Source organism: Sporosarcina sp. E16_8 (assembly GCF_017347095.1).
Classification (GTDB): Bacteria; Bacillota; Bacilli; order Bacillales_A; family Planococcaceae; genus Sporosarcina.
In genome coordinates, this window is sequence record NZ_JADPRZ010000002.1 from 230,687 (window position 1) to 318,478 (window position 87,792).

Annotated in this window: 79 protein-coding genes, 4 pseudogenes and 4 riboswitches (1 of these 87 running past the window's edge); of the genes and pseudogenes, 23 read left to right on the plus strand and 60 right to left on the minus strand. The window is 39.8% G+C overall.

The genetic code is table 11. From position 1 onward, the window contains the following. Both I2484_RS02895 and I2484_RS02900 read right to left on the minus strand, forming a co-directional pair. A protein-coding gene (locus I2484_RS02895) for an AAA family ATPase (protein ID WP_207149516.1) crosses the window boundary here: on the minus strand, positions 1 to 1,140 show its 5' portion. It extends 1,938 nt beyond the left edge of the window; only the first 1,140 of its 3,078 coding nucleotides appear in the window; the start codon lies at positions 1,138 to 1,140; its stop codon lies off the left edge, out of view. After that, positions 1,137 to 2,294, minus strand: coding sequence for an exonuclease SbcCD subunit D (locus I2484_RS02900; protein WP_207149601.1), 1,158 nt, complete (start codon positions 2,292 to 2,294; stop codon positions 1,137 to 1,139). Before I2484_RS02900 ends, I2484_RS02895 begins: the two co-directional genes overlap by 4 nt. A 149-nt stretch (positions 2,295 to 2,443) precedes the next feature. Then, positions 2,444 to 2,547, plus strand: a riboswitch (TPP riboswitch). 275 nt (positions 2,548 to 2,822) lie between these two features. Here I2484_RS02900 and tenA point away from each other — a divergent pair. From tenA to I2484_RS02920, 4 genes are read left to right on the plus strand one after another with little or no spacing between them, the layout of a single operon-like run. Beyond that, entirely contained in the window at positions 2,823 to 3,515 is a 693-nt protein-coding gene (gene tenA, locus I2484_RS02905) for a thiaminase II (protein ID WP_207149517.1), read from the plus strand. Next, positions 3,502 to 4,251, plus strand: a complete 750-nt coding sequence (locus tag I2484_RS02910) for an ABC transporter ATP-binding protein (RefSeq protein WP_255551023.1) — start codon at positions 3,502 to 3,504, stop codon at positions 4,249 to 4,251. Before tenA ends, I2484_RS02910 begins: the two co-directional genes overlap by 14 nt. Further along, positions 4,248 to 4,988: an ABC transporter permease subunit gene (locus tag I2484_RS02915; RefSeq protein ID WP_207149519.1), complete on the plus strand. Its 741-nt coding sequence runs from the start codon at positions 4,248 to 4,250 to the stop codon at positions 4,986 to 4,988. The genes I2484_RS02910 and I2484_RS02915 overlap by 4 nt, the downstream gene beginning before the upstream one ends. Beyond that, complete coding sequence (locus tag I2484_RS02920) at positions 4,985 to 5,962, plus strand: ABC transporter substrate-binding protein (protein WP_255551024.1); 978 nt, start codon at positions 4,985 to 4,987, stop codon at positions 5,960 to 5,962. The genes I2484_RS02915 and I2484_RS02920 overlap by 4 nt, the downstream gene beginning before the upstream one ends. Before the next feature lie 145 nt (positions 5,963 to 6,107). On the opposite strand, the gene I2484_RS02925 is transcribed toward I2484_RS02920, so the two are convergent. The 3 genes from I2484_RS02925 to I2484_RS02935 are packed head-to-tail and all read right to left on the minus strand — an operon-like array spanning position 6,108 to position 8,670. Further along, a complete protein-coding gene (locus tag I2484_RS02925; RefSeq protein WP_207149520.1) occupies positions 6,108 to 7,040 on the minus strand; it encodes a metal ABC transporter substrate-binding protein in 933 nt (310 codons plus the stop codon). A gap of 32 nt (positions 7,041 to 7,072) precedes the next feature. Then, positions 7,073 to 7,933 (minus strand): metal ABC transporter permease, encoded by an 861-nt coding sequence (locus tag I2484_RS02930; RefSeq protein WP_481886371.1) that lies wholly within the window; start codon positions 7,931 to 7,933, stop codon positions 7,073 to 7,075. After that, the gene (locus tag I2484_RS02935; RefSeq protein ID WP_207149521.1) at positions 7,930 to 8,670 is read right to left on the minus strand and encodes a metal ABC transporter ATP-binding protein; all 741 of its coding nucleotides are present in this window, start codon (positions 8,668 to 8,670) and stop codon (positions 7,930 to 7,932) included. Before I2484_RS02935 ends, I2484_RS02930 begins: the two co-directional genes overlap by 4 nt. Before the next feature lie 425 nt (positions 8,671 to 9,095). Between I2484_RS02935 and I2484_RS02940 the strand changes: the two genes are divergently transcribed. After that, positions 9,096 to 9,881, plus strand: a complete 786-nt coding sequence (locus I2484_RS02940; protein ID WP_207149522.1) for an enoyl-CoA hydratase-related protein — start codon at positions 9,096 to 9,098, stop codon at positions 9,879 to 9,881. 15 nt (positions 9,882 to 9,896) lie between these two features. Then, positions 9,897 to 10,931 (plus strand): enoyl-CoA hydratase/isomerase family protein, encoded by a 1,035-nt coding sequence (locus I2484_RS02945; RefSeq protein WP_207149523.1) that lies wholly within the window; start codon positions 9,897 to 9,899, stop codon positions 10,929 to 10,931. Positions 10,932 to 10,985: 54 nt separating this feature from the next. On the opposite strand, the gene I2484_RS02950 is transcribed toward I2484_RS02945, so the two are convergent. The 10 genes from I2484_RS02950 to I2484_RS02995 all read right to left on the minus strand — a co-directional run bounded on the left by I2484_RS02950 (position 10,986) and on the right by I2484_RS02995 (position 24,192). Beyond that, positions 10,986 to 12,446, minus strand: a complete 1,461-nt coding sequence (locus tag I2484_RS02950) for a CoA-acylating methylmalonate-semialdehyde dehydrogenase (RefSeq protein ID WP_207149524.1) — start codon at positions 12,444 to 12,446, stop codon at positions 10,986 to 10,988. Continuing rightward, positions 12,447 to 13,349, minus strand: a complete 903-nt coding sequence (locus I2484_RS02955) for an NAD(P)-dependent oxidoreductase (RefSeq protein WP_207149525.1) — start codon at positions 13,347 to 13,349, stop codon at positions 12,447 to 12,449. 12 nt (positions 13,350 to 13,361) lie between these two features. Further along, positions 13,362 to 15,089 carry an acyl-CoA dehydrogenase family protein gene (locus I2484_RS02960; RefSeq protein ID WP_207149526.1) on the minus strand — a complete coding sequence of 576 codons (1,728 nt, stop codon included), beginning with the start codon at positions 15,087 to 15,089 and terminating at the stop codon, positions 13,362 to 13,364. A 144-nt stretch (positions 15,090 to 15,233) separates the two neighbouring features. Continuing rightward, a complete protein-coding gene (locus I2484_RS02965; RefSeq protein ID WP_207149527.1) occupies positions 15,234 to 17,006 on the minus strand; it encodes a sigma 54-interacting transcriptional regulator in 1,773 nt (590 codons plus the stop codon). A gap of 102 nt (positions 17,007 to 17,108) precedes the next feature. Continuing rightward, complete coding sequence (gene prpB / locus I2484_RS02970) at positions 17,109 to 18,017, minus strand: methylisocitrate lyase (protein WP_207149528.1); 909 nt, start codon at positions 18,015 to 18,017, stop codon at positions 17,109 to 17,111. 18 nt (positions 18,018 to 18,035) lie between these two features. Continuing rightward, a complete protein-coding gene (locus I2484_RS02975) occupies positions 18,036 to 19,472 on the minus strand; it encodes a bifunctional 2-methylcitrate dehydratase/aconitate hydratase (protein ID WP_207149529.1) in 1,437 nt (478 codons plus the stop codon). An 82-nt stretch (positions 19,473 to 19,554) separates the two neighbouring features. After that, positions 19,555 to 20,685 carry a citrate synthase gene (gene mmgD, locus I2484_RS02980; RefSeq protein ID WP_207149530.1) on the minus strand — a complete coding sequence of 377 codons (1,131 nt, stop codon included), beginning with the start codon at positions 20,683 to 20,685 and terminating at the stop codon, positions 19,555 to 19,557. 240 nt (positions 20,686 to 20,925) lie between these two features. Continuing rightward, positions 20,926 to 21,125: riboswitch (cobalamin riboswitch) on the minus strand. Positions 21,126 to 21,350: 225 nt separating this feature from the next. Next, entirely contained in the window at positions 21,351 to 22,613 is a 1,263-nt protein-coding gene (locus I2484_RS02985; RefSeq protein WP_207149531.1) for a hypothetical protein, read from the minus strand. A 286-nt stretch (positions 22,614 to 22,899) separates the two neighbouring features. After that, on the minus strand, positions 22,900 to 23,274 hold the full coding sequence (locus I2484_RS02990; RefSeq protein WP_067207386.1) for a nucleotide excision repair endonuclease: 375 nt from the start codon (positions 23,272 to 23,274) through the stop codon (positions 22,900 to 22,902). An 81-nt stretch (positions 23,275 to 23,355) separates the two neighbouring features. After that, a complete protein-coding gene (locus I2484_RS02995; RefSeq protein WP_207149532.1) occupies positions 23,356 to 24,192 on the minus strand; it encodes a TetR/AcrR family transcriptional regulator in 837 nt (278 codons plus the stop codon). Between the two features lie 162 nt (positions 24,193 to 24,354). Here I2484_RS02995 and I2484_RS03000 point away from each other — a divergent pair, with 162 nt between their 5' ends. Next, positions 24,355 to 27,489, plus strand: coding sequence for an efflux RND transporter permease subunit (locus I2484_RS03000; protein ID WP_207149533.1), 3,135 nt, complete (start codon positions 24,355 to 24,357; stop codon positions 27,487 to 27,489). Between the two features lie 247 nt (positions 27,490 to 27,736). After that, positions 27,737 to 28,597 (plus strand): SAM hydrolase/SAM-dependent halogenase family protein, encoded by an 861-nt coding sequence (locus tag I2484_RS03005; RefSeq protein ID WP_207149534.1) that lies wholly within the window; start codon positions 27,737 to 27,739, stop codon positions 28,595 to 28,597. Between the two features lie 61 nt (positions 28,598 to 28,658). On the opposite strand, the gene I2484_RS03010 is transcribed toward I2484_RS03005, so the two are convergent. After that, entirely contained in the window at positions 28,659 to 29,090 is a 432-nt protein-coding gene (locus I2484_RS03010; protein ID WP_207149535.1) for a YkvA family protein, read from the minus strand. A 335-nt stretch (positions 29,091 to 29,425) separates the two neighbouring features. Here I2484_RS03010 and I2484_RS03015 point away from each other — a divergent pair, with 335 nt between their 5' ends. The 3 genes from I2484_RS03015 to I2484_RS03025 all read left to right on the plus strand — a co-directional run bounded on the left by I2484_RS03015 (position 29,426) and on the right by I2484_RS03025 (position 31,695). Further along, positions 29,426 to 30,037 carry a DUF3298 domain-containing protein gene (locus I2484_RS03015; protein ID WP_207149536.1) on the plus strand — a complete coding sequence of 204 codons (612 nt, stop codon included), beginning with the start codon at positions 29,426 to 29,428 and terminating at the stop codon, positions 30,035 to 30,037. A 793-nt stretch (positions 30,038 to 30,830) separates the two neighbouring features. Next, entirely contained in the window at positions 30,831 to 30,983 is a 153-nt protein-coding gene (locus I2484_RS03020) for a hypothetical protein (RefSeq protein ID WP_207149537.1), read from the plus strand. 286 nt (positions 30,984 to 31,269) lie between these two features. Then, positions 31,270 to 31,695, plus strand: coding sequence for a protein-tyrosine phosphatase family protein (locus I2484_RS03025; RefSeq protein ID WP_207149538.1), 426 nt, complete (start codon positions 31,270 to 31,272; stop codon positions 31,693 to 31,695). Positions 31,696 to 31,784: 89 nt separating this feature from the next. Here the strand turns inward: I2484_RS03025 and I2484_RS03030 are convergent, their stop codons facing one another. From I2484_RS03030 to I2484_RS03050, 5 genes are all read right to left on the minus strand, one after another. Then, positions 31,785 to 32,978: an MFS transporter gene (locus I2484_RS03030; RefSeq protein ID WP_207149539.1), complete on the minus strand. Its 1,194-nt coding sequence runs from the start codon at positions 32,976 to 32,978 to the stop codon at positions 31,785 to 31,787. A gap of 1 nt (position 32,979) precedes the next feature. Continuing rightward, a complete protein-coding gene (locus I2484_RS03035; protein ID WP_207149540.1) occupies positions 32,980 to 33,390 on the minus strand; it encodes a MarR family winged helix-turn-helix transcriptional regulator in 411 nt (136 codons plus the stop codon). 118 nt (positions 33,391 to 33,508) lie between these two features. Then, positions 33,509 to 34,684 carry an MFS transporter gene (locus I2484_RS03040; RefSeq protein ID WP_207149541.1) on the minus strand — a complete coding sequence of 392 codons (1,176 nt, stop codon included), beginning with the start codon at positions 34,682 to 34,684 and terminating at the stop codon, positions 33,509 to 33,511. A 97-nt stretch (positions 34,685 to 34,781) separates the two neighbouring features. Then, on the minus strand, positions 34,782 to 35,252 hold the full coding sequence (locus I2484_RS03045) for a DinB family protein (protein WP_207149542.1): 471 nt from the start codon (positions 35,250 to 35,252) through the stop codon (positions 34,782 to 34,784). A 9-nt stretch (positions 35,253 to 35,261) separates the two neighbouring features. Next, entirely contained in the window at positions 35,262 to 36,482 is a 1,221-nt protein-coding gene (locus I2484_RS03050; protein WP_207149543.1) for an MFS transporter, read from the minus strand. 581 nt (positions 36,483 to 37,063) lie between these two features. Between I2484_RS03050 and I2484_RS03055 the strand changes: the two genes are divergently transcribed. After that, positions 37,064 to 37,978 (plus strand): 2-dehydropantoate 2-reductase, encoded by a 915-nt coding sequence (locus tag I2484_RS03055; protein WP_207149544.1) that lies wholly within the window; start codon positions 37,064 to 37,066, stop codon positions 37,976 to 37,978. A 139-nt stretch (positions 37,979 to 38,117) separates the two neighbouring features. Here the strand turns inward: I2484_RS03055 and I2484_RS03060 are convergent, their stop codons facing one another. Further along, positions 38,118 to 38,705, minus strand: coding sequence for a YitT family protein (locus I2484_RS03060; RefSeq protein ID WP_207149545.1), 588 nt, complete (start codon positions 38,703 to 38,705; stop codon positions 38,118 to 38,120). Positions 38,706 to 38,915: 210 nt separating this feature from the next. Here I2484_RS03060 and I2484_RS03065 point away from each other — a divergent pair, with 210 nt between their 5' ends. Continuing rightward, positions 38,916 to 40,511 (plus strand): catalase, encoded by a 1,596-nt coding sequence (locus tag I2484_RS03065; RefSeq protein ID WP_207149546.1) that lies wholly within the window; start codon positions 38,916 to 38,918, stop codon positions 40,509 to 40,511. 472 nt (positions 40,512 to 40,983) lie between these two features. Further along, positions 40,984 to 42,837 carry an LTA synthase family protein gene (locus I2484_RS03070; protein ID WP_207149547.1) on the plus strand — a complete coding sequence of 618 codons (1,854 nt, stop codon included), beginning with the start codon at positions 40,984 to 40,986 and terminating at the stop codon, positions 42,835 to 42,837. Positions 42,838 to 42,877: 40 nt separating this feature from the next. Here the strand turns inward: I2484_RS03070 and I2484_RS03075 are convergent, their stop codons facing one another. The 5 genes from I2484_RS03075 to I2484_RS03095 all read right to left on the minus strand — a co-directional run bounded on the left by I2484_RS03075 (position 42,878) and on the right by I2484_RS03095 (position 47,601). Next, complete coding sequence (locus I2484_RS03075; RefSeq protein ID WP_207149548.1) at positions 42,878 to 43,243, minus strand: glyoxalase superfamily protein; 366 nt, start codon at positions 43,241 to 43,243, stop codon at positions 42,878 to 42,880. Positions 43,244 to 43,538: 295 nt separating this feature from the next. Beyond that, positions 43,539 to 44,774, minus strand: coding sequence for a beta-ketoacyl-ACP synthase II (gene fabF, locus I2484_RS03080; protein ID WP_207149549.1), 1,236 nt, complete (start codon positions 44,772 to 44,774; stop codon positions 43,539 to 43,541). Positions 44,775 to 44,803: 29 nt separating this feature from the next. Then, positions 44,804 to 45,385 (minus strand): TetR/AcrR family transcriptional regulator, encoded by a 582-nt coding sequence (locus I2484_RS03085; RefSeq protein ID WP_207149550.1) that lies wholly within the window; start codon positions 45,383 to 45,385, stop codon positions 44,804 to 44,806. 110 nt (positions 45,386 to 45,495) lie between these two features. Then, positions 45,496 to 46,335: an aldo/keto reductase gene (locus tag I2484_RS03090; RefSeq protein ID WP_207149551.1), complete on the minus strand. Its 840-nt coding sequence runs from the start codon at positions 46,333 to 46,335 to the stop codon at positions 45,496 to 45,498. A 66-nt stretch (positions 46,336 to 46,401) separates the two neighbouring features. After that, positions 46,402 to 47,601 carry an MFS transporter gene (locus I2484_RS03095; RefSeq protein ID WP_207149552.1) on the minus strand — a complete coding sequence of 400 codons (1,200 nt, stop codon included), beginning with the start codon at positions 47,599 to 47,601 and terminating at the stop codon, positions 46,402 to 46,404. Positions 47,602 to 47,794: 193 nt separating this feature from the next. Here I2484_RS03095 and I2484_RS03100 point away from each other — a divergent pair, with 193 nt between their 5' ends. Next, the gene (locus tag I2484_RS03100) at positions 47,795 to 48,166 is read left to right on the plus strand and encodes a winged helix-turn-helix transcriptional regulator (RefSeq protein WP_207149553.1); all 372 of its coding nucleotides are present in this window, start codon (positions 47,795 to 47,797) and stop codon (positions 48,164 to 48,166) included. A gap of 128 nt (positions 48,167 to 48,294) precedes the next feature. Here the strand turns inward: I2484_RS03100 and I2484_RS03105 are convergent, their stop codons facing one another. The 5 genes from I2484_RS03105 to I2484_RS03125 form a co-directional block, all read right to left on the minus strand. Further along, complete coding sequence (locus I2484_RS03105) at positions 48,295 to 49,512, minus strand: cation:dicarboxylate symporter family transporter (RefSeq protein WP_207149604.1); 1,218 nt, start codon at positions 49,510 to 49,512, stop codon at positions 48,295 to 48,297. A gap of 135 nt (positions 49,513 to 49,647) precedes the next feature. Further along, positions 49,648 to 49,953 carry a DUF4870 domain-containing protein gene (locus tag I2484_RS03110; RefSeq protein WP_207149554.1) on the minus strand — a complete coding sequence of 102 codons (306 nt, stop codon included), beginning with the start codon at positions 49,951 to 49,953 and terminating at the stop codon, positions 49,648 to 49,650. A 63-nt stretch (positions 49,954 to 50,016) separates the two neighbouring features. Then, positions 50,017 to 51,258 (minus strand): beta-N-acetylhexosaminidase, encoded by a 1,242-nt coding sequence (gene nagZ / locus I2484_RS03115; RefSeq protein ID WP_207149555.1) that lies wholly within the window; start codon positions 51,256 to 51,258, stop codon positions 50,017 to 50,019. A 24-nt stretch (positions 51,259 to 51,282) separates the two neighbouring features. Next, positions 51,283 to 51,678, minus strand: a complete 396-nt coding sequence (locus tag I2484_RS03120; protein ID WP_255551029.1) for a DnaJ family domain-containing protein — start codon at positions 51,676 to 51,678, stop codon at positions 51,283 to 51,285. Positions 51,679 to 51,692: 14 nt separating this feature from the next. Beyond that, entirely contained in the window at positions 51,693 to 51,926 is a 234-nt protein-coding gene (locus tag I2484_RS03125; protein WP_207149556.1) for a hypothetical protein, read from the minus strand. Positions 51,927 to 52,080: 154 nt separating this feature from the next. Between I2484_RS03125 and I2484_RS03130 the strand changes: the two genes are divergently transcribed. Continuing rightward, a complete protein-coding gene (locus tag I2484_RS03130) occupies positions 52,081 to 53,358 on the plus strand; it encodes an erythromycin esterase family protein (RefSeq protein WP_207149557.1) in 1,278 nt (425 codons plus the stop codon). A 93-nt stretch (positions 53,359 to 53,451) separates the two neighbouring features. Here the strand turns inward: I2484_RS03130 and I2484_RS03135 are convergent, their stop codons facing one another. From I2484_RS03135 to I2484_RS03150, 4 genes are all read right to left on the minus strand, one after another. Further along, positions 53,452 to 53,775, minus strand: coding sequence for an ArsR/SmtB family transcription factor (locus I2484_RS03135; RefSeq protein ID WP_207149558.1), 324 nt, complete (start codon positions 53,773 to 53,775; stop codon positions 53,452 to 53,454). Further along, positions 53,775 to 54,200, minus strand: a complete 426-nt coding sequence (locus I2484_RS03140) for an SRPBCC family protein (protein WP_207149559.1) — start codon at positions 54,198 to 54,200, stop codon at positions 53,775 to 53,777. The genes I2484_RS03135 and I2484_RS03140 overlap by 1 nt, the downstream gene beginning before the upstream one ends. Positions 54,201 to 54,347: 147 nt before the next feature. Beyond that, positions 54,348 to 54,830 carry a PaaI family thioesterase gene (locus I2484_RS03145; protein WP_207149560.1) on the minus strand — a complete coding sequence of 161 codons (483 nt, stop codon included), beginning with the start codon at positions 54,828 to 54,830 and terminating at the stop codon, positions 54,348 to 54,350. Positions 54,831 to 54,880: 50 nt separating this feature from the next. After that, positions 54,881 to 55,609, minus strand: a complete 729-nt coding sequence (locus I2484_RS03150; protein ID WP_207149561.1) for an AAA family ATPase — start codon at positions 55,607 to 55,609, stop codon at positions 54,881 to 54,883. 124 nt (positions 55,610 to 55,733) lie between these two features. On the opposite strand from I2484_RS03150, the gene I2484_RS03155 reads away from it, so the two are divergent. The 5 genes from I2484_RS03155 to I2484_RS03175 all read left to right on the plus strand — a co-directional run bounded on the left by I2484_RS03155 (position 55,734) and on the right by I2484_RS03175 (position 62,388). Further along, on the plus strand, positions 55,734 to 56,177 hold the full coding sequence (locus tag I2484_RS03155; protein ID WP_207149562.1) for a hypothetical protein: 444 nt from the start codon (positions 55,734 to 55,736) through the stop codon (positions 56,175 to 56,177). An 895-nt stretch (positions 56,178 to 57,072) separates the two neighbouring features. Then, positions 57,073 to 57,378: a hypothetical protein gene (locus I2484_RS03160; RefSeq protein WP_207149563.1), complete on the plus strand. Its 306-nt coding sequence runs from the start codon at positions 57,073 to 57,075 to the stop codon at positions 57,376 to 57,378. 271 nt (positions 57,379 to 57,649) lie between these two features. Then, positions 57,650 to 59,482: an oligoendopeptidase F gene (pepF, locus tag I2484_RS03165; RefSeq protein ID WP_207149564.1), complete on the plus strand. Its 1,833-nt coding sequence runs from the start codon at positions 57,650 to 57,652 to the stop codon at positions 59,480 to 59,482. Positions 59,483 to 59,540: 58 nt separating this feature from the next. Further along, a riboswitch (SAM riboswitch) is annotated at positions 59,541 to 59,651 on the minus strand. Positions 59,652 to 59,963: 312 nt separating this feature from the next. Beyond that, entirely contained in the window at positions 59,964 to 61,130 is a 1,167-nt protein-coding gene (locus I2484_RS03170; protein WP_207149565.1) for a pyridoxal phosphate-dependent aminotransferase, read from the plus strand. 679 nt (positions 61,131 to 61,809) lie between these two features. Further along, positions 61,810 to 62,388 (plus strand): uracil-DNA glycosylase, encoded by a 579-nt coding sequence (locus tag I2484_RS03175; RefSeq protein WP_207149566.1) that lies wholly within the window; start codon positions 61,810 to 61,812, stop codon positions 62,386 to 62,388. A gap of 139 nt (positions 62,389 to 62,527) precedes the next feature. Here I2484_RS03175 and I2484_RS03180 read toward each other — a convergent pair whose 3' ends face one another. Then, on the minus strand, positions 62,528 to 63,448 hold the full coding sequence (locus I2484_RS03180; protein WP_207149567.1) for a PhzF family phenazine biosynthesis isomerase: 921 nt from the start codon (positions 63,446 to 63,448) through the stop codon (positions 62,528 to 62,530). A gap of 410 nt (positions 63,449 to 63,858) precedes the next feature. On the opposite strand from I2484_RS03180, the gene I2484_RS03185 reads away from it, so the two are divergent. Further along, positions 63,859 to 64,854, plus strand: coding sequence for a YpdA family putative bacillithiol disulfide reductase (locus tag I2484_RS03185; RefSeq protein WP_207149568.1), 996 nt, complete (start codon positions 63,859 to 63,861; stop codon positions 64,852 to 64,854). 32 nt (positions 64,855 to 64,886) lie between these two features. On the opposite strand, the gene I2484_RS03190 is transcribed toward I2484_RS03185, so the two are convergent. From I2484_RS03190 to I2484_RS03285, 20 genes and pseudogenes are all read right to left on the minus strand, one after another. After that, a complete protein-coding gene (locus I2484_RS03190; protein ID WP_207149569.1) occupies positions 64,887 to 65,684 on the minus strand; it encodes an ABC transporter permease subunit in 798 nt (265 codons plus the stop codon). A gap of 34 nt (positions 65,685 to 65,718) precedes the next feature. Beyond that, positions 65,719 to 66,516: an ABC transporter permease subunit gene (locus tag I2484_RS03195; protein ID WP_207149570.1), complete on the minus strand. Its 798-nt coding sequence runs from the start codon at positions 66,514 to 66,516 to the stop codon at positions 65,719 to 65,721. Further along, complete coding sequence (locus tag I2484_RS03200) at positions 66,513 to 67,409, minus strand: ABC transporter ATP-binding protein (protein WP_207149571.1); 897 nt, start codon at positions 67,407 to 67,409, stop codon at positions 66,513 to 66,515. Before I2484_RS03200 ends, I2484_RS03195 begins: the two co-directional genes overlap by 4 nt. A gap of 337 nt (positions 67,410 to 67,746) precedes the next feature. Then, positions 67,747 to 68,508, minus strand: a complete 762-nt coding sequence (locus tag I2484_RS03205) for a class I SAM-dependent methyltransferase (protein WP_207149572.1) — start codon at positions 68,506 to 68,508, stop codon at positions 67,747 to 67,749. A 165-nt stretch (positions 68,509 to 68,673) separates the two neighbouring features. Further along, a pseudogene (locus tag I2484_RS03210) lies at positions 68,674 to 69,828 on the minus strand (RNA-guided endonuclease InsQ/TnpB family protein). Further along, positions 69,812 to 70,425, minus strand: a pseudogene (locus I2484_RS03215) (IS607 family transposase). Before I2484_RS03215 ends, I2484_RS03210 begins: the two co-directional pseudogenes overlap by 17 nt. Before the next feature lie 106 nt (positions 70,426 to 70,531). Next, complete coding sequence (locus I2484_RS03220; RefSeq protein WP_207149573.1) at positions 70,532 to 71,383, minus strand: GNAT family N-acetyltransferase; 852 nt, start codon at positions 71,381 to 71,383, stop codon at positions 70,532 to 70,534. Between the two features lie 395 nt (positions 71,384 to 71,778). Then, complete coding sequence (locus I2484_RS03225) at positions 71,779 to 72,222, minus strand: hypothetical protein (protein ID WP_346014147.1); 444 nt, start codon at positions 72,220 to 72,222, stop codon at positions 71,779 to 71,781. Positions 72,223 to 72,230: 8 nt separating this feature from the next. Further along, positions 72,231 to 72,578 (minus strand): ASCH domain-containing protein, encoded by a 348-nt coding sequence (locus tag I2484_RS03230; RefSeq protein ID WP_207149574.1) that lies wholly within the window; start codon positions 72,576 to 72,578, stop codon positions 72,231 to 72,233. Positions 72,579 to 72,716: 138 nt separating this feature from the next. Continuing rightward, positions 72,717 to 73,451, minus strand: a complete 735-nt coding sequence (locus I2484_RS03235; protein WP_207149575.1) for an amino acid ABC transporter ATP-binding protein — start codon at positions 73,449 to 73,451, stop codon at positions 72,717 to 72,719. Positions 73,452 to 73,488: 37 nt separating this feature from the next. Continuing rightward, positions 73,489 to 74,187, minus strand: coding sequence for an amino acid ABC transporter permease (locus I2484_RS03240; protein WP_207149576.1), 699 nt, complete (start codon positions 74,185 to 74,187; stop codon positions 73,489 to 73,491). Next, a complete protein-coding gene (locus I2484_RS03245) occupies positions 74,174 to 75,013 on the minus strand; it encodes an amino acid ABC transporter substrate-binding protein (RefSeq protein ID WP_207149577.1) in 840 nt (279 codons plus the stop codon). The genes I2484_RS03240 and I2484_RS03245 overlap by 14 nt, the downstream gene beginning before the upstream one ends. A 194-nt stretch (positions 75,014 to 75,207) precedes the next feature. After that, positions 75,208 to 75,672 (minus strand): 6,7-dimethyl-8-ribityllumazine synthase, encoded by a 465-nt coding sequence (gene ribH, locus I2484_RS03250; protein WP_207149578.1) that lies wholly within the window; start codon positions 75,670 to 75,672, stop codon positions 75,208 to 75,210. A gap of 12 nt (positions 75,673 to 75,684) precedes the next feature. Beyond that, positions 75,685 to 76,878 (minus strand): bifunctional 3,4-dihydroxy-2-butanone-4-phosphate synthase/GTP cyclohydrolase II, encoded by a 1,194-nt coding sequence (locus I2484_RS03255; RefSeq protein WP_207149579.1) that lies wholly within the window; start codon positions 76,876 to 76,878, stop codon positions 75,685 to 75,687. 13 nt (positions 76,879 to 76,891) lie between these two features. Next, a complete protein-coding gene (gene ribE, locus I2484_RS03260) occupies positions 76,892 to 77,542 on the minus strand; it encodes a riboflavin synthase (protein WP_207149580.1) in 651 nt (216 codons plus the stop codon). Between the two features lie 6 nt (positions 77,543 to 77,548). After that, positions 77,549 to 78,614: pseudogene (ribD, locus tag I2484_RS03265) on the minus strand (bifunctional diaminohydroxyphosphoribosylaminopyrimidine deaminase/5-amino-6-(5-phosphoribosylamino)uracil reductase RibD). Between the two features lie 59 nt (positions 78,615 to 78,673). Continuing rightward, positions 78,674 to 78,821: riboswitch (FMN riboswitch) on the minus strand. A 232-nt stretch (positions 78,822 to 79,053) separates the two neighbouring features. Beyond that, positions 79,054 to 79,874: pseudogene (locus I2484_RS03270) on the minus strand (glycine betaine ABC transporter substrate-binding protein). Positions 79,875 to 80,106: 232 nt separating this feature from the next. Next, a complete protein-coding gene (locus I2484_RS03275; RefSeq protein WP_207149581.1) occupies positions 80,107 to 81,012 on the minus strand; it encodes a glycine betaine ABC transporter substrate-binding protein in 906 nt (301 codons plus the stop codon). Next, positions 81,009 to 81,860: an ABC transporter permease gene (locus I2484_RS03280; protein ID WP_207149582.1), complete on the minus strand. Its 852-nt coding sequence runs from the start codon at positions 81,858 to 81,860 to the stop codon at positions 81,009 to 81,011. The genes I2484_RS03275 and I2484_RS03280 overlap by 4 nt, the downstream gene beginning before the upstream one ends. Then, complete coding sequence (locus I2484_RS03285; RefSeq protein WP_207149583.1) at positions 81,853 to 83,121, minus strand: quaternary amine ABC transporter ATP-binding protein; 1,269 nt, start codon at positions 83,119 to 83,121, stop codon at positions 81,853 to 81,855. The genes I2484_RS03280 and I2484_RS03285 overlap by 8 nt, the downstream gene beginning before the upstream one ends. Before the next feature lie 223 nt (positions 83,122 to 83,344). Between I2484_RS03285 and I2484_RS03290 the strand changes: the two genes are divergently transcribed. Next, positions 83,345 to 83,902, plus strand: coding sequence for a GbsR/MarR family transcriptional regulator (locus tag I2484_RS03290; protein WP_207149584.1), 558 nt, complete (start codon positions 83,345 to 83,347; stop codon positions 83,900 to 83,902). A gap of 126 nt (positions 83,903 to 84,028) precedes the next feature. Here the strand turns inward: I2484_RS03290 and I2484_RS03295 are convergent, their stop codons facing one another. The 3 genes from I2484_RS03295 to I2484_RS03305 form a co-directional block, all read right to left on the minus strand. Further along, complete coding sequence (locus I2484_RS03295; RefSeq protein ID WP_207149585.1) at positions 84,029 to 85,129, minus strand: DUF2087 domain-containing protein; 1,101 nt, start codon at positions 85,127 to 85,129, stop codon at positions 84,029 to 84,031. Between the two features lie 135 nt (positions 85,130 to 85,264). Then, a complete protein-coding gene (locus tag I2484_RS03300) occupies positions 85,265 to 85,708 on the minus strand; it encodes an OsmC family protein (RefSeq protein WP_207149586.1) in 444 nt (147 codons plus the stop codon). 66 nt (positions 85,709 to 85,774) lie between these two features. Continuing rightward, positions 85,775 to 87,514 carry a methyl-accepting chemotaxis protein gene (locus I2484_RS03305; protein WP_207149587.1) on the minus strand — a complete coding sequence of 580 codons (1,740 nt, stop codon included), beginning with the start codon at positions 87,512 to 87,514 and terminating at the stop codon, positions 85,775 to 85,777. Positions 87,515 to 87,792 lie beyond the last annotated feature (278 nt).

An 87,792-nucleotide genomic window follows, 5' to 3' on the forward strand; every position in this document is an offset into this window, starting at 1 on the left:
TTCTGTCAGATTTTCACGGTCAGCTTTTCTTCCTTCTTCCACTCTAAAATGCTGTCCAGCAAGTTCCATTTTTTCTGTTGCTACCTGAACTATCGCCGTTGCATTTTTATGATTATCGGCTTTCACGGCAGTTTCTTCTTTCAATACGATTAACTGCATTTCGATTTCACCGATTGAAATGGCTCGCTCTGCATCGGCTATTTGTTGCTCTTTTCGTTCCATAATCGGCAACTGTTCCGTTAACCCATTTAACGATAATTCTTTTTGACGTAATTCAACAAAGCGTTCATTCATACTTTTCGCAGCGTGGTACATTTCTTGCATTTTTATGTGCTTCGCATAAACATCGTCATAACTCTTTTTCACAACAACCGTCTTGTCTTGATAAAACACAAATTCTTCTTCTAACCCTTGAACGATTTGATTCACATTGTAATGTTCATTCGCCAGAACAGTAAAGACCGATGATTCCCGCTCCGGCAGTAAGGACGCTATTTGTCCAATATGCCCCTCGCTCTGTTGCATCTCTTTCGTCAATACCGCCTGTGCGTCGTCTTTCTTCCCTTTTAACTGTTCCACTATTTCACGGTACTTATCTGTCTTGAATATTTTCCGCATGATTGTTTCTTTATTTTCTGTATCAGACGTCAGAAACTTGCGGAACTCCCCTTGCGGTAACATAACAATCTGACTGAATTGCGCTTGTGTAAAGCCAATCAGTTCTTCCGCCTTCTTGTTAATTTCAGATACAATCTGCCTGTCAACAAGCGGTACTTCTCCGTCATCCGTAAGTTCATAGAACTCGCAGCGTGCAGACGTTTCGGACTTGTTCCCTTGTTTGACATACGGAATTTGCCGCATGATGCGGTACGTCCGGTTATGAATGTCAAACGTCAACTCAACGGTCGTTTGAACTGCGTCGTCAGCGAAATCGCTTCGCATCGCACGATTATCAGTCCGATCTTCTCCGCTCGCCTGGCCATATAGCGCAAAACAAATCCCATCAAAAATCGTCGTTTTCCCGGCGCCAGTTGCACCTGAAATAACGAAGAGCCGATTGTCTTTCAGTTCTCTGAAATCGACTTTTTCCGTCCCTTTATACGGGCCGAATGCAGTCATTGTCAATTGAATCGGTCTCACAGTCCCGTCCCCTCCTTATGCATAACTTCATGGAGCACTTCCGCAAAGAGGGTTTCCGTTTCTACGTCCGCCGCTTCACCTTTCATCTCTTCGTAAAATGCTTTAAAGAGCGCTAAATCATTATGCTTCCCATGTTCCATACGTTGTTCATCCACTGCATTTGCGGTCAGCATGGACACCTTTCGCTCAACATGCATCGCGTTCGGATAGACCGACCTGACTTTTTCCATCGGGAATAAAACCGGTGTCTCTTCTAGCAATTTAACAAAAATATAATCTTCACTTACTGGATGCAACAAAATGTCTTCCATTGTCCCTACAACTGTCCGCATATCATGCTTCGGCTTCAACTCCCGTTTTTCAACAGATACCTGCCCTTCAGCATCGAGTTCAATGATTAAAAACCCTTTTTTATGATGTTCTTCTGAAATCGAATATTTCATTGGCGAACCCGCAAAGCGCACTGTTTCATTTAACACATAATGCGCCTGATGGAGATGACCAAGGGCAGTATAATCAAATCCTTCGAAAAGATGCGCGGACACATATTCCGCTCCACCAATCGCTAGCGGTCGTTCTGAATCACTCGTATTAACTTCACTTTCTCCGTGAGGCGTCACAAAGGCATGTCCTACAAACACATGTCGAACACCTTCCATCATTTTTTCACGAATGCCTTCTACCACTTTTTTCATCGCATCGTTATGGTTCATAATCGTTTCATCATCGTGCAAATGCTTTACGACAGAAGGATCCACAAATGGTACAAGATGAAAATGAACCTCACCGTAGTCATCTGACAAAACGACCGGTTCTATTTCTTTCGTCATCTGACCCGCAATATGATAGCCATTTGCACGCATCAGTCCACTGCCAAAATGGAGTCGTCCCGGGCTATCATGATTCCCTCCAATCGCAAGGACTGGTATTCCGAGTTCCATAGTAATTTTTTCAAGCACTTCGTCAAGTAATGCAATCGCTTCTGTAGGTGGCACCGCACGGTCATACAAATCGCCCGCGATAACGACCGCATCCGGCTGCTCTTCTTTGATGGCCTCTACGAATTGATCAAGGACATAACGCTGTCCATCTGTCATATAAACACCCTGAACTAGCTTGCCTAAATGCCAGTCCGCTGTATGGAAAAACTTCAATTTCATTTCCCCCTTCAATACTCTTTCCCCCTACTTTACAGGATAATTCCTTAAAAATGAAACATACATTCCTTTCTAACTATTCCAAAGTTAAGGTTGACCTTCTATTTTTTATGTGTTTATAATGTGAGTGAGTCCAATTTCATATGATCCACCGCTAGGGGTGCTCTAACAGAGCTGAGAGAGGCATGTGCCTTGACCCTTATAACTTGAACTGGTTAATACCAGCGTAAGGAAGAGGTGCTGACACAATAATTCTGCCGGTCTATTTTCCGGGATACTTTTGACTGTCCACAACCCACTTCTTCTTCAAGGAGTGGGTTTTTAACTATATTCAGCAAAAGTCTCCCACTTCTACAGGTGATGCATATTCACTAAACCTAACCCCTGCTGAATATAGTTAAAGCCTCCGGCGGATGCCGCAGATTTTTGGGCGGGGTTTATCGAGCAAATTCGATAAACATCTGGACGCAAATACGCCAAGGCATATTTAATTTATTGGAAAAAATCAAAGGGAGTGTTGGATTTATGAAATTCACTGACCGCTTGCTTGAAAAAACATTACCAATCTGGAGACAGAATCATAGCCATCCGTTCGTACAAGGGATTGGTGATGGGACACTTGATCCGGATAAATTCAGGTTTTATATGGTACAGGATTACTTGTATTTGATTGATTATGCAAAACTGTTTGCGATAGGGGCTGTCAAAGCCGATGACTTGGAAACAATGGGCAAGTTCGCAACGCTTCTCGACGGAACACTAAACAAGGAAATGGCATTGCATCGTAGCTATGCACTACGGTTCGGCATTTCTGAACAGGAACTAGAAGACGCAAAACCTTCTCCGATTGTTCTTGCCTATACGCACTATATGTTGCATGTCTGTCAAAATGGAACCGTTGCCGAAGTTATGGCTGCACTGCTTCCTTGTGCATGGAGTTACTGGGAAATTGGCAAGGAACTGAATGCTATTCCAGGAGCCGCAAATCACCCGTTATACGGAGACTGGATTCGTATGTATTCTTCTGATGAATTCGAGGAACTTGCTGGCTGGTGTATCGATTTAATGAACAAATCAGCAGAGGGTAAACCGGAGCATGAACTGTTAAAGCTTGAAGATATCTTCCTCAATACAACTCGCTATGAATACATGTTTTGGGATATGGCGAATACAAAACAAATGTGGCCTGGGGTCGAAATGGCAAATGCTAGCGTTTGACGATGTTTCATTCACGTACCAATCAGGCAATAGCATACTCGATCATCTGTCATTCAACATTCTTCCCGGCGAGTTTATCTCAATAATTGGCGTGAGCGGTTCCGGTAAAAGTACGATTTTCCGTCTTGTAACCGGACTAGATGAACCTTCAGAGGGTACCATTTCTCTTGAAGGGAATCAAAACAGTCTGCGCCTTGGAAAGGTTGGCTATATGCCACAACAAGATTTGCTACTGCCTTGGCGAACCATTTTAGAAAATGCATGTCTTCCGCTTGAAGTAGCCGGATTAGATAAAAAGGCTGCCAGGGAGCAAGTGCAACCATTATTAGAGGAGTTTGGTCTTGGTGGAACAGAGCATAACTATCCCGGCGAACTTTCCGGTGGAATGAAGCAGCGCGTCGCTTTCTTGCGCGCTGTCCTTTCTGGGAATTCCCTACTGTTGTTGGATGAACCGTTTTCGGCACTTGACGCTATCACTCGACTGTCGATGCAAGAGTGGCTCATCAATCAATGGGAAAAGCGCAAATCAACTGTACTTTTCATCACACATGACGTAGAAGAAGCATTATTTCTGTCTGACCGTATTTTTATGTTGCAAAACAAGCCCGTCACTTCATTCGTGGAAATCGAAGTGCCTCTTGAAAGACCTCGAACTAGAAACGATTTACATCGTGCTGAAATGCTCGATCTAAAGGAACTGCTTATCAGGAAGCTTAGAAGTGAGGTAACACCGTGAAAAATGCAGCATCCTTATTAATCATTGCTGTATTCCTAAGTATCTGGGAGTTGGGCGCACGCCTTTACGGTAAAGCGTTCATTCTACCTTCCCTTATTCAGATATTCATTCGTTTTTGGGAATTGAAGGAAGTATTGTTGTTGCAACATCTGCCTGTTACTTTGATGACGATTGTTATCGGCTTAGCCATTTCTATTATTTCAGGAACAGCCCTTGCCGTACTGATGTCTTCCCGTCCAGGCGTCCGCAAAGCACTCTATCCCATTCTCATTGCATCTCAAATGATACCTATTATTGCGCTTGCACCTATTTTCGTACTTTGGTTTGGCTACACAATTTGGAGTAAAGTTGCCGTTACCGTACTTATCACATTTTTCCCGATAACAGTGAATACATTCGATGGTTTATCGTCAGGAAAAAAAGAAATACAAGAACTCTTTTTGACAATGGGCGCTTCAAAAAAGGACATTTTTTATAAATATTCCGTACCAACTGCACTTCCCCATTTCTTTTCCGGAATGAAAGTCGCTGTGACACTAAGCGTAATTGGCGCTGCAATCGGAGAGTGGCTAGGAGCGCAGGCAGGCCTCGGTTACTTCAGTAGGCGTATGATGACGCAGTTCGATGGTGCAGCTGTTTTCGCACCCATTTTTGTCCTTAGTGCAGTCGGAATCGGTCTATTCATCTGTGTGACTATCATTGAAAATCGAACGTTAGAATGGAGGAGTAAAAATTGAAGAAAATCACATTATCACTTACAAGTATCGCGCTAATCCTATTGCTCAGCGCGTGCAATAATAATGAAGATACAGAAAAGGTAAGCATCATGCTTGATTGGTATCCTAATGCGGTACATAGCTTCCTTTATGTCGCGGAGGAAAAAGGCTATTTCAAAGATGAGGGTATAGAACTGGATATCAAGTTCCCTGCAAGCCCGACTGATCCCATTAATCTTGCGGCAGCGGGAAAAGTAACGATGGGCATCACCTACCAGCCTGACGTCATCATTGCGAAGTCTGAGCAGAATATCGGGATCAAATCCGTCGGTGTTCTCGTCCGCTCACCGTTGAATCACGTAGCATTTTTGAAAGAAAGCGGTATCGAGTCACCAAAAGATCTGGAAGGAAAAACGGTAGGCTATTCAGGAATCCCTTTGAACGAAGCAATACTTGAAACAATGATGAAAGCAGACGATGCAGACTACAGCAAAGTAAATATGGTCGATGTCGGGTTTGAATTAAATTCTTCATTGATTTCAAAGAAAGCCGACGCAGTTATCGGAGCATATATTAATCACGAAGTACCCCTACTTGAATATGAAGGTTTTCCAACGGGCTATATTGACCCGACAGACTTCGAAATACCTTCGTTCTATGAACTTATTGTTGTGACAAGTGACGATACGTGGAAGAAAGACCAAAAGAACATCGAAGCATTTTGGAGGGCTGCCGAAAGAGCCTTTGATGATATGGAGAAAAACCCTGAAGAAGCGCTGTCTATCTTGCTGAAATACCAGGATGAAGCGAATTTCCCACTCGTCGAGGCTGTTGAAAGAGAGTCGCTTTCGATTCTTCTTCCGAAAATGAAAGCACCTGGTTCGTTTGGTGAGCAGGATGAGGAGACATGGAAAGCGACTGCTGATTGGATGAAGGAAACCGGATTATTGAACAAGGAAGCTAATCTAGATGGTATTTATAGTAATATGGACTAACAAAGGAGCAAGCATATACTGATTTTATCACCGCCACAAATTGTGTTATCACCGTCTAAAACGGACTAATCACCGACACGACCATATTCGCGAAAAAGCAGCCAGGACTTTTGAAGTAAAAAGTCCTGGCTGCTTCGTCATTTTATTATTTATTCAAACCACTATAAATCATGTCTGCGTTCCATCTAAGCATTTTAACATACGTATCGCCATCATCACCAGGTTTCCCTAGAGAGTCCGTAAATATCTTTCCTTTAATTGGAACGTTCGTTTCCCTTGATACCATTTCCATGCTACGTGGATCGATACTTGTTTCTAAAAATAGCGCTTGAACCTTTTCCTCGTTGATGGTTGCAATGATAGTTGTCAGCTGTTCAGGTGTTCCTTCATGGTGTGAATTGATTTCCCAAATGTAGGCTGCATTAAAATCATACGCTTCAGAGAAATATTTGAACGCACCTTCACTCGTTACGAGTATCCGCCGTTCTTCCGGAATCTTATTCATCTTCTCCATAATTTCTTCATGAAGAGCTTTAAGTTCAACAATATACGAATCTGCGTTTTCATCGTAACGCTCCGCATTTTCTGGATCCATTTTCTTCAGGGATTTTCGTACGTTTTCTACATACTTGATACCATTTCTTACATCGAGCCAAGCATGGGGATCTTCTTCCCCTAAATGGTCCTTCGAATTGAGGAGCATCGGTTCAACCCCTTCACTTACACGAAATACCGGTGCATCCACCCCCGTTTTCCCAGCAGTTTCCATCAACTTGGTAAACCATGCATTTCCTTCTTCTAAATTTAGCCCGTTATAAAAAACAACATCTGCATCTGTCGTCAAAGCGACATCTGCCGGTAGTGGATCATATTGGTGAGGATCTGATCCAATCGGTGCAAGGCTGTGAACATCGACCAAATCTCCTCCGACATTTTTCACAATATCGTAGACAATCGAATAAGTCGCAACAACCTGCAGTTTTTCACCCTTCTCTTTTGGTGCAGTCGTCCCCTGTCCACATGCCGACAACAAGGCTCCTACAACAATCATCGTAAACAGCATAATACTTTTTTTCATAATCAAACTTTCCCTCCATTTTAAATTACCATTTAAGACACGGCTGATTTTTGTTTATTTGTTCGTATTGCCCGCCACAATAAACCTTGTTTCGGTGAGAATATAAACGCCATGAAAAACAAAGCTGTTGCGACGAGTACAATTGTTGCGCCAGATGCAAGATTGTACGTAAAGCTCAAATACAAACCAATTACCGCCGAAATCGATCCACATGTAGCCGAAATGACTATCATGACAGACAGTCGGTCAGTTAATAAATAAGCTGTCGAAGCGGGTGTAATAAGCATCGCAACAACCAATATGATGCCCACCGTTTGTAACGATGCGACCGTGACAAGCGTTAATAGAATCATTAAAAAGTAATGGATCATCTTAGTCGGAAGCCCATATGCTTGAGCCATAATTGGGTCAAACGAACTAACAAGCAACTCTTTATAAAATATATAGACACTTAACAACACGAAAATACCAACTATCAGTGTCATCCACATATCAGAAGGTCTGACCGCCAATACATTCCCGAACAGGATGTGATACAAATCCGTACTACTCTTCATAAATGTGATAAGGATAATCCCAGCGGCAAATGCGGCTGTAAACATAATACCAATCGCGGAATCATTTTTCACACGGCTATTTTGGTTGATGAACCCAATACCAATTGCTGTTAAAATACCTGTTATCACCGCTCCGATAAAGAAATTAATACCTAGCATGAAAGAAATTGCGACACCAGGTAATACCGCATGAGATATGGCATCCCCCATCAGGGCCATTCCTCTTAAAATAATAAAACAGCCAATGACGCCACTAATGATACCGACCATCACTGATGTAATAAGCGCTTTTTGCAGAAAACCATATTGCATTACTGCCTCGATGAAATGCATCATTTATCCATCACCCCATCTAAAAACGATAATTGCCCGCCGTATGCTTTTGAAATCATTTTAGGCGTAAACACTTCTTCCACACTGCCCTTCGCAATTAACTCCTTGTTTAGTAACAATAGTTCATCAAAATACTTTTCCGCCTTATTCAAATCATGATGAACGACAATAATTGTTTTACCTTCATCGCGCAACTCTTTTAATATCTTCACAATCATCTCTTCACTCGTTGCATCTATTCCAACAAATGGTTCATCGAGTAAAAATAAATCTGCCTGCTGAGCAAGTGCTCTAGCCAAGAAAACACGCTGTTGCTGACCGCCAGATAACTCTCCAATTTGACGGTTCTGAAATTCAGTCATATCAACTTTCTCAAGACATTTCATAGCCAATTCTCTCTCTTTCCGACCGGGCCTTTTCAATAGTCCGACTGTCGGATACGTACCAATCAGAACTGTATCCTTAACAGTAATTGGAAAATCCCAATCGATAGTACTACGCTGCGGAACGTAAGCAATTCGTTTACGTACTTCTTTCAGTGTGGAGCCAAGGATAGTAATTTCACCTTTATCTTTTGGTATCAAATTTAATAATACTTTAAGTAAAGTCGACTTCCCTGCTCCATTCGGTCCAATGACTCCAACTGATTTCCCCTCAGTTATCGTAAATCCTATATCATGTAACACTTCTTTTCCATAATACGACACATGCAAATTCGAAACTACAATTGCATCTTTCATATTGATACACCTCCATACATCTATTTATATGCTGAAGTTTCCTTAAGGCAACTTCTAAAGTAAATTTTTTTGCCCATGGGAAACTTTATAGACAAAAAAATGAAACGCGTTATTGTTTCCCTCAGGAAACTTTACTAACTTCATAGTAGAACATCTAAAACCAAAAGTAAAGAAAATAATGTTTTTTTAAAAATTAGCCCTAGAAAGCCATACTAACAGCTTCAGTAGTTTCCCTGATTAGACTTCAATTCACAGACTTCGCCCGATAAAAATCTACCGACCACGAAAACTTTCATATGACGAAGGACTGTAAAACTGTCTAGACAGTTTTACAGACCTATTTTAATTAAACCTTCCTATTACACACTCTTTAGACTGGCATGATAATTGCATAACTATATAGTTAATAAAGGAGTGGAGAAATCATGTCGAGAAATTTCACAAATCTACTGATTGAAGATGAAATTGCAATCGTTGAAATAGACCATGCACCAGCCAATACATTGTCAACTGCATGTATTGCTGAACTAAGAGAGGTTTTTAAAAGTCTTGCCAATGATGATAAGTTAAAAGCGATTATTTTAACTGGTGCAGGTCGATTCTTTGTTGCGGGTGCTGATATTAAAGAATTCATTGATGCACTAGGTGACGACCAGAAAGGATTAGCAATGGCCACAGCTGGACAAGCAATTTGCAACGAAATAGAATCGATGAATAAACCCGTTATCGCGGCCATTAATGGTGCTTGTCTTGGTGGAGGATTGGAATTGGCTATGAGCTGTCATTACCGGATTGCCGTTTCTACAGCCAAGCTTGGATTACCCGAACTTCAACTTGGACTTATCCCTACTTTCGGCGGAACGCAAAGGTTGAGTAGGATAACCAGTACAGCCACTGCATTGGAATTAATTTTAGCAAGCAAACAACTTAACGGCGACGAGGGAAAGGAAGCTGGACTTATCCAATTAGTCGTTTCATCAGATGATCTCTTGCCAACAGCTAAAATGATTGCCAAAGCATTTGTAGACGGAAAGAGTATGACCAGCGTCACGCGAGCTGTAGAGTGCATTATACAGGGAGCAAATGAATCCTTAGTGAATGGGCTAGAACGGGAACGTAACAATTTTGCCGAACTGTTTTTAACAGACGATGCCAAGGAAGGTGTACACGCATTTATCGAAAAAAGAAAACCGGTATTTAAACATACGTAAAAGGAGTTGTAAACGATGACAGAAGAAGTCCTTTTTTCAATAAGCGACAATGGAATTGCAACAATTTTACTCAATCGACCGAAAGCTTTAAACTCACTGTCCTTCGCAATGGTTCAAGCAATCGGGGAAAAACTAACAGATTGGAAGACAAACGAACTTGTCAAAGCTGTAATAATCAAAGGTGCAGGAACAAAAGGCTTATGTGCCGGCGGAGATATTAAAACATTATATGAAGCGAAAAACAGTAAAAATGGTCTCCTAAAAGCAAACGACTTTTTCACAGTAGAATATCAAACAGATTTATCCATTGCTCAATTCCCTAAACCAATCATTGCTTGTTTGGATGGAATTGTCATGGGAGGCGGCGTAGGCTTAACTTATGGGGCTTCTATTAAAATCGTTACCGAGCGTACCGTTTGGGCAATGCCAGAAATGACAATTGGTTTTTTCCCCGATGTAGGTGCCGCCTATTTTTTAAATAAGGCTCCTGGATTCATTGGTCGATATTTAGCATTGACGGCCACACAATTAAAAGCTGCTGATGTGCTGTATATAAATGGGGCAGATCATTTTATGCCTCACGAAAAACTACTGCTTTTCATCGATGAATTGGAGGGAACGCAATGGGAGCAGACAACCATTGACACATTGCTTGCAAAATACACATCAGCCACACCGGATGAAGGTAAACTAGCATCTTTGCAAAAAGACATAGACTACCATTTCTCTCAGACAACGATAGAATCCCTCTTCGATGTAATAGAGAAAAGTGACACTTCATTCTCGAAAGAAACCATAAAAACAATGCGGACGAAATCACCTGTGTCATTAAAAGTGACATTAAAGCAGTTAATTGACGGCGAACATAAAACATTGGAAGAATGCCTTGCCACGGACCTTATTCTTGCAATGAACTTCATGAAACACGAAGACTTTTTCGAAGGAGTTCGCTCTGTCTTGATTGATAAAGATCTAGCACCATGCTATAAGTATCCACATATTTCATCTGTTTCGAATGAAATGGTCAACGATTTTTTCATAACTGACTAAATAAAAAAAGCCGAATCCTCAAACAAGGAATTCGGCTTTTTTTCAATTCTCTTCTTAGAACCAACGCTCCGTTACAACTTTTTTACGCGTATAAAATTGTACCCCGTCTTTCCCATTTGTACCAAGATCTCCATAGAACGAAGATTTGTTACCGGCAAAAGAGAAGAATGCCATTGGTGCAGGTACATTCACATTTACTCCAATCATACCCGCATCGATTTTTTCACGAAACGTTTGGGCACTTTTACCACTTCCCGTATAAATGACTGCTCCATTGGCAAACTTCGATTGATTCGTCAGTGCAATTCCCTCTTCTAAATCCTTCACACGAACAATGCTTAACACTGGAGCAAAGAGTTCTTCCTGCCAGATTTTCATTTCGTTGTTCACGTTATCAAAAATAGTCGCTCCAAGATAATTTCCTTCTGCTAGCTGACTATCTATTTCTCGGCCATCGACAATCAGCGTAGCCCCTTCCGCTATACCACTCTCTATATAACTGAGCACACGTTCTTTATGCGATTTGCGAATAAGAGGACCGACAAAGTTCTCTTCATAACGTCCATCTCCTACTGATAATTCACGCGTTTTTGCAACAAGTAGTTCAATAAAATCATCTGCAACTTCATCAACAACTGCAACGACCGAACAAGCCATACAACGCTCACCGCTACTACCAAACGCTGCACCAATAACTCCTTGAACCGTTTTTTCTAAATGACAATCCGCCATAACAACCGCATGGTTCTTTGCACCTGCAAGCGCCTGAACACGTTTACCGAATTTCGTACCTGTTTCATACACATGTTTTGCAACCGGTTCTGATCCAACGAAAGAAATTGCTTTGACATCTGGGTGCTCAAGTAAACTGTTCACCACTTCTTTTCCCCCATGCACCAAACTTAGAACACCTTTCGGGAAACCGGATTCGTGAAATAATTCAACGAGATGTCCAGCCAATACAGGCGTTCTTTCAGATGCTTTAAGTACAAATGTATTCCCGCAAGCAATAGCGAGTGGAAACATCCAAAGGGGCACCATCATCGGGAAATTAAATGGAGTTATCCCTGCGACAACTCCAATCGGGTAGCGCCAGACAGATCCGTCAATTCCGGTAGCCATATTTGGTAGTGCCTCTCCCATCATCATGCTAGGTGCTGACGTAGCAAGTTCCACTACCTCAATCCCTCTTTGCACTTCCCCTCTTGCATCTGTCAATGTTTTTCCGCTTTCCATCGTAATAATCTGTGCTAACTTCTCTTTATGTTCCTCCAACTTTTGCAAATAAGTAAACAGAAGACGGGCACGATTTGGAACTGGTATATCGGCCCACGATAGAAAAGCTTGTTTTGCCACTTCCACTGCAGCATCGACGTCTTTCTTTGTAGATAGTGGTACATAAGCAATTGTTTCACCTGTCGCTGGATTTGAAACTGTTTCAATCTCAGTTCCGGATGAGTCCACCCATTCACCGTTAATCCAATTTTTCATTTGCTTTATAGTTGTCGTAGTCATTTATTTCAATCCCCCTATTTTAAATGCTATTTTTTGATGTCCAATTCTTTTATACAAAGCCGACATATCCTCTTCCGCTAATCCCGCATGTTCCGCTTCTTCATAAACAGCCAAAAGGGCTTGGCTGATTGGGAGATGCAACTGATTACTCTCCGCCAATTGCAATGCGAATCCCATATCTTTTCGTAATAACTTCAGCGCAAATCCCGGTTCATACTTCTCATTTGCGATAAATGATTTGAAGTTCCGTTCATATATTCGACTCTGTCCATAGCTGACATTTAACATATCAAAAAGCTTGTTCATGTCCATGTTATTTTCATTTGCTAATGCCAACGCTTCACTCACCCCTGCGGTATAGAAACCGATGAGTAGATTATTAATCAATTTTGCAATAGTCCCACTGTCAATTCGCTCATTCACATGAAACAAGTTTTCGCCCAGTACTGAAATAATCGGTAACGAACGCTCATAGTCCACTTCCCGGCCACCTACCATAAATGTCAGTGTCCGATTTTCCGCACCTATCACACCCCCGCTGACTGGTGCCGCTAAATAAGCAACTCCTTCCGCTTGTGCTTCCTCGCTGATACGGCGATTCAGTTCAGGCGAAACAGTGCTCGTATCAATCAAAAGAATATTTTCATCACTTTGGTGAACCAAGCCTGCTTCTCCTAAATAAACTGATTCCACCGCTGCTGATGATGGTAAACTCGTCAAAATAATAGCGCAACATCCCGCCATTTGTATTGCAGAATGCCCAATTATTCCCCCTGCTTGCTGAAATTCAATTTCTGCTAATTCACTTCGGTCATTTCCATAAACAGTGAATCCAGATTCCAGTAAGTTTTTCGCCATGGGCATTCCCATATTTCCTAAGCCGATCATGCCAATTTCCATCATCGAATCCCCCATTTAGACGCTATATCGAGCGCTTTCTATTATTCCTTGAACAATTTCCCTTTTCTTGATAAACATATTACTGTAAAGCGGGGCTAAGATTGCTTCAATTTCCATCAGCATAAGCCCGCGACTTTTCTCATCAGGAAGAGCACTTGATACAAACGAAATTGCTGCTGTTTGAATACTTCGATACCCCTCTTCACATATGACATCAGACAGTAGCATCTTCCTTTTTTCCTCGGATTCTCCATTTTTCATTATTGCCTTCTCAGTCCTTAACAACGCAGATTCCATGATGAAAAGTCTTTCATTCATACTGGATAGTAACCCCAAATACTCTTGTTCTTCTTCAATTGATTTCCCTAAAGGTCCAGCAAGCGCTTTCACAACGACTCCGATAAGTTGTTTCGCCTTTACAAAGTAGCCGTAATGACGCGTCAAAGCATGTGGACGATTGTCTACTTCGTTTTTTGCAGGCCATAATTGCCCCTTTTCGATTTTTTTCAGTAAACCTTTAGAAATTGCAAGACGATTAATTTCATTCGTCCCTTCGAAAATCCGATTGATTCGTGCATCGCGATATAAATTTTCCACTTCATATTCCTGCATATAACCATATCCCCCGTGAATCTGCACTGCCTCGTCAACAATATAGTCAAGGGCTTCTGAACTATTCACTTTATTTATTGCACAATCAATCATGAAGTCAGCGACAATTCTTACTAACTCCTCTACCGAATCAACAGACTGAAGCGCGTCATCCATTTCCCCCGCAGTTCGGTATGCCGCACTTTCTGCACCGAAGATTCGTACTGCCATATTGGCTAACTTTTCTTGTATCATTGTGAAGTCAATCAATGCTTTACGGAATTGCTTTCGTTCTTTCGCATAAGCCACTGACAGATGTAATGCATGCTTTGCTGTTCCGATATTGGCAAATGCAAGTTTCAATCGAGCCATATTTAAAATATTTAAAGCTATATGATGCCCTTTCCCAATTTCCCCCAGGACGTTTTCAACTGGTATTTTGACGTCTTCTAAAATAAGAGTGGCAGTAGATGAACCGTTAATCCCCATCTTTTTTTCCTCGGGTCCAACTGACACTCCTTCAAATGTTCGCTCTACGATAAATGCAGTCATACCTTCGGCAATTTTTCCAAACACTACATAACAATCAGCGAGATGAGCATTTGTTATCCATTGCTTTTCGCCATTTAATACCCAGTCCGTACCTTCTTTGTTCAAGACAGCAGTTGTTTTTGAATTCAAAGCATCCGATCCTGCATTTGACTCTGTCAAGGCGTAAGCACCAATCCATTCCCCACTTGCCAACTTTGGTAAGTACTTTTCCTTTTGGGCTTCTGTACCAAAATAGACATATGGCAATGTACCAACGCCAACATGAATATTAAACGAAACGCTAAATGAGCCGGCCGCACCCATTATCTCTGCAACGAGACCTGCAACCATTTTTCCTAACTCGAAACCTCCGTAGGCTTCCGGGACTTCGATACCAAGAAGACCAATATCCCCAGCTTTTTCAAAAAGAACACGAACATCTTGATTTTCTATCGACTGACCTTTTTCAAGGTGTGGCTTCACGTCCAGCTTCAGAAATTGTTTGGTTGTTTTGGCAATCATTTCATAGTCGTCTGTAAAATCTTCGGGTGTAAAATAGGAATAAGTCATACTACTATTTGTTAAATTAGTGTCTGAGATTAAGTGTTGTATCTGCTCCATTTCTCATTCCCTCCATTCAATGTTATATATTGCAAGTTGCATGCCAATTAAATATCAGACGGAACACAGACGTTTCTAAGCTATGGAAAGCGCCAACTGTCTAACTGACTAGACAAGTTGACGCTTCTATTTAGCAGTTTGCAATTACAACTGATAACGAGATAGTTTATTATAAAGGGTTGCTCTTGTGATGCCGAGACGTTTAGCCGCTTCCGACTTGTTCCCACTTACTTCTCTTAATACTTTTTCAATGATATTCTTCTCTTCTTCCTTATGCACAAGTTGTCTTACTTCATTTCTTTCGCTTAACGACGAGGGAATAGTCATATATTCTTGTTTCTTTTCTATTCGAAGAAATTCGTTTGGTAAATCACTTATTTCTATATGGGATTCGCTTGTCAAAGCAAATAATCTTTCCAATACATTAATTAACTCGCGTACATTCCCTGGCCAATGATATCGGAAGAATTGCTGCATGACTCCCTTATCAATCGTTTTACCCTCACTTTCGTACATTTGACAAAGAGTTGGTAACTGTGCAGAAATAATGAGTGGGATATCGCTTTTCCGATCCCTAAGCGGAGGAATATTCAAGGGGATCACGTGAAGCCGATAATATAAATCTTCTCTAAACTCGCCTTCCCTCACCATTCTTTCCAGATTTTTATTTGTAGCAGTAATAATCCGGAACTGGACCTGAATCGGTTCAGTTCCACCAATGCGTTCCACCTCTTTTTCCTGAATCACCCTAAGAATTTTCACCTGTGTCGCAAGTGGCATGTCACCAATTTCATCTAAGAAAATTGTCCCCATGTGAGCAAGCTCAAATTTTCCAGGTTTCCCTCCTTTTTTCGCACCTGTAAACGCACCTTCCATATAGCCAAATAGCTCCGATTCGATTAAGTTCTCGGGAATTGCTGCACAATTGACACTGATAAAACGTCCGCTGCTCATCTTACCCGTATCATGTATCGCCCTAGCAAATTGCTCTTTTCCAACACCACTTTTCCCAGTGATCAAAACTGGAGCCTTAGACTGTGCTGCCATTCTTGCAAGCTTCTTTGTTTTAGATATCGCGGGACTCTCTCCGAGGATATCTTCAAAAGTGAAACGTTTAGGTGCAGCAACTTTGCCCACCACAATCGATGTTTCATTCCCTTTTTGTTGCTCTAACGAATCTATTTGAGTGATAATTTGCTGGACTTCAGAAACACCTTCATAAATAAGCATACCGACAGCCCCAACAATACGACCATTTTTCCAAATCGGCATTCGATGAACGACCATTTTTTGCCCCTGCAGCCAATGGATTTGATTACGCTCAGGGATACCCGTTCTAAGGACAATTGGTATCCTTGTATTCTCAATAACATTTTCCACTGGAAGGCCAATTGCCTCCTCCTTAGTCACGCCAACATAGCGGCTATAGTTTTCATTGAACAATTGAATCACACCAGCTTCATCTACAATCGTCAATCCTTCGTAAGCCGTATCAAAACACAGTGCATACCACTCGATTGTCTCCTTTGACTTTTCGAGTCGTTGAAAGAGGGCTTGATTAATCTTCAACAGTTTTATTTGTGTGATTACTCCTTGGAGCATGCCTGTCTTCTCACATACGACATAGGTTGGACAGCCATCCAGTTGCTTCACTGGAAAATCTTCGTTCACCGAACGTAAGACTGCACTAATAATAGAGTCGATCGGTTCATTCCAACCTATTCCACTTTTAATAGTAGCAAGGCAATCCCCTAGTGTGACGACTCCTATTAATCGTTCATGATCCACAACTGGTAGTTCCGAACAATTTCCTTCAGAGAGTAAACGTAATGTTTCTCCTATTTCAAGGTCCTTTGTCAACACTTGCGGATATTCGCTCATCCATTCTTTAACACTATAATTATCTGCTTTTACCATTTCTCATCATCCACCTTTTGATAATGTGAAAAGGCGATGATCCACTCTTAGGCATGCCTTACTTCCATGCCTAAAAGAACGAATCATCGCCGCTATTCAGTATTACTGCTCTTTTGTTAATACGGTCTTCGCTATTGACTCGTCCAATGCTTCAAATTCATCATAAGAAATAGTATCGTATAACTCACTTCTCGTTTGCATATCAGAAAGTGATTGTTCTTGTGAACCCTCATTAATGATTTTCCCAAAAACACGTTCATAGGCTTTTGCAGCCACTCTTAATGAAGTGACAGGGTAAATCACCATTTGGAAACCCATCTCCGCAAATTCATCTGCGCTATAATAAGGTGTTTTTCCAAACTCAGTCATGTTCGCAAGCAAAGGAACCGAAATCTCTTTGGCAAACAGTCTGAATTCCTCTTCAGATTGAAGGGCTTCCGGAAAAATAGCATCCGCACCCGCTTCGACATATGCCTTCGCTCTATCAATCGCTTGCTCCAAGCCTTCAACCGCGCGCGCATCTGTTCTCGCAACAATTAGGAGTGTAGGTGCAACCTGTTTCAACACTATTATTTTCTGCACCATTTCTTCAGTAGAAACCAAGTTCTTTCCATTCAAATGGCCACATTTCTTAGGTAATTGTTGGTCCTCTAGTTGTACTGCTGCGACATTAGCTTCTACCATTTCACGGGCTGTCCTTGCTACATTCAATACACCGCCAAAACCTGTATCGATATCAACAAGCAGCGGTAAATCGGTAGCACGCACTATATCCCTTGCTCGCTCCGCAACTTCAGTTGACGTCACAATCCCTAAGTCTGGTAAACCACGACTAGCTGTATAGGCAGCCCCCGATAAATATAGTGCAGTAAATCCGGCATCCCGTGCAATAAGCCCTGCCATCGCATCATGCGCACCAGGGATTTGAACGATTCCTGGCGCATGCATGATTGAATGGAATTTCTTAGCTAATGTTTCTTGTGATGATTGTTGATCAACAATCCATGCCATTGTCATTCTCCTCCACTCTTAATGCAAAAATAAGTCGATAAATTCTTTGACGCTCATCTGCTCTAATTTACTTTGGCTAACACACGCCACTTCTATTTTTATTCGCTTTTTTTCTGGGTAATGAGTCATCAGTGTAGCCGAAAATTTCTCGCGTATTTGAGGGATAGCTTCCTCTCTTCTAAAGCGATGACCAAGCGGATACTCACTTACTACTTTTTCCGTTGTCGAGCCGTCTTTAAATGTAACTTGAACAGCATTGGCGATCGAGCGCTTGCTCGGATCGAGATAATCTTTACTATACTGCTCGTCCTCTACGACAATCATTTTATTTCTTAATTGATCGATACGTGAGTCATTTGCCACGTCATCTTCATAATGATCTGCAACAACATCGCCATATAGTAAACCAAGCGCCGTAATGTATTGGATACAATGGTCACGGTCAGCGGGATTGTTGAGCGGACCTACTTTATCGATAATACGAATAGCAGATTCATGTGTCGTGATTGTAATTTTCTCAATATCATCAATACGCTCCTTTATCTCCTGATGCAGAATAATGGCACATTCCGCCGCTGTTTGCGCATGGAACTCGGCTGGATACGATACTTTAAATAGTATATTCTCCATTACATAAGAGTCAAAAGGACGTGCCAGTGTTAATTCCTTTTGATTGAATAAAACATCTTGGAATCCCCACTCCGGAGCGGATAGCGCTGTCGGATAACCCATTTCACCTGTCATCGCCATCATCGCCAGTCGTACACCCCTACTCGTTGCATCTCCTGCTGCCCAGGACTTTCGTGAACCGGTATTAGGTGCTTGACGATACGTTCTAAGGCTTGCGCCATCAATCCAGGCATTTGTCAACGCATTATTTATTTCTGTACGTCCCCCGCCAAGCATTTTGGTGACGACCGCAGTTGTAGCAATTTTGACAAAATGAACATGGTCCAGTCCAACACGGTTCAAACTATTATCTAGTGCAAGTACGCCTTGAATTTCATGTGCTTTAATCATCATTTCCAATACATCACGTACAACAAGTGGGTTTTTCCCTTCCGAGAGACGCACACGGCTGAGATAATCCGCTGTAGCTAAAATGCCACCTAAATTATCGGACGGATGACCCCACTCAGCAGCTAACCATGTGTCATTATAGTCGAGCCATCGTATCATGCAGCCAATATTAAATGCGCCCTGGATGGGGTCCAGTACATACGATGTACCAGGTACACGACTGCCATTTGGAACAATAGTACCTGGTACTACAGGTCCTAGTAATTTCGTACACTCCGGAAAGCTTAATGCCAATATTCCACACCCGATTGTATCTATTAATACATTATGTGCTGTCTTATATGCTTCCTCGCTTGTAATTTCTTTATTTAAAACATAGTCCGTAATTTCCTCTATCAACGTGTCCATTGTCATTTGTTCCTTCAATTTCAACATCTAACTCTTCCTTTCCTCTTTCAATTTGTTTAGAATAGAACTAAGTGATGCCTAATGTATCGCTATTGTGGTGAACGGCCAGTTACAACTCCCCAGTTGAATGATTGCTGTGTCGTTCGCCTATATAATGAACTCTTGGACGGTATAAACGATTATTTTCATGTTGTTCAATAACATGCGCACACAATCCTACTGTTCTAGAACCAAAAAAGATTGGTGTGTATAATGGGATTGGAATGCCCAGCATCCAATACACCGGTGCCGCGTAATAATCTAGATTTGGATAAAGTCCTTTCTCTCTTTCCATTATTGCTTCTCCCGCCTCACACATTCGGTAAAGGAGATCGTCACCCTTTAGCGCACATAACTCCATTAACGCATTCTTCATTACCAAAGCCCTTGGATCCATCTTCTTCATATAAACTCGATGACCAAACCCCATAATTTTCTCTTTATCACGCAAACGCTTTTCTAATAACACTTCAAAAGCGTCAACAGAACCGGCCTCTAAAAGCATATTCATGACTGCTTCATTCGCTCCTCCATGTAAATAGCCCTTTAAAGAGGCAACCGCTCCTGTCAATGCACCATATAAATCCGAAAAAGTCGAGGCAATTACCCTTGCGGTGAAGGTGGAATTTGGCATTTCATGCTCGCTATAAAGTAGTAGTGACTGATCAAAAATAGATTCTTCCAACTCTGTCGGTTTCCTCCCCGTGATCATATAAAGGAAATTAGCACTGTATGACAATTCTTTCAACGGGAGGATTAGTTCCTCTTCCTGTAAAATATGAAAGCTGTTTGCAATTATGTCCGGAATTTTCCCAAGTAACTCGTAAGCTCTTTTTTTATTGATAGCTAGCGTATGCTGATTAATTTCCTTATCATAGCCTGCTAAAGCCGATATCCCAGTTCGCAATGCATCCATTGGATGTGTCTCTTTAGGCAATGCTTGCAAAACCTTTGTGACACCTTCTGGCACACCATGCTCTTTTTTTAGTTTATCTGACAAACCTTCTTTTTCAGTATCAGAAGGCAAGGTATTTTCTATTAACAAGTGGACAATATCAAGATACCCTTTAGTTTTTGAGAGCTCGATTAAATCGTATCCTTTGATAATAATCTGCCCCAATTCCGTATCGAGCAGCGAAATGGATGTTTCAGTGGCAATCACGCCTTCAAGTCCTGGTAAAAATGTAAGTGTATTCGTCATACTATTTTCCCCCAATCTGAATGGTTATGACTCCGAGATTTGTAAACGCTTTCAATTAACCTGAAATTATCCTATTTGTATCTATTCGCAGTGCTTCCCATTATTTCTGACCATAAAAAAAACAACTTCATAAGAGAAGTTGTTAAAGAGCGCCAGAATCCCAACTAAAAGAAAGCTGCCTGTTAAAAATAGGCATAGCTCATCCGCGCGTCCTTAACACCCCCTATCCTCGTAGGTCAACATGTGTTATAAAAAGAGGCAGGTCTCCTGGCTAATGATCATTGCTATTCGTACCTTCCCACTTTTTTTATAAAAAGCAGTGGTTTAAACGAAATCGCTCCCATTTACAGTTGCGGGACAGCGTCGGATTCTCACCGAACTTCCCTTTTAAGCAGACAAATACATCAGTATTAATCTGCACCTATTTTTACACATATTCAATTATCGAAATATCTCTTTGACTATAACACAAACTTTTAAATATTCCAATTCTTTATTCAAATCTAATTTCTATTGCTATAGAGAGGAATTAAGTATACCTGCTTCAAGAATGCGTAAACAAGATTGGATAACCTTTTCATTTATTATCACTTGTCATTAATATTGCATAAATGGGGAACGAGTATTCAATCCCCATTTATCCACACTAATGAATTAATAGAACCTTATATATCTCCTAAATCGACAATTCCCCCTGTCACGGCATCAACACATTCTGCCGCATCTAATAAGCCACAAAGAATATACTTTCCTACGAATTCGTCATATACATAAGTCGGATCAAGCGTAATATAGGGTATCATTTTCTCAAACGCTTCTTCATGTGTTACGACCGCTTTTGCGGCAGGGAGAAAGGCTTCAAAAATCTCAAACATGGAGCTGTTATCAAGATAATTCATCACCTTCATCGTTTCCGGATTCATGAAGACAACTACTTTCCGATTAAAAATGGTTGGGTTTTCTTCATTTATTTCACAATGCGCTTCAATGAAATTCTCTTGACACTGAAGTTTGGACAGCTTCCACTTCCCTGATTCATCAGGATATTCAGCCCGTAGGACATCCCGAACAACTTTTTTACTGCGTTCAATTTGATCAGCCGACAACGTCAGTCTTTTATCTGCGTCGACGTTGCCAAAAGCTTCTTCTACGCTTGCTTCGGAAACAATTGTGATTTCTTCACGATCAATTCTTTCTTCTAACGGCTTATTCCATTCGATTACTACATCTACTTTTACTTCTGAACGCTCATGCTCCATAAATGGAATGATTCGATTCCCATTCGCCGTTACATACACTTCTTCCATTGCATAGACCGGAACGAAACGTTTTTCAGTTTCGGATGGTAAATTTACTAGTTGAAGCTGTTTTTTTACGATTGGTTCAATTTCTTCAAGTGTCAACATGAATTTTGATCGCTCAACGAGATCCTGAGACAGGTTCATTCCGTACGAATGGTAGGATGTCAGCTTACCAACATCATCAAAATCAACTTCAATCATACAGCTTGGTGAAAAGTAGATCCCATCTATATCTGATTCAAATTGAAAGCCATTTGCATTCGCTTGGGTTAGTTTGAAATCCTGTTTGTATACCAATCCAGTTTCCTCTTCAAGCCACGCAGCGACTTCATCAACGGTTTTACTGGGAAAATGCGTTTTTGTGGAAAATGATTCGCCTTGTACGAATGATACATTACAAAAGTGTTGCTTTTGAATAGCATATTCTACAATCGTTGTTCCCGCGGGATTATAACCTTCTTCGATTAGTTCGTTTAACTCTTTAGGAAACCATTCCATAGTGAACATATAGTAAGCATCACCCATGGTATCTCGATCTTTATATATCGAATGTCTTTCCAATCGGTATGCATCCAAGCCAAACTTTTCTTGCGCTTCATCGACAATCTTTTGTAGTCTTTTGTCCATGTCTTCACCCTTTTCCTATGTCTTGTTGAAATAAAGAACTTCATTGAATTCGCTATGGTAATTCCGGGATTCCGCCTACCCTAAGTTCATATAGGTATTCATTTGTTTACTATAAATAGTCAAAAATAAAAGCTGAATGCACATGGCAGTCAGCTTTGTAGTTGCTTAGATAATGATTAGTTCCCACATTTTGAATAAGTGTTAATAAGGAGATCTCACGTCTAGACTCGAGCGCCTAGCCTTTCAGCGCTTATCGGGACTGAACAGGCGCATACACTTTTGTTCATTACTCAAAAAATACTTTATCAAGGTTATATTTCGCACGTTGTGTATTAATGATATACGTTTCATATATTTCGCGTTCCATCGGGTCTTCGACAACGATAATAGCAATTTCATGTACTTCGTTACGATGATTTTTGATTGGAGAGACCGTGTCTTCAAAATGCTTCTTGACACGTTGGCGGAGTTTACGGGCTTTCCCAGCAAACAATAATTCATCTTTGTTGTTATAAAACAAAATGATACCGCCTTTATCACGCGGGATTTCATGTAAATCAATAAAACCATAAATCGGTTTTATCGGTGCAACATCGGCACCCATTTCTTGTTTGCGTTGTACAATCGTTACATCCGGATTTGGTATAGTAATTGTGATCAATTAAACGTCACGTCCTCTTCTGTTATGAACTTAAATTCTACCATAAAACGACCAAAAAAGCGAAGAATGGTGCCACTCAAGTCAGTTCAAGAATTTCTTTAATTTCCTTACCAATTGCTCTGTTTGTTCATTGTTCTTAAAATTCGACAACATCCCCGAAATAACAGGTTTTCGATAGTTAGTTATTGAAAGTTCTTGTTCAATAACTTCCAAACTGATTAACAGATCTTCGTCTGCTATCTCCTTCTTTACTAACTTAATTTCATTCAATAATTCTTCAGTCGTAACTGACTGATTTCCCAGACACATTCCATTCCCCGCCAACAATTCTGTTGTTAGAAATGGTTTAGAAAGTCCGTTGACGATTGAATCAATCCGTTCTACTATATAATGCGCTAATCCCATATAATCTAAAGAGCCTTTATTAAAGACGATAATTTCAATATAGCCTTTAACGATCCCACCCAAAATAACAACAAGATCTGTCATATGCTCTTTTATGTCTTCTCCATACAAATTTAGTAGAAGGCTTTCCTGGGCTTCATACGTTTTTCTCCGCATGTCATTCATTAACCCTAACATGTCCTCATTGATTGGGTTTGTTTGTTCTCGCATTTGCATGAGAATAAAATCTGAATAACGAGCAATCTCTTCAAACTGAATCACGAAAAATTGTTCGAATCTTTCCCTCGGCCCAATTTCCATTTGATAAATGCTACCTATCCGCTCAATCAGCTTCGAACTAAAGTACTCAAATATCGAAAATAGAAGGCTCTCCTTCGATTTAAATGAAAGATAAAAAGAACCTTTCGAAATACCACATGCATCTGTAATTTCTTGTACGGATGTTGCGTCAAATCCATTTTTCGCAAAAAGTTCAGATGCCTTTTCGATGATTAATATTTTTTTATCCGACAAATCAAAACCTCCTTACTCATTGAAAATAACCCTATCAAACTTCTGTATTTGACAGATGACTGACCGGTCAGTTATTATGATAAAGCATCGACTGACTCTTCATTTTCAATGATAAAGCATTATGACTAGTTGGTCAAAGTAAAAATACTATTGGAGGTACATATGAATCCTATCATTAACTTTGTCATGAAGAACAAATTGGCCGTTTGGCTTATCACGCTTATAATAACTGCAGCCGGTATTTACTCCGGTTCGAAAATGAATTTGGAAACGATACCGGATATTACAATTCCTATCGTCAGCGTAACTACAGTCTACCCTGGCGCTACACCTGATCAGGTCGTAAATGAACTTTCCGAGCCGCTCGAAAAAGCTGTTAAAAGTTTAAATGGAGTTAAATCCGTCAGTTCTACGTCGTACCAAAATGCTTCATCCCTGCAAATCGAATATTCATACGGAACAGATATGAAACAAGCCGAAGATGATGTCAACGCAGCACTAAAAAATGTCTCGCTTCCAGAAGCCGCAATGGATCCGAGTGTCGGAAGGATTAGCATCAATGCATTTCCAGTCCTCGCTCTTAGTGTTTCAGACAGTAGCTCCAATCTTGAACAGTTAACGTTGAAAGTTCAAGACATGTTGGTTCCTGAATTGGAAGGTATTGATGGTGTTTCAAGTGTTGCAGTTTCAGGGCAACAAATTGAAGAAGTCCTTCTAACTTTCGATAAAGAAAAGTTAGCCGCAAATAATTTAGACGAAAATACAGTAAAACAAATTATAAAAGGCTCGGATATAACGATGCCACTTGGTTTGTTCCAATTCACTGGAGAAGAACAATCAGTCGTCATTGACGGCAACATTACAACAGTTGAAGATTTAGAAAACATGTTGATTCCTTTAATGCCAATTGGTACCCCTGCCTCCGCACCACCAGCGGCGGGAACGAATCCAGTAACTACTGCACCACCTGCTGGAGCGGACTCTGCAAGTTTCCAACTACCCTCTATTAAGCTAGGTGAAATTGCAACAATTGAACATGTCGGAAAAGCAGAATCCATTTCTAGAACGAACGGCAAGGAAGCCATTGCTGTTCAAGTTGTAAAATCGCAGAATGCCAATACGGTAACTGTTGTCGATAAAGTAAACGAGCTGATGACACAGTTTGAAAAAGAAAACGACGGCGTCAAGATATCTACCACTCTTGACCAAGGTGAACCTATTCAACAATCCGTTGATACGATGATTAATAAAGCATTATTCGGTGCGCTCTTTGCCGTAATTATTATTATGCTTTTCCTTCGTAACTTCAAATCTACGATTATATCGATTGTGTCAATTCCAATGTCACTGCTAATTGCAATCATGTTCTTGAAGCAGCTCGACATTACATTGAATATGATGACACTCGGTGCAATGACCGTTGCAATTGCACGTGTAATCGATGACTCTATTGTTGTCGTTGAAAATATATTTAGAAGAATGTCCCTTCCAGGTGAAAAGTTAAAAGGTAAGGAACTCGTACGAGAAGCGACAAAAGAAATGTTTAAACCCATCATGTCGTCTACACTCGTTACAATCGCAGTCTTCTTGCCAATCGCTTTAGTCAGCGGCATGATTGGTGAATTGTTCATGCCATTCGCTTTGACAATTGTATTCGCACTGCTCGCTTCTCTTATTGTTGCGATTACAATTGTGCCAATGCTCGCACATTCTTTATTCAAAAAACAACTTTACTCAACTACTAATAGCCATATTGAAAAACCTAGTAAGATGGCCGCTTTTTATAAAAAAGTATTGAACTGGACGTTAAATCACAAATTGATCACATCCGTCATTTCAATCGCACTGCTTGTCGGCAGCCTATTCCTGGCTCCTGTCATTGGTGTCAGTTTCCTACCCGATGAAGAACAAAAAACAATGTACATCACGTACACACCTGAACCTGGAGAAACGCTCGATACTGTCAACAGCAATGTTGAATTAGCGGAGAACTATTTAATGGATTTGAAAGATGTTGACGTCGTGCAAGCTTCAGTCGGCGGAGAAAATCCGATGGCACCTGGTGCTTCAAACGGGGCTCTCATGTTTGTGACATTCGATAATGATACGGCTGAATTTACAAAGGTGAAAGAAAAAACAATTCTTGAACTCCAAAAGCTATCTACAAAAGGTGAATGGAAATCACAAGACTTTTCTACAAGCGGTTCAAGTAATGCAGTGAGTTATTACGTTTACGGAAATAACTTGAACGACATCGAACCTATTGTTGAAAATATAGAAAAAATAATGAGTAACAACAACGATTTAAAGAATGTTAAAACAAGCTTAACAAGAAAATATAAAGAATATACACTCGTTGCCAATCAAGAGAAATTAACAGAGTACGGGTTAACTGCTGCACAAGTCGGTATGGTTCTCTATCCGAGTAATCAGCAAGAAGTGTTAACTAAAATCGAAGAAGGCAATAAAACAATCGAAGTATTAATAAATCAAGAAAAGAAAGAACATAAAACAATCGAAGAACTATTGAAAGAAAAAGTTCAGTCACCTCTTGGCATGGAAATAGTCATTTCTGAATTGGTAGACATCCAAGAAGGAACAACATCTGACACAATTTCACGTAAAGACGGTAAATTATTCGCAAGTGTTTCAGCAGAAATAACGACGAAAGATGTCGCAAAAACGTCAACAGCTATTCAGAAAGATGTTGACGATCTCAAGATTCCATCAAATGTAACAGTTAGTACAGCTGGAGTAACAGAAGACATCACAGAAGCGTTTACACAGCTTGGACTCGCGATGCTTGCTGCGATCGCTATCGTGTATCTAATCTTGGTCATCACATTTGGCGGAGGACTCGCACCACTAGCAATCTTGTTCTCCCTCCCATTCACTGTAATCGGAGCCTTGGTTGGTCTATGGATTGCTGGCGAAACCATCAGCGTTTCCGCAATGATTGGTCTGCTAATGCTTATCGGTATCGTCGTGACGAATGCGATTGTGTTAATTGACCGTGTTATTAATAAAGAAAAAGAAGGACTTACAACAAGGGATGCTATTTTGGAAGCCGGCTCTACGAGACTCCGTCCAATCCTTATGACCGCACTCGCTACAATCGGTGCATTGATTCCATTGGCTATCGGTGCAGAAGGTAGCGGACTCATTTCCAAAGGACTCGGTGTTACGGTTATCGGTGGATTAACGAGCTCAACATTGCTCACGCTTATCTTCGTACCGATTGTCTATGAGTTTTTAGGGAAGTTCCGAAAAAAAGAGAAGAAAAATAAAAAAGCATAAATAATAGGAATTAGCCTGTCACACTACGCGACTGATTCGTAGTAGTGGCAGGCTTTTTTTAAAAAACCTTATCATTCCGCATAGTTGACTTTCCATTCGTAATCATGTAAATTATTAAATAATACATGCATTGAAGAGAAAAGTAATGTGATGAATTCCGTCCTTTTCAATCGGTTAACGATTGATTTGAGCGGAATTTTTTTGTTCCTCACTTTCATAAACTATAGTAATGAGGAGTGGATTTGTAATGACAACAGGTTTATTAGTTTTCCAATCAGATTTCGGAAAAAGTGATGGTGCAGTTAGTGCAATGCATGGCGTAGCAAACTCCGTTCAACGTGGAATTCCTATTTTTGAAATCACACATCTAATCCCTCAATTCAATATTTGGGAAGCTTCCTATCGTTTATTACAGTCAATCGGTTATTGGCCAAAGGAAACGGTATTCGTATCAATTGTCGATCCAGGCGTAGGATCTAACCGGCGTGCGATCGTTGCGAAGACTGCAGATGATCACTATATTATTACCCCAGATAACGGGACGTTAACGCATGTGTTGCAATTCATCAAAATAACGGAAATTCGAGAAATCGATGAATCGAAAAACCGACTTCCTAACTCAGGTGAATCGCATACCTTCCATGGACGGGATATATTCGCTTACACGGGCGCACGGCTCGCTGCTGGTATTATCCAATTTGAAGACATTGGTGAACCAGTTGATCCATCAACAGTAATTGCATTACCGTTGAAATTGTCCACTATTGCGGATGAAACAATTGCAGGTATAGTCGATATTATCGACCGTCCCTTCGGCAATCTATGGACGAATATTAGCCGTAGTCAATTTAAGGAAATTGTAGAACAGCATGGCGATTCGATAGAAGTTTCAATAACGACAGATGGCCGTACTATCTACAACAACATCATGACATACGGCCGATCATTTGCAGACTTGCATATCGGTGAGCCACTCGTTTATGTGAACTCACTTGACAACATCGGTATTGCCATCAATCAGGGATCGTTTGCAGATGCCTATCGTGTGGGCACAGGAACAAACTGGGAGATCGTTATTCGCAAGGCACCTAGAATTGTCTATGACTAACAGTAGCAAATCAAACTAAAAGAGCTAACGTGGAATTTTTCATCCTCGTTAGCTCTTCCCATTATATCAATCGTTTGTCGATTTCTTCCTCATCGAATTTAACGCCAAGCAGTGTATTCATTTTCACTTTTGCTTTATTTTTTACATCGCCATCAATATGAGAAATCACTTTAAATACGGCTGCCGCTATGACACCGGCGTCATCCACTAGCCCGATGGCTGGTATGAAATCCGGAATGAGGTCGAGCGGAAATATCAGATAGCTGAGCGCACCAACAATAATCATTTTTGTCGATTTGGGAACCTTTGGGTTTTTTGCAACATAGTAAAGGAGCAAGCTATAATAGACTGTTGTCTTCCCCACCTGTTTACCATATTTCATCACTTTTCCCCAAAACTTTTCGTCTGAATAATGATTCTTTGTTTCCTTCATACTAGACTCCGGATCAAAGTTCTTCAATTTATTTTCATATTCTTTCTGTTTTCTCGTCATATTGTCCCCCCCAATTAGTGCTAGTTACATTAATTCTACACCGAACGACGCTATGTGTCATTCGATAGCTCTAGAATCCTCCTTGCCTGAATGACACGTTAGCTATTTCAAGACACAAACGTACCAAAACACGTCCGAGATTCACTCATTTACGCGAATTGGTTCGATTGCCAAACTTTTATGGCTGCTTCCGTTAAGTACATAAAGTATCAATTTTTCGCCGGGGTACAATTTTAAAGTAGGTATTATTTTATTCTTACAAGCCATTTTCCTACTTTCCTAACTCATTTTAACATATGATGTACTACTCTATTGAGAAGGAAAGGACGTAACCAGTGGATTTACCAGTATCAATTGCAACAAAAAGACTGCCCCACGCATTAAAGGATGTTAAAGTGTATTATCCTGTTGTTACCCAATTACCAAATCAAAATGCGCAAAGCACTATTAATCATGCCATTATAACGACTCTGAATAACATACTAGTCGAGCAAAGTTTTTACGATAAAGACCTCGTGGAGTTGCTTGCCTATTTCGAGTTAAAGAACAATCAACGCGGCATTCTTAGTTTGAATCTCATCGTCTATTCATATACAGGCGGTGCACATGGGATGACTATTATTAAATCACTGACCTTTGATACAAAAAATGGAAAACAATACGAGTTGAAGGATTTGTTCAAAAAGGGTAGCGACTACAAGAAAAAATTGTCGGATATCATAAATCGGCGAATTAAAGACTGGAATATCGATGTGCTTGAACCATTCAAAGAAATCCGTAGTGACCAGGATTTCTATATTGCGGATACCTCTCTCGTTATTTATTTCCAGCTTTATGAAATCACACCGTACTATTGGGGCTTTCCTTACTTCCCGATTCCAATTAAAGATCTAGCAGACATTATTAATCCTGACGGTCCATTAGATCGAATGATGTCATTCACTTGATGAACCCATAAGTGAATCCAAAATTAAACCTATTGCTGATACTCCAATTTAGTTTCAACAATAGGTCTTTTTCTTATTTTTTCTTATCCCGATACCACAAAAGAAAACCAATCAATTTTCCGGTGAACGCGACTCCTCCACCAATTTAGTCACTCATTTTCCCAGTAGCTATCGCAACACCCGTCTCATTAAGCCTTTCCATGTTTCTATCACATTAAAGAGGACTGTCTTCCCGTATTCGCCTAACAGAGTACTATTGTCTTTTATGTCAGTTACTCTGCCATTGAAAAAAGCTTGTGAACCTAAAAACCCTTCATCTACAAAAGGCTGCATTGCATATAAACAAGCCGCCGCAGGTACAGATAGCAGAAATAATATGAGCTGTAGGACTAGACATAGTAATTCAACAAAAGAATTCCAGTTCTACATATTCAAGTGTATAATTTTATTTTTTAATAAAATATTCAGAAATTCACCCTTTCCTTCCCTCTCAATTAAACGAGTAATAAATATCCTCTTCATATGGCCCCAATTATTCTCCCCCATTAATATAGAGATATTTCTAATTAAGCATTCCAATATAAAGTATCTACAAACTATTTCCCCGGAAATAGTTTGTAATTACACCAATCAACGAAATTCAAAAAAATATTGATATCATTATTTTTTTCATAACGCTAAAACGTATTGAACGAACATAAAAGGCACCTTGATCGATGTAGTCGTATTTATATTACTGTGTTTGCAATGTAAGTTTGCGTCATAAGGCTCATAGGTTAGAGGATGGGGAGGAATGAAACGAACACTTATAATGAGCGATTTTCTCGACGAAATAGAAATGTTTGAACGTCTATTAGTCGATGTGAAGTACGATCCAGATCACGATCAGCTCATTCTATTAGGTGATTATGTCGACTGGAGCCCGGCTAAAAAAGGTACTTGTTAAGGTTATCGAGCTAAAAACAGGAGAATCCCCCCGTCCTAAAGGGAATCAGTAAGACGTGATGATTTTAGACTTAACGACAAACGAGGATCAAGCTTGGAGTCATCGGGTAAATCGCTGCGCGGATAACAAAACATTATAAAGTTACTGCCTCGGCGAAAACCAGATTATTGGCACCGATGATGGAGCTGTCTACAGTAGGCAATTTAACTGCTTATAATCACCCAAACGAAAGATTCGTTACTTAAAATGATATACTGATTACTACTACAAATCGAGGTGACCATCCATGGCGAACAAGAAATATGCAGAATTAGTCCCAAACCGTATCTTTATTGGCGGTGTAGATGCAATTGTTGACCTTCTTACCAATGAAAACATCGATGTAATTTATGATTTACGTGCAGAAGTGAAAGGAGGACTTTCAAGTGATAAAAGTATACATCAACCTATAGTAGATGATGCGGAGCAACAAGATGAGTCCATCCAATCTGCGGTAATAAGAGTTGTAGACGCATATAAAGATGGTAAGAATGTCTACTTTCACTGCAATACAGGCCGTGGTAGAGCAGGAACAATTGCTACTGCAACATTATTGGAACTCGGACTAGCTGATTCCATTGATGAAGCCGAACAACAAGTGAAAGTAATACACCCCACTATTAAATTAAAACCTCAATTTAAAGATGCACTGAAACGAATTTACGAAAAATAATAGAAGTCAATGCATCAGAGAATAAGCCTGCCTCCCTACTATCATGGAGACAGGTTTTTTCGTATGATTCTGAGTCCTATTTTATTCAATCAACTAGCTGATTCCCCATCCACCGGTTCTATATCTTTCCTCTTCCACCTAAACACCATATAAAGGATAAAAACAACAAGTACAAGAGTACCTGATGTCATGTAAACATACTGATAGCCGAAATGAAGGGCAATAAGTCCAAGTACAAACGATCCGATCGCAAGACCTAAATCAAAAAACGTGAAAAATGTAGCGGTTGCGTAGCCACTTCTTTCATGTTTTGTCGATTGAACTGCCAGTGTCTGTAAGCTTGGGACAAGTGCGCCATAACCAAACCCAACGAAAGCCCCTGCAACTAAAAAGGACAATGCAGAATCCATGTTCGCTAACAGGATAAGCCCGATAGCAAAAAATATAAACCCAGGTATTAATACATATTGTGGCCCTTTTTCATCGAAAAGCCTCCCAGTAAACGGACGCGTTAGTAGCATGACAACGGCGAATACGAGAAAGAAAGTACTCGCCAACGCCAAGAGTCCTTTTTCCTGTGCATAAATGGATAGATATGATAAAACACTCGCATAAGACAACGCAATCAAACTTCCGAGTAGCGCCACTGGAATGGCACCTTTTTCAAATAGGTCCCCAATCGACAATTTACCTCTCACGTCACTTTTTTCTGGAATAACACCGGCTGGCGCCGATAGCGATGTCACCACACCAATAACCATAAAAATACTCAGCGCAATAAACAATACATCGAATGAATAGGATTGAATGATGGACAGTGCTATTAATGGTCCGAGAACAACGGCTAAATTTGTCGACATCGAGAAATAACCTAGACCCGCTCCCCTTCGCTTGATTGGGACAATATCTGCAGCAATTGAAATTGTCGACGTCGTAATTATGCTAAACCAAATTCCCTGTACAAAACGCAACACTAAAAGTCCTTCAAACGGCTGGATAAAATAATAGAGGGCTGTACATATCAAATAAATGACAAGACTGATCCATAACATTTTTCGTTTTCCTACAACATCTAATACTTTTCCTGTAAACGGTCTGACAACAATTGCGGAAAGTAAGAAAACCGTCATTAATAAGCCTGCTTCTTCATCCGTTCGGTTCAACACCCCGATTGCATATAGTGGAAGAGTAGTTACAAGACCATAAAATACGATAAATACAGATATGTTTGTAAAAAATAAACTGATAAATGGCCTTGTCCAAATAGGTTCTTTCTTTACCAAATTACTCACTTCTTTCCTTGTCCAACTTTTGCAATAGCCCTATAAGTATCTCTTGTTCTTCGCTCGATAGATCTTTTAAAAATTCATTTTCAAACTGAATAATCGAAGCCTCAATCACCGGAAATTTGACTACTGCTTCTTCTGATAAACGAACTATCTTTTCCCGACGGTCCTTTCCTTCATATGTCGTCAGCCATCCCAATTCCTCCAATCGGCTCACAGTTCGTGTAACCGTCGGGGCTTCTACATTCAAATACCTCCATATATTTGTTAATATCATTTCGTCATGTCGATGAACACAGTATAGTACTGTCCATTGTGATGCGAACAGATCATATTCTTTAAGCACTAAATTCAGTTCTTTACTTAATAATCGCGTCTTTTGAAAAACTTCATGGAATAGTGGATTCATATCTTCTTCTCCTTTATTTACCTAGGTAACTACAACATTATACTTCGGTATTCGGAACTTGTAAAGAAACAGAAATCAATAAAACAGGCAACCCCTTTTATTGGGATTGCCTGTTTTGTCACATCGAAATGTTCTGTGGACCTTTCCATTTCATCGAGACAAAAATTGTAATGACAAGAACGATTAATCCAAGAATGAACGGATACAGAATATTCACGTCAAACAGTAGGCCTGCTAGAAGTGGACCAAGAACGTTTCCAATGCTCATATATGCATTATTCATACCCATAGCAAATCCTTGCTCGTTCCCCGCTAACTTAGAAATGAGTGTCGTCAGTACTGGCCTCAGTATAGAAGTCGATAGGAAAATAATCATTGTAACACCGAAAAACATGATATAGCTTGGTACAAAGATGGACAGTAAAAATCCAAGAGCTGCAAGCGCAAGGAAGATGTTCAGTACGGCCGCTTCACCAAATTTGCGAACAATCCAATCTACAGCAAAAAGTTGAATAATTACACTGATGATACCTGTTGAAGTCACTAATACAGCAATATCTTTCGGTGTCGCTTCGAACACATTATCGACGAAAAGGCCAAGAACCGATTCGTACGCCATTAACCCAAAGCTCATGACAAGTGTGATAACTAAAGGAATAAAGTACGGTTTATTAAATGACTGCACAATTTCTTTTACCATTGGCTCAGGCTTTTCATTAGGTAGTTCGATTTTCGTATCCATGCTTTCCTCTAACATGAATGCTGAGAAAGCAACGGCTGCAAGTCCTACTATTGCAGATATTAGCAGGGGCATTTTCAAACCAAAATCAGCTAAAAATCCTCCGATTCCTGGCCCAATAACAATCCCAAGTGACATCGATGCGGAAATGAAGCTGTTTCCTTTGGCTCGCTGATCCATTGTCGTAATATCTGCCACATAGGCAAAAATCGCAGGGATTAATAGCGCTGCACCAACGCCTCCAATAACACGAGATAGATATAAAACTCCAATTGAATCTGAAAAGTAAAAAACGAACATAGACAGAGCCAAACCGCTTAGCCCTGAAATAATCATTATTCTGCGCCCATAACGATCTGTCCATTTTCCCGCAATTGGTGACATAACAAGCTGTGCTCCCGCAAATATGGCAATCATCAAGCCCGCTGCCGTTCCACCTTGACCAATTGACAAAAGATAAGCCGGTAAAATAGGGATTATAATTCCGAAACTTCCTACTGCTATAAACATATTAATCATTAATATCAGCATTTTCTTCCTTTGGTCTTTTGACAACTTTTACAACCTACTTCCTAATTTATATCGACTTCATATTATAATATGGATTCAACGTAAAAGCCAACTAAGGAAATCATATATTTTCACTAAAAAATTATTCGAATAGCTGAACTTTCAATTCCATGCCATAACAATGGACAAGTACCGAATGCAACTGCCCCCTATGATGGTATATGTGTGCCGTTATTTCTAATAGCCACTCATACCTGGAATAAGTTGTGCCCCAATAAGAAGTCATTTCCTTGTGCAACTCTTCCTCGCTAAACTCCATAAATTTCTCTTTCAAGAAAATGTAATTACATAATAACGCCTCTTTAATTTCTTCTTTCGAAGTTAATGAAACCGTTGAATAAAAAACAGCCATTTCCTCTTGGCTTACATCATCAGCAATATAATAATCCGCTCTACATACTGTGGCAATATGCTCCAATAACTCACCAATTGAATGCTTATTAGCTGTAGACCTTTGTTGTAAGTCATGTTCTTTCAAACAATCTACTAGTTCAATGAGGGAATCAATCGCAACTCTTATTTGATGCAACGCATATCTACAATAGCTATTCATTTTTCCTCCTTAAGCTGCAGTTACTGCTGTTATTTTTTGATCGCGCGGCAGCGCCAACCCTACAAGTCCAATAATAGGAAGGAATGAAACAATAATCATCGTCGGGTAAATACCGATGCTATCCATCATAATTCCGATGACAACCGAACCGATTGCCCCCATACCAAATGCCAGACCGACAGTCAGCCCTGCCATCGTACCAATTTTACTCGGTACAAGCTCTTGTGCATAAACAACTGTGACAGAAAAGCTCAGCATGATGAAGAAACCAATTAACATCAGTAACACTGCTACAATCCATAATGGAGCGTATGGGAGCAGTAGGCATAACGGTATCGGAACAGTGAGCGAAAGTACAATGACATTTTTCCGTCCAATTTTGTCTGCCATCGGTCCACCAAAAAATGTGCCCACTGCACCGAGTGCCAAAAACAGGAATATATAAAGTAATCCTTCTTTATCTGACACTTTGTATTTATCGACCAAGTGAAAGATGAAAAAGCTTGTTATATTCGTGACATAAAATGAACGAGCGAAGATGATGACGAGAAGTAAACCAAGTGCTATCCCTATTTTCTTTTTCGTTAAGTTACCAATAGATGAGAGAAGAACTTTCTTACGATTGTTTAACTTCTCCTGTTCCAACTGATTTTTATACCAGGCAGATATTTTCATTAAAATAAAAATTCCAAGTGCCGCGACAAGCATAAATATTGCTGCCGATTTTTGACCATACGGAACTAATATGTACGCACCAATCAACGGAGCAAGTGCCTGTCCCGAGTTTCCACCTACTTGGTAGATGGACTGGGAAAGCCCCCGCTTCGATCCTGCAGCCATAAAAGAGACTCGCGATCCTTCTGGATGAAAAATAGCGGAACCAAATCCAAGCAACATGACAGATACAATTAGTAGCCAATAGCTCGGTGCAAAAGCGAGTCCACCTATGCCAACAAGCGAAAACACCATTCCAAATGGCAGTGCATAGGGTTTTGGCTTTCGATCACTTAAATACCCGATAACCGGTTGCAATACAGATGCAACCATGTTCAAAGCGAAAAAAATGAACCCAAGTTGAGTAAAGCTGAATCCTCTATCTCTTACAAGAACCGGAAACATTGCTGGAATGACAGATTGAAGCGTATCATTCAACAAATGGACGCCGCCAATTGCAAACATGATGGGATAAATCGGGATTCCTAATGCGGATGAATTTTTTTCTGCGGCCATTTGATTTCCGCTCCCCTTTTTTGACGTTGATAACTTAATAGGCTAAGTATATCAAAGACTGCGAATAATCGGATGTTAAATAAAGCAAAAAAATTATTTCATCAACCTAAGTCGATATACTTAATTCGGAATCGTACTTCTATATTTTATAGATAGGCTTTGGAATCAACCCATTATCCATTGTTATTGGAACTAACAAATACAAATTATAGAGATGAGGAATTGGGATGGAAATGAATAAAATATACTATGTGACTTAGAAACTGGTATTTGCGGAAACGGTGTCCTTACCGGAATTAAATTTTTCAATCTTTCTGCACCTTAAAAGAAGGTTAACTTATATAGTAAAGAAAAGGACTTTAATGCATTCGTGAGTGAATAATCGGCATATGTCGATTAAGAAACATAAGAAGTTCTTGGTAAAGAATAGATTACGATTATTGGGTAAGGTTTAATGATGGCCAGTAAGACATACAAGTCCCGTCGTGCCACTGTTTTTACATTTCACGCAACTCAACATTTCTAATAACTCAGATTAATGTATACTAGAGTTTATCAAACAGATGCAAGGGGGATTTTACGTGAAGATATTAATCGTCGGAGCGGGAGCAATCGGAGGTTATTTCGGAGCTAGATTACTAGAGCAAGAACAGAATGTAACTTTTCTTGTAAGAGACAAACGAAAAGAACAACTTACAAAAACAGGATTGAAGATTGAAAGTATAAACGGGAACGTAGAACTTGTACCTCGACTTATTACAGTTAACGACATTGGAGAGAAATTTGATGTAGTTATTATTTCAACGAAGTCCTATCATCTTGCACAAGCAATCAATGATGTGCGACCATTTGTCAAAGTGGACACGATTATTCTGCCTCTTTTGAATGGTATCGGCCATCTTGATCAATTAGCCGCTGCTTTTGGTGAAGATGCAGTTATTGGTGGCCTGTGCTTTATCGAGACAACACTCGATGAACACGGAACCATCCTTCAAAAAAGCCCGCTCCACCAACTTATTTACGGCGAAAGATCCGGCGAAATCACACCCCGTATTGAAAAGTTGAAATCAGTTTTTAATGGAGCAAACGCTTCATTTGACCTAAGCGAACACATCAATCAAGAAATGTGGCACAAATATTTATTCATTACAGTAATGTCTGGAATTACCTCACTTATAGAATCCCCTATTGGGCCAATCATGGAGCTGGAATCAGGGCGTAATACGATCGCCTCCCTGTTGGAGGAACTCGGTACAGTGATGAAGAAAATTGATGCACCTATACAAGATACAGTTACGAAAGAACTATTTACTAAAATAAGTACTATGTCGTATGACATGAAATCATCGATGCAACGAGACATGGAAAAATCTCTACCATTAGAAGCCGATCATCTGCAAGGTTTATTATTGCAACACGCGAAAACACATGGTATTCCAACCCCGATACTGGAAACAATTTATACCAAACTGAAGGTTTATGAAAAACAGCGCTGATAGAAATTAGGCCAAGTGAGATGTACACTTGGTCTTATTTCTTCATCTCTTGCAAGTTTGCTAACATATTTTCTAGTGAAGCCTAAATTTGAAATAATAGTTTAAAATAACAGAAATCAAAATAGAGATGACGTATATTTTATGCTTTTACAGATTTTAATACAATTAGACTCGTTGTAACCCCTACTATAAACACCGTCGTAAATGACAATAACAAATGAATAGAAGGAATCAATAAACTGCCCATTGTAACAATTAGCATGTCTATACAAAAAATCATAACTCCAGGATTAATGGAAAGTTTCCTCGCAATCATTTGTGCAAGTAAATCGGTTCCCCCAATACTAATGTTTAGACGAAGCATGATGCCCACCCCTACACCGATAAATATTCCGCCACATATTGAGCTTATTAGAGGAACAGTTACTAATTCCCTCCCAATCATATTCAATGGGTATAACAAATCTATGAATAGGGATGAAAGCAACATGCCATGAATTCCGTTATAAAAGAATGAACGGTAATACCTCCAAGCCAGCATAAAAATCGGAATGCCTACGATAAGAAACGTTAGCCCCACTTTGACACCCATCACATAATGGATAATTAGACTAATTCCAATCGCACCACCATCCAGCAACTCGAATGGAACAAGAAATACATTCACACCAATTGCGACTAATAGGCTTCCAATAAATATCGTCAACGCCTTTTGCAATATGTACACAAGACCCCACCTATTTCAAATACTTTATTGATGTATATGTTTGTCTCGGGCATTTCTTCACTCATTCGCACCATTCGTTTCAGAAAAAACTAAGTTTGGAATTAATTCCTTCTATATTGAGCAGAGTATGGGTGAGATACCTTATTCAAGACGAATCTCTCCACGGGTTGCATTAAACATTTTCCATCACACAAAGGAGGAGCTTATCAATTGGCAGAAAACCCAACTACAAATAACTCTAATGAAGAACAAGAAGACACATTGACGAATAGACAGGGGCATCCTGTTACAAACAACCAGAATTTAAGGACAGTCGGCAGTCGAGGTCCTGCCGTTTTGGAAAACTATGATTTTCTAGAGAAAATCAGCCATTTCGACAGAGAAAGAATTCCTGAACGTGTCGTCCACGCACGTGGTGCCGGCGCTCACGGCTATTTCGAAGCATACGGCACAGCGGGTGACGAACCTGTTTCCAACTATACACGCGCAAAGCTTTTTCAGAATAAAGGCAAACAGACGCCTGTTTTCGTCCGCTTTTCATCCGTTATACACGGCGGTCATTCTCCCGAAACACTGCGTGATCCACGTGGATTTGCCGTGAAGTTTTATACAGAAGATGGAAACTGGGATCTCGTCGGAAATAACTTGAAAATTTTCTTTATCCGTGATGCGATTAAGTTCCCTGATATGATTCATGCCTTTAAACCAGATCCAATTACGAATATTCAAGATGGTGAACGTTTTTTCGATTTTTGTGCGAGCTCTCCTGAATCGTTCCATATGGTGACATTCGTTTATTCACCTTGGGGCATCCCTGCCAACTACCGCATGATGCAGGGCTCCGGTGTAAATACGTATAAATGGGTGAATCAAGAAGGGGTTGCAGTACTTGTCAAATATCACTGGGAACCGAAACAAGGTATTAAAAACTTAACCCAACAACAAGCAAGTGAAATCCAAGGGACAAGTTTCAATCATGCGACACAAGATTTACATGATGCGATTAAAGATGGTGATTATCCTGAATGGGAGTTGCTTGTCCAAATTATGAGCGACAATGAACACCTGGAACTCGATTTCGACCCGCTTGATGATACAAAATTATGGCCCGAAGATCTGTTCCCTTGGATACCTGTCGGCAAAATGGTCTTAAATAAAAACCCAGAAGATTACTTCACTGAAGTAGAACAAGTTGCTTTCGGTACAGGTGTCCTTGTCGATGGTCTCGATTTCTCTGATGATAAGATGCTTCAAGGACGCACTTTCTCCTACTCCGATACGCAGCGTCATCGCGTTGGTGCCAACTATTTACAGCTACCCATCAATTCTCCAAAAAAACGGGTCGCAACAAATCAGAGTGGCGGACAAATGCAGTATAAACTTGACCGAGCTCCGGGTCAGAATCCTCATATTAACTACGAGCCGTCGATCTTAGGCGGATTAAAAGAAGCGGAACAAGATGGAATAGAACATACTCCTTTTATTGAAGGTGACCTCGTCCGGGAGTCTATTGACCGACAGAGCAATACAAAACAAGCTGGAGACACGTATCGTAATTTTGAAGAATGGGAGCGAGCTGATTTGATTTCAAACTTAGTGTCAGACCTTTCAAATTGTGACCCACGTATTCAAATTAAAATGATTGCTCTTGCTGAAGAGGCCGATGAAGAATACGGACGTCGTTTACGTGAAGGACTGGCTCAAGCCTCAACAAAAGGCTCAAGTCAGAAACCGCTCGGGAATAGGGATGGTGACAAAGCACCGGAAAAAGCCGTAAAAAAAGCCCATGACGCCGATCCATATTAACAAAACAGCTCACTCAATGGTGAAAATCCATTTGAGTGAGCTGTTTTGTTTTACTTCACTTGAATTATTAAATTGTACTTATCATTTGGTTTTAAAATCATTCGCGGCAAAAAAACCAAGCGACAAAGCGGTGCTGGAAGAACATTTTATTTGTTAATGGCCGGCTATAGAGATTTAGTTGCATGATGATATACTTTCAAGTGTTTAAATTAAATTTGCAAAAAAAGTTCGGAAGTAGAATTTTACTACTAAATTGAATTGAAATACCTTTAATCCACTTGATCTATAAGAGATGCCCCCGCCCTAAAGCCCTACTGCTACGCTATCTGGGCTTAGGCCCACCCTTATAGCGTGACTTGAGTTTATTTCCTTAATTACAAAATGGCTCCTCTGTTTTTCTCTTTTCATTTCACATCAAAAAATATCTTTGTTACACTCTATTAATAGACAGTTCTATTTGGAGGTGCTCAATATGAAATTGTTCATAAAAAAAGTAAAGCCTTTTCTAATCCATCCAACTACCCTGATTTTAGTTTTACTCTTCATCAAAATCATCGCATTTCGTGTCGTCGTTTTTCATAATAAATCTGTCTTTCATATTGCACTCATTGAATTTCCACTATGGGCATTCTTACTTTCCCTCATCATTCTCTTTGTAAAGAAACGGACATGGACCGGCATCTTTATATTCAATACAATTTTGTCTGTATTATTTATCGCTATTATTTACTACACACGTTACTTTTCAACAATTCCATCCTATTATGACTTACAACAACTTTATCAATCGAACTCTGTAGGAGGAACAGTCGGCCTTCTAAGTAAGCCCTATGATTTCCTCTTCTTCCTAGACATACTACTTATCCTACCAATTGCTTATTATTTTAATACCAAAAAAATAAAATCTTCAGCTAGAGTAACTAGACGATTAGCAATCCTATTTGGAAGTATTGGTCTTATTACTACACTACTTTCTTTTAGGCAACCACTAATTGACGTTTCTTATTTTGCAAAAGAGAATGGCTATTTACAGTCGCAAGCAGTGCAAGTTTTCACGCGTAGCTTCGGCATCGCTCTGGCTTCTGATGTTAATTTATCAGAACAAGACATAGAAAATCTCAAAGGGAATGACTACGTTCCAGCAAATGAGCATGATTCCTACGGTATAGCTAAGGATCGTCATGTATTCGTCATTCAAGTGGAGTCATTGCAAGGCTTTGTGATCAATAAAAAAGTGAATGGACAAGAAATTACACCGAATTTAAATGCCTTATTGAAGGATAGTATGTATTTCGATAACGTGTACCAGCAAATCGGAGCGGGCAACACTTCTGACGCAGAATGGCTTATGCATACGTCCATTTACCCCGAAGGTATGGATCCAACTGTCAATGTCATTAATGGAGAACCAGTCCCCTCCTTACCTCGAACATTGCAAAAGAATGGCTATGGTACAGCAACTTATCATGCAGATGACATTACCTATTGGAGCCGTGAAAAACTATATCTAGCACTCGGTTTTGACTACGTTTATACGGATAAAGAAATTCCGGCAGTTCCAGCAATAGGAATTGGACCAGCGGATGAAGTACTGTTCGATTTCGCTTCTAAACAACTGCCCGGACAACTAAAAACACATGAAAAAATATACTCTAACATTATTACACAGACAAGCCATACACCATTTGAAATGCCTGAAGTTCTTCAATACCTAGTATTACCGGATAGTTATGACAACACATATGTCGGCAATTATCTTCAATCAGTCCGCTATACAGATGAGGAGATTGGGGTGTTCATTGACACATTGAAAGAGACGGGCTTATATGACAATTCTTTGATTCTACTCTACGGGGATCATTCTGGCGTTCACGGGGCTCCTGTCACTAAAGACGATGAGGCTATTCTTTTGGATTTACTCGGCCATCCTTACAATTTACAAGATCGTTTTATCGTGCCGGTCATTTTTTCCGGAGGCGGACTTTTCTCTGAGGAAGCAAATAGCCACTTAGGCGGGCAAATTGATTTGATGCCTACATTATTAAATTTACTCGGAATTGAGCATGACGCTCAGATGATGGGTCACGATCTTTTTCATTACAAAAACAATTTACTTGGCATGCGTTACCACCTGCCGGGTAGCTCCTTCATAAACGATGACATGTTGTATGTTGCGCCAAGCGCTAAATTACCTGCAATTCTCTACAGTTTGGAAACCATGAAAGAGAAATCTCGGACAAACAAAACACAGCTATCCATCGACAATGCCTTACAAATCATTCAACAGTCCGATCAAATCTTAAAATCGTATAAAAATCGAAAATAATATAAAATGGGTTATCTTCATCTAAAGATAACCCATTTTTTCATTTTCCATCCTCAAAGAAAACAATGCGATTGCTAAATGGATCGATAACTGTCAACTCCTTTGTTTGCCATGGAGTTGTTTCAAGACCGGGACGCGCGAATTTATATGCTTTCGAGTGAAGCGTTGCATGATAGCTTTCGATATCTTCAACCTCTATCCGAATTGCCGCTCCAGGACTACAATCCCCGTGATGCTCTGATAGATGAATAATACAATTACCGCTTGAAACTTGCATATACAAAGGTAATTCGTTCTCAAATCGATGCTCCCAATCTACCGAAAAGCCTAAATAGTCCTCGTAAAATTCTTTTGCTTTCTTCTCAGCGAATATGCGGAGAATCGGTGTGACTCTTTTACCATTCATACATTTCACTCCTCGTTTACCTTAAATTGATTAAATTGTTCTAGCCTACGCTACCGCACGATTCAATATGAAGGTAATTAATACATACGATAGTCTAGTTTCCTCACTATAGCACAATAAATGTTAATGCGTTTATTGTGCCATTTGTTTAGTAATAAAAATAAAAGTTAAGTCGCGTCCAACAATTGGACGCGTCTTAACAAGTAACTACAGGTTGATATAAATATCTCCCTCAAATCTGCTTCGGCGCTTAGGGGATGCCACGCTTGGTTTTCATATGTTCAATTTTCTATAGTTACTTAATAAATTTCTTAAAAGCAAGTACTGCATTATGTCCACCAAAACCAAAGCCATTTGAAATTGCATAGTTAATTTTCATTTTCACTGCTTCATTAGGAACGTAATTTAAATCACATTCTCCATCTGGATTTTCGTAATTAATAGTAGCTGGTGCAATATCTTCCAATATACTTTTGAGCGTTATAATCGCTTCGATACCACCCGCTGCTCCAAATAGGTGCCCTGTCATCGATTTTGTTGAGCTTACCTTTAATTGGTAGGCATGAGCTCCAAATGTAGCTTTTATGGCTTTCGTTTCTGATTTATCTCCCTCTGGCGTACTTGTTCCATGCGCATTAATATAATCAACGTCAGTTGGGTTAATTCGTGCCATTTCTAAAGCCAATTTCATCGCTCTCGCTGCTCCATCAAAATCCGGGGATGTAATATGATAGGCATCCGTTGTTGAACCGTAACCAACAATCTCGCCCAGGATCGTTGCCCCTCGTTTTTCAGCATGTTCGTACTCTTCAAGCACTAAAATCCCAGCTCCCTCTGACATAACAAAACCATCACGCTCACGATCGAAAGGCCGGCTCGCTTTTTCAGGTGAATCATTTAAAGTTGACATTGCTCTCATTCTTGAGAAGCCGGCAAATGATAACGGATTTATTGACGCTTCTGCTCCTCCTGCTACAATAGCATCGGAATAACCATGTAAAATATTTAAGTACGCTTCACCTATTGCGTGGTTACCTGTTGCACAGGCAGAAACCGGCGAAAAACTCGGCCCTTTAAAACCATATTTAATAGCTATTATACCTGCCGCCATATTACTAATCATCATTGGTGCCATAAATGGAGAGACCTTTCTTACGCCTCTTTCTAATAGATGTTTATGATTTTCGAGTACGGTGTCAATTCCACCAATTCCAGATCCAACGTAAACCCCTATTCGTTCCTTATTCACGGTACCCGAATTGAGTGCTGATTGATCTAACGCTTGTTTCGCCGCTGCATAAGCATACTGTGCGAACAAATCATATTTCCCTAATTCTTTTTTATCAAAGTAGTTTTCTGCGGGAAAGTCATTTACAATCCCGGCAATTCTAGTGTTAATTTCTTTGAAATCATCAGCCTCAATTTTTTTGATACCAGATTTACCTTCTTTAATATGATTCCAAAGCGTATCTACATCATTCCCTAACGGCGATACGACTCCATATCCTGTTACCACAACTCGACGTTTCATATAATACCTCCAATAAATTCGTAATTTCACTACTTATGCCTAACTTCATGGTTTCCCTTTACAAGTAGTTTCAATTGATCAAGTACGATTGAATACAAATCTTCTCCTACTACACGTCTATATTGCAGCGCGCCTTTTATACTCGATATTATTAGGGTGGCAAATGCTCCTGTATCTTGTGTTATTTCAAGTTTTCCTTCTTTCTTTATTTCATCAAGAATTTTTGCTAGGTAGTCTATCTCCATTATACTCAATTGTTGTACACTCTCTTGCATAGCCATTGGTAAAAAGTTATAGTCAGCTTGTAAAGATGATAGTGGGCAGACTTCATTGTTTCCAATCTCATTAGCTCTTCTTGAGATAAACTCCCATGGTTTATCATCACTATTTATTGGAGCTTGTTCAATGTTCAAAAAAGATTTTTCCAGACCTTCCTTTAACTTTGTACAAACGGCAAGACCTAAATCTTCTTTCTTTATGAAGTGATAATGAATGCTTGCTTTAGTTACACCAAGTTCCTTAGCCAAATCGTCATAACTAAAAGACAAATAGCCCTTTTCTCGAATATTTCTAAGTGCTAGCTCAATAATTTGTGATTTTCTATTTTCCATACCTCGATACTAACTTACTAATAGGTAAGTGTCAATTACTTCTAGTTATTACCCTTGTATATCGATACAAGAAAAGACCCTATCAAAGTAAAGATAGGGTCTTGGTTAAGTTAAAAGTCAAAGTTATCAGGGTCTGGACCAACTCGGTGATTCTGATTCAAACTATCGATGCGTTTCATATCATCTGCCGTTAATTCAAAATCAAACACAGTTGCATTTTCAACTATACGATGTTCTTTCGTTGATTTCGGAATTGTGATGACACCATTTTGTAAATCCCATCGTAAAATAATTTGGGCAACGGATTTCCCATATTTATCTGCAATTTCTTGAAGATCTACGTTATCGAGCAACCCTCCCTGCATAAGTGGGGACCATGCCTCTAACTGAATATCATTTTTTCGGCAAAATGCTTGCAGTTCTTTTTGCGTCAAACGTGGATGGTATTCTACTTGATTCACCATTGGTTTAATTTCCGCATCCTTCATCAAATCTGCAAGATGCTGAATTTGAAAATTACTTACGCCAATCGCTTTAACCCGTCCTTCTTTATAAAGTGTTTCTAGTGCTCTCCACGCCTCTTTATATTTCCCTGCTACTGGCCAGTGAATAAGGTATAGATCCAAATAATCTAAATCAAGTTTCGTTAAGCTCTCTTCGTAAGCTGCAATTGTTGATTCGTAGCCCAACTCTGAATTCCAAACTTTTGATGTGATAAATAGATTTTCTCTCGCAATACCTGTTTCTTCAACTGCCTCACGAACACCTTGTCCTACGCCAACTTCATTGCCGTAAATAGCAGCTGTATCGACACTGCGATAGCCATGTGTAATCGCAGTTTTCACCGCATTTACTAATTCTTGTCCCTCATCAACTTTAAATACACCGAGACCTAGCCAAGGCATTTTCACACCATTTTGCAACGTTGTTGTCGATTGTAAGTTTTCCATAAATTTATATCCTCCTATTTTTTATTTAAATTTGTGTTGCGGATTACTAAGTTCCAACACCCCCTTTCAGGATAGGTTAATCCTTTGCTGATCTTTTCTTTCCAGCACCCGACTGATACCTGTTAATATGGCTGCAATCAGCACCATTGCCCCCCCAATCCAAGCCGTGTGAATGAGTCCAATCGAATCAGTTACCACTCCACCTACGTACGCACCCATCGCAATTCCGGCATTAAATGCGGCGATGTTCATAGCAGAGGCAACATCAACTGCACTTGGGACAAAACGTTCGGCTAACATGACGACATACACTTGAAGCCCTGAAACGTTCATAAATGCAAACAAGCCCATGAAAAGTATTGTCACCAAACCCACGACTTTAAATGGTGCCGTGAATGTTAATATGAAAAGCACAGTCGCTTGGGCAATAAACATATAGAACAGCGAACCAATCGGATTTTTATTTGACAGCTTCCCACCAATCATATTGCCGAGTGCAATCGCAATTCCGTAAACAAGTAAGATGATTACGATGGTTCCTTGTTTAAATCCTGTTATCGTCTGAAGCAATGGAGATAAGTACGTGAATACGACAAATGTTCCTCCGTACCCTAGTGCTGTAATAGTCAATACCAGCAATATCCGGCTATTTGTTATGAGCTTAACTTGGTCCCGAATCGTTGTCGGAGTACTTTGACGTAAATCGGATGGAACAAGGATACTGTTGGCAATAAACCCTATAATCCCTATGACTACGATTGCCACAAAGGCAAAGCGCCAACCAAACTGTTGTCCAATAAATGTCCCAAATGGAACTCCTGTAATCGTAGCAACAGTAAGTCCTGTAAACATGATTGAAATCGCACTTGCTCTACGATTTTCAGGAACTAAATCAGCAGCAATGGTCGATCCAATTGACATAAACACACCATGTGCAAACGCTGAAATGACACGGGCCACTAGCAAAACGGTAACGCTTGTTGCACCCGCCGCAATCCCGTTTCCTATGATAAAGACTATCATAATCCATAATAACAGTTTTTTTCGTGGCATTCTTGAAGTGAGTGATGTTAAAACCGGTGCGCCTATCATTACGCCTAACGCATACAGGGATACAGTTAGCCCCGCCGTTGTCACTGATATATCTAAGTCATGAGAAATAAGAGGCAACAGCCCAACACTAATAAATTCTGTTGTTCCAATAGCAAATGCACTGACAGCTAATGCAAGCAATGCAAACATGCTTCTCCTTTTATCTAAAGTCATTTTTTTCATCCTTTCTTTTTCCATGTTGTATGATTGAATTTGCGGAGAGCAAAATTAAATACCTAGTGCAATTCACCTTCAAATGTTAGTATGAGTCAAAGGGATTAAAAAGAAAAGTACGCACTTTAAAGTACTATAGCTACCAATAAGTTATATAGGTACTTTTTGGTACCCATTAGTGAGGAGGATAAGCATGACAAAAAAGAAGTATAATATATCCGTTGAAGCGACATTAGAAGTCATCGGGGGCAAATGGAAATGTGTGATTCTTTGCCATTTAACACATGGTAAAAAAAGAACGAGTGAATTGAAACGCCTTATGCCTGACATCACGCAAAAAATGCTCACGCAACAATTACGTGAGCTAGAAGCAGATGGCGTTATTAACAGAATTGCCTACAACCAGGTTCCACCGAAAGTAGAGTACGAATTGAGTGAATACGGTTTAAGTTTAGAAGGAATATTAGATTCGTTATGTGCATGGGGGAACTTACATATTATGAAAGTTTATGGAGATAAGTTTTCCGTACTAGAGGATAGCATTTTAAACGACAAGCTAAAATAATCAACTACAAGAAAAGGACAGGACCCAAAAATTATGCATATTAATTCCCCTATCGTCTACTAGAGGCATACTGAATAATGTAAAAAACGCCTTCCGCACTATTTTGCGGAAGGCGTTTTTTCGGTACGTCATTCAGTTGGTACCACTTCGATTCTGCTCTTTTCAGTTCCTGCAACAACTACCGCTGCTGATGCATCCCCTACAATGTTCAAGGTTGTACGCATCATATCCAAAATCCGGTCAATACCTGCGATGAGTGCAATTCCTTCAAGAGGCATATTGACAGAGGTTAAAACCATCGCCAACATGATCATGCCAGCACCCGGAACTCCAGCTGTTCCTATTGAAGCTAAGATTGTGATTAAGACAATAGTTAAAAGTTGAGTGAATGACAAATTCAGATTGTAAAATTGTGCAATGAATACAACTGCAACACCTTGATAAATAGCCGTACCATCCATATTAATCGTTGCACCTAGTGGGAGAACGAAGCTCGATATTTTATTCGGTACACCAAGGTTTTCATTCGTATTTTTAATGGTGACCGGTAATGTCCCTGCACTGCTTGCCGTACTGAACGCGACGAGTGCAGCTGGAGAAATTCCTTTAAAAAACTTGATGGGGCTCATCTTCCCCCACACTTTTACAGCAGTCGAGTAAACAATCGCAGCATGGAGGATGCAGGCAATAAAAACGGCTGCTATCACTTTCACAAGTGGCAATAGCACGGATAATCCATACTGACCGACAACCGGAGCGAGCAATCCAAGAATACCGAGTGGTGCCACCTTCATGACCATGCCGGTTATTTTATACATTACTTCTGCAAAACCTTCAAAAAACCGAAAAACTGGTTGAGCTTTTTCCCCAACAAATGTTATAGCTAAACCGATGAACAATGCAAAGAAGATGATTTGTAGTATATTCCCCGCAGCTAAAGCTGTAAACGGATTTTCTGGAACAATATTCAATATTGTTGTAATTACGCTTTGTGGTTCTTGAGTAGCCGATTCTGGAATAGTTAAACCTTCTGTCGAAATCGTAAGTCCTTTACCAGGTGATACCGTAAATGCGACAGCAAGGCCAATGACGATTGCAATCGCGGTCGTAACTAAATAGTACGACATCGTTTTAATACCGATTCTCCCCAGCTGTTTCGGATCGGATGTTCCTGCAACACCAACGACTAGTGTCGATAAAATAAGCGGGGCAATGATGAATTTAATTAACCGTAGAAATAGATCCCCAAACGGCTTCAAGAAATCAATGGAACTTCCAAAAATACTTCCTAAAATAATGGCCAAGACGAATGCTATAAAAATTTGCGTGACAAGATTAAATTTTATTTTCATTTTTTCTCTCCCTTCCTCATTTTTTACTTACTCCATCTTATACAAAGCAAACCATTAATATGAATAAAAAAATGACGCGTCCCGTATGAAATAACTACGAAACACGCCTTTATTTTATTGATAACCCAATTAAATCCATCTACCTACAATCGGATAATTGTACTTTTCGTCATTTAGTGCTTTGACAATTGCTATGATTGGAACAATCACCCACATTAATCCGAATCCAATTAGCATTGGAATACCGACAATCACAATAATAAGTATCGTAGAAACAACAATCAGTGCCCCCATTACCAGTTGGAATAAGATTGCTTGAATCGCCATCCTTTTGACCTCTAAATCATCAATAACAAGATAAATGATGAACGGTACCAAAAACGGCATAAAGAAAGCACTAGCATGAACTAACACTTTTAATCCTTTATTCTCCATTTAATAAACCTCCCAAGCTTTTCTTCTATCATATTATACGAATGAGAGGGCTGGAAGATTCATTTAGTTCAGCTGGAGCTTATCGTACATTTCATTGATTTTATCCACATCAACTTTTTCATGCACTTCATCTGATATACTATATTTCTCTTTCAGCATTAAAATTCGCTTTACACTCTCATTTAGCCGCTGTTCTGTGATGTCTCCTGCTTCAATTGCCTTGATGAGCGCATTGAAAGTGTTTAGTTGATCTTCATAACCGCGGACTACAAGTAACAAATCACTTCCCGCAACGAAGGACTGTACAGCTGCTTCAGGGATTGTGTAGTCATTCACAATTGCTCCCATCGTCAGGTCATCCGTTATGATAACACCTCCAAATTGCATTTGGTTGCGCAGCAACCCCGTAATGATAGCTTTTGACATGGAGGCTGGATAATCAGGATCAAGTGCTAGGAATAAAATATGAGCGACCATTACAGCATCAGCGCCTTCTTCAATGGCCTTTTGAAATGGAACTAACTCTACGCTACGAAGAGTTTCCAAGGTTGTTTCCACTCTTGGTAACGCCTTATGCGAATCAATAACCGTATCACCATGTCCTGGAAAATGTTTAACGACAGGAATAACGCCATTGTCCACCATTCCATGCATCGTCGATATGCCCAGCTTAGCGACTTGATAGGGATCTGATCCAAAAGAGCGATCCCCGATAACTGGATTTCTCGGGTTACTATTAACATCCAATACAGGTGCGAAATTCATATTATAACCGAATTCGTTAAGCACTCGAGCTAAATAGGTGCCAACTCGATAACTCACCGATTCATCATTGAGTTTACCGATTTGCGCACTTGTTGGTAATTTTGGTATACCGGCAGGCAGTCTGGATACATGTCCTCCTTCTTCATCGACAGAAAGGAATAAAGGACTTTTACTGGGTTCATTCGCTTTTTTCATGTCATTAATAAGTTGCAATAATTTAGGTGTTGTGGATACATTTTTCCCCATAATAATAACGCCACCAACATGATAATTACGGATGAGGTTATCCATTTCGTTAGAAAACGACGTACCTTCCACGCCAACCATAAGCAACTGTCCGACTTTTTCTTCCAGTGTCATTTGGTCAACTATTTTTTCTACAATTGATAAAACAATCTCCTCCTTTTTTGTAGGTTCTGTAATCGGTGAGTTTGTTACATCTTTTTCTTTATCGTTATTTTTTTGTGTAGATTGCGAACATCCTGACATCAATAAAATGCAATAAACAACGAGAAAAATGAACTTATAATTACGATTCACCGTCACTCCCCTTTTCTTATTACTTCATTTCCAGCGATCAATTGCAGCTTCAATATTACTAAGCGACACTGGTCCTTTCTGCATAGGTGGTGGACAAGATTTATTGTATTCAATTATTTTCCCGCTTAATTTATCTATTCTCAATTCCAACTCTGCTGTACTATCAGCCCTTCGAATAGCTGCAATTGCAAGTACTTCATCACGAATTTCGTTCTGTAGCTTCAGCCAATGTGGTTTATAACCGGCATCTTTTGCGATAAGTTGAAAATGCTGGAACGTATCACCAGAAAAGTACTCTTGTGATAACGGTTTCCCTTGGCCCGCCAAATTATCCATGCCACCTTTTTTGGTATACTCTTTTAAAATATCGCCAATTAGGTCGTTGTATGGTGGGTTTAATTTATCGTCGCTCATACTCATTCACTCCCCCTCCTTTATATTTTCATGATTTCATTTTTCCCAGATGTATAATCCAGCTTCATTTTTTCCAATTCAATTTTCATCTTTTCAGTTTCCATGATGAAGTTTTGCTGTTTTAGTTTTTCCAGTTCGATTTCATCGCGCATAAATCCCCCTTTGATCTTGACGATTCTTCTTTGGTGATCCGTAATTATTGCAGTGATTGGTACACTCATCACAAGCCCGACTATAATAACTCCCTCTAGCATTTTAATCGCCCCTTATTCATGTAATTAGTTCAATTATACATTATCACAATTATCTGTCATACAATTTCAAAATATTTTGTTCAACTTTCAAAGGGTACGATGCGAATAGTTGGGTATACTTCCATAATACGTTGCAGGAAATGGGGTTATCCAATTGAAGTTCACGCTTGAGGAAGCCGTTAAAAATTATGCACTCCCTTTTCAATCTGATGCGGATCTTTCAACAATAATCGAGGCCATAGGTGATGCAAAAATCGTCTTATTAGGAGAAGCAAGCCATGGGACGTCGGAATTTTACACAGTTCGCGCTAAGCTGTCCAAAATGCTAATTGAACAGAAAGGGTTTTCAGCCATCGCGGTCGAAGGTGATTGGCCGTCTGCTCAACAGGTTAATCGCTACATAAAAGGATATAGTGAAAGTAAAGATGATGCTGAGGAAGTATTGAAAGCTTTCGGCAGATGGCCGACATGGATGTGGGCTAATGAAGAGATTGTGGGGTTTATCGACTGGTTGAAAACGCACAACGAAAAAAGTATCCCCGATCAAAAAATCGGATTTTACGGAATTGATCTATATAGCCTTTGGGAATCAATGGAGGAAATTATCCGTTACTTAACAGAATCCAATCCTGCAGGTGCCGATCTTGACCTCGCTAAAAAAGCTTTTTCCTGCTTTGAACCTTTCAACGGCATGCCAGATCATTATGCAATTTCCACAGTACATTTTTCACAAGTGTGCATTGACGAAGTGAGTGATTTATTATCGTCCATTCGTTCTCATAATAAACACTATGAAGTAGGTCAGGAAACCACTTTAAATTTAAAAGTGAATGCTCTGGTTACAAAAAATGCAGAAGAATATTACCGCGCCATGCTTAAAGACAATGCACTTTCCTGGAATATTCGTGATGAACATATGGTTGAGGCGATTAATGAAGTAATGAATCATTATGGGGATGATGCGAAAATCATCATTTGGGAACATAACACGCATATTGGAGATGCCCGTGCAACAACAATGCAGGAGGACGGAATGCTCAACGTCGGTCAATTGCTTCGAGAGCAAAATAAGGAAGAAGATGTCTATGCAGTAGGATTCGGGACGCATCGCGGCACAGTTATCGCAGCTGCGGAGTGGGGAGTCCCTTTCGAAATAATAGAAGTCCCTCCCGCTCGTCAACATTCGTGGGAAGATTTATTACACAAGTCAGGCGCTTTTAATAAGTTATTCATTTTCAACGAAGAAAACCGACACTATTTCACCAGCTGGATTGGCCATCGAGCAATTGGGGTCGTCTACAACCCTGAATACGAGCAATTCGGTAACTATGTACCGTCTCAAATCGGAAATCGCTATGATGCTTTTATTTTTATTGATCAAACAAAATCGCTGGAACCCCTGAAGGTAGCAGAAACGGCAACTGACATATGACGTTATGATAGCGGGAAAATAAAAATCGTGATTGATGAATTAATCACGATTTTTTCTGTATCAAAAGTGGGATTCTTGAACTTCTTAATGTAGTTATTCTTCGCTGTGATTATTTTCAACAACATTTTTAAGTATGGCGAGTTTATTATCCCATAATTGTTCATAGAAGGTAAGCCATGTTCGCAATTTTTGTAGTGGCTTGGCTTCCAAACAATATAACTTTTCGCGGCCTATTTTTCGTGCAACTACGAGTCCAGCTGATTCTAATACATACAGATGTTTCGTTACAGCAGTTCGACTCATTGTGAAATGGCTACTAATTGTTGAAATTGATAATTCTTTACCAGCGAGTAATTCAAGCAATCGGCGCCGAGTCGGATCAGCGATTGCTTGAAAAACATCGTATTTTTCAGCCATTAACCTTCAACTACATGTTTCAGTTTTTGTACAAGTCCATCCCATCCGCCAGACATACGTGAACGCACCACTGCATGTGATTCACCAAACTCCGTCTGATTTTCTTCGTTCCATCCCGCGTGGACTAGTGTTAATTGGGTCTGACCATCTTTTTCTTTCAACTCAAACGTAATTAGCCATTCCTCTCCCCACTCGAAAGATAAGCGATTTGGTGGATTCACTTCCGTCACTTTACACACCGAATTGCCCCACGGTCCCGCTTGTAGGATAAACTCTTTTCCTTCAATTGGTTGCATATCATTCGGCATAAACCAAGCACCTATTCCTTCAGCTGTAGCAACATATCCCCAAACTTTTTCGATGGTAGCGTTGATGAGTATATTTTTTCTTACTTCAGCAAAACGTTCATTATCATTAATTGACATATAAATACCTCCCGTATAATAAGCGAAACCATTTAGTTGCATATATAACTATATACAACCAAATGGTTGCATGTCAATTGTTATTTTAGTGTTCATTAAAAAAGCTGACTGCACGCGGCAACCAGCTGTTTACATTTCCTTATTCCATTAGTTCGCAGCAAATGTTGCTGGCATAACAACTGCAATGACTTCCCCTGTTGCAACGACTATGTCATCCGCAAATACTTCAACAGATACCTTAAATTTCTTCGGATGAATTTCTTCCACTTTCCCAACTGCTTTTAACAACGTTCCTTGCTTAGTTGGTTTCATATAATTCACGTTTAATGACGCTGTGACAAAGCGCGGAGGTTCTTCTCCACCACCTGGCTCATTCCCATTTTTCCGGTGCAGCGCAAGTGCAGCCGAACCCGTCCCATGACAATCAACAAACGATGCAATCAACCCTCCATAGACAAATCCTGGAATCGCAATATGCTTCGGTGACGGTTCATAATACGATACCGTCTCTTCCCCTTGCCACGCCGTCCGGAAATGGTAACCGTCTTCATTTAAGCGCCCACAACCGAAACACCAAGCGAAATCATCCGGATAGTCGTCTTGAATTGCATGTACTACTTCTTTAGTCATCCCACTCATCCCCCATTCCTACACAATCATTATAACATTCCGACAATCAATTAATCCTCTAAAATATCTTTCAAAAACTTTTCTCTATGATCCAGGAAATATTTTGTAATCTGATAGTGCTCCGTCATTTCATATTCAGTTTCCTTTATTGCTCCATCATCAAAACTTAAGATTGTCGCATCGGGATAGCCTAAAATTATGGGCGAATGTGTTGCAATGATGAACTGGCAATTTTCTTCCCTGACAAGATCATGCATGATACGTAGAAACGACAGCTGCCTTTGCGGTGATAATGCGGCTTCCGGCTCATCGAGTAAATAAATCGCCTTTCCATTGAAACGATTTAAGAATAATGACAGAAATGATTCACCATGGGACTGATGATGTAGTGATTTCCCTCCGTAATCACGGTAAGAGCCATAGGGTTCTTTCGCCATTTCATCAACGTGAGAAGCAAAATGATAAAAAGATTCAGCCCGTAAAAAGAATCCGTTCGTCACTTTCGGCATCCAAGACAAGCGTAGATAATCACTTAATGCACTTTCAGACGCATCTACTTCATAGGTATTATTCCTACCTCCCCCTGCCGCATTAAACCCGCATAAATCGGCAATCCCCTCAAGCAATGTCGATTTCCCTGAACCATTCTCCCCAACAAAAAATGTAATGCTGTTTGTTAGATCTAATTCCGTTAGTGATCGTATTGAAGGAATAGAAAATGGATACTCCTTCTCTGATTGAGTTTCTTTATGAAGAAGCGTTATTTTTTTCAAAAACATTTAATTATACCCCCTTTCTACAAATTTTCCCGTGTGATTCTGCATAGATTATTAATGTACAAGCATGATCCCGTAGATCTTCATCTGCGTATACTAAAGAAATGAATTACAGGGGGAATAGAACATGAAAATAAGGGCACTATTATTGATTGCGATTATGATCATGGGCACATATGCAATGATCCAAGTTTTCCTGGGCTACGATAAGAAAGAGGTTTTAGCGGTTCTTGACACCACAAAATCTCCATTTAGTTTAATGACCTTTTCAGAACCTTCCCTTTCAGGGGCTGCCCCAAAAATTTGGAATGTCGATGATGATTCTGAAATTGAAAGCTTACTTGAATTCCTTCAAGATTATCACGTTAGGAAATTAAAGCCTAACAAAATCAATAAGGTCGATGACATCAACCAGTTCATTATTAACTTAACAGATAAAAATGGAGACAACTTTAGCATTGTTGTTAATGAGGACTTAATCATCGAGAACTCATCGCTCTATTACGAAGTCGTTGACGGTCCAATAGACGTGGATTGGATTGTTCAGTTTTTCATCAGCAATAAAATTTAACCAATCAAATTATGAGCGCACGAAAGTCACTCTATTCTTGTCCTTTTTATTTAATTACACGTCTGTTGATTTACCAAACATACTAGTCAATAAATTGAACACACCTTAGCCACTACTTGTATAGTTGCTTTAGTTTGCTTAGGATTGAATGACTTCTATACGATTACCGGGATGTCTGGATGTGTAGGGATGTGACTTAGTCGCATTCCTACACACTTTTTTCTGTAATCGTATGGTGGTTATTCATCCGCCCTGCTCCAAGTGCATAAGTACACGAAGTGCAGATGCTTTTCGGGACGAAAGAATAGCGGTGCTTCTTATCTGGATAAAAGCCGCCAAAGATGCAATTTTGGCGGCTGAAAATTTCTTTATGGTTATCTCTTTATTATTTTAAAGAAGTGTCACTTTCGATTATGCATCACACGATTAGATTCATACCCTTTGTTAAAAGTAAGCAAGAAGCACATTATACAACGAGCAATAGTACCCGAAATTGCATCTTCGGGTACTTGTACTCTCTATAGAAAGTCATCTATTCTTTTCTTCCAAAACAACTACATGTTTCACTTAAAAATTTTAGGAACGCGACAGGCAACAATTCACAACAGGATTACTGAAAAAATGTGGCTAGAAGTGATGGAGTCACTTCTAGCAACACTATGGCCCCTCAGTAAATCTGTCATGAATAGTTAGCCGTAAGCGGGCTGAAAATAATCCAGTGAAAATGAAGGATATCAAGCCCTTCTCACCAGTATTTCATGCAAATAATTGGTTAATCAACAGACCTGATTTAATTACTAAATCACTGTTCCTTATTTATACTTACGTTAACCCCTTAGAACTTTCACATTTCGTATATACTTATGAGAACTGTACGTAAAAGGAGCTAACTAACATGGAATTTAAAAGCATCGATGAACAAGTCATTCAAAAGTATCAACAAGATGAGCAGCTGATGATTCGGTTGTTTGTACAATGGTGCGCTAATAATGAAGTGAATCCGCATGAGTTATATAGCCGCGCATATCCAGACCAACAAGAAAATGAGACGATGAAGAAAATAGTTGAAGAAGCCAAATACGAAGAAGAAATCGACATTGATAACGAAACAATGCTGGATGTCCTACAACTTTTCGGCAATGATGATCTTGCTTTTATCCTAACAGATGAAATCGAACGTCTTTCAAAAAAGCACAAATAATACTATCTAAGTTAAACTATTTAATACGCTGTATAACTGAGTGTTGGCGCCATTCAAGGGGTAGCCGAAGCCATAAGACTGATAGCGCTGCAGTCAGGCTTATGGCGGGAGGCATTCCCGAGCGCCGTAGCGGATTAGAATGGAATCTTTATTTTAATGACCTTATCTGAAAATTGTTAAAAGGGTGATTACTTTTTACTTTTACACTATTCTACTATATACTATATACTATTATTTAGTTCGACATCCGTAATAAAAGGGAGAGATTAGAATGGTAAAGAGTATGCAGCTGCGTTCAGAAGTAAAGACAGATGAAACTTGGAATCTGCAAGATCTTTTCAAAACAGAAGATGCATATAATGCTGCAGTAATTGAATTGGAAAAAGAAGTCGATGAATATGCAGTAAAATTCAATGGCAACATTAAAGATGCAAAATCCGCAATTGAGGCACTGGTAGCCTATGCGGCTGTTTATGAAAAAGTGGTGCCTGTTGGTACGTATACGAGTTTGTCGTCAAGTACAGACCAAACTGATGACGAAGCACAAATGCGTTCAAGCAAGTTCGGTTCTACTGCTGCAAAAATAAACAGCAAACTATCATTCGTCAACAGTGAGCTTTCTGAGTTACCCGTAGATGTTTTGGAAGATGCAATGAAACGGTCGGGCGATTTTAAAAATTACTTGGAGAAATTGATTCGCAAAAAAGAGTACCAATTGCACCCTGAAGTTGAGAAAACATTAGCCGCCTTCTCTTCCACATTCGCTGGCCCATATGGTTTGTATAACACGACGAAAATGGTTGATATGTCATTTGATGATTTTGAAGTCGATGGGAAAAGTTATCCGTTAAGCTATGTGTCCTTCGAAGGTGACTGGGAGGGCGAAACAAATACTACCAAACGCCATGCGGCATTCGAAGCATTCTCAGCTAAGTTAAAAGACTATCAACATACAACTGCGAAAACATATGATATGCATTTGCAAACGGAAAAAACGACAGCTGACCTTAGAGGCTATAATTCGATTTTCGATTACTTATTGTTCAATCAAGAAGTCGATAAGCCCATGTATGACCGTCAAATTGATTTAATCACAAAAGAGCTTGCACCGCATATGCGAAAGTACGCAAAACTTCTGCAAAAAGTTCACGGACTTGATAAAATGACGTTTGCTGACTTAAAGATTTCGCTTGATCCAACGTACGAACCTAAAATAACGGTAGATGAATCGAAGAAATATATTGATGATGCCCTTGCCATTATGGGTGATGATTACATGGATATGGTGGATCGTTCATACAAAGAACGATGGATTGATTTCGCTCAGAACAAAGGTAAATCTACGGGTGCATTCTGTTCTAGCCCATACGGCAATCATCCATACATCCTTATTTCATGGACAGGCAGTATGAATGATGTATTCGTCTTAGCTCATGAATTAGGCCATGCAGGTCATTTCTACAATGCAAACCGGGAGCAAAACGTATTCAATGCACGCCCGTCACTGTATTTCATCGAAGCTCCTTCGACGATGAATGAAATGCTCGTGGCAAACCACTTGCTTTCAAACTCGGAAGATCCGAAATTCAAACGTTGGGTCATTTCATCAATCGTGGCACGCACATACTACCATAACTTCGTGACGCATTTACTAGAAGCCGCCTATCAGCGAAAAGTCTATGAACGCATTGACGCAGGTGGAAGTGTCAATGCCGGTGTGTTAAACACCTTGAAACGCGGCGTACTTGAAGAGTTTTGGGGAGAAGATGTGGAGATTAATGAGGGTGCTGAACTTACATGGATGCGCCAGCCACACTACTATATGGGCTTGTATCCATACACATACAGTGCTGGACTCACTATCTCCACACAGGTATCCAAGCGCGTCTTGGAGGAAGGTCAGCCTGCTGTCGATGAATGGCTCGAAGTATTGAAAGCTGGCGGAACAAAATCTCCTGCTGAACTTTCAAAAATGGCGGGTGTTGATATTACAACAGAAAAACCATTGCGTGACACAATTGCTTATATCGGTGATTTGATTGATCAGCTAGTTGTGTTGACTGAGGAAATTGAAGCAAGCGAAACGGCTAATGTTTCACAATAAAATCAAATAAAGCTGACGAAACCTTAATGGTTTCGCCAGCTTTTTGCAGTGCGCTATAAACATATTTATCAAAATGAAATTCACTATGCAGGAGTTAGGACTAAACTTACTTTGCGCAAGAGGTTACTGGACGACATCGGGCCAATCCCTCAGTCTCTCGTGATATCCCATTTTGTAATTATTTTAGTTAACAAGTCTATGAATAGTAATATATTTCAATAATATGTTCTGATATATAACAATTCATTATCATTTTCATTTCATTCCATGTATACTGACAATAAAATAAAGTAAAGTGCAAGGCACCTAAAAAGAGCGCAGCTTAAGAGGAAGGCAGTCTAAAACCGCGACGTCCTGTCGCTACGACTGCATGACCAGCTTCGTGCTGGCCTTGGCAACAAGGAGGGATGTAGTTTCAATCCCCCCCGTTGCATAACCTACATCCTGTAGGCCCGCGATTACATAGAAGAGAGGTTATTACATGACACTATCAAATCGACTCAAGAACCTACCACCGCACTTTTTCGCATCACTTGTTCGAAACGTTCAAGAAGCACTTTCTGAAGGACGCGATGTTATTAACTTAGGCAGAGGAAATCCCGATCAGCCGACTCCCCCCCATATTGTAAAGGCACTACAAGAAGCAGTTGAAGATCCAACAACACATGGATACTCCCCTTTCAGAGGGACTCCCGAATTAAAACAGGCCGTTGCTGACTTTTATAAACGAGAGTACAATGTTCAAATTGATCCTATAACAGAAGTAGCGATTCTATTTGGAACAAAACCGGGATTGGTCGAGTTACCCCTCGCAATTATGAACGAAGGTGAATTACTTTTATTGCCAGACCCGGGATATCCCGATTATTTATCAAGTGTAAGTTTGGCCAATATTAAGTATGACTTAATGCCATTACTTGCAGAAAAAGATTTTTTACCTGATTACTCTGCTCTCTCCGATGAACAAAAAAAGGCAGCAAAATTAATGTATTTAAACTATCCAAATAACCCAACGAGCGCAACCGCCACACTCCCATTTTTCGAAGAAACCATTGCTTTGGCAAAAGCCAATGATATTACAATTTTGCATGACTTCGCCTATGGCGGAATCGGTTTTGACGGGGCGAAACCTGTCAGTTTCCTGCAAGCAGAAGGTGCAAAAGAAGTTGGTATTGAAATGTACACATTGTCAAAAACGTATAACATGGCAGGATGGCGGGTCGGTTTTGCCATCGGTAATGCCGAAATCATCGAAGCTATTAGCTTGTTGCAAGACCATTTATTCATAGATATATTCCCAGCAATCCAGCGCGCAGCTACAGAGGCATTATCAGGAAGTCAGGATTGTGTGGATGAGCTTGTATCACTTTACGAACGCCGCCGAAATGTTTTAATTTCCGAATGTAAACGAATCGGTTGGGATGTCGTTGCACCTACTGCATCTTTCTTCGCTTGGTTACCTGTCCCACAAGGATATACAAGTGAATCGTTCACAAAATTACTATTGGACAAAGCAGACATCGCCGTAGCACCGGGTCATGCTTTTGGAAAGTATGGTGAAGGGTATGTACGTGTAGGCTTATTGGAAAATGAAGACCGTTTAAAAGAAGCTGTAGGACGGATTGAAAAACTCGCTATATTTTCATAATTAGATAATAAATATTGAATTTCATATCAAAAGAGCCAGGATATTCCTGGCTCTTTTGAATTAACTATTCTTTTTTAATTAGAAACATTGGAAAGAGCGTATATCGTTTCGATTGACCACATGATGGATCCAGCCGCGCCTTCTACTCCAGCGCAACCCTATAATCAATTGTCTTCCTACAGATGTCGGAATGAACCAAAAGCCATTACCATTCCTCAACCATATATAGGTGTTCTTATATAAACAAATTCTTATACCACTTGAACCAACTTGCCCCGCAGGTATCGGTGGCGAAAAGCCAGGCGGCGGGCCCATTGGAACTCCTCCCATTGGCGGTCCAAATGGCGGTGGTTCAAAATTGTCTTGATGGTGCCGAAAGCCCTGTTGGTTATAGTCCTTTCCATGCTGATTGAAATACAAGACATATTCCCCCTTCTAAGTAATTCCTATTAGTATATGGAAATTACTTAGAACGGTGAAAAGCCCCCCTTTTTCTACCCACAATTACTTTGTTTCGTTTTCATCTTGCTGTTTCGCTTGGACGCTCTAATTTATACAAAACCTAGCTGTACAGAATCTGCAATTCGCTTATAGCCAATCTTTTGGAAAGGTGGTTTGAAATCTTTCATTAGAGGAAAGCTTTCTTTATCGAACATAACCTACAAAGGGAGCTGAAAGTATGCCTAAATTTTGTCCAATAGCACTGGCGGAGGATCCAACCCCTGATTACCTGTTAGATTGTAAGGATTGCGGTCTATATGAACAAGGAACACGTATGGTCTGGGGTGAAGGTAATCCGGAAGCCCCTATTATGATTATCCTTGATAACCCTGGAGCACGTGAGGACCGTGAAGGTGAGTCATTTCTTTGTGGAACACGACAAACACTGCAAGAAGTCGCGAATGATGCTGGCTTGAAAATAGAAGATCTGTACGTCACTTTTATCCTGAAAAGAAAGCCTGTACGCGCTTATGACAAAGAGTTAACGCGTCAAATCTGTATGAAACATTTAGATCAGCAACTTTCAGAAAAAAAGCCTGCTCTTATTCTTTGTTTAGGAAATGTAGCAGTCCAGTCCTTTCTTCAAAATCCCGAAGCTGAAGTGAAGTCATTGCGAGGCAGTTGGCATGATGTACGAGGGTTCCAGACAGCGGTGGCCTACCATCCACTTGCGGTTAGGCGTCGCCCTAACTTACGATCTTTACTTTTAGAAGACTTGAGGTTCGTAGCAGAACGTTTTTACAATTTGGGCCACTAACTGTATTACAGCCACTGGAGTGTTTTAAATTCAAAAGAACAATCAATCGAAATTCCGAGTTGATTGTTCTACTCACTCTATATTTATAAATCTGTAAACACGGAAAACAATGGGCCTGTATTTACTACCCTCGCACCTATTAATTTGATAAAGGTGTTGTATTATTTTCAATAGAAATATCAAATTCTTTTACAAAAACAGCATTACCAGTAATTTCGATGTCATAAGTCTGATTGTTTTTGGTAACTTTGACTTTCACCCTACCTTCTTTTTCAATTTCAATACCCTGTTCAATTAACAAGGTTAATTTAGTGTCAAAATCATTTGCTATATTTTCTGCATAATAAGCACCCATTACTCCTGATGCAGTGCCTGTCACGGGGTCTTCTATCGTACCAGAAAACGGAGAGGAGAAATGGCGAGCGTGCATATCTGCATCGGAATCATACGTTTCTAAGCAAAAAGGATGTACAGACGCTTTTGGTATTTCCTTTAATATAGTTGGAAAAAGTTTGTTGTTGGGCTTCATCCTATTGAATGCACAACGCTTTTTTATAGGAATTAATAAAGTCCATAAACCTGTACTTCCATATAAAGTCGGTAATTCTGAATCTATATCATCTTCAACAAGTCCGATTGACATTGCCAAATCTTCTTTGGAGCCTTTAAATTCTTCAAACTGTGGAGAAGCCTGTTTCATAGTTATGTATAGGTCATTCTCTGTGGTCGAATTTATCCTTATTGGTAAAATCCCTGCTCTTGTTTCAATTGTTAGCTCCGTTTTCTCCCCTAATAACCCCCTAGATTTCAGTGCGTAAATAGTAGCCATCGTTGCATGACCACATAAGTCCATCTCTTCCCCTGGTGTAAAATAACGAATTCTAATATCAGCTACATCTGACTTCACAGGAAAAGCGGTTTCATTAAAACCTACATTTAAAGCGACTTCTTGCATTTCTTTTTCCGTTAGGTTATTCCCATCTAAAACGACACCCGCTGGATTTCCCTTATTCGGTTTATTACTAAATGCATCGTAATGATAAACTTTTACCGTTTTCATTGTTGACAACTCCCTCTGTATTTTATTCGAAGGCTAGATAATCCAATCACTTACTTGATAATAATTTGGAACCTTACATATTAAAGTTATTTTTCAAGTTACTACCATAGGCACACTATCTTATCCCTATATTCGAATATATTTTATAAGAATCTGTATATATATGTGTTCAATTCATGCTTTCTCCTATGTAATTCGTGAGTATATTATGTGAAATCATTTTTTAATCCGAAAAGTAGTAATATAACATTAATTGGTTTATACTTTTTCCAGTATTTCTTCTTCCTCGATTGAGCATACTGATGAGCAAGAAGAAATACTACTTTTTTGCGTTATTCATCATGTAACATACCTAAAAAAATAACGTTTTTAACCATTTTTATGTAAATTTTAAGGAGGATATTTATTGTATGTATGATGTTGTTATTATTGGTGGCGGCCCGTGTGGTTTATCTACGGGGCTTGCCCTTCAAGAAAAAGGACTTTCTTATGTGATTATTGAAAAGGAGGCGATTGTCAATTCAATTGTCAACTGTCCTTTACATATGACGTTCTACAGTACTTCTGACCGCTTAGAAATTGGCAACATTCCATTCCTATCTCAAGATGTACGCCCCACTCGAACTGAGCTGTTAAAATATTATCGCCTTGTAACAGAGAGGCAAGAAATTAATATTAAATGCTATCAAAGGGTTATTTCTATTACAAAGAACGCATTATCTTTTACTGTCCACGCAGGGGATCGTAATAGCAACACCATTCCTTATGATACCAAGATGATTGTTATTGCAACAGGGATTTTCGATACGCCTAGACAACTAGGGGTAGACGGAGATAATTTAGCTAAGGTATCGCATTATTATAAAGAAGGTCACCTCTATTATGGGCAACATGTTACTGTCGTTGGCGGTAAAAATTCAGCGATTGAAGCTGCGATTGATCTCTATCGTAACGGAGCCCAAGTTACACTTGTGCATCGTGGAGAAACTGTCTTAGAGGGTATTAAACCATCCTTGTTATTAGATATGCGTAACCTTCTTAAAAAAGGAAAAATTGATTTTTATCCCAATTCCAGTATTGCTGCCATTGATAACACAAACATTCGCATAAAATCTTCTGAAGGAACTGTTACACTTCAAAATGACTATGTATTTTCCCTCATCGGATATCAACCCAATATTTCACTGCTTCAAAGTATTGGAATTCAAACCGATTGCACTTCATTAGTTCCTTCGTTTAATCCAGAGACATATGAATCAAATGTCAAGAACATTTTTCTATCTGGGGTTGTAACGGGTGGCATTACAAATCGTGTTTACATTGAAGATGGACGCTTTCATGGCATGAAAATTGCTGATAAGATTGCGCAACGTCTTTCCTATGCCCAAAAAAATTTAAGTTGTTAAAGACTGACGAACTGTAAAAGTCCGTCAGTTTTTTATATATGTAAATCTCTTTTTCTATAAAAGACATACGTCGTCAAAATGGATGCTGCCATTAAAAGAAATGATAATACGACAAATTTTCCGTCGAATCTCCCATCATGAAGTAAATTCTTTGCTTCGTAGTATTTAAATGGCGTTACATACTTAAGCCCATCTAGATTACTTTTCAAATCAATTCCAACAGACATAATAAATGTAACCAACAAGATGCCCGTTGTTATAGGGATAGAAAACTTTGGTTTTTTCACAAATGCCGCAACAGCTGTCGAGAGAAATAAAAAGAGAAGCTGCATCATGAACATTCCACCCATTAATAGTACAACTTCGGAAGTGACGGAGTCACCTTTGTTAAAATAGTCAACGAAAATGATAGAACAGAGTAGGGTTACAAGATTAAAAACTATGACAATGACAATGGATGCCCCTAATTTAGCCGTAATTACCGTTGTTCTAGAAATGGGCTTCACAAATAAAAATTCCGCTGTTTTATCACGCTCTTCTTTTGATATTATTGTCGCCCCTAACATTGCTGCATGAATGGACGCCATTATGACCAAATATAAATACAACAACCCAAAGTAACCGTCCACAGTCGCTAAATCCAACGATCCAATCCCCATGAGTGCCTGCAATGACGATGGCATATCTGCCATTAACTTATTTATCGAATCGCCTGTATTGCTTAAAGCCGCAAACTTAGCCATCCCGCTTCCAACGATGAACAATACACCGATACACCAAATAATGAGCGACTTTCGATTCGCTCTCATTTCCCTTTTAAAAATGTTCATCGAAATGATCCTCCCTCATAAAATTTTTCCAACCTTATACAGATGGGATATCCTTTTTTGTATAGACGACATAACTGACTACAATGGAAACGATTAAAACAATCAAACCAGCAAGTAGAAAATCTGGCTCATAGCTATTATTTCTCAAAATGTACATCGGTTCAACGTATTGAAATGGAGTCAAATAGCGTAGCAAGTTGTCCCCGGTCGCTGAACCAAATAAATTTAGTAGAAAGAACATAAACACAACACCGAGTGAAATAGGGAGCACAGCTTTTATTTTTTGTACAATAACCGCAATCATAAACCCTAAACTTAAAAAGAGCAGCTGAAGAAGAAATAATGTTAGTGATAGCATAAATAGCGTTTTCGAACTAAACGGTTCTGTCGACGTATAAGACATAATTAGATAGGTTAGTAGCAAAAAGATCACGTTTGTAAGGACAATACAAGTTAACGCTGCCATCATTTTTGCAACTAAAATAGTCACACGGCTCACTGGTTTCGTCAACAAAAAATCAGCGGTTTTATCGCGTACTTCTTTTGAAATAATACCGATTCCTAAATTCATCGCTTGAATGGCTCCAAGAAGTTTAATGTACAGAAATAGATAGGAATAGAAACCTAACAACGAAAAAAATTGATTTACCTCTAATCCGATGGCATTTCGAACGGATTCAGGAAATCCTTCCAATATACTTTTAAATGCCGTTACATCTTTTGAAAAAGCGGGGTATATGGACATGAATACTATAACAACTAACACGAGTGTTGCTGTCCACAGCACAGTAGATTTCCGGTGACCATTCAACTCATGTAAATAAATATTCATTGTTCATACGCCTCCTCTTTTTCATAAAAATGCATGAAAATCTCCTCTAAATCCGGCTCCTCCACTCCTATATTAACGATGGGTGTGGTAGCGATTTTCTTCATCACTGTATTAATATCTCCTTTGAAAAGAAAATCAACTTTATGTCTATCAACAACTAAATCTGTTACACCTTCAATCGCAAAATAGTCTTTTCCAATTTCTGTAGTCGTCTCAATATGGATCTTTTTATAATTATTTTCTTTTAACGTGCTTATTTTCTCCAATTTAATAATCTTTCCTTCTTTAATAATTGCAACGCGATCGCATAATCGTTGAACTTCCGATAAAATATGTGATGAAAATAAAATCGTCGCCCCTTTTTTATTTTCTTCCTCTAACAGTTCAAAGAATTTATGTTGCATGAGTGGATCTAAACCACTTGTCGGTTCATCGAGAATGATTAATTTGGGTTCATGTAATAATCCCTGCACAATGCCGACCTTCTTTTTATTCCCCAGTGACAAGTCATCGATTTTACGATTCAAATCCAATTCCATAATCTTCGCTAGTTCCTTCATTCGTTTTCCGCAATCTTTTTTATAAAAACTAGCGGAGTACTTTAACAAGTCCTTCACTCTCATATTTTCGTAATAGAATACTTCTGAAGGCAAATAACCGATGTCCTTTTTAATTGCCGGTGAATCCTTTATTATGTCTTTCCCGAAAATCGTGGCACTACCGCTCGTTGGATGAATTAATGATAGTAATGTTCGGATCGTCGTCGATTTCCCAGCCCCGTTCGGTCCAATAAAACCAAATACTTCACCTTGCTCGACGTTAAAGCTCACATCTGAAATACCCCTGGCTTTGCCATACGTTTTCGTTAAGTTTTTCACTTCAATAACGTTCATTTTATCAACTCCCCTTTTTATTGATAAAACCACTAAAACTTTAAGCGTATTACCATATTTCTCCTCACTACCTAGCATACTATTCTTTACCATAAAAAAAGACTATCCAAACCTAACGGATAGTCTTAGCTTATCTTAATTATCTTTCAAGGATGATAATCCTTTCGCGGAAAAAGCATTACGGATAGAATTCAAGGCTTAAACTCCGATACCTAGTAGTTGTAAGACCCCTTCTTCATCCCCCTAAATGAACTGCTCAAGTCGCAAGTAACCGGCTTCGCTAATCCAGGCGGCTAGATAGATCCTCCCCGACTAATTTCCCCTAAGGAAGTTGTAGCTATTCTTTATTAGCCACCGCTTCAAAGATTATTGCCTGTTTTGGATTTATAGGATACTCCCCGAAATTATAATCCGAAGAAATTGTGATATTTTCAAACCCTATTTCTTCAAGAATCAGTTTGAATTCTTCCACACCATACCAGCGTAGTGGAAAACGTTCCAGTTCGGTTTGCAAAAGCGTTCCGTTTCTCCATTTCTCATAACGTCCGTGCGAAATTGAGTACTGATGAATATAGTCGATTTCCACTGTATTATTTTCTAAAGTGATACTATCACCATTCGTACATTCCCAAGTCCTAGTCGAAATTTTACCTATTGAGACTTCAGTTTGCATAAATAAATCAACAATTAACCTTCCGCCATGTACAAGATGTTTGTGGAAATTTCTCAATGCTTTGATAGAGTCTTCTCTTTTATGCAGTAACAAGAATGTACCCGCAGGTATGATAATGGCTTCATATTTCATATCCAATGAAAATGACTCCATCTTGCCTTCGAAAAGGTGAGGGTCTAAACCTCTCTCTTCACAATTTGTACGGCATATCGTTAACATATCATCCGAACTATCAAATCCATCAACCTTAAACCCTTTTTCCAATAGAGGGATTAGGATACGACCTGTTCCGGTTGCGGGTTCTAGAATACGTCCTTTGCACGAAGCTAATCTATCTATATAATATTCTACATCCCCGAACGAATGACCAACAGGTTTGTCTAAATCATAGACTTCAGAAGATAACCTACTATAATAACTTAACAATTCATTTCTGCTACTAAAAACATAGAAAAACGTATTTGTTTTTCTACGCTAGACGGTTTCCTGCTTCTTCGTACTCCGTCTCGTCAACTGCTCACTACTACGGTTTATTTAGCACTCCACAGGCGTAAATTCGGATGTAGCCCACCCTACATATATGCGATTTCGTTAGATGAGAACCGTATATTCTTTTGCGTATTTCAGATTTAAACTTGCATTAAAATCTCGGTCAAGAACAGTATCACAATTGTCACACGTGAATGTTCGTTCAGAAAGACTTAGCTTTGTCTTTTTGGCACCACAATTTGAACAAAGCTTAGAGGATGGATACCACCTGTCTACTAGTCGGAGTTCGATACCCTTCTCAACGCATTTAGCAGTAAGCGTTTCCCGGAAAGCATAAAAACATTGCTGTGCGATAGCTTTAGATAAATGCCGATTTTTCATCATGCCTTTGACGTTTAAATCTTCAATTGTAAGATAAGCTGGTTTGGTTTTCATCAACACACTTACAACATACCGAATGTATTCCTGTCGGATGTTCGCTAGTCTAGCGTGCAATTTTTGAACAACTACGAGTTGTTTTTGCCTATTTTTAGCGCAGAATTCACCTCTCTCTCTACTCCTATTTTGTTCATAGCTGCGACTTAGCTTCCGCTGCTGTCGCTTTAATTACTTTTCTAACTTGGTGACCGCTTGCGTCTTATTGTTGTTTTTAAACTGGATATGATGACTGCAAACCGCTAAAGTGCTAATACCTAGGTCAATACCAATCCCATCATGCTTGGGCGCTTCAACTACATTAGATGAATCTTCTTCACACAAAGTAGAAATGAAATAGCGCTCCGCTTTGCAAGAAACTGTACAACTTTTAACGTGTGCTTTGGTTGGGATGTAACCATATTCCTTTAATCTTAGCCAACCAATCGTTGGGATTTTAATTCGATGTCGTTCAACTGTTAAGTCCGTTGTATTGTTTTTCGGGAAATAAGCTTTTACATCTTGGTTCTTCTTCTTTTTGAAGCGTGGAAACTTAGACAATCCTTTTAAAAAATTCCGATATGCCTTATCTCCATTCATGATAGCTTGCTTCACAGCTTTACTAGAGACATCTTTAATCCAGTGGTCCCTTTCTTTCGAATAGACATTGTTAAGCCATTTAGAAAAGTCGTAACCAGATAAGTGTTTTTTCGTTTCTTTGTAGTGTTCCTGTGCAGTATGAAGATATAAATTATAGACGTATCGACAAACGCCGATGGTTTGGTTGACTTTTTTCTGTTGTTGGTCAGAGAGAAGGATTTCTGTTTTATAGGCTTTCTTCAAAACTTTCATCCTCCTCTATTTTCTTTTTGTATTTACGTAATCCGTAAATGCGACAGCTAAAGACATGAATAATTGAAATTAAGTCTTCAACCAATTCTTGTTGGGGTGATAATGAATCATTCTTGACAACCAAAATTTCAACGCCCCGCTTTTCTAAGAAAGAGGCAAACCAGTCGTATCCAAAACAAACGAAACGGTCTTTATGTGCAACGAGAATCGTCGTAACGTTCCCCTCAAAGCAATCGTTTAACAAGACGTTCCATTTCTACGTTTGTAATTCAAACCACTTCCAATGTCAGACAATACTTCGTCTACAATTAATCCTCTTGCATTGGCGAAGTCGCGTAAAAAAGAGAGCTGGTTCGCCAAGTCATCCTTTTGACCCGCACTTGAAACACGCCCATAAATAACAATCTTACCTACTTTATTTTCTTTCTGAATCCCCATATACGCTGCATATTGCTCGTGCGTATAGAACCTTCTTCCTTGTGGGTTTCGGTAAGCAATTAACTTTTGAGCGTTGTCCCAATTCTGTAATGTTTTGACCGTCACATTCAACATTTCTGCGAATTCTTTTGGTTTATATATTGTTTTCATGACTATATTATACTATGAATTTATATGCTATTACACATTTCAGTCAACAGTTAGCTACTCCTTTCATACCTTGCCATTTTTCACTTTCAGTTATTCATATTCCCAATCATTTCGAAGTAAAGGCTAATTGGACGGAATCCGCAATTCGTTCATAACCAATTTCCATATAGATTTTATTCGACGTTGGATTCATCAAATCCGTATAGAGTACACAAAAGTCATATTCCTTTAGAAGTTCTTTTGTACCGGCAGCTACCATCGTTCGTGCATAGCCTTTTTTTCGCTCTTCCTTTGGTGTAAAAACGAAAGATACGGTTACACCATGCTTCGATGGGCGCGCCTTTTTCATCATTGATACGACTTTTCCGTTATCTTCCCACAAAAACACTTCCTGTTCGTCAATAAATGATGCAACGCGCTTTTTCACATCCTCCATTGGCGTAAGCGGAATCCTGGCATCTCCTTCAAATAAGTTGAACCACTTCTCGATAAGTGGACAATCCTTTTTTTCCGCAAAGCGCCATGCACCAGGGCTTTGTTCAATTGTCTCATTTAATTTGTTCAGTCGATATAAGCCCTGATCCATTAGTATCTGATGTCCAATTCCGGTTCTATTTTTCCATTTCCCCGCGAAACTGTACGCCCACGGTTTCAAACTTATAATAGAACTAATTCCGATTTCAAGTTCCAATAATTTCCCGATTACTAAATCCATACTTTCTTCCAACCGACTCTCTTCGGTAATAATAAGGTTTAACGGATGAGGGGGAGTCATTTGAAATAGAGCTAACACTTCCCCGTCTTCTTCAACTGTTGCCAGGAATGGATTTTCGTAACGCCCAGCCTTAATTGCTTGCAGCACTCCTAAAAACAGACTGTATACATCTTCACCTTTAGACAAAATCGGTTCTACTTTCACCGCAAATTCATGTACATCTTGATAGTGCACAAATTCCATTCCCACCAACCCCATTCATATTAAATATCTAACTTCAAAATCTTGTGATAATTTTACCATAAACGATAGATATGCTGTAACGAATTTTGAAATTCATTGGTTAGAGGAAAGCTTTCTTTTACGATAAAGAAGTAGTAGCTCAAATTTGTATAAGAAATTTTAATTAACAACTTCAAGATAAAAGGCCTAACTCTTTCTGACGGACTTGTAAAAAGAAATATCGATAAATACGATCACTCAGTTCTAAATAAAGTTGCTCTAAACTTTGCCTCACTACCCTATCCCTTACTCTTACTAGATGTACCTCTTTCAAAAAGGAGTCGAATATCAAAAAAGACATGCACTGGTTAGATGCACATCTTTTTCTATGTATCGCATGTATTTATCATTCAAGGTCACCAAAGCATTGGTTTTTCTACCATAAGCCAGAGCATGATTAGCATAAGGCCAATGTATATCCATGAAGTTGTATTCAAACGATCAAGTATTTTATTTCTATCGGCATTTGGATTTTTAAATTTCCGTAACACAACTGTAAAACCTTTTGCCAGAAAAACACCCGATAAAAGCATAACAGCAAGCGTCATAATCACCCATGACGTATACCATGGCCAAGGTCCAAATATTAATAAGAGGACACCGGTGTAGACGAGTACATGTCCTGCATGCATGACAAGGCGGATGATGACGTTGACAACAGTCAAATAAACTTCCTCGACTACTGTTCCAACGCCACGCAAGCGCTTAATAATCGGCATTAATATAAATAATGGACCTATGGCGAGTACAGCACTGATAACGTGCAGAAAGACAATCGCACCATAGATTCCCGAATTCACTTAGAACTTCATTTCTCTACTGGGCTATATTCATGCACCCATACGCTCATCGTCGGTAACCACGGCATTTTGTCATGCATCGCAAGAATGGATTGTTTATATTCTTCCATCGTTGTGTAACCTTCTTGCTGTGCATGTTCGTCTGTCATTTCGCCAAGAGTCTGTCTGTAAATTGAATCTACTTTGAACTCTTTATCGTCAAGCACCATAATTTCACCAAGATCTGCATAAACACCATTTCGGCGTGTAGCTGTCTTTTCACCATTAAGTACTTTTTGAACGTCTTTTGGAATCGTAACTAGCTTCTCAATGGTACATGTTTTTTTAGGTAGTACAACATTTGCTTGTTCACTCATGTAAATCGCCTCATTTCATAAAATAACAACTTCCTCTATCATAACTATTTCCAGCAAATTTAGCGAGGTTTCCGGTCGCAGACAAAAAAGATAACCACGCTTATAAGCTATTATCGGCTATCTTTTCGTATATCCCAGCTATAAAATCAAATTCAAAAATTGTCGCGTTCGTTCTTCTTTTGGATTTGTAAATAGTTCACTCGGTTTATTCCGCTCAATTACTTTTCCCTCATCTATAAAAATGACTTCGTCGGCTGCGTCTTGTGCAAAGCGCATTTCGTGCGTAACGACGACCATTGTCATTCCTTCATTGGCAAGGTCTTTCATAACCTGCAACACCTCACCCACTAGTTCCGGGTCCAGCGCGGACGTAGGCTCATCAAACAACATCACTTTCGGCTCTAACGCCAATGCCCTTGCTATTCCTACCCGTTGCTGCTGACCACCTGATAGTTGAAAAGGATAGAAGTCGAATTTATCACCTAATCCAACCTTGTTTAACAAACTCACTGCTTTTTTACGGGCTACATCTTTGGGTTCTTTTTTTACGATGACTGGCCCTTCCATCACGTTTTCAAGAGCGGTCTTATGAGGGAATAAATTATAATTCTGAAATACCATACCTGTTTCACTTCTAAAATAATTAATTTCGTTTTTGGCTACTTGTTTAGAAAAGTCCGCCGTATGCCCATTAAGCGTTATGCTTCCGGCTGTCGGGACTTCCAGTATATTTAAACACCTAAGCAGTGTCGTTTTACCAGAGCCCGACGGTCCTATGACAACAACGACTTCTCCTTTATTCACTTCTAAATCAATTCCTTTTAGTACTTCCAGTTCGCCAAACTTTTTATACAATCCTTTTATCGAAATCATAATGCTCTCCTTCTTACAATTTTTTCAGCATCATTTACTAAGCTACATACCGACCCAAACGATGTTCGATTCTGTCTTGAATTAAGGAAAGGATAAAACAAATAAGCCAATAGATGATTGCTGCTTCAGTATAGAGTAATAAAAACTCATAGTTTGCTGAAGCGATTTCTTGGGCTTTTCTAAACATTTCTGTCACTAGAATAAGAGATGCCAACGAAGTATCTTTCACAAGACTAATAAATGTATTTGATAAAGGTGGGATAGATACTCTTGTTGCTTGTGGCAAAATGATTCGCCTCAACGTTTGAGTGTAGTTCATGCCAATCGTATGTGCTGCCTCCCATTGTCCTTTCGGAATCGATTGTATGGCTGCACGAATAACTTCAGAAGCATACGCCCCTACATTCAATGAAAATCCGAAAACGGCGGCCGGAAATGGGTCTATAACAATTCCAACCGTTGGCAATCCGAAAAACAAAATAAATAGTTGTACGAGTAAAGGCGTTCCACGTATTACAGAAACATAAATTCTTCCGATAATTTGCAGTGGCTTGCTTGTAGATATTCTCGCCAAAGCAGTTAATACAGCAAGAATAATTCCGAAGAAAAAAGAAATAAACGTTAAAGGCAGCGTATAGTAAAGAGCTCCCTCCAGCAATGGCCAAAGGGATGTTAGGGCAATATCCAGTAGTCTTTGTATTTTCTCTGGGTCAGCTAAAATATTAGTTAAGTACATCTTCACCAAACCATTTCTCAGAGATTTTTAAGTATGTTCCGTCTTCAATCATTTCATTCAACGCTTTATTTACTTCGGTAATGAGTGTTTCATTACCTTTTCTAAACATTAAACCGCTCTGTGATGCATCATCTGCTGTTGCTACAATTTCAACTGGTGCATCAGGTTTATGCTTTTTGAAATCTAAGAAAGACATTTTATCATTTATCGTTACATCGACACGTTTAGAATTGATTAGCTCAATAGCTTGGTTGAATCCTTCAACACCCACAATTTCAGCGTCATAAGTTCTGGCAATATCTGCATAGTTACTCGTTAATGACTGCGCGGACTTTAAGCCTTTAATAGCTTCAAAGCTTGTTACAGCTTTATTATTAACATTCGCAATGAGCACAGCTGCCGAAGTGATGTACGGCTCCGAAAAGTCATATTTCTCAATACGGTCCTCACGAATCCCAACTTGGTTTGCAATCATATCGAAACGTTTAGAATCAAGTCCAGCAAAAATGGCATCCCATTGTGTTTCTAAAAATACAGCCTCTACTCCAAGTCGTTTTGTTATTTCCTTTGCAATTTCAACATCGAAACCTGTGAGTTCCCCTTTATCATCATGAAATGTAAATGGCGGATACGTTCCTTCTGTTCCAATTACTAACTTTCCTTCATCCTGTACTTTCGTAAGCAAGTCTTCGTCTTTCTTTCCTGTATCACTGTTTCCTTTAGATCCTTCACTTCCACTCGTATTTCCTTTATTAGCGTTTCCACATGCCGCAAGTAAAACGATTGCGGTAAATAGTATTACTAGTCGTAAACTAAATTTCTCCATACTCATTCTCCCTAATTCATATTGACTTACTTGGTTATGAGAATTATACATTATTTTATGCGACCAGTCAAAATATGTGTCGTAGTTTCATTATTGCCACAAACGTCTTGCGCAAACATTTTATCGGAATAAGCATGAAATAAAAAAAGGCTTGGCTTCCGGTTAACCGGAAGCCAAGCCTTTCCCAATTCCATTTACATCTGTTTCAACAAATTCGCCATTTCAATAGCAGCATTCCCTGCATCCCATCCTTTATTGCCAGCTTTCGTTCCTGCACGTTCGATTGCCTGTTCAATCGTATCAGTCGTCAAGACACCGAAGATAACCGGGATGCCTTCCTGCAGATTGATGGCCGCGACCCCTTTAGCCACTTCATTACACACATAGTCGAAATGCGGTGTTGCTCCGCGGATAACTGTACCAAGTGTGATAACTGCATCATACTTACCAGAAGCAGCCATTCTTTTCGCTATTAGCGGAATTTCATAAGCACCTGGCACCCAAGCAACCGCGATATCACTATCGGCAACTCCGTGGCGACGCAATGCATCTTCTGCCCCACCTAGTAATTTACCTGTGATGAAATCATTGAACCTTGCAACAACAATTCCAACTTTAAGCCCTGTCCCAACTAAATGTCCTTCATAAATTGTACTCATTATTATTCCCCCTCAATTATGCAATAAGTGTCCCATTTTATTTTTCTTTGTTTCCATATAAACTTTGTTCTCCACTTTAACAGGCATTTCAATTTGTATGCGCTCTGTTATTTCTAACCCATGCCCCGCTAGTCCAGCAATTTTACGCGGGTTGTTTGTCAGAAGATGAATCGACGTTAAACCAAGATCCCGTAGTATTTGTGCCCCGATGCCGTAATCCCGTAGATCATCTGGAAACCCTAATTTCTCATTAGCTTCTACAGTGTCGTATCCTTCTTCCTGCAGCTTGTAGGCCTTCATTTTATTGACGAGACCAATGCCACGCCCTTCCTGACGCATATAGAGTAGGACGCCTCTTCCAGCTTTTTCAATCTGTGCAAGTGCAGCTTGAAGTTGCGGGCCACAATCACATCGACATGAACCAAAAACATCACCAGTTAAACATTCCGAATGAACGCGGACGAGTACATTTTCAGCATCTTCGATATCGCCTTTTACCAGTGCAATATGTTCATGCCCTGTTTCTATTTCAACGAAAGCAACAGCTTTAAAATCTCCAAAATCAGTTGGTAGATGAACATCTACAATTCGCTCAACAAGTTTTTTATTGATTCGTCGGTAAGCAATTAATTCTTGAATTGTTAAAATGACAAGATCAAATCGTTCAGCTATCACTTTCAATTGTGGACCTCTCGCCATCGTTCCATCAACGTTCATAATTTCACATATGATTCCAACCGGTTCTGCCCCCGCAAGCTTGGCAAGGTCTACCGCTGCCTCTGTATGGCCAGCGCGCTTTAAGACACCGCCAGACTTCGCAATTAGCGGAAAAATATGTCCGGGTCTTCTAAAGTCAGTTGGTCCGGCTTCATTCCCGAGCATTTTCAAAACAGTTTCTGACCGTTCAAATGCCGAAATTCCAGTGTGACAATCGGCGTGATCAATGCTAATCGTGAATGCCGTTCCGTGAACATCACTATTATTTTCTGTCATTAGTCCTAGTTCAAGCTGTCTTGATTTCTCTTCATTTATCGGCACGCAAATCAATCCACGGCCTTCTGTCGCCATAAAGTTAATCATTTCAGGTGTAGCGAATTCACCGAGTGCAACAAAGTCCCCTTCGTTCTCTCGGTCTTCGTCGTCAACGACAATAATCGCTTTTCCTTTTTTTAGTTCTTCGATTGCTTTTTCTACGGTAGAGTACATCTGTATTGCCCCCTTAACTGAGGAATCCACTGGCGATAAGGGTATCCATTGTTAAACCGCCAGTTGGATTCTCTTTGTTTGTAGTCAGTAGCCGTTCTATATATTTTGCGAGCATATCACATTCTACGTTCACTCGATCCCCGGTCCGTTTACGGCCAATGATGGAGTCGTCTTGTGTAACCGGAATTAGTGAGATGATAAAACCTTTATTGGTTACACCGAAGACAGTAAGTGAGGTTCCATCCACGGTTACTGAACCTTTCGGGATAAAATATTTCAATAATTCAGGTGTAATACTGATTTCCATATAGATTGCATTTTCTTTATGTCTAACCGAAACGATTTCACCAGTGCCATCAACGTGCCCACTGACTATATGTCCGCCAAAACGACCATTCGCCGCCATCGCACGCTCTAAGTTAACTGGACTTCCCGTACGCAATGCTTGAAGCGTTGTCGCTTTAGTTGTTTCAGGCATGACATCCGCTGTGAATTGATTGCCTGAGAAATCTGATACCGTCAAACAAACTCCATTCACTGCCAGGCTATCGCCATTTTTAACATCGCTAAGCACTTTGTTACATCGGATTGAAAGTTGCAATGAATTCGATCCTGGTCTAACCGCTGAAACTGTTCCTATTTCTTCAATAATTCCAGTAAACAACTACAGTCAATCCTCCTTCAGAAACCTGGCATGCAAGCGGATATTGTCCCCGATTTGTCGCACATCTAAAAAACGAAGGGATTCGCCTTCTACCATCAGGTTCCGAATATCATCCATGAATAAAGAAGCACCGTTACCGATCAATTTCGGAGCCATATACAAATACAGTTCATCTGCGAGACCTTCATTGATGAAACTGGAATGGACTATGCTACCGCCTTCGACGAACAACGTCATGATTTCTTTATCAGCAAGACGGTTTAAGACTTCATTCAAAATAGATACGTTTTCTGAAATCCTTTCAATTGAAACGAGAGGATAATCCAAAAAAACAGTTACCGATTCTGTTGAATCTAGTGTAAATATAATTGTTTCTGCAGCGCCGTCTGTAATGACATTAGCTGTTTTTGGCGTCCTGAGATGCCAATCTAAAATAAGTCGAATTGGGTTCTTTCCACCATGGGGCAAACGGGTGGTGAGGAAAGGGTTATCGTGAAGTACGGTTTGTACGCCTACCAAAATAGCATCATGGATATCGCGGAGGTGATGGACATCAAGTAATCCATTTGCTGTCCCCGTTCTGCGTTGAAAGTCTACCGTCAAGAGTTGCGGCGGCTTTCAAGGTGACGTATGGTTTCCCGTATTTGATGAAATGAAAAAATGCTTGGTTTAACTGCTCTGCCTCTTCCTGTAAAATGCAGGTAATTACTTCAATCCCAGCAGATTTAAGAAGCCCGATTCCCATTCCATTGACAGAAGGATTCGGATCGATAGACGCAACAAAAACACGTTGAATTCCAGACGAAATAATGAGATCTGTACACGGAAGTGTTTTCCCTGTATGGGCACACGGTTCCAGTGTCACGTAAAGATCTGCACCACTAGAATTACTGCCTGCCATTGCCAGTGCATGCACTTCAGCATGGGGTGTCCCAGCTTTTAAGTGCGCACCAGTCCCTAAAATGTGGCCGTCTTTCACACAAACAGCACCGACAAGTGGATTCGGCGAGGTTTGTCCTTGTGCACTACGCGCCAGTTCAAGAGCAAGTCTCATATAATGTTGAGGGTCCATTGGCATTCCCCCTTTCGTTTTGTGAAAGGGCAGAGCCTGCAAGCACAGCACGCATAGACAAACAACTTCTCCCATCCAGACTTTAACTGTCGGTGCCGGAATTTCACCAGCTCCACCGCCTTCCAAACAAGGAAGGACGGGTCACGGACTGACGAGCTATGCTCGATCACCGCCGGTAAGGAATTTCACCTTGCCCCGAAGAGTTTGTTTATACGTGCCAATGTAAAGTTATCATACTACTTCTATAAAATCAAAAAAGACTCAGTCCGATTGAAGAGAACTGAGTCTTCTATAATTGATGAAATAAGGAATTCCATTGAATTCGCTGTGGCGCTCGAGGATGCCTCCCGCCCTAAGCCAAGCAGCTTCGCCGCCAGACTTAAGGCTTTGGCTACCCCTGTTAAGCTGCCTTCTCTATGTCTATATAAAGAAATTATTACTAATTCTTTAAGTCTTCAATTGTAGTGATGCCCATATACTTCGGCACTACAAGACCGACTTTTACACCTTCCATATTGACGCCAAGTTCTTCGAATTCACCTTCGAATTTTTCGGCATAAGTTTCGGCAGTCAGTGGCAACCATGCTGCAAGAGATGCATCTGCGCTACCATCCGCTATGGCTGTCCATAGCGGACCATTTTCCGCTTGCATTAATGTCAATTTATAGCCCATATCCTCTAAAACGAGTTTCATAACATTATGACTTGCGATTTCACTATCCCATGCCACATAAACCAGTTTTATCTTATCACCAGCTACTTTTCCTACACCCGAAGTCCACTCCCCAACCTGTTCCCAATTGGCATCAATCCAGCTTTGCGCCGCAACTGCTTCTTTCTCACCTTCCTGAATAGCCTTCATTACTTGACCCATATCCGCTTCCGTCCACTTGAACTGGGAGAGAATTTGGTGTGCTTCTGGCAAATCATCCGCTAACCCAAGTCTTCCAATTGTACGAATTTGCTCTTCCCCCCGTACAATCCTTTCGAGTCATCCAGGAAATTCAAATCAAATTCTGCAAACTTCCAATGCGGAGTCCATCCAATTACAACGATTGGCTGCTCCTTTTCGTAGGCTCTTTTCAATGCCGCAGTCATTGTCGCACCCGGATCGATTCCTACAATCTGATAATCAAGCGATTTTCAGATTGATTTTTCTGTATCCGTTATGGCTTTTTCATCATCATTGCCACAAGCCGCAAGTACGACCGCGAGCAAAGCAATAGCTCCAAGTCCACCCATTTTTCCCAAAAATCTCATGTTAATATTCCCCCTACTTTTTCTTCCTATATATGTTGTACATATGAATAACAGCGCAGGCACCTTTCAAGGGGAAACCAAAGCGTGTTCAATGAAGTTCTTTTTTCAACATCTATAATTGTCATTCATTTTTTGTAGCATATAAAAAACCCAGAAAAGCACTGCGAATTGCAGCGTTTTCCGGGTTTAACAGCCTAGCGCTCGCACTTAAATAGCACTGACATTCTATTATTTATTTCTTCAAGTCTTCAATTGAATCGATATCCATATACGTCGGTACTACAAGACCGACTTTGACACCTTCCATATTGACGCCAAGTTCTTCGAATTTACCTTCGAATTTCTCAGCATATGTTTTATGCGTTAATGGCATCCAAGCTGCAAGCGATGCGTCTGCACTACCGTCAGCAACTGCAGTCCATAATGGACCTGCTTCAACTTGTGTTAACGTCACTTTATAACCCATATCTTCTAAGACAATTTTCATGACGTTATGACTTGCAATTTCACTGTCCCATGCAACATAAGCAAGTTTGATCTTGTCGCCGTCCACTTTTTCAACGCCATTTGTCCATTCAGCTACTTTGTCTTCGTTTGCATCAACCCAATTTTGTGATGCAACATCTTCTTTTTCACCGTCTTGAATGGCTACCATTATTTCGCCCATATCCTCTTCAGTCCAGTTAAACTGTGATAGGATTTTATGAGCTTCTGGCAGATCTTCTGCTAATCCGATTCTACCGATTGTACGGATCTGTTCTTCCCCACCGTACACACCTTTTGGATCTTCAAGATATTTCAAATCGTATTTCGCAAACTTCCAATGTGGCGTCCAACCCGTTACGATGATTGGCTGCTCTTTGTCATAGGCTTTTTTCAGTGAAGCTGTCATTGCCGCACTTGAACCTGTTGTAAGATCCCAATCTGTAAGTTCATATTCTACAAGCACTTTATCAGTCGCTTCCATGATGCCCGCGCCTGGATCGATACCTGTAATTTTATTATCTACAGATTCACCAACGGTTTTCGTAGTGTCTCCGCCTGATTCATTCTTGTCATCGTCATTACCACATGCGGCAAGTCCAATTGCAAACAGAGCAACAGCTCCAAGTCCTACTATTTTTTTTGTTAATTTCATTTCGTAATTCCCCCTTGTTTTTTCTTTCCAGCGTGTTGTGTTACCCGGTCCAAAATAATTGCCACGATAACAATGGATAGACCAGCTTCAAAACCAACACCCGTTTTCAATTGTGTTACAGCCCTATACACTTCTTCACCCAGCCCTGGCGCACCAACCATCGATGCGATAACAACCATGGATAGTGAAAGCATAATACTTTGATTGACGCCTGCCATAATTGTCGGTTTGGCAAGTGGAATTTGAACTTTGGTCAATCTCTGCCAAGTTGTAGAGCCAAATGCTTCCGTTGCTTCGATTAAATCTTTCGGAACTTGCTGAATTCCTAGCATCGTCAAACGAATTGTGGGTGGCATTGAGAAGATAACAGATGCCACAACACCTGGGACGACCCCGATGTTAAAGAAGAATATAGCTGGCAGTAAATAAACGAATGCCGGCATTGTTTGCATTAAATCCAATAATGGATTGATGATTTTCCTTGCTGTCGCTTGTTGTGAACCCCAAATACCGACTGGAATTCCGATAATCAATGCGAAGAATACAGATGTGAGTACGAGCGCTAGCATTTGCAGCATCGGGTACCAATAGCCCAAGTAATCAATAAACAACAAGCCGATTAAAGTAAATAACGCAATGCGGCGGGTGGAAACGAACCACGCAAGCAAGGCAAATAACACGGCAAGTAAAATAGAAGGCACCATATCAAGCCATTCTACTGATCCTTCAACAATGCCTTTGAGAAAATCTGAAATTCCATCAAACACTGTACCGAAAGTCACCACGAGCCAATCGACACCATTGTCAATCCACTCTGCAAATGGCAAACGAGGTAAAAACTTATCCATTTACCTTCACCTCCGTATCCGTTTGTTCATCGGAATCGGAATCGAATGTCCCGTTATTATTGATAAACTGATTGTCACCTGATAATGCGCCAATCAATGCACCACGAATAATAATTCCTTGAAGCTTGTTATTTTCATCAACGACGGCAACTGGGATAACAGCTGTCGATACGATATCGAACAGATCGATTAGCACGGTATCCAGAAGAATCATTGGAAGGTCGTTAATCATTATTTCTTCAAGTGTCTTCCCTTTTTCAATAGCCGAACTCGCATCTTGGGCCGTGACCGCACCTAAAAGACGCTTTGCTTTATCGACAACGTAAATTGAAGATATCCCAAGTTGTTTCATCATACGAAGAGCTACTCTCGCTCCACGGTCGATTTGAACCGTCTCTGCTTTTTTCATAATATGTCCCGCTGTCAATACTTTAGAAAGATCCACATCTTCAACAAAGCGTTCTACATATTCATTCGACGGACTCATCAATATCTCTTCGGGCGTTCCAACTTGAACGATTTCCCCGTCCTTCATCAATGCAATTCGGTCTCCTATACGAAGTGCCTCATCTAAGTCATGGGTAATGAAAATAATTGTTTTCCCCATATCATTATGAAGTTGCAATAATTCATCTTGCATATCTTTGCGGATTAACGGGTCAAGCGCACTGAATGCTTCATCCATCAGCAAAATATCTGGTCCATTAGCTAGCGCTCTCGCTAAACCGACACGCTGTTGCATGCCTCCGCTCAACTGGCTAGGGAATTGATCTTCATATCCTGCAAGACCGACTAGCCCCAAGGATTCTTTCGCTTTGGCTTGACGTTCTGCCTTCGCTACTCCTTGGATTTCTAAACCATATTCTGCGTTTTCCAGAATCGTCTTGTGGGGAAAGAGTGCGAAGTTTTGAAATACCATCCCAATTTTCTTACGTCTTACATTACGAAGTTGTTCTTTATTCATCCCGACGATATCCTCACCGTCCAGCAGGATATTGCCCATTGTTGGGTCAATCAGCCTATTCAGCAATCTGACAAGCGTTGATTTTCCGCTACCTGACAATCCCATAATGACGAATATTTCGCCCTCGTATACATCAAATGATGCATTTTTAACCCCGACTGTTGCGCCGGTCGCCTTCAAAATCTCACCTTTTGTTTTTCCTTCATTTAGAAGCTGGGAAGCCCGCTTCGCATTTTTACCGAAAATCTTCGTGGTGTTTATCACTTCGATTTTCTTACTAGCAATCTGATCACTCATACATACACTCCTTATATTTTCAAAACTAAAACTAGCGAATGTCTTCTAGTATAGCTGTCTTTTTTTTGCATTACAACTGTTTTCTCGTTTTAAATAGTTTAAACAGAAAAAACTGTACGAACTTTGATTGCTACGTATTGCTTTTTAAGTTTGGATATAATACGCTATAAGAAATGGGCTGGATGGGTTAATGAATGCCTATGCTAGTGGAGGGAAGACTTTTATGAACGGTAATGAAAAACTTGAAAAAGCTCGTGAGCGGATTATTGAATCCATCGCACAAAATATACATCTTTATGGACTTACACCTTCTGCAGGAAGACAGTATGGCGCGATGTTTTTTCATAATGAGCCGTTAACATTGGATGACATGACAGAAGAACTTGGGATGAGCAAAACAAGTATGAGCACATCTGTCAGAGCACTATCTGATTTGAAGTTAGTGGAACGCGCCTGGAAAAGAGGGGTCCGAAAAGACCTTTATCAAGTGAAAGATGATTGGTATCAAAGCTTTATCGACCTTTTTTCAATAAAGTGGAGGAGATCGGTTTCCTTTCATTCAGCCGCGATTAGAAAATCTTTGGCCGAACTGGAAGAACTAATGAACGATCCTTCGATAGATGATGGATTGAGTGAAGAAGTAAATAAAGATATTGAAAAACTATTATACCTGCGTGATTATTACGAATGGCTCGATCGTCTCGTCGATGCTTTTGAAGATCAAGATATTTTCAAACTTGTACCAATTAAGAAGCCTGAACAGGATATTCCTGATAAGTAAATACAAGAAAAGTGTAAGGTGCCTGGAGTCTAGACACCGATCTGAGTAGGAATAACTTATACTTTCTTATATTTTAAAAAAGACGGCAAACACAATTATGTGTTTGCCGTCTTTTTTAACTGTCTATTACATTTTTTTAATACGATTGTATCCTTTTTCCCCATATGGCTGTAACTCTTCTAGCCACTTATCCAACTGCTTCCTAAGGATTTCACCTTTACTAATCCCCTGCCAATCCTTTTCAACAATCGTTTCAAGTATTTCAATTTCAAAATTATCTTTTCCATGTTCATCCCAATCGGTTTGTAGTTCTTTATTTTTATGCCCACCGGTAGTTAACATGAATTTTAATCCATTCAATGTTTTGAAATTCGGTGTCGAATTCACAAAAAGCTTCCCGTTCTTTACATTCTTGATTTGAAATATACCATAACTCGGTTTATCTCCTTTCGCCTTCAATTTCATTTCTTTTTTAAAATCCATTTCATCGTCATCTCCCTTTTCTAAACTATTCACAAGGCGATATGCACTTCCTTCAGTATTACGCGTTAACACACCCCGGTCGACCATTTCCCGCCGTAACAGCATATAATCTTCGAAGATTGTCACCAAAACTGCATTGACTTCACCTTCTGAATACACTTTTCTCGGTTTGAAGTGCAATGCAATTTCAGCAAACAGATGATTTTTTTCTTGCTCTTTCATACGTAGTGTTTTCAAACGCCCATCTTCCTCGGAAAAATAGCGTGCTAATTCTGTTGAAGGTTCAAATGATTTCTCAATCGGCTTATCGACTTTCGGTTCATCTGATACGACTTCTTGTTGCCGTTTCACTAAATTCATGAGAGCAAGCAGGGTTTTTGCTTGTTTCTCCTTTTTCCGTAATGAAAAACGATGATTACGAATCGTCGACATGCTTCCGATTTTCAGTTCCTGTTGAATTTCTTTATCTGACTTCCCTGCATAAATCAAAGAAAGTAGTTTCGACTGTTGATCGGACAACCCCGTATGTTCCTTACCACCTGAGAGTAATAGTTCAAAAACACTGCCATGCGTCCTTTCAATATGATGTTCTATATAACGCCAATCTGTGAAAAGTACATCTTCAACAGGATAAATGACTCCCTTTTCAACTTCTTCACCACATACTAAACAGCGATAATAGCGATTCTCTTCTATGTATCCCCGTTCCATAACTTCTACCGGATAGTCTAGTGATAAATCCATTCAAACATAAACACCTTTCGTTATACACTAGTTTTATATAAACAATTTTACACTTCGTCTATATTTAACACAATCTTATTTTTGTAAATAAAAAACCGTACTCCATAGAGCACGGTTTTTCAATATCTTAGCATTCTATTTCATTACAGTTGTGCCTAACTCAATTTCTACATTTCCTTTGATAGCTCGACTGATCATACAAGACGTTTCAGCTTTTTCTGCGAGCTTATGCGCTAAGGCTTCATCCTTTTCAGTCGCGTCCTGTTTCAATACGATTTGAGGTTTATGAATAATCTTTTTATATGTAATGACACCGTTCGTTACATCCACAATGCCGACTGACTCCATTGTCAAGGCAACTTTCTCCAGTTTACTTCGCTCCATCATAGCCGCAAGGGTAATAATATAACATGTCGCAGCAGCGCCCAACAGCATTTCATCCGGATTGGTTCCAATTCCCGGGCCGTCCATTTCAGTTGGAATTGAAATCTTAGTCTTCAAATTCCCCGCATCAATTGTTCCTATATCATTCCGCAAACCTGGCCAGTCCGCTTTTAAATGAAAGTGATGTTGTGCCATAAGGATAGCCCCCTTTTATTATATTGTTTCTTACATTATACAGTTTACTATCTTCAACTCACTACATTAAATTGAAGTAGTGAATTGATTGGCGTTAACCAATAATTTATTGGATAGAGAATGTAGCTCTGACCCTGTTTTTTCAACAGATTGCATTGCTTCAAATTGTTCCTGAAATGCGCGCATCATTTGAGCTGTATTGCTTTGATTTTTCTCAGAAACATTTCCAACTTGTTTCGTAGATGCCTCCAATAACGGCAGCCCACTTTCCAATGAGTTTAAGTGATCTTTCATGATGAATAGTCTTCGATCCAGTACTCTGATATGATCCGCAGCGGCTTTGAAATTCTCACTATTTTCTTGGGTAATGCTTTCCAGAGTTGCTGCGTCTACTTGCATCCCCTCTATGTTCAAAGTAGTTCTGTCCACGGACTTTTCCATTTGTGAAATCGTCCCTTTAATTTCTCCCGTGGCATAAGCCGATTGCTCCGCTAATCGTTGCACTTCATTTGCTACCACTAAGAATCCTGCTCCTGCTTTTCCAGCTCTAGTTGCTTCGATTTTCGCATTTAATGCAAGCATGCGTGTTTGGTCAGTAATGTTATCAATGGTGCTAACAACGCTAGAAACGGACATGAACTTTTCATGTAAATCATCAATCGTTTGAATAACACTTTCCATACTTAGGAAGAAGATTCGCATTGTTTTTGCTGCCTCAACGGTCGTTGTCTCCCCTATTTCCACGACTTTTTTTGTAACTGTCGACTCATGAAATACTTCTTCCATTTCATTAAACAATGCTGACATTTGAATTTGCATCTGCTGAAAGGCTTGTTGCTGTTTAGTTGAAACGGAAACCGTCTCTGCTGCGATCATCTCCAACTTCGAAACCTGAGCGTTCATATAATCGTTTTTTGTTAGTAGCGCAGTTGAATTCACATTTAAATGACTTCCAGTTTGTGCTAGCTGAATACTTGTATCTTTAATTTCCATAAGCATATAAGACATGCTTTCAATCATCATTTGGAAACTTTTAATAAGCGATTGAAATTCAGGTGTAGATGATTGAATCGACAAATCAACGCCTAAATCCCCTTCCCTCACTATGCGCATTTTTTGTTGCAACATAGTTATTGGTTTCGTCATGCGCTGAATTGTCGGTGCGATTAGTAACAATGCGATAATTAACGCAATCAGAATTGACAGTAAGATTAGAGTTCCCATTTCTTTCGTATCCGCCAAATAATCACTGTCCGGAACGACAATAACAAATTCTCCACCTAACTCTTGAATCCGGAAGTAGCTGATTGTATACGGTTCCCCTTGAATTGTTTCATGTAAAATACCTTTACCGTTCTTACTAATTTCTTCAGTAATCTGATTAGACAAACTCAAATCTGTATTTCCACTTACTGAAAAAGGAATTAGCTGATTATCTTTCGAGTAAAATACCGTAGCATGATAACCTTCTTGGGTTAACGCTACATGTTGCCTTTTAATGACCTCTTCAAGTTCAGACAAAAAGTTTTCCTTGTTGCCGATATGCGCCAACATCAATGTTTTCGCTAAATCATTAACGATTGTCACTTCTCGTTCTAAACGAGAAGACACGAGTTCAATAGTGCTTTTCTTCATTGTTTCATACGCTGTGAAACCGATTGTAACCGTGGATATTAGCAAGATTGTTAAAATCATGAAAAGTAATCGAGTTTTAAATGAAATACTTGTAATTCCAAAAGGTAACCTTCTCCAGTCTACTTTTCCAAATTTCATCTTCCTAACAACTTCTCGTGCCAATCGACCCATATTAAAAACCTCCTTACAGGAATTTATACTCAATCTTCTCACATATGTGTAAAGCCTCTGTAAAGTTTGTGTACGTTTTCTGTAAGGATTTTTGATATACCCATATCATTTCGTAAACCTCTTCTGCACGCTATTTTCTATTTACTCATATACATAGAGGACGAACAAATAGGTACGGGGTGTTAATGCTGCATTCAAAGGTCCAATTGTTGACGGGGTTATCTGTCCAAGGCTTGATGGCTATACTGTCCATTAGAGTCTACAGAAAGGAAAAACGT

Coding starts and splice junctions, on each gene's coding strand:
- tenA (WP_207149517.1), top strand. CDS start 2,823: ATGAAATTCACTGACCGCTTGCTTGAAAAAACATTACCAATCTGGAGA.
- I2484_RS02910 (WP_255551023.1), top strand. CDS start 3,502: ATGCTAGCGTTTGACGATGTTTCATTCACGTACCAATCAGGCAATAGC.
- I2484_RS02925 (WP_207149520.1), bottom strand. CDS start 7,040: ATGAAAAAAAGTATTATGCTGTTTACGATGATTGTTGTAGGAGCCTTG.
- I2484_RS02930 (WP_481886371.1), bottom strand. CDS start 7,933: ATGATGCATTTCATCGAGGCAGTAATGCAATATGGTTTTCTGCAAAAA.
- I2484_RS02935 (WP_207149521.1), bottom strand. CDS start 8,670: ATGAAAGATGCAATTGTAGTTTCGAATTTGCATGTGTCGTATTATGGA.
- I2484_RS02940 (WP_207149522.1), top strand. CDS start 9,096: ATGTCGAGAAATTTCACAAATCTACTGATTGAAGATGAAATTGCAATC.
- I2484_RS02945 (WP_207149523.1), top strand. CDS start 9,897: ATGACAGAAGAAGTCCTTTTTTCAATAAGCGACAATGGAATTGCAACA.
- I2484_RS02950 (WP_207149524.1), bottom strand. CDS start 12,446: ATGACTACGACAACTATAAAGCAAATGAAAAATTGGATTAACGGTGAA.
- I2484_RS02955 (WP_207149525.1), bottom strand. CDS start 13,349: ATGATGGAAATTGGCATGATCGGCTTAGGAAATATGGGAATGCCCATG.
- I2484_RS02960 (WP_207149526.1), bottom strand. CDS start 15,089: ATGGAGCAGATACAACACTTAATCTCAGACACTAATTTAACAAATAGT.
- I2484_RS02965 (WP_207149527.1), bottom strand. CDS start 17,006: ATGGTAAAAGCAGATAATTATAGTGTTAAAGAATGGATGAGCGAATAT.
- prpB (WP_207149528.1), bottom strand. CDS start 18,017: ATGGCATGGATTGTTGATCAACAATCATCACAAGAAACATTAGCTAAG.
- I2484_RS02975 (WP_207149529.1), bottom strand. CDS start 19,472: ATGTTGAAATTGAAGGAACAAATGACAATGGACACGTTGATAGAGGAA.
- mmgD (WP_207149530.1), bottom strand. CDS start 20,685: ATGACGAATACACTTACATTTTTACCAGGACTTGAAGGCGTGATTGCC.
- I2484_RS02985 (WP_207149531.1), bottom strand. CDS start 22,613: ATGGACAAAAGACTACAAAAGATTGTCGATGAAGCGCAAGAAAAGTTT.
- I2484_RS03000 (WP_207149533.1), top strand. CDS start 24,355: ATGAATCCTATCATTAACTTTGTCATGAAGAACAAATTGGCCGTTTGG.
- I2484_RS03005 (WP_207149534.1), top strand. CDS start 27,737: ATGACAACAGGTTTATTAGTTTTCCAATCAGATTTCGGAAAAAGTGAT.
- I2484_RS03010 (WP_207149535.1), bottom strand. CDS start 29,090: ATGACGAGAAAACAGAAAGAATATGAAAATAAATTGAAGAACTTTGAT.
- I2484_RS03020 (WP_207149537.1), top strand. CDS start 30,831: ATGAAACGAACACTTATAATGAGCGATTTTCTCGACGAAATAGAAATG.
- I2484_RS03025 (WP_207149538.1), top strand. CDS start 31,270: ATGGCGAACAAGAAATATGCAGAATTAGTCCCAAACCGTATCTTTATT.
- I2484_RS03035 (WP_207149540.1), bottom strand. CDS start 33,390: ATGAATCCACTATTCCATGAAGTTTTTCAAAAGACGCGATTATTAAGT.
- I2484_RS03045 (WP_207149542.1), bottom strand. CDS start 35,252: ATGAATAGCTATTGTAGATATGCGTTGCATCAAATAAGAGTTGCGATT.
- I2484_RS03050 (WP_207149543.1), bottom strand. CDS start 36,482: ATGGCCGCAGAAAAAAATTCATCCGCATTAGGAATCCCGATTTATCCC.
- I2484_RS03070 (WP_207149547.1), top strand. CDS start 40,984: ATGAAATTGTTCATAAAAAAAGTAAAGCCTTTTCTAATCCATCCAACT.
- I2484_RS03075 (WP_207149548.1), bottom strand. CDS start 43,243: ATGAATGGTAAAAGAGTCACACCGATTCTCCGCATATTCGCTGAGAAG.
- fabF (WP_207149549.1), bottom strand. CDS start 44,774: ATGAAACGTCGAGTTGTGGTAACAGGATATGGAGTCGTATCGCCGTTA.
- I2484_RS03085 (WP_207149550.1), bottom strand. CDS start 45,385: ATGGAAAATAGAAAATCACAAATTATTGAGCTAGCACTTAGAAATATT.
- I2484_RS03090 (WP_207149551.1), bottom strand. CDS start 46,335: ATGGAAAACTTACAATCGACAACAACGTTGCAAAATGGTGTGAAAATG.
- I2484_RS03095 (WP_207149552.1), bottom strand. CDS start 47,601: ATGACTTTAGATAAAAGGAGAAGCATGTTTGCATTGCTTGCATTAGCT.
- I2484_RS03100 (WP_207149553.1), top strand. CDS start 47,795: ATGACAAAAAAGAAGTATAATATATCCGTTGAAGCGACATTAGAAGTC.
- I2484_RS03110 (WP_207149554.1), bottom strand. CDS start 49,953: ATGGAGAATAAAGGATTAAAAGTGTTAGTTCATGCTAGTGCTTTCTTT.
- I2484_RS03120 (WP_255551029.1), bottom strand. CDS start 51,678: ATGAGTATGAGCGACGATAAATTAAACCCACCATACAACGACCTAATT.
- I2484_RS03125 (WP_207149556.1), bottom strand. CDS start 51,926: ATGCTAGAGGGAGTTATTATAGTCGGGCTTGTGATGAGTGTACCAATC.
- I2484_RS03135 (WP_207149558.1), bottom strand. CDS start 53,775: ATGGCTGAAAAATACGATGTTTTTCAAGCAATCGCTGATCCGACTCGG.
- I2484_RS03140 (WP_207149559.1), bottom strand. CDS start 54,200: ATGTCAATTAATGATAATGAACGTTTTGCTGAAGTAAGAAAAAATATA.
- I2484_RS03145 (WP_207149560.1), bottom strand. CDS start 54,830: ATGACTAAAGAAGTAGTACATGCAATTCAAGACGACTATCCGGATGAT.
- I2484_RS03150 (WP_207149561.1), bottom strand. CDS start 55,609: ATGTTTTTGAAAAAAATAACGCTTCTTCATAAAGAAACTCAATCAGAG.
- I2484_RS03155 (WP_207149562.1), top strand. CDS start 55,734: ATGAAAATAAGGGCACTATTATTGATTGCGATTATGATCATGGGCACA.
- I2484_RS03160 (WP_207149563.1), top strand. CDS start 57,073: ATGGAATTTAAAAGCATCGATGAACAAGTCATTCAAAAGTATCAACAA.
- pepF (WP_207149564.1), top strand. CDS start 57,650: ATGGTAAAGAGTATGCAGCTGCGTTCAGAAGTAAAGACAGATGAAACT.
- I2484_RS03170 (WP_207149565.1), top strand. CDS start 59,964: ATGACACTATCAAATCGACTCAAGAACCTACCACCGCACTTTTTCGCA.
- I2484_RS03175 (WP_207149566.1), top strand. CDS start 61,810: ATGCCTAAATTTTGTCCAATAGCACTGGCGGAGGATCCAACCCCTGAT.
- I2484_RS03180 (WP_207149567.1), bottom strand. CDS start 63,448: ATGAAAACGGTAAAAGTTTATCATTACGATGCATTTAGTAATAAACCG.
- I2484_RS03185 (WP_207149568.1), top strand. CDS start 63,859: ATGTATGATGTTGTTATTATTGGTGGCGGCCCGTGTGGTTTATCTACG.
- I2484_RS03190 (WP_207149569.1), bottom strand. CDS start 65,684: ATGAACATTTTTAAAAGGGAAATGAGAGCGAATCGAAAGTCGCTCATT.
- I2484_RS03195 (WP_207149570.1), bottom strand. CDS start 66,516: ATGAATATTTATTTACATGAGTTGAATGGTCACCGGAAATCTACTGTG.
- I2484_RS03200 (WP_207149571.1), bottom strand. CDS start 67,409: ATGAACGTTATTGAAGTGAAAAACTTAACGAAAACGTATGGCAAAGCC.
- I2484_RS03220 (WP_207149573.1), bottom strand. CDS start 71,383: ATGGAATTTGTGCACTATCAAGATGTACATGAATTTGCGGTGAAAGTA.
- I2484_RS03230 (WP_207149574.1), bottom strand. CDS start 72,578: ATGAGTGAACAAGCAAATGTTGTACTACCTAAAAAAACATGTACCATT.
- I2484_RS03235 (WP_207149575.1), bottom strand. CDS start 73,451: ATGATTTCGATAAAAGGATTGTATAAAAAGTTTGGCGAACTGGAAGTA.
- I2484_RS03240 (WP_207149576.1), bottom strand. CDS start 74,187: ATGTACTTAACTAATATTTTAGCTGACCCAGAGAAAATACAAAGACTA.
- I2484_RS03245 (WP_207149577.1), bottom strand. CDS start 75,013: ATGGAGAAATTTAGTTTACGACTAGTAATACTATTTACCGCAATCGTT.
- ribH (WP_207149578.1), bottom strand. CDS start 75,672: ATGAGTACAATTTATGAAGGACATTTAGTTGGGACAGGGCTTAAAGTT.
- I2484_RS03255 (WP_207149579.1), bottom strand. CDS start 76,878: ATGTACTCTACCGTAGAAAAAGCAATCGAAGAACTAAAAAAAGGAAAA.
- I2484_RS03275 (WP_207149581.1), bottom strand. CDS start 81,012: ATGAAATTAACAAAAAAAATAGTAGGACTTGGAGCTGTTGCTCTGTTT.
- I2484_RS03280 (WP_207149582.1), bottom strand. CDS start 81,860: ATGGATAAGTTTTTACCTCGTTTGCCATTTGCAGAGTGGATTGACAAT.
- I2484_RS03285 (WP_207149583.1), bottom strand. CDS start 83,121: ATGAGTGATCAGATTGCTAGTAAGAAAATCGAAGTGATAAACACCACG.
- I2484_RS03290 (WP_207149584.1), top strand. CDS start 83,345: ATGAACGGTAATGAAAAACTTGAAAAAGCTCGTGAGCGGATTATTGAA.
- I2484_RS03295 (WP_207149585.1), bottom strand. CDS start 85,129: ATGGATTTATCACTAGACTATCCGGTAGAAGTTATGGAACGGGGATAC.
- I2484_RS03300 (WP_207149586.1), bottom strand. CDS start 85,708: ATGGCACAACATCACTTTCATTTAAAAGCGGACTGGCCAGGTTTGCGG.
- I2484_RS03305 (WP_207149587.1), bottom strand. CDS start 87,514: ATGGGTCGATTGGCACGAGAAGTTGTTAGGAAGATGAAATTTGGAAAA.